Source organism: Streptacidiphilus carbonis, assembly GCF_000787775.1.
Taxonomy (GTDB): domain Bacteria; phylum Actinomycetota; class Actinomycetes; order Streptomycetales; family Streptomycetaceae; genus Streptacidiphilus; species Streptacidiphilus carbonis.
On sequence record NZ_BBPM01000003.1, the window covers coordinates 91,189 to 195,352 of the forward strand.

A 104,164-nucleotide genomic window follows, 5' to 3' on the forward strand; every position below is an offset into this window, starting at 1 on the left:
GGAGGTGCCGCCCAGCGCCGGGTAGGCGTTGGTGACCAGCTGCTGGAACTGCGCGGCGAACCAGTTGCCGGCCGGGATGTCGTAGCCCGGGATGGCGTCGGTCGGGTAGGTGCCGCCGTTGCCGTCGGTCTGGGTCCCGCTGGGGTCGCAGTGCGGGTCGCCGTGGGTGTGCGTACCGCTGGGGTAGTCACCGTCGGACTCGCCCGGGGGCTTGATCCACACGTAGGCGATGATCGGGTCGCTGGCCCCGTACGGCTGCGCGGTCGGCCGCGAGCCGATGCCGGCACCGTTGACGTTGCACCAGTCACCGCGGAACGGCCGCTGGTCGACCTTGTTGGCGGTCACGTAGGAGTTGACGTCGGTCGGGCTGGAGTTCAGCGAGGTGGGTCGGGAGGAGCCGCCCCAGCCGTTGCGGGAGGTGTCGATGAGCATGCCGACGCTGCTGGGGAAGCCCGCGGAGACCAGCGAGGCGTGCATCGCCTCGTCGTAGGTGTGCTCGTCGAAGTAGGGGTTGTACTGGTAGAAGTTGGCCGAGTCCAGCGGCTGCCCGCCCACCTGGAGCGTGGAGTTGGGCAGGAACGGCTCGTCGGTCGGGGTGGTGTTGGCGGTGTCGCTGATGAAGCCGTCCACGCTGGCCACACCCGCGGTGGTGGCCTTGGCGACCTTGGCGAACTCCTGGGCGGCCGGGCCCATGTTGCTGGACCAGCCGAGCCAGCCGGAGTGGCCGATGTCCAGGTAGGTGTAGACGTTGGGGATGGCGTGCAGCTTGTTCAGGGTGTACTCGACACCACTCTCGTAGTACGGGGTTGCCGTCGCGCAGGCCGTCTTGCTCTGGTTGGTGACGGCGTTGGGCAGCGAGTCCGGCTCGATGATCGTGGAGATCCGCAGGTTGCTGTAGGTGCTGCTGCCGAGCAGCGCGGCGATCGGGTCGACGTACTGCGACTCGTACTCGGTCAGGCCGGCCGCGGTGGCCGGGATCTCGCCGTTGGAGGCGAGCGCCGCGCAGTCACGGCCGGGGAGGTCGTAGACCACGACCTCGAACAGTACCGGGGTGGAGCTGCTCGCGGCCTGTGCCTCGGCCTTGTCGAGCTGCGCCTGGAGACCCAGGTGGGTGCTGTCGCCGGCGATGGCGCCGATGTGGTCCATCCAGATGGCGGTCTGGTAGCCGGCGACCTTCGCCTCGGTCGTACCGGTGGTCCCGCCGTCCGCGGCGGCCTGGGCGTTGACCTCGGAGACGTAGTCCGGGTTCAGGTAGGGCGTGGACCCCACGTAGGGGTTGGCGACGTGGGTGACCGCCGCACTCGCGGACTGGCTGGTGGCAGCGATGGGGACGAGCATGGCCGCGCCGAGGGCGGCCGCTGCCGCGGCCGTTCGGAAGCGGGCGAGCGGGCGGGAGGGATGTGGCACTTTCACGGTCCTTTCGGGTGGGGTGGATCGTGATCACTAGCCGGTGAGGGGGTGGGAGTACTGGGAGCGCTCCCATTCAGGGCAGGGCATGGCCGGGGACATACCTTCTGCCGACGGGCGGCAACCAGTGGGAGCGCTCCCGATGGTGGGGCCCGAGCTGACAGCGCGTCAAGACCCTTGACGATGAGCAGAAAAGTCTCGCTGTGGGGCTGTCATGAACGCAATCCATCCGCTACCTTGACGCCCGGCAACCAGTGCGAGCACCCCACCCACTCAACGGAATCGGGTGCTCCCCCATGCGATCCCGCACCACACTCCTCCTCGGCACGGCCGCCGCGGTCACCGGCTTCACAGCGGCGCTGCTGCCGTTGGCCGCGTCCAGCGCCGCGGCGACCGCCGTGTCATGCAGCGTCAGCTACTCGGTCGGCAACGACTGGGGCAGCGGGTTCACCGCCGCCGCGACCATCACCGACACCGGCGGCTCCGCCATCCCGTCCTGGACGCTGACCTACACCACCACCGGCAACCAGACCCTGCAGAGCGGCTGGAACGGCACCTGGTCCCAGACCGGCCACACGGTCACCGTCGCCGCGCCCAGCTGGAGCAGCACGATCGCCGCCGGCGGCTCGGTCACCACCAACGCCAACTTCGGCTACTCGAACACGAATTCGGCACCCACCGGCTTCGCCGTGAACGGCGTGGCCTGCGGCGGGCCGGGCACGCCCAGCGCCACCCCGACCACGGCGCCGCCCACGACCGCACCCCCGACCACCGCACCGCCGACGACGGCTCCTCCCACCACCGCGCCGCCGACGACCGCGCCGCCCACCAACGGAACCGCGCCCGCCCTGCACGTCTCCGGCAACAAGCTGGTGAACGCCAGCGGCAGCACCGTCACCCTGCACGGGGTGAACCGCTCCGGGGCGGAGTTCGCCTGCGTCCAGGGCACCGGGATCTTCGACGGACCGGTCGACCAGACCTCCGTCGCCGCGATGGCGAGCTGGCACATCAACGCCGTACGGGTGCCGCTGAACGAGGACTGCTGGAACGGCGAGTCCAACGTCCTGGCCGCCTACTCCGGCGCGAACTACATCAACGCGATCAAGGCCTACGTCACCCTGCTGCACCAGAACGGCCTGGTCGCCATCCTCGACCTGCACTGGACCGACGGCGTCTACAGCGGAAACTCGTCCGCCTGCTCCACCGCCACCGCGACCTGCCAGAAGCCGATGCCGGACGCGGCCCAGGCGATCCCGTTCTGGACCTCGGTCGCCAACACCTTCAAGGGCGACAACTCGACGGTCTTCGACCTCTTCAACGAGCCCTACCCGGACCGCGCGACCAGCACCACCGCCCAGGCCTGGACCTGCTGGCGGGACGGCGGGACCTGCTCCGGCATCAACTACCAGGTAGCCGGGATGCAGTCGATGGTGAACGCGGTACGCGGCACCGGCGCGAGCAACGTGCTGATGCTCGGCGGTCTCGCCTACTCCAACGACCTCACCCAGTGGCTGACCTACGAGCCGACCGACCCGGACCACGACCTGGCCGCCTCCTGGCACTCGTACAACTTCAACACCTGCAGCAACAGCTCCTGCTGGACCAGCCAGATCTCCCCGGTACTGGCCCAGGTCCCGCTGGTCACCGGCGAGTTGGGCGAGAACGACTGCGCCCACGGCTACCTGGACACCCTGCTCCCCTGGCTGGACAACGCCGGCGCCTCCTACCTGGCCTGGACCTGGAACACCTGGGACTGCTCCTCCGGCCCGTCCCTGATCAGCAACTACGACGGCACCGCGACCGCCTACGGCGCCGGCTACAAGGCCCACCTGGCGGCCCTGGGGTAGGCCCCGGGGCCCGGAGGCTGGAACGGGGGCCGGGACGGGACCGTCGCGGGGGGCGGGGTCCGTCACCGACCGAACCCTTTCCAGGCGCCGGGCCCAGCCTGCGCGCCCGCTCCCACTGGCCCGCCGTCACCTCCACGGGGCGGCGGGCCCGTGCACGGCCGAGAGCGACCGCGACGGAACAGCCGTCAGTCGCGGAGCAGGGCCACCGAGGCGAGCAGGGTGGCGGTGCCCGCTGCGGCGGGGAGGGTGAGGCGCTCGCCGAGCAGGGTGATGCCGAGGAGCAGGGCGGCCACGGGTTCCAGCATCATCACCACCGACACCGCCGTCGCCCGGACCACGGTCATGGCCGCGAAGAAGAGCGAGTAGGCCAGCGCGGTGGGCACCGCGCCCAGGTAGACGAGCAGGGCCACCGCCGTACCCAGGTGGTGTGCGGAGGGGAGCAGGGGTCCGGTCGCGGCCGAGAGCGCCAGCAGGGCGAGCGCGCCGACGGCGAAGCCGCTGAGGGCGCGGTCGTAGGCGTCGTAGGTCCCGCTGTCGCGGTGCCGGCCGTCCCCGCCCTGCGCCTGCGTCTGCGCCTGCGTTAGGGCCTGCGTTCGGGCCTGGGCCTGGGTGAGCAGGTTGATCCCCGCCGAGCCGGCCGCCGAGCCGAGGGCGCAGAGCAGGCCCCAGAGCGGGGCGGTCGCATGTGACGAGGTGTCACCGCCGAAGGCGAGCAGGGTCAGGCCGGTGACCGCCAGGGCGATCGTGGCGACGCCGCGCCGGCCGATCCGTTCCCCGAAGAACACCCGCGCCCCCAGGGCGGTGAGCACCGGGGCGGCGCCGAGGGTGGCGGTGGTGCCGAGGGCGAGTCCGGCAAGGTCGACGGCGGCGAGGTAGCAGGTCTGGAAGGACGCCATCAGGATGCCGGTGCCGATCAGGACGGCGGTCCTCGGGCGTGCGCTGCCACCGGTGCGCCGGTGCAGGAACGGCCTGGCGGCAGCGAGCAGCAGTGCGCCGACGGCGAAGCGCCAGAACGAGACGGCGATCGGCCCGAGGCCGCTGCTGCGGTGCAGGATCGCGGCGGCGGCGCCGGCGCTGCCCCAGGAGGCCGCGGCGAGGCCGATGGTGATCAGCGCGCGGCGGCGGGCCGCAGGCGTGGGTCCGGCCGACGGCGTGTCCGCGTCCTGGGCATGGACCCGGGTGCGGCCGCGACGGCGTGCGGGAAGGGACGGCAAAGAAGGCTGAGCAGGCATGACAGGGCTCCGGAGATGGTCGCTGTGGTCCGCGGCGGGTCAGGACGCGGGCAGCGCTCACCGGACCGATGGCCCCTCGGTCAGCAGTGCGACCAGGGGCGACGGCGATCAGCCAAGGGGCCGCCCGCTAGCGGACGGGCGGCGGAAGGACGGCGAGTGAGTACGGAGCCATGCCCCGGACCCTATCCCCAACGCGGCGCTCAGCGCAGCGGCCGGGCGGTCAGCGCAGCCGCCAGGGGGTTCGGGCGCCCGAGTTGAATGCGGCCTGGCCCTCGGCGAGGGAGGCGGGGTCGTCGCCGAGGGTCACCAGGGTCTTGGCGACCTCCAGCGCCTGCCGGTAGCCGAGCTCCTGGGCGTACCAGACGGCACGCAGCGTGGCCTGGACCGCGAGCGGCGGCTGCGAGGCGATCAGGGCGGCGACCCGGCGGGCCGCGTCCAGGAGTTCGGGACCCGGGACGACCTCCTGGACCAGGCCGATCTGGTGTGCCCGTTGCGCGGAGAGGCGTTCGTGCGCGCCGGTGAGCTGCATCCGCATGACCTCGCCGAGCGGCATCCGCTGCAGCATCGCCATCGACTCGAACACCGAGGCCATGCCGAAGCTGGTGTGCGGGTCGAAGAAGGTGGCGTGTTCCGCGGCGATGATGAACTCCACCTGTCCGAGCAGGTAGAACGCGCCGCCGCAGGCCATTCCGTTGACAGCGGCGATGACCGGCTTCCAGAGGTCTCCCGAGGTCTTGGGGCTGAGCCAGTCGCCCGGGTCGTCGAAGTGCAGCGGGGTGCCGCCGCGGACGCCGATGGGCCGGCCGCCGTCGCCCTCGTGGCCACCGGCCCCGGGCCCGGCGCCGTCCAGCGTGGAGCGGTCCAGGCCGGTGCAGAACGCGCGGTCACCGGCGCCGGTGAGGATGACGGCCCGGACCTCGTCGTTCTCCCGCAGCCCGCGCCACAGTTCGCGGATCTCACGCATCATCCGCAGGTCGAAGGCGTTGTGGACCTCGGGACGGTCCAGCGTCACCAGGGCGACGTGGTCCTCCTCCTCATAGCGGAGGGTGGTGAAGTGAGTCCGCATGCGCATTCCTCCGGTCGCAGCCCTGGCGCATCATTTGAGAACACGTTCTACTTGTCGGCCCGGGCCATCGTCCCGGTCGGCCGCGTCGGAGGGAAGAGGCAGGATGCGGGAGCAACGGCACGGCAGGCGCGTGATGATGACCGACGACGAGCGGGACGCGTACCTGCGCGGGCAGCGGACCTGCCGGGTGGCGACGGTCTCCGCCGACGGACGGCCGCATGTCACCCCGCTGTGGTTCGTCTGGGACGGATCGGCGCTGTGGCTGTACTCCATCACCCGCAGCCGGCGCTGGGGCGAGCTGGAGCGCGAGCCGAGGGTAGCCGTGGTGGTCGACAGCGGCGAGGACTACGGCGAGTTGCGGGGCGTGGAACTGACCGGCTCGGTGGAGCAGGTGGCGGAGGCCCCCAGGACCGGCCTGGACTACCGGGGTCCGCACGAGCTGGCCGGGGCAGAGAAGCTCTTCGCCGCCAAGTACGGCTTCGGCGAGGCCATGTACCACGACGGGCGGCACGGCTGGCTGCGGCTCGCCCCCGAGACGCTGACCAGCTGGGACTTCCGACGGCTGAACGGGGACTTCGCCCGGTAGCCGCATCGGCCCGCACCTGTCCGTCCGTCAAGGTGCCGCAGGTCACACGGGTTGGCCCGGGGCGATCTGACAGGATGCTCCGATGGCAGAAGCTCCGATGGCCACCGACTCCGGTTCCGGTCAGCCCCGTGTGATCTCCGACTTCGTCGATCTGCTGCGCCTCGACGACCTCGACCTCAACCTCTTCCGCGGCTGGTGCCACGCCGGCGCGCCGCTGCGCGCCTTCGGCGGGCAGGTCGCCGCGCAGGCGCTGGTGGCGGCCGGCCGCACGGTGGAGGCCGGGCGTCCGGTGCACTCGCTGCACGGCTACTTCATGCGCCCCGGCGACCCGCGCCGCCCGCTGGTGTACGAGGTGGAGCGGCTGCGCGACGGCCACTCCTACTCCACCCGGCGGGTGACCGCGATCCAGCGCGGCGAGGCGGTGTTCACCCTCTCCGCCTCCTTCAAGCGCCCCGAGGAGAGCCCCGAACGGCAGCGCGAGATGCCCCTGCTGCCCGGCCCCGAGGGGCTGCCCGACCCCTACGCGGCCTGGGCCGAGGGCGGTCCGGAGAGCTACTGGGCGACCACCGGGCGGCTGACCCTGGACATGCGGCTGATGCCGCCCGGCACCGAGGGACTGCCGGGCCGGACCACCGGGGTGGAGGAGCAGTTCGTCTGGCTGAAGTCCGCCTCGAAGATCGCCGCCGACGACGCGCTGCTGCACGTCTGCGCGCTGGCCTACCTCTCGGACCTGACGCTGGCCTCGACCGCCGCACTGCATCTGCAGCTGCCCCGCTCGCTGCGCAAGGAGCCGCCGACGATCAACCTGGCGTCGCTGGACCATGCGATGTGGTTCCACCGGCCGTTCCGGGCCGACGAGTGGCTGCTGTTCGCCCAGCGCAGCCCCTCCGCGTCGGACGGGCGCGGGCTGGCCCAGGGCGAGTTCTACACCAGGGACGGACGGCTGGTCGCCTCGGTGGTGCAGGAGGCACTGGTCCGCGAGAAGCGGCGCTGAACCTGTCAATCAGTCAAAAAGATGCCCGGACCGTGAACCTCCGGTACGGCGGGTGCGTATGGACTCCCGACAGAGGGCGTCAGCCCCACCAGCCTCAGCTCTGTACAGGAGTAACCATGGCCGAAGAGTCCACGAAGACCAGCACCGCCCGTCGGACCGTGCTCGCGGGCGTCGGGGTGGTGGGCGCCGCCGGTGTCCTCGCCGCGTGCGGTTCGAGCAGCAGCGGCGGCAGCGCCAGCGCGGCGGGCGGGGCCAGCACCCCGGCGGCGGACCCGACCACCGCGGCGGCGGGCGGCGCCACCAGCAGCGCGCCGGCGGCCGGAGGCGGCGGCAGCAGCTCGGCGGCGGGCGGTTCGGGCGGTGGCACCGCCCTCGCGGCGACCTCGGACATCCCGGTGGGCGGCGGAAAGGTCTTCGCCGACAAGAAGGTCGTGGTGACCCAGCCGACCGCGGGCGAATTCAAGGCGTTCACGGCGGTCTGCACCCATATGGGCTGCACCGTGGGCAGCGTCTCGGGCGGCACCATCAACTGCCCGTGCCACGGGAGCGCGTTCCACATCGCCGACGGGACGGTCGCCAAGGGGCCGGCGCCCTCCCCCCTGTCCGCGGAGACCATCGCCGTCGCCAACGGCAAGATCACGCTTTCCTGAATCCGGCGGATCCTCGAACGAGAACACCGTTTCACCCCACGGGCCGTGGGCCTGCCACCCCGGGGCCTGGCGCGGGGGTTCGGGGGATCGCTCCCCGGAGAGTTGGAGTACCGGCGTGGACCCGGATCCCGGGTCCACGCCGGTCAGGTGACCTGATGCGGCGTCATACACCTGCAACGCCGTTCCCGGTATCATGGCGGGGTGTCCAAGGTAGACCTGTCCCCCAGGCCGGTCGAGGCTATGTCTCCCCGCCAACTGGAACGCCGGAAACACCTGATCAGGGCCGCGATCGAGCTGGTAGCCGAGATCGGCGTCGAGCGCGTCCAGATGAAACAGGTGAGCGAACGCTCAGGGGTCGCCCTAGGGACGACCTACCGGTACTTCTCCTCGAAGGACCATCTGCTGGCCGCCGCGGTCTCGGACTGGCGCGGGATGCTGATGACAGATCTCGCGGCTGAGCTCCGCGGCTCCCCCGCCCCCCTGGCCGGGACGGACCGCGTCGTCCGCTTCGTGCACCGGGGCATGCGGGCCTTCCAGCGGCAGCCGCACCTGGCCCATCTGCTTGTGGCGGTGACGGTGTCCACCGACCCGTTCGCCAGCGAGGCGGTGGACGAGATGGCCAACGCCGGACGGGCCTCACTCCTGGCGGTGATGCCGCAGGTGCCGGCGGCGGCGCGGAGCGTGGTGCCGCACATCATCGACGCGGCCTGGCAGAGCGAGCTGGTCGCCTGGGTCACCGGGCGCAGCACCCTGGGCGACGCCTACCTCCGGCTGGAGGAGGTCATCCGGGTGGTGCTGGCTCCGTACGCGGCGGCCTGACCGGCCGACAGCCGGTCCGGCCGGCAGGCGGACCTGCCGCGGGCGGAACGGCCGTCAGCGCCAGGCGGTGCGTCCGTGCTCGGCGAACAGTGCGTCGATCTTCTCCAGGTCGTCGCCGGTCAGCGGGCGGTACTCCAGTGCGCCGCCGCCCGCCGCCGTCCCGTACGGCCGCCACAGCACCGGGTCCTCGGTGCGCCAGCGCTCGGCGCGCAGCCCGGTCTTGGCGGTCTTGTGGGTGGCGGTGGCCGGCATCCGGGCGACGATGCGGACGAAGCGCGGGGGCATCTTGGTGCCCAGGTCGGGCTGGGCGGCCAGGAACCCGGCCAGCCGCGCGGCGAGTGCTGCCGTGTCGGCGTGGTCGGCGTCGGGCCGCAGCTGCACCGCCGCCATCACCTGGTCGCCCGCGACCGGGTCGGGGACCGCGTAGACCGCCACGGCCTCGGCCTGCGACCAGCGGCCGAGGATGTTCTCGATGTCGGCGACGGCCAGGTTCTCGCTGTCCACCCGCAGCCAGTCCTCACTGCGCCCGGCGAAGTGGAACCATCCCCCGGCGTCGCGGTGGAACAGGTCCCCGGTCCAGTACCAGTCGTGGCGGACCCGCGCCGCGTCCGCCGCGGGGTTGCGCCAGTAGCCCTCGAAGCCGGCCCGCGCGGTGCGGTTGACCAGTTCGCCGATCGCCTCGGCGCCGTTGAGCAGCCGGCCCGAGGCGTCGAAGCGGGAGCGCGGGCGCTCCTCCCCCGTCGCCGGGTCGACCACGGCCAGGTCGTCGTCGGGCCCCGATCCGACCCGGCCGACGGCACCGGGCGGGGCCGCCGGGTCCTGGCGCAGATTGCAGCCGCCCTCGGAGGAGCCGTAGCCCTCCACCAGCCGGCAGCCGAACCGCGCCTCGAACCGCGCGGCGTCCACCGCCCCCGCCTCGGTGCCGAAGCCGAGCCGGAGCGGGTTGTCGGCGTCGTCCGGGCGCTCCTCGGTGGCCAGCACATAGGAGACGGCGCGGCCGACATAAGTGAAGTAGCCGGCCCGGTAGCGGCGCACGTCGTCCAGGAAGTGCGAGGCGGAGAAGGTGGGGCGCAGCGCGACCGTGCCGCCGGCCAGCAGCATCGGCGCCCACAGCGCCATGGTGGCGTTGCCGTGGAACAGCGGCATGCAGGCGTAGCCGGTGTCGTCGGCGGTCAGCCGGTACATCTCGCGGACCTTGTCCCCGGCCCGGGCCAGCCGCCCCTGGCTGCAGATCACTGCCTTGGGCGCGCCGGTGGACCCCGAGGTGAAAGTCAGCAGGACGCGGGTGCCGGGCGCGGGGCGCCGCGCGGGCGGTTCGGCGTCGAGGTGGTCGGCGAGCAGCGCCGCGTAGTGCGGCCCGTCGCTGTCCAGGACGGGTGTCCCCAGGTCCAGGCCGTTCAGCAGCGGGAGCCTGCGCTGTCCGGTGACGACCAGGGCGCAGTCGGTGTGCCGGATGTCGCGGAGCAGGTCGGGACCGCGTCGGGTGGGGTTGATGCCGACGGCGGTGGCCCCGGCGAGGGCGCAGGCCTGCAGCCAGAAGGCGTACTCGGGGGTGTTGTCCAGCAGCAGCCCGACATGCGGGTGGGCCGCCCGCTGCTCGGCGAGCAGCCGGGTGAGCAGTGCGGCCCGGGCGCAGGCGGCCCGGAACACCTGGTCGTGGCTGAATCCGAAACCGTCCCCGACCAGGCCGGGGCCGTGCCGCCCGCGCTGCGCGTGCACGGCGTCGAGGAGGGTGGGGCTCGGGTCGGTCGCGGGCATCGGGGATCCCCCAGGGGCGGGCTGCCGTACGAATCATTTCTGACGATCCGTCAGTTACCAGCTGTTGATACCCCGTCGCCCGCCAACGCACAAGACCGCCGTCGGCGGCGGGCGTCAGCCGACCGATGCGGTCAGGTCGGTGGTCTGGCCGGCCGGAGGGGCGGTGACCTCGACCGGCGTCCCGAAGTCGCCGAGGTGAATGGTCGTGACCGAGGAGACCTGCTGCGGGGCGGCCGAGGACGAGGCCTTCGCCGAGACCGAGAGGGTGACCTTCTTCTGCACGATGTGGTGCCGGGCGTCGGCCCATACGTCGACCGGCACGTCGGACGGCAGGGAGATCCCGCCCAGACTGCCCTGGTTCCGGCTGAGGTCCACCCGGACCAGGTAGTGCGTGGTGCTGACACCGCCCACGGTCTCCGTGCCGACCTCGGTCACGTTCTTGGCGCCCTTGAGGAAGCCGAGCTGCCGGGAGGCGTCCGGTGCGCTGACGGTGTTGCCGCCGCCGGCCTTGCTCGCGTCGATCTTGATCCACGGCTTGCCGCCGCCGGTCCCACTCCGCACCGAGGCCGGGAGCAGTTCGTAGACCACCTTGTCCAGCACCCGTAGCTGCACGCTCTGCCCGTTCGTGCTGAGGGTGAACTGGCCGTTTCCGCCGCCGCTGAGCTGAGTGACGCCGCTGCCGTGGATGGTGACGGCCTTGCCGCCGCTCTGCGCCGTCTCGTCGAGCGTCATCCTGGCCGAACCTGCCGAGGTGGTGGCCTGGGCGTCGGCCTGCAGGGCACTCGCGTCCGCGGCGCTTCCGGAGCCCGTCGGCGCCGGGGCGGAGCCGCTCGGCGCCGTTGCTGTCGCGGTGGCGGCGGCGGTCCCGGAGGCCGATGCGCCGGCGGACGGTGTCCCGGCCGCCGAGCCGGGACCGCCGGAGGAGGTGCAGGCCGAGAGCGCGAGCGCGGCTGCGGCTGCGGCACCCGTCAGGGCGGCTCGGCGTGCCGCCGATGTTGTGCCGCGCAATGGAGTTGAAGCCATGCCTACCTCCGGTCGGTCGGGGCGACCGGCCGGCCGCAGTCGACGGCTACCCCTGCGGGCGCCCAGCAATCGCGCACCCGTTGGAACAGGAGGGAATCCGGACTGCGGCTGTTTCACGCCGTGGATCGTGGACAGGCGATCGGACGGAATGCAGTCCAGACGCAATGACAGTGAGGAGTGATGCGACGTGACGACCGTCGAGCAGTCCACCGACGTGGCCGTTCCCGTCCGCACCGCCTACAACCAGTGGACGCAGTTCGAGGAGTTCCCCCGCTTCATGCAGGGCGTCCAGCGGATCGACCAGCTCACGCCGGTGCGTACGCACTGGGTGACGAAGATCGCCGGAGTCGAGCGCGAGTTCGACGCCGAGGTGAGCGAGCAGCGTCCGGACGAGCGGATCGCCTGGCACTCCCTGGACGGCCCCGAGCAGGCCGGAGTGGTGACGTTCCACCGGCTGGACGACACCCACACCCGGGTGATGCTGCAGCTCAGGTTCGAACCCGAGGGGTTCGCCGAGCAGGCGGGCGACAAGCTCGGCCTGATCCGCAGCCGGGTGCACGGTGACCTGGAGAACTTCCGCAGGTTCATCGAGAACGAGGGCGCCGAGACCGGCGGATGGCGCGGCGAGGTGGCGGCTCCGCCGCAGGCCGCGCCGCAGGCTCCGAAGCCGGCTCCGCCGCGGACGCCGCCGGGCGAGGAACCCGGCTACGGCTCCACCGCGGGTATCGACACCCCGTTCAGCCGGTACGATCCCGAGACCGCGCGTGAGCCCGGCGACGGGATCTGAGCCGACGGAATCTGAGCACCACCGCAACGGCACCACGGCGGCCCCGCCCTCCTGAGTGAGGGCGGGGCCGCCGTCGTCGCTCAGCGGACGCGCAGGAAGACCGGGTTGGTGAGCGCCGCCATGGCACCCCAGACCAGGGCCGGGCCCATGGTGTTGCCCTGGCCCGGGCTGCCGTCGGCCATCGGGTGGCGGACCTCGGCGCGGACGTAGGCGGCCAGCGAGGTGGTGGTGCGCCAGACCACCGTGCCGCTGCCGGAGGCGGGCAGCGACTCCTGGTGCATCTGGCCCTCGTCGGTGATGAAGCGGACCGTGCCGCCGGGCACGCCGGAGACGTCGATCCGCACGTCCACCGGCGCGTCGGCCGCCGCCGTGAGGGTGCCGCCGATCCCGGCCTGCCGGCCGCCGCCGGTGACGGTGAAATCGAGGCCGACCGCCGAGGACTCGGCGATCCAGCTGCGGCCCGCCTTGATCCCGGCCAGCACGTCCTGGGTGGTCAGATCGTCGGCCAGGACCACGTTGTGGGGCAGCCCGATGACCTGCGGGACGCTGTGGGCGTCGCTGTTGCCCATGGCCGGGGTCCAGCGGCGGCCGGCACGCACCGCCTCGCCCAGCCTGGCGTCCCAGGTGTCCACCGACGACTCGTCGTCGTAGGTCCAGGGACCGTTCCAGACCTCCATGGCGTCGGCGTCGTCGTAGCCCGACTTCCACTGGCAGGCGATGTAGGGGCAGTACGGGTGGGCCGGGACCACCAGTCCGCCGGAGCGGTGGACCTGGCCGGCGAAGCGGGCGAAGGCGTTGTCGCGGGAGCGGTAGCGCCAGTCGATCCACTCGCCCGCCGGGAGGCCGAGCGCCAGCCAGTGGCCGTTGCGGGTGGTGACCTCCTCGCCGGTGACGATCAGCAGGTCGGGGCCGGCGTACACACCCCAGACCGCGTGCGAGGAGCTGGTGTTGTGGTCGGTGGAGACCATGAAGTCCAGCCCCGCCGCCCGGGCCCCGGCCGCGACCTCGGAGGGCAGCCGCCTGCCGTCGGAGTAGACGGTGTGCAGATGGCCGTCGCCCCGGTACCAGGCCCGGCCCCGGCCCTTGGCGCGCTGCGGCGGGTAGTGCGGGACGAAGGCGGCCCCGGGCTCGCCGTAGGTCAGCGTCACCTGGACCTGGTAGTCCATCCCCTGCGGCGCGACCTGGTAGGGGCCGAGCACCACGTGCCAGGTGCCGGCGCTCACCGGTCCGGGCAGATAGCCGGGCGTGGCCTCGGTGTTGCTGATCGCGAAGGAGGTACGGAAGCCGCCGGACCAGCCGCGGAAGCCCTTGCCGCCGAGGGCCGTGCCGCGCTGGTCGAAGACGCCTATGTCGCAGGAGTTCGCCGGGGTGCCGGCCGGGACGGCGGGCTTGGAGTAGGAGTACTGCACCGCGATCTGCTGCACCCCCTCGGGGACCTCGACCGGCAGGTAGACGAAGTCGGCCGCGCCGGTCTCCAGATGGCCGCCGACGGTGCGGCTGACGGTGGTGCCGGGAGCCGGAGTCGCAGCGGCCGCCGACGAGCCGTCAGCCGCCTGCGCGGACCCGGCCGGCCCGAACGCGACCGGGGCGAGGGTGATCGCCGCGGCCCCGGCGGTGACGCCGAGCAGCATCCTGCGCCGGTCCAACGAGTGCTGCTCGCAGGGATCGTCGGGGTGGCCGCTGTCCTCGTGGGTGGTGTCCTCCGGATGCATGGTGTCCTCCAGTGGGTGGGTCGGGAGTGCACGATCGGTGCACCGGACCCTTCCGACCATCGTCCTCCCGTGTGAACACCGGACGACAACCCACCGTCCGTAGACTGATCCGATGTCGACGACCGCAGACACCACCGACGACCTCGGCCGCACCACCGCCTTCCGGATGGACTTCGCCCGACGACAGGCGGCCCTGCTGACCGAGTTCCCCGGCGGCATCGTGGTGCAGGACCCGGAGTTCCCCGGATCGCACGAGCACAACCAGCTGATCGTGGACGGTCCCCTGGACCCGGCCGGACTGCCGGCCCTCGCCGACCAGGCGCTGGGCCGGCTGCCGCACCGCCGCGTCAGCGTGCTCGACGACGGGCTGGGGACGGCCTGCCTGCCGGTGCTGACCGCGGCGGGCTACAGCCATGAACTGGAGCTGGTGATGGCCCGCCCCGGCGCGGCCGCCGAACCCGGCCTGCCGCGGGCGGAGACCGTGTCGCTCGCCGACCTGCGGCCGGCCGTGGCCCGGCAGACCAGGGCCTGGATGCCCGAGGCGGAGCAGTCGATGATCGACCAGCTGGTCGAGCGCCGCAGCGCCCGGCTGCGCGGCGCCGACGAGGTCCGCTTCCTGGCCGTCCGCGACGAGCGGCACCAGGTCGCCGCCTCGGCCGACGTCTACCTCGACCGGAAGCGGGGCATCGGCCAGATCGAGGAGGTGGTCACCCTGGACGACCGGACCCGCCGCGGCTACGCCGGCACGCTGCTGCGGACCGCCCTCGACCTGGCCGCCGACTGCCCGCTGTTCTTCCTGGTCGCCGACGCCGACGACTGGCCCCGCCGCTGGTACGCCCGACTGGGCTTCCGGGAGCTGGGCCACACCCACGCCTTCAGCCGCACCGTCGGCTGACCCGCTCCCGCGTGACCCGCTCTCGTCCGACGCACCGTCGCCCGACCGGCCGTCAGACCGAGGGCGACGGCCGGTGCCCGGGCGGCCCGGCGGCTGCCTCGGTCCGGCTCAGGCCGCGTAGGCCGGCTTGAGCACCTCCTCGCACCACTGGCGGAAACTGGTGGGACTGCTCCCCTGCGGGGTGCGCGGCTCGACCGTGTCCAGACCTGCCGCCTTGGCGACCATCATGTCGACCATCCCCTTCACCATCGCCTCGGACATCCCGTGCTCCAGCAGCGTGGCCCTGAAGACCTCGACCGGCGTCTGCCGGTAGCGCACCGGACGTCCCAGCACCTCGGACATGGTCTGCGCCATCCCGTTCATGGAGATGTCCTCGGGGCCGAGCACGGGGACGGACCCCGACCCGCTCCACGAGTGGTCCCGCAGCAGGCCGGCGGCGACGGCCGCGATGTCGCGGACGGCGCAGCTGGGGAGCTTGAGGTCGCCGGGGACGGTGAAGGAGAACACGCCCTGGCTCCTGATCGACTCCAGTTGGCGCAGCACATTGTCCATGAACCCGGGGAGCGTCAGCGACCGGTGGCCCACGCCGGTGGCGGCGATGGCGTCGTCCATCGCCAGCGACGCCGAGACCAGCCCGGCGTTCTCGGCGCAGCCGGGGAATCCGCGGCCGAGGGCCGAGACCACCACGACCCGCTCGACCCCGTGGTTCTTGAACGCGTCGCAGGCGGCACGGCTGAAGCCGGTGTAGTGGTCCAGCAGGGTCGGCGCCCGCGGGTTCGGCGGCACCAGCCAGAAGACGCTGTCGGCGCCCTCGAACGCCCGGTCGACGACGTCGGCCTCGCTGTGCGAGCCGACGACGACCTCGGCCTGCTCGCGCACCTGCGGGGCGAGCCTGGCCGGGTCGCGGACGACCACCCGGACCGGCTCGTCACCGCCGAGCAGGTTCCCGACGACGCCGCTGCCGACGGAACCGGTGGGCGCAGTAATGACGATCATGGAAAGCAGACCTCCAGACGGGCGGCGAACGTTCTGCCCGGTCGCCGCGTGCTTCCCACCCTGCGCCGGTCGGTCCGCGCCGGTCCAATACCTCTTCCGGAAGATTGATACCCTGGAGGCATGGATCTGGACCTGCGCAAGCTGCGGTACTTCACGGCCGTCGCCGAGCTGGGGCACTTCGGCCGGGCGGCCGAGCAGCTGCACATCGCCCAGCCGGTGCTCAGCCGTCAGATCCGGGCGCTGGAGCAGGAGCTCGGCTGCGCGCTCCTGGAGCGCACCACCCGCGCGGTACGGCTGACCCCGGCGGGCGAGCAGTTGCAGAAGGACGCACCCGGCGTGCTCGCCGCCGCCCACGCGGCCACCCAGCGCACCCACGGCGCCGCCCGCGGGGCCGACCGGCTGGCCATCGGCTTCGCCCCCGGGCTGACCCTCTCGACCGCGGTCCGCGCCTACACCCAGACCCACCCCGGGGTGGAGATCGAACTGCTGCACCTCAAGTGGTACGACCAGGCCGAGGCGCTGCGCGACGGCCGCGCCGACATCGGCTATCTGCGGCGGCCCTTCGACGGCGAGGGCCTGCGCACCGTCCCGATCGGCAGCGAGCCCCAGGTCGCCTGCCTACCGACCGGCCATCCGCTGGCGCGGCGGCGCCGACTGGTCCGGGCCGACCTCGACGGCGAGCCGGTGCTGGACCCCGCGACCCGACGCGCCACGACGATCGAGGAGAAGTTCGAACTCGTGGCCGCCGGCGTCGGCATCGCCCTGGTGCCGCGCAGCGTCGCCCGCTACTACGCCCGCCCGGACCTGGTCCACCGCCCGGTCACCGACACCGGGACCTTCGAGCTCTGCCTCGCGGTGGCCGAGGGCCGGCAGCACCGGCACGTCCAGGACTTCCTCGACGTCGCGACATCAGCACTCACCGAACGCCGCTGACGGCAGCCCGTCCGGACCTCAGCCCCGCGGCCCGGGATCCGTCGGAAGCAGCAGGTCCGCGAGCTCCGCCGGGGCGGCCTGGCGCCAGGAGTCGACCACGATGTCACGGAGCTCGTCCACATCGTCGAGCGCCGCCAGACGGGCCCGCACCCAGGAGGAGTTGGCCTCGTGCGGCGGCACCCAGAACTTGTCCGGCTCGGAGGCGATCAGCTCATAGCGGTCGATCCTCGGACAGCGCACCGCGAAGGACGTCCCGTCGTCGGGGACGGTGACGAACATCCGGCCCGCGACGTGGAAGGTCGGATGGTTCCACAGTTCCTTCTCCACCGTCTGCGGCAGCGACAGGGCGATGCGGCGGACGTCGTCGGCGTCGAGCGGGGGAACTGCCTTCATCCTCAGGATTCTACGGCCCGGGGGTGACAACAGGGCTGCCGCCCCGACGGCGAGGCGGGGCGGCAGCGGCTCGGGGGACGGCAGCGGCTCGGGGGACGCCAGCGGCTCGGGCCACGGGGGTCAGGGGCGCTCGCGGCGGTCGAGGCTGAACAGGGTGTAGAGCAGCATCGAGGAGGCCAGGCCGACCGCCCAGCCGTAGTCGGCCAGCGGTTTGAGGAAGGGGATCAGGCCGTGCACCGGGAACGGCCCCTGCTTCACGCCCTTGGCGTCCAGCGCCGAGTAGGAGCCGCCGACCGCGAGCACCGCGCCCACCACCAGCGCCACCACTGCCCGCCAGTTCCAGCCGCCGGCGTACCAGTAGCGTCCGCTGTGCCGGTAGAGCTCGTCCACGTGCAGGCTGGTGCGCCGGAGGATCCAGTAGTCGGCGATCAGGATGCCGGAGACCGTGCCCAGCAGGCCGCCGACGGTGCCCAGCCAGGTGAAGATGTAGACGTTCGGGTTGGAGTAGAGCTTCCACGGGAAGATCACGATGCCGATGACACCGGTGATCAGGGCCCCGGTACGGAAGTTGACGAAGCGTGGCATCAGGTGTGACAGGTCGTAGGCGGGGCTGACCACATTGGCCGCGATGTTGGTGGAGATGGTCGCGATCAGCACCACCAGCAGTGCGAACAGGGTGCCCGGGATGCTGTCCATCTTCCCGGCCAGCTGGATCGGGTCCCAGATCGGGGCGCCGAAGACGGCCTGCGAGCCCGAGGTGACCAGCACCGAGAGCAGCGCGAAGAAGGTCATCGTGGTGGGCAGGCCCAGCGCCTGGCCCCAGAGCTGGGCGCGCTGGCTGCCGCCGAAGCGGGTGAAGTCGGGGATGTTCAGCGACAGCGTGGACCAGAAGCCGATCATGCCCATCAGCGAGGGGAAGAAGACCTTCCAGAAGCCGCTCCCCCAGCCCAGCGCCGACGGCTGGTCCAGCAGCGGGCCGAGGCCGCCGGCCTTGACCATGATCCAGGCCAGCAGCGCGAGCGCGCCGACGATGACGAAGGGCGCCGCCCAGTTCTCGAAGCGGCGCAGGGTCTCCATCCCCCGGGCGATGATGGCGATCTCCAGCACCCAGAACAGCAGGAACGACAGCCACAGGGTCCAGGCGTAGCCGCCGATGGTGGAGGCGTCGGCCCAGCCGTGGCCGAAGGCCTTGCCGGCCAGCACGAAGATGCCCGAGCCGCCGATCCAGGTCTGGATGCCGAACCAGGCGCAGGCCACCGCGGCCCGCATCATCGCCGGCAGGTTGGCCCCGCGCACTCCGAACGAGGCGCGCGCGAAGACCGGGAAGGGGATCCCGTACTTGGTGCCGGCGTGGCCGTTGAGCAGCATCGGCACCAGCACGATCAGATTGCCCAGGCCGATGGTGAACACCGCCTGCTTCCAGTCCATGCCGAGCGCGACCAGGCCGGAGGCCAGCGTCCAGGACGGGATGCAGTGCGACATCCCGATCCACAGGGCCATGTAGTTGTAGGTGGTCCAGCGCCGCTTCTCCAGCGGGACCGGGAGCAGGTCGCCGTTGGCGAAGCGCGGGTCGTCCAGGACGACGCCGGGTGCGAGCTCCACCCGTCCGTCCGGGGCGGTTATCTGTCTGTGGGTCAGGTCGGCGGGCTGGGCGGTTGCAGACAACGTGGGCCCTCGATTCAGCTGAAGACAGGGATGATCTCGGATCCGTAGGCGTCGATGGTGCTCTCGACGGCGTCGTGCATGGCGTAGACGGCGAACTGGTCGACGCCCAGGGCGCGCAGCTGTTCCAGCTTCTCCCGGTGCGCCTCGACCGGGCCCAGCAGGCAGAAGCGGTCCACGATCTCGTCCGGGACGAAGGCGGTGTCGGGGTTGCCGGCCCGGCCGTGGTGGCTGTAGTCGTAGCCGGCCCGGTCCTTGATGTAGTCGGTCAGCGCCTCCGGCACCAGGTCCGAGTGCTCGCCGTAGCGGCTGACCAGGTCGGCGACATGGTTGCCGACCATGCCGCCGAACCAGCGGCACTGCTCCCGGGCGTGGGCCAGCTGCCCGGCGCTGCCGTCGGTGACGTAGGCCGGGGCGGCGACGCAGACGGAGACCGTGCCGGGATCGCGGCCGGCCTGCTCGGCGGCGCTGCGGACGGCCTTGACCATCCACTCGGTGAGGAAGGGGTCCGCGAGCTGCAGGATGAAGCCGTCGGCCTGACGTCCGGTCAGCTCCAGTGCCTTGGGGCCGTAGGCGCCCATCCAGACGGGCAGCGAGCCGTCCTTGACCCAGGGCAGCCGCATCGCGGTGCCGTCGACCACGGTCTCCCGGCCCTCGGCCAGCTCCTTGATGGCGTGCATCGCCTCGCTGAGCCGGGCCAGGGTGGCCGGCTTGCGGCCGGCCACCCGCATCGCGGAGTCGCCGCGACCGATCCCGCAGACGGTGCGGTTGCCGTAGGTGTCGTTGAGGGTGGCGAACAGGGAGGCGGTGACCTCCCAGGTGCGGGTGGACGGGTTGGTGACCATGGGGCCAACCGTCATCCGCTCGGTCTCGGCGAGGATCCGGGCGTAGGTGACGAAGGGCTCCTGCCACAGCACCACCGAGTCGAAGGTCCAGCCGTGGCCGAACCCGGCCGTCTCGGCCCGCTTCATCCGGTCGATGAGCAGCTGCGCGGGTGGGTCGGTCTGTAGTACGAGGCCGAAGTCCATGCTGTGGCTCCTGTCCTGAGATGGCATCAGCTGAGAGGGAGTCGGATCGATGGCTCGATCCGGATCTAGATCAGGTACTGCGAGGTGCCGCGCGGCAGGTAGGTGCCGTGGCCGGGACGGCCGACGTACTCGCCGTCGTGCACCACCGCGGCGCCGCGGGAGAGCACGGTGCGGGCCCGGCCGGTGATCTGCTTGCCCTCGTACGCCGAGTAGTCGACGTTCATGTGGTGGGTGGCGGCGGACATGGTGTACCGCTCGTTCGGGTCGAAGATGACGATGTCGGCGTCGGCGCCGGGGGCGATGGTGCCCTTGCGCGGGTACAGGCCGAACATCCGGGCCGGGGTGGCGCAGGCCAGCTCGATCCAGCGGCGCCGGGAGAGGTGGCCGTCCAGGACCGCCTGGTGCAGCAGGTCCATCCGGTTCTCTACGCCGGGCATCCCGTTGGGGATCTTGGAGAAGTCGCCCCGGCCCAGCTCCTTCTGCCCGTTGAAGCAGAACGGGCAGTGGTCGGTTGACACCACCGAGAGGTCGTCGGTGCGCAGCCCGCGCCAGAGCGCGGCCTGGTGCTCACGGGGCCGCAGCGGGGTGCTGCAGACGTACTTGGCGCCCTCGAAGCCGGGCTCGGCCAGGTTGTCGGTGGACAGGAACAGGTACTGCGGACAGGTCTCGCCGAAGACGTTGAGACCCAGCCTGCGGGCGGCGGAGATCTCGGCGACTGCCTGCTCGGCGGAGACGTGGACGATGTAGAGCGGCGCGCCGCCGGCCACCCGGGACAGCTGGATGGCGCGGTGGGTGGCCTCGGCCTCCAGCAGTTCGCGGCGGACCTCGCCGTGGTAGCGGGGGTCGGTGCGGCCGGCCGCCAGCGCCTGCTCGACCAGCACGTCGATGGCGATGCCGTTCTCGGCGTGCATCATCACCAGGCCGCCGTTGCCGCCGGCCCGCTGCATTGCGCGCAGGATGCGGCCGTCGTCGCTGTAGAAGACGCCGGGGTAGGCCATGAACAGCTTGAAGGAGGTGACCCCCTCCTCCACCAGGACGTCCATCTCCTTGAGGGAGTCCTCGGTGACGTCCGACATGATCATGTGCAGGCCGTAGTCGATGGAGCAGTTGCCCTCGGCCTTGGCGTGCCAGGCGTCCAGGCCGTCGCGCAGCGAGCCGCCCACCGACTGGATGGCGAAGTCGACGATGGTGGTGGTGCCGCCCCAGGCGGCGGCCCGGGTGCCGGTCTCGAAGGTGTCCGCGGCCTTGGTGCCGCCGAAGGGCATCTCCATGTGGGTGTGCGCGTCGACCCCGCCGGGGAGGACGTAGCGTCCGGTGGCGTCGTACTCGGTGTCGGCGGTCCAGGTCTGGGCCGCCGAGCTGCCGGTCGCGGCGAGCGCGACCACCCGCTCGCCCTCGATCAGGACGTCGGCGTGGACCTCCTCGGCGGCGGTGACGACCAGGCCGTTGCGGATGACGGTGCGGGGCAGGGTCATGCGGGTCGACTCCCTTCGGGGGCTGCGGGGGCTGCGGGGGCTGTGGGGGCTTCCGGGACTTCCGGGGCGAGGGTCTCGGCCTGGGCCCGGCGCAGCGCCTCGACCAGCAGGTCGGCGCCCTCGACGGCCTCAGCGCCGGTGAGCGAGAGCGGCGGGGCGACCCGCAGCACATTGCCGGACAGCCCGCCCTTGCCGATCAGCAGGCCCAGCTCACGGGCGTGCTCCAGGGTGGCGCCGGCCGCGGCGGGCGAGGGTTCGCCGGCCGCGTCGACCAGCTCGACGCCGATCATCAGCCCCTTGCCGCGCACCTCCCGGACCACCGGCAGTCCGGCCGCGAGCAGCCGGTCGACCAGGATCGCGCCGGTGCGCCGGGCGTTGCCCTGCAGGTCGTGCTCCAGCAGGTGGCGCAGGTTGGCCAGGGCGCCGGCGGTGGTGATCGGGCTGCCGCCGAAGGTGGAGATCGAGTTGGCGTCCAGACAGTCCATCACCTCGGCACGGGCGACCACGCCGCCCATCGACAGGCCGTTGCCGATGCCCTTGGCGAAGGTCAGCAGGTCCGGCGGACCGGCCTCGGCGTGCGCCTGCCAGCCCCAGAAGTGCTCGCCGGTGCGGCCCCAGCCGGTCTGCACCTCGTCCGAGATCCAGAGGATGCCGTGCCGGTCCAGCACCCGCTTGAAGGCGGCGAAGAGTCCGTCCGGCCCGGAGGTGAAGCCGCCGACGCCCTGGATCGGCTCGGCGATCAGCGCCGCGACGCTGCCGCCGACCTGGCCCAGCAGGTCCTCCAGGTCCTCGGTGCAGGCGGCGATGAAGTCGGCGTCCGACAGGTGCGCGAACGGGCCCCGGGTGCGGACCCCGCCGTGCACGTAGAGGGTCTGCAGTGGCGAGAGGCTGGTGGGCGACCAGGAGCTGTTGCCGGTGATCCCGACGGTGGTGAAGGAGCGGCCGTGGTAGCTGTTCCGCATCGCCAGCACCTGGTTGGAGTGCCGGTGGGCGGTCGCCAGCAGCAACGCGGCGTCATTGGCCTCGGTGCCGGAGGTGGTGAAGAAGACCTTGGCGTCCGGGATGCCGGAGAGCTCGGCGATCTGCTCCGCGAGCTCGACCATGCCGGTCGAGAGGTAGAGCGTGGAGGAGTGGATGATCCGGCCGGCCTGCTCGGCGACGGCCTTGGTGACCTCGGGCAGGGCGTGGGCGGTCATGGTGGTGAGGATGCCGCCGAAGAAGTCCAGGTAGCGGTTGCCGGCCGAGTCCCAGACATGCCGGCCCTCGCCGTGGGTGAGCTCGATCGGTTCGCGGTAGTAGGTGGCCAGCCAGGCGGGGGTGACGGCGCGGTGGCGCTGGTGCAGGGTACGGGTCTCGGCTGCGCGGCTCTGATCGGGCATGGTCGGTTCAGGCCTCCGCGAGCGGGCCGTAGGCGTCGGGGCGCCGGTCGCGGTAGAAGGCCCACTGGTGCCGGACCTCCTCGATCAGGCCGAAGTCCAGGTCGCGGACGACCAGTTCCTCCTCCTTGTCGGAGGCCGGCTCGCCGACGAACTGGCCGCGCGGGTCCACGAAGTAGCTGGTGCCGTAGAAGTCGTTGTCGCCGTACTCCTCGACGCCGACCCGGTTGATCGCGGCGACGAAGTACTCGTTGGCGACGGCGGCGGCCGGCTGCTCCAGCTGCCACAGGTAGGCGGACAGGCCCCGGCTGGTGGCGGAGGGGTTGTAGACCAGCTGTGCCCCGGCCAGGCCCAGCGCGCGCCAGCCCTCCGGGAAGTGCCGGTCGTAGCAGATGTAGACGCCGATCCGGCCGACGGCGGTGTCGAACACCGGCCAGCCCAGGTTTCCCGGCTTGAAGTAGTACTTCTCCCAGAAGCCCTTGACCTGCGGGATGTGGTGCTTGCGGTACTTGCCGAGGTAGCTGCCGTCGGCGTCGATCACGGCCGCGGTGTTGTAGTACACCCCGGGCTGCTCGACCTCGTAGACCGGGACGACGATGACCATGCTGAGCTCACGGGCCAGCGACTGCATCCGGGTGACCGTGGGTCCCTCGGGCACGGCCTCGGCCCAGCGGTAGTGCTCCTCCTCCTGCACCTGGCAGAAGTAGGGGGCGTTGAAGACCTCCTGGAAACCGATGATCTGGGCGCCCTGGGCGGCGGCCTCACGGGCGTAGCGCTCGTGCAGGTCGATCATGGAGGCGCTGTCGCCGGTCCACTTGGTCTGGACGAGTGCGGCGCGGACGGTCTGGGAGGAACTCTGAGCGGGGTCGGACATGACACACCCTCACCTTCTACCGACGGGCAGACATGTCCACCCGTCTGTCTACGTGCGTAGACCGTAGGACGATCAACGTAATCCTGGCAATACGTCGGGCGTAACACAGCGAAGACGTTCTTGTTTCCCGCGGCGCGCGCTGATCACTCCATCGGCGGCGGAAAACCCTGGCGGAACCCATCCTGACCTCCCACGACCGGCCGTGGCCAGAGCGAGGCGATCAGCGCGCGGGTGGACAGTTCGAACAGCCGCTCCGGGTCCGGCGCCCCGGCCAGCGCGGCGGCCAGGGCCGGGTCCTGCTCCGCCGTCTCCGCGCCCCACAGCTCCGGCTCACCCGGCCGCTGCCGCGGCGCGCGCTCGCGGTTGCGCTCCACCAGGACGAAGCCGACGACATGGAACTGCAGCACCCGGACCGCCTCGGCCGCCGCGGCGCCGCGCAGCCCGGCGGCATGGGCCTCGTGCACCAGGGCGCGCTGCGCCGGCAGCATCATCACCTCGGTCAGCCCCCGTTCGTGCACCAGCGCGATCAGGTGGGGGCGCGCCCGCAGCTTGCGCCGCAGCGCCAGCGCGACGGACTCCGCCCGCGCCGCCGGGTCCGACCCGCGCGCCTCGATCTGGCCCATCTCACGGACGGTGCGCTGCACCAGCTCGTCCAGCAGCGCCTCCCGGTTGCCGACGTGCCAGTAGATCGCGGTGACGGCGGCGCCCAGCTCCGCGGCCAGCTTGCGCATGGTCAGCGCCGACGGCCCCCGGTCCCGCACCAGCGCCTCGGCGGCCAGCAGCACGCCTTCCCGATCTATCGACTGACGGTCCGTCATCTTCCTTTGCCCTTCGGCCTTTACCCTTCACGCGTTTCGGAGTAACAGTGTTACAGACCTCAACGCAGCAAGGGAGACCACTCATGGCACGCGTACGTTACGGTCCGCGCACCGAAGCAGACATCGCCGCGGCGAGGAGCAGCCGAGCCGTCCTCCCCGACATCTGGTCCACCGGCGTCGTCGCCGTCTGGGAGAGCGACCCGGACGCGGTGGCCCAGGTGCTGCCGCCGCCGCTGAAGCCGGCCGAGCGGGCCCTGGTCCGGGTCAACATCAGCCAGGTCGACCTGTTCGGATCGCCGCTGGGGGCGGGGTCGTTCGCGGTCAGCGCGCAGCACGGCGCGCACAGCGGCTGGTACCCGCTGGTGATGCCGATGAGCACCGAGCGGGCGCTGATCGGCGGCCGGGAGGTGTTCGGCGAGCCCAAGAAGCTCGGCGAGGTGGCGGTGGACCGGGAAGGCCACCCGGACGGCGACCGGGTCCGGGCCACGCTGACCCGGCACGGCATCACCTTCGTCGAGGTGGTCGGCCGGGTCACCGGCGAACTGCCGGTCCCGGAACCGGTGCAGAAGCTCGATTTCTACCTGAAGTTCCTGCCCGCCGTCGACGGCGAGGGCTTCGACCTGGACCCGGTGCTGGTGCACTGCACCCGCAACGAGCGGGTCCGGCGGCTGGAGGCCGTCGAGGGCGAGGTGATCCTGCGGGAGTCGGCCTTCGACCCGGTGGCGGACCTGCCGGTGCGCCGGCTGCTGGAGATCACCATCGGCGAGAAGACCTCCGACCAGCGCGGCCGGGTGGTCGAGCGGGTCAGCGCACAGGCGCTGCTGCCCTACGTCCACCAGCGCTACGACGACCCGATGCAGGTGCTGGACGCGCCGCCGGTACCGGGCGGTGGTGAGTGATGGAGCTGCTTCCCGGACGGGTGGCCGTGGTCACCGGCGCCGCGAGCGGCATCGGCCTGGCTATGGCGGAGCGGTTCGCCGCCGAGGGGCTCAGAGTGGTCCTCGCCGACGTCGAGGAGCCGGCCCTGGACAAGGCCGTCGCCGGACTGCGCGAGCGCGGCGCGGAGGCGGTCGGGCAGGTGGTGGACGTCTCCGAGCGGGAGAGCGTGGTCGGCCTGGCCGACGCGGCGTACCGGGCCTTCGGTGCGGTGCATGTGCTCTGCAACAACGCCGGGGTGGGCTCGGGCGCCGAGGGCCGGATGTGGGAGCACGAGCCCAACGACTGGAAGTGGGCCTTCGCGGTCAACGTCTGGGGCGTCTTCCACGGGATCCAGGCGTTCGTCCCCCGGATGCTGGAGGCCGGGACGCCCGGACACATCGTCAACACCTCCTCGGGGGACGGCGGGATCGCCCCGCTGCCCACCGCCTCGGTGTACGCGGTGACCAAGGCGGCGGTGGTCACCATGACCGAGTCGCTCTACGCCCATCTGCGCGCCGAGCAGGCGCAGGTCAGCGCCTCGGTGCTGTTCCCCGGCCCACACATGCTGCGCACCGGCTTGTGGGAGTCGCACCGCAACCGGCCGGAGCGCTTCGCCAAGGAGCGTCCGCGCCGCACCCCGTACCGGAGCCTCGCGCAGTGGGAGGCGGCGATGGAGGCGGCGGGTCAGCAGGTGGAGTTCACGCCGGTCGAGGAGGTGGCCGGGACGGTGGTGGACGGCATCCGCGCCGACCGCTTCTGGATGCTGCCCGCGAGCGAGCACAGCGACCGGCAGATCCGGGCCCGCTCGCAGTCGATGCTGGAGCGCAGCAACCCCGCGTACCTGGAGAAGTTCATCATCGGAGATGACTGATGACGACTGGTCAGAACCCTTACACCGAGCCCTATCTGATCGTCTCCTCGGACTGCCACGCCGGGCTGCCGACCGAGCAGTACCGCCCCTACCTGGAGGCCGCGCACCACGAGGCCTTCGACGGGTTCCTCGCCGAGGCGGCGCAGCGCAGGGAGTCCGCGACCCGGCTCGGGGTGCGCAACGAGGCCTTCGCCCGGAAGTGGTTCGAGGAGCACGAGGAGGGCCTGCGCGGCGGCTGGGACGCGGCGCAGCGCGACAAGGAGCTGGACGGCGACGGGGTCGCCGGCGAGGTGGTGTTCCCCGACGCGGACGCCGTGGACAGCACCACCGCCGCACCCTTCGGCGTCGGCCTCGGGCTGAGCGGGGACCAGGACCCGGTGCTGGGCATGGCCGGGGCCAAGGCCCACAACCGCTGGCTGGCCGAGTTCATCGCCGACAGCGCGGTACCGGAGCGCCATGCCGGGGTGGCCCTGCTGCCGATCACCGGCGAGGTGGAGGCGGTCGTCGCGGAGGTGCGCCGGGCGCACGCCTCCGGGTTGCGCGCTGTGATGATCCCCTCGATGTGGGTCGACAAAGCCCCCTATCACGACCGGCGCTACGATCCGGTCTGGGCGGTCTGCGAGGAGCTGCGGATGCCCGTGGTCACCCACTCGGGCGCGGCCCCGCGCCATGAGTACGGCGACCACCTGGGGATCTATGTCACCGAGGTGACCTTCTGGCCCTCCCGTCCGCTGTGGTTCCTGCTCTGGTCCGGCGTGTTCGAGCGGTTCCCCGGGCTGCGCTTCGGGGTGGCCGAGTCGGGCTGCTGGTGGCTGCCCAATCTGCTGTGGTTCATGGACCGGCTCTACCTCGGCGCGCACGGCGGCAAGAAGCTGTCGCCGTTCTCCGAGCTGACCATGGCGCCGAGCGCCTACGTCGACCGCAACTGCTTCATCGCCGCGACCAACACCAAGCGGCGCGAGCTGGCGCACCGCTACGAGATCGGCGTGGACGCCATCTGCTGGGGCAGCGACTTCCCGCACCCCGAGGGCACCTGGCCGAACACCCGGCAGTGGATGCGCACCTCCTTCCACGACATCCCGATCGGGGAGACCCGGCGGATGCTGGGGCTGTCCTGCGCCGAGGTCTTCGGCTTCGACACCGCCAGGCTCGCCCCGATCGCGCGGCGGATCGGCCCCACCCCGGCCGACCTCGGCCAGCCCGAGGACCAGTCGGCGGTCGAGGCCGCCTGGGCGCCCGCCCGGGAGGTGGGCCGGCACTGGCTGACCGGCCACGACTTCCCGTTCATCGGCACGGCGGCACCGACCGAGGGGAGGACGCTGTGACAGAGCCTCAGGAGACCCCGGAGCGGTACACCGTCATCTCCGCCGACTGCCACGCCGGCGCCGACCTGCTGGACTACCGCCCCTACCTGGACTCCCGGTTCCACGAGGTGTTCGACGCCTGGGCCGCGACCTACGTCAACCCCTTCGCCGACCTCCAAGCCGCCGAGGCCGACCGCAACTGGGACTCCGACCGCCGGCTCGCCGAGCTGGAGCAGGACGGCATCGTCGCCGAGGTGGTGTTCCCCAACACCGTCCCGCCGTTCTACCCCAGCACCTCGCTGACGGCCGCCGTGCCGACGCCCGAGGAGTACCGGCTGCGCTGGGCCGGACTGCAGGCCCACAACCGCTGGATGGCCGACTTCTGCGCGCTGGCGCCCGGCCGCCGGGCCGGGACCTTCCAGGTACTGCTCAACGATGTGGACGCGGCCGCCGCCGAGGTGCGTCGCTGCCACGCCGCCGGGCTCACCGGCGGGGTGGTCCTGCCCGGCGTCCCGCCGGGGTCGCCGGTCCCGGAGCTGTATTCGACGGCGTACGACCCGCTGTGGGCGGTCTGCGCGGAGCTCGGCGTCCCGGTCAACCACCACGGCGGCTCGGCCGGACCGGTGCTCGGCGAGGAGCCGGCCGCCCGGGCGGTGTTCATGGTGGAGACCACCTGGTTCTCCCACCGGGCGCTGTGGCACCTGGTGTTCGGCGGCGCGTTCCGCCGGCACCCGGGGCTGCGGCTGGTCCTCACCGAGCAGGGCTCGGGGTGGATCCCGGGGGTGCTGGACATGCTGGACTACTACCACGGACGGCTGGTGGGGGCGGCGACCAGGGCCGCCACGGCCGAGTCCAAGTTCGGGACGGGGCTGGCCGAGGCGATGGGCGCGGGACCGCGCGCGGTCTGGGAGTCCAACTGCTTCGTCGGCGCGAGCTTCATGCGCGCGCACGAGGTTCCGCTGCGCGAGCGGATCGGCCTGGACAAGATCATGTGGGGCAGCGACTTCCCCCACGACGAGGGCACCTACCCCTACACCACCGAGGCCCTCCGCACTGCCTACGCGGGCCTCCCCTACCCCGAGGTCGCCGCCATGGTCGGCGCCAACGCCGCCCGCGTGTACGGTTTCGACCTCCCGACGCTGGACGCCCTGGCCGCCAAGACCGGCCCCCTGGTCGCCGAGGTCGCCCAACCCCTCCCCGCGCCCCCGCCGGGCGCCACCAGCCCGGCCTTCGCCAAGGGCGGATCCGTCAGAGTGTGGTGAGCGGAATCCCAGGGGCGCCCAGCCCGGGCGCCCCTGGGAGGACGAGCCGGGTTCAGGCCTGCGGGCTCGCCGGGAGCAGCACATCCAGGTCGAGGGTGAACACACGACCGTCGTCGAGAGTGATCGGCAGGCTGCCGGTCCCGTACTTCCGGGTCAGCGCCTGGCTGTATCCGGAGGCCTGGGGCCCGGTGTGCAGCACGACCTCGCGGGCGTACGGGTCCACGATCAGGTAGATCGGGATGCCGTAGCGACCGTACTTCTCCGTGCACTCGTCGTAGTCCTTGCGCACCGAAGGAGTCGAGACGACCTCGGCGATCAGCAGCACGTCCTCGAAGCTATAGCGCTGGGCCACCAGCCGGGCATCCTCCAGGAAGACAGCCAGGTCGGGGGCGGAGCTCTCCTCAGCTGGAAGGCTGATGTAGACCTGCGACGTCACCTTGGCCCGACGTCCCAGCGACAGTGCAGAGTAGTACTGGATGGACTTCAACGCGTCGGCGTGCTCCTGGCTTCGCGGGACCATGATCACTTTTCCGTCGGCCCCGAAGAACACCGCATAGCCCCGAGGGAACTCAACACGCTCAATCGGGTGCGCCGCCACCGACCCTCCTTCGGTCCGATCGCGACCAGCCTAGCCATCGGGCACCCTACGGACCGGTAACAACCTCTGTACAGGGGTTCTCTGCGGCTCTACGCTCCCGTTCATGCCGAACCTGCCCGATGCCGTGCTCTGGTCCGTGCCCGCCTTCGTCCTGCTCACCGTCGTGGAGATAGTGTCGTTCCTGGTCCATCCGGACGAGGACGAGCAGGGGTACACCGGGAAGGACACCGCCACCAGCCTGACCATGGGGCTGGGGAGCCTGGTGACCAACCTGGGGTGGAAGATCCCCGCATTCGCCCTGTACAACCTGGTGTACGCGCTGACGCCGCTGCGGGTGCCGGTGCTGTGGTGGACCACGGTGCCGCTGATGCTGCTCGGGCAGGACTTCTGCTACTACTGGTCGCACCGCAGCACGCACCGGGTGCGGCTGCTCTGGGCGCAGCACGTGGTGCACCACTCCAGCCGGCACTACAACCTGTCGACCGCGCTGCGGCAGCCCTGGACGGACCTGACCTTCGGGATCTTCTACCTGCCGCTGGTGCTGGTCGGGGTCTCCCCCGCCGCGGTGGCGTTCTGCTCCTCCGTCAACCTGGTGTACCAGTTCTGGATCCACACCGAGCGGATCGGCAAACTGCCCCGCCCGCTGGAGTCCGTGCTGAACACCCCCTCGCACCACCGGGTGCACCACGCCTCGCAGGGCGGCTACCTGGACCGCAACTTCGGCGGGATCCTGATCGTCTGGGACCGGCTGTTCGGCAGCTTCACCGCCGAGGGCGACCGGCCGGTCTACGGCCTGACCAAGAACATCAGCACCTTCAACCCGCTGCGGGTGGCCACCCACGAGTACGCCGCGATCGGCCGCGACCTGGCCGCCGCGCGCAACTGGCGCGAGCGCGCCGGGTACCTGTTCCGCGGCCCCGGCTGGCAGCCGGCCGACCTGACGGACCGGCAGTCCCCGGTCCCGGAACCCAAGGTCGCCGCGTGAGGCTGCGGGCGTACGCCGGGCTGTCCGTCGCCCACCTGGTGTTCATCCTGCTCGGCTGGGGCATCGCCCGGGACGTCAGCAAGCCGCTGCTGATGCTGCTGCTCGCCGCCGCCGTGGCCGCGGCGGCGCCCCGGCTGCTGCTGGGCGCGCTGCTGGCGTCCTGCGCCGGGGACACCTTCCTGATCTTCGGCGGGACCTGGTTCCTGCTGGGCATGGGCGGGTTCGCGGTGGCCCATGCCTGCTACGTCACCCGCTTCGTCCGCGGCGGCGCCCTGCGCGACCGCCGACGGCTGCTGCGTACGGCGGTGCCGTACGCGGTGGCCTGGGCCGTGCTGATCACCCTGCTCTGGCCGGACCTGGACGCCGGCCTTCGCATTCCGCTGGCCTGCTACAGCCTGCTGCTCACCGGCACCGCGGTGACCTCCGGCTGCGCCGGGCTGCGCACCGGCCTCGGCGGCGGGCTGTTCCTGCTGTCGGACTCGCTGATCGCCAGTGCGCTGGCGCACTGGCCGCAGCCGCCGGCGGCGGACTTCTGGGTGATGCTGACCTACCTCGTCGGTCAGTACCTGCTGGCGACCGGGATCGCCACCGCCTACAGCGCCAGGTCGACCACGACCGGGGCGTGGTCCGAGGTGCCCTTGCCCTTGCGGGCCTCGCGGTCGACGTAGGAGTCGCTGACCGCCTCCACGAAGGGCTTGTTGGCGTAAGTGAAGTCGATCCGCATGCCGTAGTTCTTGGGGAAGGCCAGCCCCCGGTAGTCCCAGAACGTGAAGGGGTGGTCGTACTTGAGCGCGCGCGGGAAGACGTCGGCCAGGCCGACGTCGCGCAGGTCGGCGAGGGCCTGCCGCTCCGGCGCGGTGACATGGGTGGCCCCCACGAACTTGGACATGTCCCAGACGTCCTGGTCGGTGGGCGCGACGTTGAAGTCGCCCAGCACCGCGAACGGACGCGGTCCCGCGGTGTCCTCGCGGACCGCGTCGCGCAGCGCCGCCAGCCACTGCAGCTTGTAGGCGTAGTGGGCGTGGTCCACCTCGCGGCCGTTGGGAACGTACACCGACCAGACCCGGACCGGGCCGCAGGTCGCGGCGATGGCCCGGGCCTCCTGCTCGGGCTCCGGCTCCAGCAGCGAGGGCTCGGCGTCGGCTGCGGGGTCGGCCAGGTAGCCCGGCTGGGCGGGCAGGCCGCGCACCACGTCCTCGATGCCCAGCTTGGACAGCACAGCCACGCCGTTCCAGCGGCCGGTGCCGTGCGCGGCGGCTTCGTAGCCGAGCTCGCGCACCGCCTCGTAGGGGAAGGCGTCGGCAGCGCACTTCAGCTCCTGCAGGCACAGCACGTCGGGCGCGGCCGAGCCCAGCCATTCGAGCAGCTTGGGCAGCCGGGCGTTGACCGAGTTGATGTTCCAGGTGGCGACGCGGACGGTCATCGGGAGCTCTGCTTCCTGGCGGTGGATCGGACGGGCGGTGGGCCATGGACAACCTACCGCCCGCCACTGACAGCGGCCCGCTACTGCGGTCCGACCGGCCACACCGCCGCCGCGGCACCGCCGCCGCGGCGCACCGGCTCGGCCGCGGCCTGCAGCCGTCCGTCCGGCAGCGCCTGGATCCCGGTCGCCGCGCCGATCTCCGCGGGCCTGGACGAGAACACCTCGCCGAGCCCGGTCAGCGCCGCCGCGTCCGGCGAGTCCAGGAACGCCTGCTCGACGTCGGAGACGGCGCCGTTGCGCTGGCTGGCCCGGGGCGCGGCGATGGCCTGCTCCAGCGACAGCCCCCGGTCGACATGGCCGAGCAGGGTCTGCAGCACCGTGGTGATGATGGTGGCGCCGCCGGGCGAGCCCAGCGCGAAGTCGAACCTGCCGTTCCTCAGCACGATCGTCGGCGACATGGACGAGCGCGGGCGCTTGCCCGCCGCGGGCAGGTTGGGGTCGGGCACGCCGGCCACCGGGGCGGCGAAGTCGAAGTCGGTCAGCTCGTTGTTGAGCAGGAAGCCGCGGCCCGGCACGGTCATCGCGCTGCCGCCGGTCTGCTCGATCGTCAGGGTGTAGGAGACCACGTTGCCCCAGCGGTCGGCGACCGTCAGATGGGTGGTGTTGGTGCCCTCGTAGGTGGTGGGCGCCGGGGTGCCGGCGGTGGAGCAGCCGCGCGCCGGGTGCCGGGGGTCGGCCGGGGCCAGCGGGCTGGTCAGGCTGGAGTCCGGCTTGATCAGGCAGGCGCGGGAGTCGGCGAACCGCTGCGACAGCAGGGCCCTGGTCGGTACGTCGACCTGGCTGGGGTCGCCCACCCAGCGGTTGCGGTCGGCGAAGGCGATCCGGCTGGCCTCCAGGTAGTCGTGCAGGTACTGGGTGGAGGAGGCGTCCTTGAGGTCGAAGTCCTGCAGGATGTTCAGCGCCTCGCCGACGGTGGTGCCGCCGCTCGACGAGGGCGCGATGGAGTAGACGTCCAGGCCCCGGTAGCCGACCTCGGTCGGCGCCTGCTGCTTGACCTGATAGGCCGCCAGGTCCGCCGTCGACAGCTTCCCTGGACGGGCGTTCCAGCCCGAGGCCGGGTCCACCTGCGGATGCTGCACCAGCGCGGTGATCTCCCGGCCGAGGTCGCCCCGGTAGAGCGCGGCGGTGCCCTGGCGCTCCAGCTCGCGGTAGGTGGCGGCGAGGTCGGGGTTGCGGAACACGCTGCCCACGGCCGGGGGCCTGCCGCCGGGCAGGAACAGCGCGCGGGTGGCCGGGAAGGCCGCGAAGCGGGTGGCGTTGTCGGCGGTCTGCTGGGCGAAGGTCGCGTCGACGACGAAGCCGTGGTCCGCGAGCTTCTCGGCCGGCTTGAGCGAGTCCGCGAAGGAGCGGGTGCCCCACAGCTGCAGCGCCCGGGCCCAGGTCTGCGCGCTGCCGGGGGTCCCCACCGACAGCCCGCTGCTGACGGCGTCGGCGAAGGCCAGCGGTTTGCCGTCGGAGCCGATGAAGAGGTTCTGGTCGGCGGTCCGCGGGGCGGTCTCCCGGCCGTCCAGGGTGCTGACCCGGTGGGTGCGGGCGTTGTAGTAGACGAAGTACCCGCCACCGCCGATCCCGGAGGAGTACGGCTCGGTGACGCCCAGCGCGGCGGCGGCCGCGACGGCCGCGTCCACGGCGTTGCCGCCGTTGCGGAGCACGGCGACGCCGATGTCGGTCGCCTCCGCGGACACGCTGGCGACCGCGCCGCCGTAACCGGCCGCCTCGGGCTGCTTCGCCGCGGGAGCGGCCGACGGCGCGGCGGCGGGCGACGGGACCGTGCCTGCCGTGGCGACCAGGGCCACGGCTAGGACCAGGGGTGATGCCAGTCGTAACGCCGAACTCATGCGAACCTCCGGTGAGGGTGAGAGCGCAGTGCGGTGACGGTGTACCGACCATTGCGTCACAGCGCACAGCGGTCGCACAAGAACTCCCACGAGTGACAGCGCCGGGTCGGTGCGGGCGCCCCGGAGGGCGTCGGTCATGATGGTGGGCGGCAGCCGGACGGTTGGCGGCGGCCGGATGGTGGGCGGCAGCCGGAGGGCGGTCGACAGCCGACAGCACTGAGGAGGGCGACGGCGATGGCGGTACTGGCGGGCGTCGGCTACTCCGGGCCCCCGGCCTGGACGCTGGGCCGGGTGTTCAGCGACTGGCAGGCCGAGCCGGTGGTGCTGGCCCTGGCGGTGCTCGGGACGGCCGGCTACCTCTACGGCGTCGCCCGGATCCGGCGCGGCGGCGGGTCCTGGTCCTTCGGCCGCGTCTTCGCCTATCTGCTGGGCATGGCGCTGTGGGTCTTCACCACCTGCTCCGGCGTGGGCGTCTACGAGAAGGTGCTGTTCACCGACCGCGCGGTGCAGTCCGTGCTGCTGCTGATGGTGGTGCCGCTGCTGCTGGCCATGGGCGCGCCGGTGACCGTGCTGGTCGAGGCCGCGCCGGAGCGCCGGCGCGAACGGCTGCGGGCCGCGATGCGCGGGCGGGCCGCCCAGGTGCTGATGTTCCCGCTGGTGTCGACGGTGCTGCTGATCGTGCCGCCGTGGCTGCTCTACTTCAGCCCCTGGTACCGGCTGTCACTGACCACCACCGGGTTCAACATCCTCTTCCATGTCGCCTTCGTGCTGTTCGGCCTCGCCTACTTCTGGCCACGGCTGCAGCTGGACCCGGTGGCCCGGCACTACCACCCGCTGCTCGGCATCACCATCACCGTCGCCGAGGTGATCTTCGACGCGGCGCTGGGCTTCGTCCTGGTGTTCGGCTCGAACCTGCTGCTGCCGCACTACTGGGAGACCCTGAACCGGCCCTGGGGCATGTCCGCGCGGACCGACCAGTCCTGGGGCGGCGCGGTGCTGTGGGGGCTCGGCGACATCGCCGGGGTGCCCTTCCTGGTGGCGCTGATCATCCGGGTGGTCCGCGAGGAGCGGGTCCGCACCGCCGAGGTGGACGCCCAGCTGGACCAGGAGGCCGAGATCCGGCAGCAGCGCCAGCGCACCGAAGGGGTGCTGGCCGAGCCGGAGGACATGATGCGGCCCTGGTGGCTGGACGACCCCAACCTGGCCCACCGCTACGGCAACCAGGGCCGGCAGGGCTGACTCCCCAGCACCGCCGCACCGCGGCACCATCGCACCGCGGCACCGACTACCGGCGGTTCTTCATGTACTTCTCGTAGTCGGCGACGACTTCCTCGGTGGAGCCGTCGGCCCGGATCACACCGCTCTCCAGCCAGATGGTGCGCTCGCAGGTGTCGCGGATCGAGTTGTTGTTGTGCGACACCAGGAACACCGTGCCGGCCGACTCCCGCAGCTCCTTGATCCGCTGCTCGCTGCGCCGCTGGAACGCGGCGTCCCCGGTCGACAGCGCCTCGTCGATCAGCAGCACGTCGTGGGTCTTGGCCGCGGCGATGGAGAACCGCAACCGGGAGGCCATGCCCGAGGAGTAGGTGCGCATCGGCAGCGAGACGAAGTCGCCGCGCTCGTTGATGCCGGAGAAGTCCACGATGCCCTGGTACTTGCCGCGGACGTCGGCGTGGGACATGCCCATCGCCAGGCAGCCCAGCACCACGTTGCGCTCACCGGTGAGGTCGTTCATCATCGCCGCGTTCACGCCCAGCAGCGACGGCTGGCCGTCGGTGTAGATGGCGCCCGACGCGGTCGGCAGCAGTCCGGCCACCGCCGACAGGGTGGTCGACTTGCCCGAGCCGTTGGAGCCGATCAGGCCGATGGCCTCGCCCTTGTAGGCGGTGAAGCTGATTCCCCGGACGGCGTGCACCTCGGAGATGGCCGGGGAGGACTTCCGGCGCACCATCCGGGACAGCGCCGAGGTGGCCGAACCGCGTCCGGCGCCGGTCCCGTAGATCTTGTAGACGATGTGCACCTGGTCCACGATCACCGTGGGGACTCGCCGGTCGGAGTCCTCAGCCACGGCCGTACTCCTCCTCGGCCTTCCAGAAGAAGACGTACCCCCCGATCCCGACCACCAGCGACCAGGCCAGCGACGACAGCCAGACGTGGTGCGGCAGGCTGGTCGAGGACACCGAGTCCATCAGCGCGTAGCGCATCAGGTTGTTGAAGATCAGCGCGGGATTGGCGTTGAGAATCGCGGCGATCCAGCCCGGGGCGTGCGCGGTGAAGGTGGTGACGCTCCAGAAGACTCCGGAGGTGTACATCCAGGTGCGCATCAGGAAGGGCATCAGCTGGGCCATGTCCGTGGTCTTGGCGCCGATCCGGGCCATGAACATCGCCAGTCCGGCGTTGAACACCGACTGCAGGAACAGGATCGGCAGGATCAGCAGCCAGCGCAGGGTGAACGGCTCGCCGGTGGCCAGCACGATCACACCGAGGACGCCCATCGAGAACAGCAGCTCCTGCAGCTGGATCACGGTGAAGGCGATCGGCAGACAGGCCCGCGGGAAGTGCAGCGCCCGGATCAGTCCCAGGTTGTCGGCGATCGAACGGGTGCCCGAAAGGACCGCTGACTGGGTGAACTGGAACACGAACACGCCGGTGCACAGGTACGCGATGAAGTTCGGGATGCCGCGGTTGGTCCCCAGCAGCAGGCCGAAGATCAGGTAGTACACGGCGGCGTTCAGCAGCGGCGTCGCCACCTGCCAGATCTGCCCCAGCCGCGCCGCCGTGTACGCCGCCGTCAGCCTGGCGGTGGCGAAGGCCACGATGAAGTGGCGCCGGGACCACAGCTGCCGGGTGTATTCGATGAGCGGGGGCCGCCGGCCGCTGACGGCCAGTCCGTAGCGCTCTGCCAGTGCGGCGCTGCTCAGCGCGGTGTCCTCGCGGACGTCGTACTCAGTCACACCCCGACATTCTCATGCGCCCGGGGGCTCGGCAGCACATAAGCAGCAACCGACACCAAATGGCGCAGTTCCCGCCATCGTACGTTCACCGGGGCTTCCCGAGCAGCCGTCCCACAGGCCTCAGAGGCCCCGTCGGACGCATCCGTCGCACCTGTCGGTCCGGCAGGTCCCCCGTCGGCCCGCCCCCACGTCACACCCGTCACCCTGGTCGCACCGTCAGATGACGGGGGGCCGCCCCAGCCTGGTCATCCGCCAGACCGTGCGCCAGCGGATCGGCCGGCGCGGACCGCAGGGGGTGCGCCAGCCCTCGGCGAAGCCGGCGAACCAGGCCCTGAGCGCCGGCCCCGAGGGGCGCCGGGCCAGCGTGAGCAGCAGCCAGACCCCGGTGTACACCGGCACCAGCAGCGCGGGCAGGTTGCGCCGCGCCAGCCAGACCCGGTTCCGAGCGATGTTGTGGTTGTAGACGGCGTGCCTGCTGGGCGGGGTCTTCGGGTGGTGCAGCAGGATGTCGGCCCGGTACTCGATGTCCCAGCCCGCGTCCAGCGCGCGCCAGGCCAGGTCGGTCTCCTCGTGCCCGTAGAAGAACTCGCCGGGCAGCTGGCCCGAGGTCGCGAACACCTCGCTGCGGACCGCGCTGGCGCCGCCGAGGAAGGTGGTGACCTTGGAGGACTGCATCGGGTCGGCGGCGCGCAGCCGGGGCACGTGCCGACGCTGGGTCTCCCCGCTCTCCGGGTCGGCGATCCGGAAGCTGACGATGCCCAGCCGGGGCTCTGCGGTGAAGGCGGCGCGGATCCGCTCGGCGTCCCCGTCCTGCGGCAGCAGCCCGTCGTCGTCGAGGAAGAGCACCACGTCGACGTCGGAGCCGTTGTGGCCGAAGGCCTCGATGCCGACATTGCGCCCGCCGGGGATCCCGAGGTTCTCCGCGGTCTCCACGCCGCGGACGCCTTCCGGCAGTTCGGGCAGGTCGGCGAGCGGGACCCCGTTGGCGACGACCACGGTCTGCACGGCGGGGCCGCGCTGGGCGGCGACCGAGTCCAGCAGCGCCTTGAGCTCGACCGGGCGGGTGCCCTGGGTGAGGACGACGGCGCCCAACCGCAGCGGGGCGCTCACTTCAGCCTGCTCGACAGCACGATGCTGACCAGGTGCAGAACGGTCTGGAGCATCGCGATCCCGGCCAGGACCGCGACCGCGAGGCGGGTGAAGAACAGGTCCCCCTGGGCGAAGTCGGCGATCCCGGCGGCCAGCAGCACCAGCGAGGCCTCGACGCCGCCGATCAGGCGGTGGAACTTCAGGGCGGCGACCAGCTTGCGGGCGGTGGCGACGCCGGCCGCGCGCGGCACGGCGGCGGAGTCCTTGACCGCGGTCAGGCCGCGGCGGATCCGGGCGACGTCCACCAGGTCGGTCTCGGCCTTGATCATGATCGCGCCGAGCGCGGCCAGGGTGCCGAGGAAGGCCCACATCCAGTTGACCGCGCCGACGTGCTTGAACAGGTCGGCGGCCCGCAGTCCGGCGCCGGTCAGCAGCGCGGCCTCGGACATGTAGTGGCCGACCCGGTCCAGGTAGACGCCGGTGGTCGAGGTCTGCCTGCGCCAGCGGGCCAGCTCGCCGTCGACGCAGTCCAGGCACAGGTAGGCCTGGATCAGCAGCGCGGCGAGGACCGCCCCGGTCAGGCCGGGGACCAGCAGCGCGGCGCCGCCGAGGATGCCGGTGAGCATCATCAGCCAGGTCAGCTGGTTGGGGCTGACCGGCGCATTGACCAGGTGCCGGGTGATCCTGGAGGAGATCTTGCGCATGTAGAGGCGGCCGGCCCAGTGCTCGTCGGAGCGGCGCTGGAGCATCCCCTCGGGGTGGGCGACGGCGCGGAACTCCGCCAGGGTCGGCTTGCCGCCCTTGCCGTCGTGCTCGCCGTGGTTACGCGGAGGTGCTGACGTGTTTGACATAGTCGGTGTACGCGTCCCGGATGGCAGTGGGGTCGAGGTCGAGGTGCTCCAGGATGGTGAAACGTCCTGGGCGCGTCTGCGGAGCGTAGTGCACCGCGGCGATGAACTCCTCGTCGGTGAAGCCGATCTGGTCGGCCGTCACCGGCAGGCTGTGGCGCGCCAGCACGGCCGCCATCTGCGCGCAGAGGTCCAGGTCGCCGCGCAGGTAGGTGGCGAAGGCGCCGCCGAGGCCGACCTGCTCGCCGTGCTGGGCGGAGCGGGTCGGGTACAGGATGTCCAGGGCGTGGCTGATCTCGTGGCAGCCGCCGCTGGCCGGACGGCTGCTGCCGGCCACGTTCATGGAGATGCCGGTGAGCACCAGCGCCTCGGCGAGCGCGCCGAGGAAGTCGTCGTCGCCGAGGCAGCCCGGGTGGCGCAGCATCATGTTGCCCGAGGTCCGGGACATCGCCGCGGCGAGGCCGTCCACGGCCTCGCCGGTCTCCCGGTAGGACAGCTCCCAGTCGGCGATGCAGGAGATGTTGGAGACCGCCTCGCCGATCCCGGCGGCCACGAAGCGCGGCGGGGCCTGCCGGATCACGTCCAGGTCCACGATGATGCCGATCGGGCTGGGCACCCCGTAGGAGCCCCGGCCCGCGTCGTTGTCCAGGGTGGAGACCGGGGAGCAGATTCCGTCGTGGGCCAGGTTGGTCGCCACGGCGACCATCGGCAGGCCGACCCGGGCGGCTGCGTACTTCGCCGCGTCGATGATCTTGCCGCCGCCGAGGCCGACCACGGCCTCGTAGTGGCCCGAGCGCATCTGGTCGGCCAGCCGCACGGCCGAGTCCAGGGTGCCGCCGGCCACCGGGAACCACTCGGCGCCGGGCAGCTGGTGTGCCAGCCGCTCGCGCAGCGCCGCGCCCGAGCCGCCGCTGACGGTGACCGCGAGCCGGCCGGAGGCCGAGATGCGCTGGTCGGCGAGGATCGAGCCGAGGTCGTTCAGGGCCCCGGCCCTGATGTCGACGACCAGCGGGGAGGGAACCAGTCGGGTCAGTACCGGCACGCGATCTCCCGTCCCTTGGCCAGGTCGTCGTGGTTGTCGATCTCGACCCAGGACACCTCGCCGATGGGCTGCACGTCGACCCGCTGCCCGCGGTCCACCATCTCCTGGTAGCCGTCCTCGTAGTACAGCTGCGGGTCCCGCTCGAAGGTGGCCTGCAGCGCCGAGGCCAGGTCGTCGGCGGCGTGCGGGTTGATCACGGTGAGGCCGATGTACTCGCCGGTGGCGTCGGCCGGCTCCATCAGCTTGGTGATCCGGCGCACCCCGGTGGCCGGGTCGACGACGACCTTCATCTCCTCGTCGGCCAGCTTCTTCACGGTGTCCAGCGCCAGCAGGACGCCGGGCGCGGTACCGGCGGCCGTCAGCCGCTCATTGGCGTCCAGCATGGTCCGCTGCACCGAGGCCGGGTGCACGGTGTCCCCGTTGGCCAGCAGCAGGCCCTCGCGGAACAGCTCGCGGGCGCACCACAGCGAGTAGGCGTTGTTCCACTCCTCGGCCTTGTCGTTGTCGACCAGGGTGAGGGTCAGGCCGTACTTCTGCTCCAGGGCGGCCTTGCGCTCGTACACGGCCTCGGCCTTGTAGCCGACCACGATGGCCACGTCCTTGATACCGACCTCGGCGAAGTTGCCCAGGGTCAGGTCGAGGATGGTCCGCTCGCCGTCCACCGGCACCAGGGCCTTGGGAAGGGTGTCGGTGTACGGGCGCAGACGGCGTCCGGCGCCTGCGGCCAGAACGAGGCCGATCATGGTGTCTCCGGTCCTAGATGATGTACGGGAGCCCGCCTGGAGGTGGACGTGCCGTTGCGATCGTAGGCGCTTCGGGGGATCCGGCCACAAACAGGGGGCGACGATCATCATCCCGGACGGCGGCACCGGGCTACAACCTTGGGGTATGTCGGGGACCTCGCCCGGCCGGTACGGCAGACTGTTCCGAAGCAATGGGCACGCCTGCCACGCCTGCCGCTCGACCCACGCCGAAAGGTCCTGCATTGTCGACCACTGAACCGACCACCCTGACCGCGACCGAGATCCTGCTGGAACTGGTCGACGAGCAGGGACGGACCATCGGGACAGCGGAGAAGCTCGCCGCCCACCAGGCCCCCGGGCAGCTGCACCGGGCCTTCTCCGTATTCCTGTTCGACACCGAGGGCCGGATGCTGCTCCAGCAGCGGGCCCTGGCGAAGTACCACTCGCCCGGTGTCTGGTCGAACACCTGCTGCGGGCACCCCTACCCCGGCGAGACCCCGTTCGCGGCCGCCGCGAGGCGCACCGCGGAGGAGCTCGGAGCGGCGCCGGTACGGCTGCAGCAGGCGGGCACGGTGACCTACAACCACCCGGACCGCACCACCGGGCTGGTCGAGAAGGAGTACAACCACCTCTTCGTCGGCATCTCCGCCCCCGAGCAGCGGCCGGACCCCGACGAGGTCGCGGCTGTGCGCCTGGTCACCCCGACGGAGCTGGCGGCCCTGCGGGCCGAGAAGCCCTTCTCGGTCTGGTTCGGCACCGTCCTGGACGCGGCCCTCCCGGCCGTCCGCGAGCTCCTGCCGGGGGCGGGCTGGTAGCGGGTCTACGCAGTTCTTCGACTGCGGACCGTAAACGGCTGGGCGCGCAGTTCCCCGCGCCCCTGAGGTGTTGCCACTGACCCACCGCGGGAAAGAGGCTCCTATCCAGGGGCGCGGGGCACTGCGCGCCCAGCCCGGCAGACGCCGCAGCCGAACTCAGTGGGTCAGCACCCGCAGGCTCCCGCCGACCCGGGCGAGATCGGCCGGCACCTGCCCCAGCACCTTCTCGCCGTCCACCGCGACCATCGGGACGACCGCCGAGCCGAGGAACGAGTTCAGCCCCGTGAGCAGGAAGTCGCCGAGCTCCCCCGACACGATCCGAAGGATCCCCGCGCCGCCCTTCGCGCCCTGGACGGTCACCTCCGCGCTGCGGCCCGCGCCCAGCGGCAGGTGGACCGTGACCGGGCCCTCGTTGTCGCTCTGGATGAGCACGGTGAGGTATCCGGTGTCCTCCGACCCGGCTACGGTCCGCCAGTAGGCGTCGGCGTTGCCGGTGACCACCTGCGGCCCGTCGAGCAGCGGACCGTCCGTCGGGCCCGCGCCGGTCCCGGCCAGTGCCTCCGCCAGCACCGTGCACGGCCGCAGCAGCTCGTCCAGTCGCGGAACCTCCCCGCCCAGCAGGTCCACCCGGTGCCCTGCCGCCATATGTCCGGTCAGCAGCTCCTGCACCCGGCGGTGCATGAACGCGCCGCCGTGCAGCACCAGGTGCGGGTGGTCCGCCAGCGCCTCGGCGGTGACGGACTCCAGGTCCACGATCCGGTAGTCCTGGCCCTCGGTGCGCATCCGCTCGTGGAAGGCCCGCAGCGCCCGCCCGCAGGCGGCCCCGCCGACCGGCTCGGCCGACCGGTCCGAGGGCGTCCAGGCGGACACCGCAGCGTACGGCGCGTACAGCGCCCAGGTCGGGCCGGCCACCTGACGCGCCGCCAGGAACTCCGCGCCGTGGACCTCGAAGAAGTCCGCGAGCATCCGGACCGTGCCGGCCTTGTCGGTCGGGCGGCCCTGGGCGTCGATCGGCGGGCAGTCCGGGTAGGGCGGAGTGTGCATGACGTCCATGTCCGCGCCCCAGCCCGAGGTGGCCACGCCGGTGTAGACGTTGATCCCGGTGGCGCCGGCCGCCAGCGCCAGCAGGCTCTGGTGGAAGCTGGTCGCACCGGCCGCGTACGCGCGGTCGTAGAGCTCCGAGAAGCCCCAGTTCTCCTCCAGGTTGGGCCCCGGGGCGCGCTTGGCGGCCAGTACGTAGCGGGCGTGCGAGTCGTGGTCGGTGGAGACCACGCCCATCCAGTTGGTGAAGCCGTAGTGGATGCCGTTCCAGCGCTCCGGGCGGACCCGGGAGAGCCAGCCGTCGAAGGAGTGGTCGTGCTCGGCCGGCGGGTTGAGGTTGACCAGCACCGGAACGCCCGGGGCCAGCGCCTCGGTCCAGCCGTGGTACGCCTCGGCCAGCAGGTCGGCGTGGTAGCGGCCCCAGTCGGCGCGGGCCAGCTGCTCCTGCACCGTGGACGCGTTGCGGCGCTCGCGCGGCGGCTCGACCTCGGCCCAGTCGCCGTAGCCGGTGCCGTGCGCCTGGTTGTACGCGTCCAGGCTGCCGTAGTACCCGCTCAGCCCGCTGCGGAAGAAGGCCAGGCCGGACGCGCTGTAGTCGTAGGACCAGAGCGGCAGGGCGCCGTCGGTGAACAGGCCCTCGTTGGCTATCTGCACCATCACCACCGGGCCGTCGGGGGCGATCGTGGCCTGCAGCACCTCCTTGCCGACGGCCCGCATCCAGTCGCCCACCCGGGCGGTGAAGTGCCCGCCCAGCGGGGCCGGCAGCGGCCAGCGCTCGACCCTGCCGTCCGGGCCCAGCCGCGACCCCGGCCACAGGTTGGGGTTGCCCTCGGCGTCGAGGATGGGCTCGACCTCGGGGTTGTGCGCCGGGCAGATCCAGTCCGGCAGGCCGCCGTAGTTGGTCTCGGCGTGGATGAACGGGCCCGGCTTGGCGATCACGCTCAGGCCCAGCTCGGAGCAGATCCGCAGATAGCCGAGCAGGTCCCGGTCCGGGCGGGTGGCGCCGGTGAAGTCCGGCAGCACGTCCGGCTCGGGCTGGTGGTGCCGCCAGGGGATGTAGCTGGTGACGACCCGGATGCCGGTCTCGTCACGAAGGCTCCGCAGCCGCTCCCGCCACACCGACGGGTTGTCCCGGTAGTACGGATAGTCGGCAGTGGCGAGCAGGCCGGGGGCGCCGTCGGTGTGGAGCACGCCGTCACGGAGCTCGATGCGCACAGGGGATCCTCTCAGGGGCGGGGATGCGGGGATGGATCGGTTGCGGCAGCACGAAGGCTGAGGCGGCGTCAGCCCTGGCGGTTGCGGCGGATGTTGTCGCGGAACCAGCGGCCGCTCTGCTTGACGGTGCGCTTCTGGGTCGGGTAGTCGACGTGGACGATGCCGAAGCGCTTGTCGTAGCCGTAGCCCCACTCGAAGTTGTCCATCAGCGACCAGGCGAAGTAGCCCCGGACGTCGGCGCCGGCGTCGCGGGCGGCGGCCACCGCCTCGATGTGCTCGGCGAAGTACGCGGTGCGGTCGGCGTCCTCGACCTCGCCGTCCTGGTCCGGACGGTCGTCGAAGGCCGCGCCGTTCTCGGTGACGTAGAGCGGGACGCCCGGGTAGTCGGCGCCGAGCCTGGTCAGCATGCCGGTCAGGCCGAAGGGGGTGATCTCCCAGTCCATCGCGGTGACCGGGTAGCCCTGCGGGACCACCCGGGTGAGCGCCACCCCGTCGGCGGCCTGCTCGCCCGAACCCTCGCCCGAGCTCTCGGCGGGACCCTCGGCGGACGCCTCGGCGTCCTCCTCCGGGCTGCCCGAGAAGTAGTGGGTGGTGTAGTAGTTGACGCCGAGGAAGTCCAACGGCTGGGCGATGACCGACAGATCCCCGTGCTGCACCGGCAGCCGCACCCCGCGCGCGGCCAGCTCGTCGACCACGTCGGTCGGGTAACTGCCCAGCACCAGCGGGTCGGTGTAGATCCTGGTGCCGAAGCCGTCGGCGCGCCGGGCGGCGGCGCGGTCGGCGTCGGCGTCGGTGGCCGGGAGCGCGTGGGTGGTGTTCAGGGTGATGCCCACCTGGATCGGCTCCGGCGCGGTCTCCCGCAGCCGCTGGGCGGCCAGTCCGTGGCCGAGCAGCAGGTGGTGCACGGCGGCCATGGAGTCGCCGAAGTCCTGCCGGCCCGGGGCGTGCCGGCCGGTGTCGTAGCCCAGCACCGCCGAGCACCAGGGCTCGTTGAGCGTGGTCCACCAGCGCACCCGGTCGCCGAGGCGGTTCATCGCGATCTCGGCGAAGTCGGCGAAGCGGTAGGCGGTGTCGCGGGCCGGCCAGCCGCCGGCGTCCTCCAGCTCCTGCGGCAGGTCCCAGTGGTAGAGCGTGACCCAGGGCAGCACGTCGCGTTCCAGCAGCCGGTCGACCAGGCGGTCGTAGAAGGCGATCCCGCGCTGGTTGACCGCCCCGCGGCCGCCCGGCTGGATCCGCGGCCAGGACAGCGAGAAGCGGTACGAGTCCACGCCGAGGCCGGCGATCAGGTCCACGTCCTCGGGCATCCGGTGGTAGTGGTCGCAGGCCACGTCTCCGTTGTCACCGTTGTGGACGGCGCCGGGCACGCGGCTGAAGGTGTCCCAGATCGAGGCGGTCCTGCCGTCCTCGGAGGCGGCGCCCTCGATCTGGTACGCGGAGGTGGCGACGCCCCACAGGAAGTCCACGGGGAAGCGGGAGCCCGCGTCGGAGCGCGGCTCGGGCGCGGACGCGGACGAGCGGTCGAGGCTGGTCGTCATGGTTCTCCAAGTCGGGGCGTGGTGGGTTACTGCAGCACAGCGAACGGGAGAGCGCTCTCTCGCACATGGGGAGTGTTGCGCCCGTCCTCCCCGACCGTCAAGAGCCCTATTGGAAGGCGTGCTTGTCTCCGAGAGGTGAAGCCAGGTCACATCCCTGCAACACCGCTGGCTTCGAGTCTTGACAGCAATCGCAGCCGGGGCCAAGCTCCGAGCAAGCGGAGAGCGCTCTCTCTGCTCGGTCGGCGAGTTAACTCTTTGTTGCCGGAACGTGATTGACGTGACGCAGATTACCCTGCTTGACTCCCCGACGAAACCGGTTACGGAACCGGTTCCCCACCGATCAATGACGAACGGAGGCGGACGTGCCGATCACCATCGCCGACGTGGCCAAGCACGCCGGGGTCAGCAAGACCACGGTCTCCCGGGTCCTCAACGGCAAGGGCGAGCTCAACGCGGCCACGGCCGCCCGGGTCCGCCAGGTGATCGCCGAGCTCGGCTACGTCCCCAGCGCAGGAGCGGTCGGCCTGGCCCGTGGACGGACCCAGGTCGTCGGCATGCTGGTGCCCTCGCTGACCTGGCCCTGGATCGGACAAGTGCTCCAGGGCGTGGTCGACGTCGTGGAGGCGGAGGGCTTCGGCCTGCTGCTGTTCACCTGCAACCGCGGCGAGGAGTCGCTGCGCCGCTTCGCCCAGCAGGTCTCGGCGAAATCCTTCGACGGACTCCTGGTGATAGAACCCGAGGGAACCCTCGACTACATCACCGAACTGCATGAGGCAGGCCTCCCGGTCGTCCTGATCGACGACCGCGGCCACCAGCCGCTGTTCCCCTCGGTCGCCACCACCGACCGCGCCGGGGGCGCCGCGGCCGCCCGCCACCTGCTGGAACTCGGCAGGCTGCGGCCGGTCGTGGTCACCGGTCCGGAGAGCTTCGGCTGCGTCCAGGACCGGCTGGCCGGATTCGCCGACGAGTACGCGGAGGCAGGCCACCCCCTGCCGCCCGAGCACGTCCTCCTCGGCGACTTCACCTTCGAGCAGGGCCGCAGCACGGTGAGCCGGCTGCTGTCCGACGGCGGCTCGTTCGACGCGGTGTTCGCCCAGAACGACCTCTCGGCCACCGGAGCGCTCCTCGCCCTGCGCGAGGCCGGACTGCGGGTCCCGCAGGACGTGTCCGTCGTCGGCTTCGACGACGTGGAGATGGCCTCCTACAGCGAACCGGCGCTGACCACCGTGCACCAACCGCTGCGCGAGATGGGCGACGCCGCCGCCCGGATGCTGCTCGCGCACTTCAAGGGCGCACCGCTGCCGACCGCGGCCGAGGTACTGCCCACCCACCTGATCGTCCGGGACTCCACCCGTCCCCGGATCTGACGCCGAACCGCACAACCACACAGCACCACCCTGAGCAGGCAGGACCGCCACCGGCGCCCTGTCGCAGTGAGCCACACCCTCAAACCGACATCTTCCGAAGTGGGGATCAATGCGCGTCAACCGCACCGCAACCGCACTCTTCGCCGGCGGCCTGGCGATAACCTGCCTCGCCGCGTGCAGCAGCAGCAACCCTGGGACCAAGAGCAACAACGGCTCCTCCGGCGGCGCCACCGTCCTGAAGATCGGCATGCCCGATGCGACGCTGACCGCCAACAACAACCCCTACCTCAACTCCTCGGCGGCAGCGGCCCTCGGCTACCGCTTCATGATCTACGAGCCCATGGCGATGCCCAACGACGCCAAGCCCGCCGACCCGGCCAAGCCGTGGCTCGCCACCAAGTGGGACTGGACCAACAACTACAAGACCGTCACCTTCACCCTGCGTGACGGCGTGAAGTTCTCCGACGGCTCCGCGATGACCGCCGACGACGTGGCCTACTCCTTCCAGATCCTGAAGGACAAGCCCGCCCTCAACTTCAACGCGCTGGACATCGCCAGCACCAGCGCCAGCGGCAGCACCGTCACCGTCAACTTCAACACCTCGCAGTTCGTCACCCAGGCCAAGGTGCTGAAGACCTTCGTGATCCAGAAGAAGCAGTGGTCCGCGATGGCGGACCCGACCACGGACGTGGTCTCCAACCCGATCGGCACCGGCCCGTACACGCTGAAGTCGATCAACACCCAGAACGCCATCCTGGACGCTCGGTCCAGCGGCTACTGGCAGGACGCGCCGGCGGTCAAGGAGCTGCAGTACACCTCGTACTCCGGCAACGACACCATGACCACCGCGCTGACCAGCGGCGCGGCCGAGTGGTCCTACGTGTTCATCCCCAACGCCAAGACCATCTACGCCGCCAAGGACCCGGCCCACAACCACCTGTTCTTCCCGCCGAACCTGAGCGCCGACGGCCTGTGGATCAACACCACCGTCAAGCCGTTCGACAACGCGGCGCTGCGCGGGGCGATGGCGATGGTCATCAACCGCGAGGACATCTTCAACCAGGGCGAGTCGGGCTACTTCAAGCCGCTGGTCAACAGCGTCACCGGGCTGCCCACCCCGGCCGGCAACTCGTTCATCGCCCCGCAGTACGCGGGCAAGACCGCCTCGGTGGACGTGGCCGGCGCCAAGGCCAAGCTCACCGCCGCCGGCTTCAAGTACAACGGCAGCACCCTGGTCGACCCCAGCGGCAAGCCGGTCACCATCACCCTGACCGACCCGGCCGGCTGGTCCGACTACCAGACCGACCTGAGCATCATCGCCGACAACTTCTCCCAGATCGGGATCAAGGCCACCATCGACAAGGCCGACGAGAACGCCTGGACCAAGGCCATCGGCGCCGGCAACTTCCAGGCGGCGATGCACTGGACGAACGGCGGCTCCACGCCGTACGACTTCTACGAGAACATCATGGACGGCGCCAACCTCAAGCCCATCGGCACCGACAGCCCCAACGGCAACTACGGCCGCTTCAACAGCCCGCAGGCCACGCAGGCCCTGAAGGACTACGCCAACGCCGCCGACGACGCCTCCCGCGCCAAGGCCCTCAGCACCATCGAGGACATCATGGTGCAGCAGACGCCGATGATCCCGACCTCGGCCGGCAACGTGGGCGCCGAGTACTCCACCAAGAACTGGACCGGCTGGCCGGACGACTCCAACGTGTACGCGGGCGGGCAGCCGACCATCCCCAACGCGCTGCAGGTCGTGCTCTCGCTGAAGCCGGCGAAGTAGCAGCCGCCCGACCACCCCGTCCCCCCGCAGATCGTCCCCCGCGCCCCGGTCCCGTCCCGTCTCCCCACGGGACGGGACCGGGGGCACCCGACCCACCACGAATGGATACCGGGATGACGCTGACTCATACGTCAGATCAGCCACCGGCGCCGCCGGACAACGACACCGTCCTCGAGGCCGACGGACTCACCAAGCACTTCCCCGTGCGCAGAGTGGGACGCCAGGCCATGACCCGTGCTCCACGGGTGGTCCACGCCGTCGACGACGTCACCCTGACGCTGCGCCGCGGCCGGGTCACCGCCCTGGTCGGCGAGTCGGGATCCGGGAAGTCCACCGTGGCCAGGCTGCTCGCGCAGCTGTACCCGCGCACCGGCGGCGACATCCGGCTGCACGGGACGTCGGTGACGGTACGCGGGGGCAGGCGCTTCCGGGCGTACAACCGCAAGGTCCAGATGATCTTCCAGGACCCGTTCGCCTCGCTGAACCCGGTCCACACCATCCGCTACCACCTGACCCGGGCGCTGCGGATCCACGACAACGCCGGCAGCGGCTCGGTCGAGCTCCAGCAGGCGCTGGAGAATTTGCTGGAGCGGGTCCAGCTCACCCCGGCCACCCGCTACCTGGACAAGTTCCCGCACGAGCTGTCCGGCGGCCAGCGCCAGCGCGTGGCGATCGCCCGAGCCCTCGCGGCCGATCCCGAAGCCCTGCTCGCCGACGAGCCGGTCTCCATGCTGGACGTGTCGATCCGGCTCGGTGTGCTCAACCTGCTGCGCGACCTCAAGGAGCGGCTGCACCTGGCCATCCTCTACATCACCCATGACATCGCCTCGGCCCGCTACTTCGCGGACGACACCCTGGTGATGTACGCGGGGCGGATGGTGGAGGGCGGCGACAGCGAGACGGTCACCCAGAACCCCGCGCACCCCTACACCCAGCTGCTGATCCACTCGGCTCCGGACCCGGACCGCATCGTCGGTGAGGGCACCCCGGACGACACCGAGGACTCCTCGGGCGGCGAGCCGCCGAGCCTGATCGACCCCCCAGCCGGCTGCCGGTTCAACCCGCGCTGCCCGCACGCCATGGACATCTGCCGCACCGAGCTGCCGCCGCGGCTGCCGGTCGACGGCGACCCGGGGCACTGGGCCGCCTGCTGGCTGTTCGACGCCGAGCACGGTCCCGCCAAGGCCGAGGCCCCCGCGAAGGCCGAGGCACCGGCGAAGGCCGAGGCACCGGCGAAGGCCGAGGCACCGGCGAAGGCCGAGACCCCCGCGGAGGTGACCGAGTGAAGTACTTCCTGCAGCGGCTGGCGTTCTACGTCTTCACCGCCTGGGCCGCGATCACCATCAATTTCTTCATCCCCCGGCTGATACCCGGCGACCCGGTGATGGCCCTGATCAACAAGAACCGGGGCCAGATCGACTCGCACGCGATCGCCTCGCTCTACATCCTGTTCGGGCTGAACAAGCACCAGAGCCTCTGGCACCAGTACACCGCCTACCTGGCCAAACTGGCCCACGGCGACCTGGGCATCTCCTTCTCCAACTTCCCCACCCCGGTCTCCACCATCCTGGGCAACGCACTGCCCTGGACCATCGGCCTGGCCGGCGCGGCGACCGTCATCAGCTTCCTCATCGGCACCCTCCTGGGTGTGCTGTCCGGCTGGCTGCGCGGCTCCCGCCTGGATTTCCTGCTGCCGGTCACCACCTTCATCTCCTCGATCCCGGCGTTCTGGCTGGGCCTGCTGACGGTGGCCACGGTGATCGCGGTGGGCAGCAGCTTCCCGGTCTCCGGCGGCTACGACCCCGGGCTGATCCCGCACGCCGACACCACCTTCATCGGCAGCGCCATCGAGCACAGCTGGCTGCCGCTCGGGATGCTGGTGATCACCACCATGAGCGGCTGGATCCTCAGCATGCGCAACATGATGGTCACCGTCGGCTCGGAGGACTACATCACCGTCGCCCACGCCAAGGGGCTGTCGGACCGCCGGGTGATGTTCAGCTACGCGGCCCGCAACGCGCTGCTCCCCAATGTCTCCGGGTTCTCGCTGGCGATCGGCCAGATCCTGGGCTCCACGGTGCTGGTGGAGATCGTCTTCAACTACCCGGGCATCGGCTACGAGATGCTGCAGGCCGTCGGCTCCACCGACTACCCGCTGATGGAGGGCGTCTTCCTGTGCATCACCCTGGCGGTGCTGCTGGCCAACCTGCTGGCCGACATCGCCTATCTGATCCTCGACCCGCGCACCCGCAAGGAGGGCTGAGCGATGGCCACCGCCGCGTCCAATGTGACTGCCGTCGCCCCCACGGACCCCGGCGCGACCGCGCCGGACTCCTCCCGGTCCAAGCGCCGCCACCTGCGCTTCCTGTCCAGCCCCAAGGCCGCCGTCGGGGCCGGGCTGCTGCTGTTCTTCACCGTCCTGGCGATCGTCGGCCCCTACATCACGCCCTACGACCCGAGTGCGCGCAGCAACGACCTGCTGCAGGCGCCGTCCTGGCACCACTGGTTCGGCACCACCCACCTCGGCCAGGACATCTTCAGCCAGGTCGTCGACGGTACCCGCAGCGTGATGTACGTGGGCTTCCTGGCCGGCCTGGTCGCCAGCGTGCTGGCCGTGCTGATCGGGGTGACCTCCGGCTACCTCGGCGGATTCGCCTCCGACCTGCTGTCCGCGCTGACCAACGTCTTCCTGGTGATCCCGGCGCTGCTGCTGATCATCATCATCACCTCCAGCCTGCCCACCGGCGGCGAGACCGTGGTCGGCCTGGTGATCGGCTTCACCTCGTGGGCCTGGGGCGCCCGGGTGCTGCGCGCGCAGACCCTGTCGCTGCGCCGCCGCGACTTCATCGAGGCGGCCCGCGCCACCGGCGAGTCGACCTGGCGCATCGTCATCTTCGAACTGCTGCCCAACCTGAGCGCGGTGATCATCTCCGGCTTCATCGGAACGATGATCTACGCGGTGATGAGCGAGATCATCCTGGCCTTCATCGGCGTCCCCGGACTGGCCGACTGGAACTGGGGCACCGTCCTCTACTGGGCGCAGAGCCAGCAGGCGCTGGCCCAGGGCGCCTGGTGGTGGTTCGTGCCGGCCGGGCTCGCCATCGCCATCCTGGGCACCTCGCTGTCGCTGGTGAACTTCGGCATCGACGAGTTCGTCAACCCGCGGCTGCGCAACAACGGCGAGCGCGGGGCCAAGGGCGCCGACGGCCGCCCGGTGCGGATGCGGGTCGGCTTCACCCCGGTCGTCATCCCGATCCCGGACGAGGAGCCGGAGACCGCAGCCGGGTCCGGTACCGGCAGCGGCTCCGCCACCGGCACCTCCGGCCTGGTCGGATCCACCAGCACGAGTGAGGACGTAGCACAGTGAGCACCCAGACCCCGGGCTACAAGTCCCCCGGCCCGCGCACGCCCGCGGGCAAGGAGCCGGTCCTCGAGATCCAGAACCTGTGCGTCGACTACGGCCTGGGCAAGGAATCGGTCCAGGCGGTCCGCGACGTCAGCCTGACCCTGCACCGCGGCGAGGTGCTCGGCCTGGCCGGCGAGAGCGGCAGCGGAAAGTCCACCCTGGCCTACGGCCTGACCCGGCTGCTGCCCCCGCCCGGCGTGATCACCGGCGGCAAGGTCGTCTACCACCAGCCGGGCGGCGACCCGGTGGACGTGCTCCGGCTGAACGACGCCGGGCTGCGGCAGTTCCGCTGGGCCGAGACCTCGATCGTCTTCCAGGGCGCGATGAACTCGCTGAACCCGGTGCACACCGTCGCCTCCCAGCTGATGGACGTCATCGCGGCGCACGAACCGAGGATGAGCAAGTCGGCCCGGCTGGAGCGGGCCAAGGAACTGCTGAAGCTGGTCGGCATCTCCCCGGACCGGCTGGGCAGCTACCCGCACCAGCTGTCCGGCGGCATGCGCCAACGGGTGATGATCGGCATGGCGCTGGCGCTGGAGCCGCAGGTCGTCATCATGGACGAGCCGACGACCGCGCTGGATGTGGTGATGCAGCGTCAGATCCTGCGACAGCTGGTCGATCTGAGGGAGCGTCTGGGCTTCTCGGTGCTGTTCATCACCCATGACCTGTCGCTGCTGGTCGAGTTCTCGGACCGGATCGCCATCATGTACGGCGGCCGGATCGTGGAGGAGGCCCCGGCGGCCAAGCTGTACCGGGACTCGCTGCACCCCTACAGCCACGGCCTGCTCAACGCCTTCCCGCCGCTGCGCGGGGAGCGGCGGGAGCTCAGCGGCATCCCGGGCTCGCCGCCGGACCTGCGGTCGATGCCCACCGGCTGCGCGTTCCACCCGCGCTGCCCGAAGGCCTTCGACCCCTGCCGCACCGAGCTGCCGCCGCTGGCCGTCCCCGCGGACCGCGCCGACGGCGACCGCACGGTCGCCTGCTGGCTGCACCCCGGGGGCGGCTGACCGGGATCTGACGGATCGTCGGGGTGCGGGCTGTGCAGGGCTTGTCGCGCAGTTCCCAGCGCCCCTATGGGGCTGCAGCCGGACCACTGTGGGTCGGTTGCAGCCACCAGGGGTGGCGCGCCCAGCCGGCTACGGCCCGATCACCAGCTCCCTGACCTCGACCTCCTCGACCGGCAGCGTTACGACGACGTCGGCAGCCCCCCGCTGCTCCCGCAGCGACCTGCGCCGCAGTACCAGCGCGGCCGCCGCGAGCAGCACCGCCGCGCCCGCACCCAGCAGCGGTCCGACCGAGGTCAGCCGGGTGTACGAGGCCCCCACCGCGTACCCCGTCATCGACTCGGCGGTCGCCCAGAGCGCCCCCGCGGCCAGGCTGTACGGCGCGATCCTGCGGAACCTGAGCCCGGCCGCGCCGGCGAGGTGCGGCGCCAGCGTCCGTACCACCGGCATGAAGCGGCAGAGGAAGACCGCCGCCCCGCCGCGCCGGGCCAGCAGCCGGTAGGTCCGGGTCAGCATCCCCCTGGGGATCCGGCGGCCGACCGCGCCGGTGCCCAGCCGCGGTCCCAGCGCCCGTCCGGTCCGCTGCGCGAGCAGGTCCCCCACCAGCACCGCGGCCACCGCGGTAGCGATCACCAGCGGCAGCTGCACGGTGCCGGTCCGCGCCAGGAATCCCGAGATCAGCAGCGTGGTCAGGCTCGGCGCGAACGCGCTGAGCAGCAGCACCGACTCGGCCAGCACCACCGCCGCCACCGCCCCGTACACCGCCGGGGGCGGCAGCTGAACCAGCAGCTGCTGGATCCAGCTCATCGCGGGGCACCTCCGCCTGGGGCGGGCAGGCGAGCCGCCGCCACGCGGGCCGGGGGCACCCGTGCGGGCGGCTGCCGGCCCGGGCGCACGACCGACTGCCAGGCCGTTCGCAGTGATGCCCATCCGGTCTGCGCCGCCTCGACGAGGAACAGCCACCCGTCCGCGTCCCGCTGCGCCAGTACCCGCCGGTCGATGCTCGCCTGTTCCGTCAGTTCCGTCGTTTGCGTCGGTCCCGTCATACGCTCCATGGATCCAACGCTAGAAGGAGGCGGCGCTCGGGTGATCCGCCCAGAGGACCCGGCCTACCCCTAGGAATCTCAGGGTCCGAACGCACTCTGCTCTCCCTCTCGGGTACGACCCGGCGTACTGCGAATCGTGTGGGAAGCAGCTCACCGTGACCGTTGTTGCACCGGTGTGATGGTTGACCAGGAAGCAGTACAGCATCGAACCGACGTCGTGGTGATCGGCGCCGGGCAGGCCGGGCTGTCGGCCGCCTTCCATCTGCGCCGCCGCGGGTTCGAGCCAGGCAGGGGCTTCACCGTCCTGGACGCCGACCCGGCCCCCGGCGGGGCCTGGGCGCACCGGCCGCCGACCCTCACCATGGCCGCCGTGCACGGCTTCCACGAGCTGCCAGGCATGCCGCTGCCGCCCTTCGCCGAGCAGCGCCCGGCGCGCGAGGCGCTGCCGGAGTACTTCGCCGCCTACGAGCGCGCCCACGACCTGCCGGTGCTGCGCCCGGTCCGGGTCCACGCGGTACGTGAGGCCGGCGAAGGACGGCTGCTGGTGCAGTCGGACGCCGGGCAGTGGACCGCGCGGGCGCTGGTCAACGCGACCGGGACCTGGACCAGGCCGTTCATCCCGGCGGTCCCGGGCGCCGCCGACTTCCGCGGCCGGCAGCTGCACAGCTCGCACTACCTCGGCCCACAGGAGTTCGCAGGCCGGCGGGTGCTGGTGGTGGGCGGCGGGGCCTCGGCGATCCAGGTCCTGGCCGAGACGGCAGCCGTCGCCGACACCCTCTGGGTGACCAGGCGGCCGCCGGTCTTCCGCGAGGACCGGTTCACCCCGGAGCTGGGCCGCGCCGCCGTCGCCATGGTGGAGCGCCGGGTCCGCGCCGGCCTGCCGCCGGCCAGCGTGGTCTCGGTCACCGGGCTGCCGCCGTCGCCGGCGCTGCTCCGGGCCAGGGAGCTGGGCGCACTGAACCGGTTGCCGATGTTCGAGCGGCTCACCCCGGAGGGCGCGGTCTGGCCGGACGGCCGCACCGAACGCCTCGACGCCGTCGTCTGGGCCACCGGCTTCCGCCCCGAGGTGGGCCACCTGGCGCCGCTCAACCTGCGCTCCCCCGGCGGCGGCATCCGCCTGGACGGGACCAGGGCGGTCGCCGACGCCCGGATCCATCTGGTCGGCTACGGCTCCTCCGCCAGCACCGTCGGCGCCAACCGGGCCGGGCGGGCAGCAGCGGTCGCGGTGGACCGGTTCTTGCAGGATCGTGCGCGGTCACTCGTCTGATGTGTTCAACTCATGAATCCTGGCATCGCTATTGACGCTGCGTCACCTTGATGGCTTGATGTGAGGCACGTCGCAGCGGTCTTCCTGGCCGACAGGCCCTGAAGGGCGTCCGACCCAGCCGAGCCACCCCTCGGCGCCCCCTCGTGACGGCTTCCCACGGCACCTGGGGGCTCCGGGCTCGGCCCCGCCCCGGTGATCGACTGCGAAAAGCGCTGTGCCGAAGCCTGCTCGTAGCGGATCATCTCCTGCATGACTCTTCTGCATCAGGCCGGTCCGAGCGACGGGACGGCCGGTTCCGTCGAGCCCGCCGACCTGCTGCCGCTACGCATCAGCCTGGACGACGGGAACGGCCCCGGCGACGTCGTGGACGCCCTCGCCCTCGCCTCCTTCGCCACCGGCTCCCAGCCCTGGGCCAGGTCCGCCTCGATCAGTCCGGCCAGGCCGGACGCGACGCTGCTGCCGCCCGGAGCGCGGGTGATCCGCCGCAGCGAGGCGGACAACCGCACCGTGCTGCTGGCCGACGGCCCCGGCTGGACCCTCAAGGCGTCCTGGTGGCGGAACGGCGGCACGGTCAACGCGGACGTCACCGTCACCGCCACCGACGACGAACTCGCCAAGGAGGTCCTGGCCCAGGCCGTCGAGGGCGCGGAGGAGGAGAAGCCCACCGAGGAGGACGTCGTCGCCATGGGCTTCTGGCACCTCGCCGCCGGTCGCGGCCCGGTCCGGGCCCGGCGCAGGATCGAGGCCCCGGGCTGGGACGCGGTACGCGGGAACTACACCCGCAGCGTCGTCGACTCCTTCGACGGCCTGATGAGCCTTCAGCCCGACCAGGTGATGGGCCGGCTGCTGCTGATGCACGGCCCGCCCGGCACCGGCAAGACCACCGCGCTGCGGACCCTGGCCCGCGCCTGGCGGGAGTGGTGCTCGGTGGAATGCGTGCTCGACCCGGAGCGGCTGTTCTCCGACCCCGGCTACCTGATCGAGGTCGCGCTCGGCCCGCAGCGCCCCCACCACGGCGGCAGCGACGACGGCGCCGAGGAGCAGTGGCGCCTGCTGCTCCTGGAGGACTGCGACGAACTGATCCGCGGCGGCGCCAAACGCGCCGCCGGCCAGGCCCTCTCCCGACTGCTGAACCTGACGGACGGTCTGCTCGGCCAGGGCCGCAAGGTCCTGGTGGCGGTCACCACCAACGAGGACCTGGAACGCCTCCACCCCGCCGTGGTCCGCCCGGGCCGCTGCCTGGCCCGCATCGAGGTCGGTCCGCTCACCGAGGCCGAGGCCGGCGACTGGCTGTCCGCCGCCGCCCCGACCCCGTCGGGTGGCGCGACCCTCGCCGAGCTGTACGCCCTCCGCCAGGGCCCCGGCATCCTGCTGCCGACCCCCGCACCGGCGGGCGACGGGCTGTATCTGTAGCCCGTCTGCCTGGTGCATACTGCTCCCACCACTAGCACGCGTCGCGTGCCATTGAGGGGAGGGTGCCGCCGTGCGCACCAACGATGCCCAGATGCTCACACTCTTCGTCCTCGCCGACGGCCCGCTGCACGGGTACGGGATCAACACCGCCATCGAGAAACTGACAGGGGCCCGGCTCGGGCGCGGGAGCCTGTCGGGGGCGCTCGCCCGGCTTGAGGCCAAGGGGCTGATCGAGCGGATGGAGCTGCAGGGGCGTCAACTCCCCTTCCGGCTGACCCTGCTGGGACAGGAGACGCTGGAGCTGGAGCTCGCCTCCACCGCACGGGTGGCCGAGCAGCTCTTCGAGACGGCGGTGCCGGACCGGGTCGGCTACCAGGACCGGCTCGCCGCCACGGAGTTCGTCCAGTCCTATAAGCAACTGGCGGTGGAGGCGCTGGCGGTGCGTCCCGGCCAGGCCGTGCTCGATCTGGGCTGCGGTCCGGGGACCGACCTCGCCGCGCTGGCCGAGGCCGTGACGCCGTCCGGGGCGGTGTTCGGGATCGACTCCGGTGCCGAGATGCTCGACCGGGCCCGGGCCAGGACCACAGGGCTGCCCCAGGTGTCGCTGCAGCGCGGCGACATCCACGCGCTGCCGTACGCCGAGGGTAGCTTCGACCGGGCGCACACCGACCGGGTACTGCAGCATGTGGCCGATCCCGCCGGGGTGCTGGCCGAGGTGCGGCGGGTACTGCGACCCGGTGGGAGGCTGGTGATGGCCGAGCCGGACTGGGAGACGCTGGCGGTCGACCACCCCGAACTGCAGCTCTCCCGCGCCTACACCCGCCACATCGCCGAGCGGATCGTCCGCAACGGCGCGCTCGGACGGCAGTCGGCCCGGCTGGCCGTCGACGCCGGCTTCACCGTCTCGGCCGTGCTGCCCGTCGTCTCGGTCTTCCGGGACGTCCGGGAGGCCGACCAGGTGCTCGGTCTGCGGCGCAACACCGAACGCGCGGTGGCCGCGGGCTACTTCCGTCCCGACGAGGCCGAGCGCTGGCTGGCGCATCTCACCGAGGGGCCGTTCCTGGCCTCGGCCACGCTCTACCTCACCGTGGTGGACGTCCCCGCGGAGGCCGGCCCGTACAACGGATAGGCTCTGGGCCCGATCGGACCGGGCAGCGACAGCGGCAGCGGCAGCCGACGGCGGCAGAGGTGACGGGGAGTCAGATGCAGGAACAGGGCGGGACGGTCAGGTCCGGTGCGGCCCGGATCACGGCCCGGCGGGTGGGGGTGGACGCCGCCCGGGGCGGGGCGGAGATCCTGCGCGGGATATCGCTGACGGTCCTGCCCGGGCAGTTGCTGGCGCTGGCGGGGAGCAGCGGTGCGGGGAAGACCACGCTGCTCGAGGTCCTCGCCGGGGTACGCGCCCCCGACCGCGGCTCGGTCACCGCGGCGCCGGGAGCGCTGGGGTTCGTTCCGCAGGACGACATCATCCACCGGGATCTCCCGCTGGCCCGGACACTGGAGTACGCGGCACGGCTGCGGCTGCCGTCCGGGACCGGGAGCACCGAGGTGCGGGCCGCGGTCGACCGGGTGCTCGGCGCGCTGGGGCTGACCGAGCGGGCCGGGTTGCGAGTGGGACGGTTGAGCGGGGGCGAGCGCAAGCGTGCCAGCATCGCGGTCGAGTTGCTGACCCGGCCCGAGGTGCTGTTCCTGGACGAGCCGACGTCCGGTCTCGACCCCGCGACCGGCGCCGAACTCATCACCCTGCTGCGGGAGCTGAGCAGGCAGGGCACGGCGGTGGTGCTCACCACCCACACTCCGGCGGACCTGTCCGGCTGCGACAGCGTGGGCTTTCTGAGCCCGGACGGGCGCCTGGTCCACCTGGGCCCACCGGAGGGGCTCAGTACCCGCTTCGGCGTCGACACCGTCGAGGAGGTCTACGGGGCGGTCACGGAGAACACCGAGGACGCTGGGGACGCTGGGGACGCTGGGGACGCTGGGGACGCTGGGGACGCCGAGGATTACGTCGTCCAGGACCTGGCAGGGACCGGACCCGACCCGGCACCGGGCCCCGGCGGCCCGCGTCCGCTCGGCTCGTTCGGCCAGTGGGCGCTGCTCACCCGGCGCAGTGCGGACATCATGCTCCGCAACCGGCTGTCGGTCGCGGTGCTGGCCGGCTCGCCGGTGATGATCGTGGCGATGTTCGTGATGCTGTTCCGGACCGGGGCGTTCGACGCGTCCGACCCAAGTCCCGCCACCTCGGGGATGATCCTTTTCTGGATCGCCTTCGGAGCCTTCTTCTTCGGCCTCACCTACGGCCTGCTGCAGATCTGCACCGAGGTGGCCGTCGTCCGCCGGGAGCGGCTGACGGTGCTTCGGCTGGGTCCCTATGTGCTCTCGAAGGCGACCGTGCTCCTGCCGGTCCTGGCGGCGGCCGACGCGCTGCTGCTGGTCGTGCTGCGGGCGCTGGACCGGCTGCCGGCGGCCGGTTGGCCGGTCTACGGGTCGCTGTTCGCGACCACCGTGCTGGCCTCGGCCGCCGCGCTGGCCATGGGTCTGCTGGCGTCGGCGGCGGTGTCGGAGCCCGGGCAGGCGACGCTGATGCTGCCGCTGCTCTGCTTCCCGCAGGTGCTGTTCTCCGGCGCCTTCGTCCCGGTGCCGCAGATGGCGTGGCCCGGTCGGGCGTTGAGCTGGGCGATGACCAACCGCTGGGCGTTCGAGTCGCTGGGCAGCGGGATCGGCCTGGACGCGCTCTGGGCGCACGGCCGCTCCCCCCTCGGGCCACCGCTGCTGTCCTCCTACGGGGACACCTTCGGCGGACCGACCGCACGGGGCTGGGTCTGGCTGGCCGGCTTCACCGTGCTGTTCCTGGCCGGGGCCTGGGCGGTGCTGGCCCGGCGCTGCCCGCAGGCCCGGGCGGCAGGGACCCGGGCCGGGGTCCGCGGGCCGGAGGTCAGCAGCGCAGCCGCGGGCTGAGCTGTTCGTCCCCCACTCGCCGGTCCCGGTAGGAATCGGCCAGGAAGCCGAGGAAGGCGTCCACGTCGGCCTGGTTGGAGGAGAGGCCCAGCGAGACCCGGACCGCGCCACCGGAGGGCAGTCCGAGCCGGGACAGGTAGTCGTCGATGGTGCCGGTGGTCCGCCGGACCGCACCGGCCAGCAGCCGGCGCGGGATGCCGAAGGCGCCCTCCCCCGCACCGGGGTTGCAGAAGCAGCCGGTCCGCAGCGAGATGCCGCGGGCGCTGCTCTCCCTGCTGACGATCCGTTCGTCCACCACGGCACCGTCCGGGGCCAGCACATTGAGGGTGACGCTGCCGCCCCGGCGCTCGGTGGTCTCCGGGCCGTAGAGGCGGACCATCGGCGCCCCGTTGCCGTGGCGCAGCGCGCGCAGGCCCTCGAGGAGTCCCGCCGTCAGCCCCATGACGTGCTCGTGGATCGCGTCGATGCCGATGCCCCGGACGTGGGCCAGCCCGGTCGCCACGTCCGGGATGCTGAGGAAGTTGAGGGTGCCGTCCTCGAACGCGGTCTCGTCGTCGGTCATCCGGTGCCACTCCCCCTGGGCGCTGACGACCTGGATGGTGCCGCCGGAGAACCAGGGCCGGCGCAGCCCGGCCAGCGCCCCGCGCCGGGCGACCAGGCAGCCGATGCCGGTCGGGTAGCCGAAGACCTTGTACCAGCTGACGGTCACGAAGTCGGGGCGCACCCGGCTCAGGTCCAACGCATTGCTGGGAAGGTAGGCGGCCGCGTCCAACAGGACGTCGTAGCCCCGCTGCTGGGCTGCCGCGATCCACTCCAGCGGGTGCTGGACACCGGTGAAGTTGCTCTGCGCGGGATAGGCCAGCAGACCGGGGCGGCGGCGTGAGCGCGGGCTGAGGCTCCGCAGCAGGGCCTCCTCCGAGATCCGCAACTCCGGCCCGTCGAAAGGCACATAAACGGTCCGCGCGCCCTTGGCGCGGGCGAACTCCCGTAGGCCGTTGACCGAGTTGTGGTTGTCCAGCGGCAGCACCAGCCGGCTCCCCCGGCCGAACCGGTAGGCCTCGCCGACGACCCGGCAGGCGCCGCTGGCGTTGGCGGTGAAGACCGCCGCGTACTCCTCCGGATCGGCGTTGAGGTGCCGCAGCACGGCCGCGCGGGTCTCGGCGACCAGCCGGTCGGAGGCGGCGGCGGTGGGGTTCTCCGAGTGCGGGTTGCCGAAGCAGTCGCCGGTTATCCGCGCGGCGTGGGCGGTGAGTTGCGACTCCGCCGGCAGCCCGGCCCCGGTGTGGTCCAGGTAGACATGGCCCTTGCGGTCGAGATAGCCGTACTCCTCGGCGCGCAGCCGCGCGAAGGAGGATCCGGATGCGGGGACGGATGCTGGCACGGATGCGACGGACATGGTTCCTCCTGCGGCGGGAACGACTACCGCATTATCCGCCCGCACTCTCGAACGCCCGTCCGGCATCCGTGGCCACCGGACCGCTGCGGAACAGCCCGGTACTGGCCGCCGTGTCCGAGGCGGGGAGAGCGAACCAGGCGTAGCGCTGCAGGTAGTCGAGACCGGCGAGCATCTTCGTGGAGGCGGTGACGAAGGCGGCCTGCTGCGGGCCGGTCGGGTAACTGCTGGTGCCGCCGGAGAAGTTGATGAGCGCGTACTCGGTGAGCCAGATCGGCAGGTGGTAGCGGTCGTGGACGGCCTGGAGGTAGCCGCGCAGCTGGGCGACGGCGTCCGTGGTGGTGAAGTCGCCGCCGTACCAGTGCAGGGCGATGAAGTCGACCCGGTAGCCCTTGGCCTTGGCCCCGCTCATGAACCGGTCCAGCCAGCCCCCGGCGGTGTCGCCGCCGTAGGCGACGGCGGGGCTGCCCAACACCTTCCCGGTGGCCTCCAGCTGCGGCCAGAACTGCAGTGCCTGATCGACCGTCATATGGGACTGGGCGGACATGTCGGGCTCGTTGAAGCCCAGCAGGTAGGGACCGGCGCTCTTCGCCTGTGCCAGCGCGGTCGCGGTGACCGATCCGGATCCCCAGATCATCGGCACGAAGCCGACACCGGTCGGGGTGGTGATGCCCGAGTGGGTGGTGGACCAGGTGTAGTACCAACTGGCCCCGGACTGGGTGAGCGCGCTGTTCACGCCGCTGAAGCTCCAGGCGCTGACCCCCTTCTTGGACGAACTCGCCGGGACGACCGGCGCCTGGACGGCGGGGGCCTTCGATGCACCGGGCGCGGCGCTGCGCGATGCGCTCGCGCTGTTGGAGGCGGTGCGGCTGTGCGTCGCCGCGGGAGACGGCGGGGCTGACGGCGTGGTCGGTGACGGTACGTCAGGCGCGGTCGCCGCCGCGGCGGACCGGTCGGCGGCAACCGGCCCGGTGTCCGCGGCCGGGCCAGTGCCCAGGCCCGCCACCAGCAGCGCGGCGACCGCGACGCCTGCGACCCCGGTGGCGGCGGCCGAGACCGCGAACACCCGTCCGTGCAGCAGCGCCCGGCCGCCCTTCGATGCCGCGCGGTGCCCGCGGCGTAGCGCCGCGGTGTGCGGCAGAGCGCTCTGCGCATTCTGCGCGCCCCGCGCGCCCCAGTCGGCCAGCGCCGGCGGCACCGGGAGCAGCGGCAGCCCGCCCAGCAACTGCCCGACCGGGAACAGCGACCGGCTCTGCCCGTCGCACACCGCGCAGTCACGGATGTGCCGGGCCAGGCGCTTGCGCCAGAGCGCTCCCGGCGTACCGTCCCAGGTCCGGGTCAGCTCGTACAGACCCGGGCAGCCCGGCTCGGCCCGGAGCGCGCGGACGATGGTCCGCGCCGTCTGCATCTGCTCCTTCATCCGCTGGACCCGGACCGAGGTGTGCCGCGCCGACAGCCCCAGCGCCTCGGCCAGTTCGGACCGGCCGATCTCGCCGGTCTCCTCCAGCCACCACAGCGCGAGCAGCGCCCGGTCGTCCTCGTCCAGCCAGCGGGTCGCCTCGGCGACCTCGCGGCGCTGGTCGGTCAGGCCGAGCCTGAGCACGGTGAGCGCGGTGAAGTCCGAGGCCGGGTCGGGTATCTCCTCGGCCGTGTCCAGACCCGCCTGGCGGCTCCGGGAACTGCTGCGCTCCCGCTCCCGGTCGCGGACCTGGCGCACCGCGATGGCGACCAGCCAGGACCGGTACGCCTCGGGTTCGCGCAACTCGCCCAGCCCGCGGACGACCCGCAGAAGGGTCTCCTGGACCACGTCGTCGGTGTCCGGATGCCCGTCCAGGGCTCGGCCGACGATGTTGTAGACCAGCGGCAGCGACTCGGCCACCAGCAGGTCCAGGGCCCGGGCGTCGCCCCCGCGGGCGGCCAGCACCGTGCCCGCGCTCGCCGCGCCGGTCCTCCTGCTCCGTCCGCCTGAGGTCGTCCCGCCTGAGGTCATCTCGTTCCGTGTCCCTTCGCCCGGTGTGCGGCGCCCCGCTGTACAGGAGACGGGGTGAGCCGCCGCGGACAACGGAAACCTACGGGATTTCTGTTGTCCTGTGGGACCTCGCCCGTCTCCGATACATGGGAACCAGAGGACGTAGTTCCGGAACGTGGATGCGGTGGAAGTGGTGGGCGGCGCTGGCCGCCACCGGAGTGGCGGTGCTCGCCGTGGTCATCAGCACCACATCCGCGCAGTCGGGGCCGGCTCCGACCACCGTGGCGGTGGCGCAGCCGTCCGTCCCGGGGGCGGACGCCGCTCCGTCCCCGTCCCTGTCCGCGGCCCCCCCCCGCATCCCTGTCCCCCCGCGCCGCCGCCTCGCCGACCCACCCCTCCGCCGGCGCCCCGGCCTCGACCGCCCGTCCCGCCGCCACCGCTGCTGCTGCCTCCCGGACGCGGACCGCCTCCGTACCCGCGTCGCCCGCAGCTGCCGGCCACCGCAGCGTCACCTTCGTCAACGCCGTCTCGCAGACGATCTGGGTGGCGGCCGGTCAGCAGACCGCGCAGCCCGCGCTGAGTACCACCGGCTGGGTGCTGAAGCCGGGTCAGTCGCTGACCGTCTCCGTCCCCGACCACTGGAACGGCCGTTTCTGGGGCCGCACCGGGTGCTCCTTCAACGCCGCCGGATCCGGCCACTGCCAGACCGGGGACTGCGACGGCAGGTTCCAGTGCCCCGGCTACGGCTCCATCCCGGCGACGCTGGCCGAGTTCAACCTCAACGCCTGGAGCGGGCTGGACTTCTACGACGTCAGCATGGTCGACGGATCCAATCTGCCGATGTGGATCAACCAGGTCGGCGGCAGCTCCAAGGACGCGATCAGCGCCGACGGCTGCTCGGCCGCCGGCTGCACCAAGCCCGTGGTCTGCCCCGCCCCGCTGCAGATCCACGCCGGCGGGGCGGTGGTCGGCTGCGAATCGCCGTGCGGGGTGTTCGGGACGGACCAGTACTGCTGCCGGGGCCAGTGGGCGGCACGCTCGGCCTGCGACCCCACCAAGTGGCCGGTGGACTACGCGGCCGACTTCAAGCGGGCCGAGCCGTTCGCCTACTCCTACTGCGACGACGACGCCACCAGCACCTTCACGGCGACCGGGGAGGCCGGTTACCGGATCACCTTCGGCCTGTCGCCGTAGGGCTGCCGCTTCTTGGAAGAGCCCAGGTGATATAAGACCTTCTTGGGTCGGCGCCGAAACAATCGTCATTGTCTTATCGATCCGCGGAGGTAATGCTGGTGGCATGACCTCTGAGCAGATCCCCTCCCTCGCACCGGACGAGTTCGCGCCGGAGACCGCCTACCTCAACACCGCCTCGATGGGCCTGCTGCCCGCCCGTACCCGCTCCGCGCTGGTCGCGGACCTCGCGGAGTGGGCGGCCGGTCGCGCCAACCCGGTGGCGTACGACGCCCCCGTCGGCGACTCCCGGGCCTCCTTCGCGCGGCTGGTCGGGGTGCGGCCCGAGCAGGTGGCGATCGGCGCACAGGTCTCGTCGCTGGTCGCGCTGGTCGCGGCGGCGCTGCCGGCCGGGGCCGAAGTGCTGCTGGGCCAGGGCGACTTCACCTCGCTGACCCAGCCGTTCCACGGCCGCGGCGACCTCGCCGTCCGAGCGGTCCCGCTGGAGAAGCTGGCCGCCTCGGTCGGCCCGGCGACGGCGCTGGTCGCCGTCAGCGCCGTGCAGTCGGCGGACGGCCGGGTCGCCGACCTCGGCGAGCTCCGGACCGCGACCGCCGCGCAGGGAGCCCGGCTGCTGGTGGACGCCACCCAGGCGGCGGGCTGGCTGCCGATCCGCGGCGACCAGGTCGACTACCTGGTCTGCGGCGCCTACAAATGGCTGCTGGCACCGCGCGGCAGCGCCTTCCTCGCGGTGTCCCCCGAGGCTGCTGCCACGCTGCGCCCGATCGCCCCCGGCTGGTACGCGGGCGAGGACCCCTGGGCGGACTGCTACGACACGGTCCACCTCGCCGCGAGCGCCCGGCGCTTCGACGTCGCCCCGGCCTGGCACTCCTTCGCGGGAACGGCCCCCTCCCTCGCCCTGATCGAGGAGCTCGGCCCGGCCCGGATCGGCGCCCACAACCTGGCTCTCGCCGCACGCTTCCGGGCCGGCCTCGCCGAGCTCGGCCACTGCCCGGTCCCCGGCGAGTCCGCCATCGTCTCCACCCCCGGCCTCGGCACCGCCGCCGCCGAACTGGCCCGCGCCGGAGTGGTCATGTCCAACCGCGCCGGCAACCTCCGCGCCGCCTTCCACCTCTACACCACCTCGGCGGACGTCGACCGCGCCCTCGACGCGCTCTCGTCGCTCGGCCCGCGGGACTGAGGGGCCGTCGCGGCGAGGCCGTCGCCGGCGGTCAGCGCCTGCGGTCAGCGCCGGGAGGTCAGTCCCCGCTGGGCCGGGAGCCGGACGACGCCCGGACCTCCTCGGAGGGTGTCGGCGAGGGCGGCGGCCGATGTGCCCAGGCCGGTCGGGCGGAGGGCGGCCGCCGCCGGGAGAACGACGGGAGCGCCCGCGTGGCGCAGCAGGGTGGCCTCGTCGTAGCGGTGGCAGCCGCGGTGCCAGTTGAGGATGCCGGCCATCCAGTCCTTCAGCTCGGCGGCGTAGCCGTCCAGGGTGCTCCTGGCCTCCCGGGAGAGGTCGAAGTCCTGGTAGAGGGTGGGCAGTTCCAGCTCCACGATGTGCTGGAACTGCTCCATCCTGGCCGTCATCAGGTCGTTGACGACCAGGACCGCCGCCTCCTGGTCGCACCCCAGGAAGTTCTCGACGACCAGCACCGCGTTGTGGATCTCGCCCTCGAACCGGATCTCCTTCTGGTACGAGAAGACATCGTTGAGCAGGCAGGCGAAGTCGGCGGCCGAGTTCTCCATGGCGCGCACCGGACGGCTGCGGTAGACCTCGGGCGGAACGGTTCTGCCGTGCGAGATCCTGGACAGGCTCATGGTCAGGTCCGAGCCGAAGGTCCTGCGGCGCATCTCGACGTAGTCGACCGGGTCGGGGATGCGGTTCAGCCGTCGGTTGTCCAGCTCCCACAGCCAACTGTCCGTCATGGACTCGACGGTGTGCCGGAACCGGCGCCGGGACGACGGTTCCATCGGCCCGGCGGTGCGGATCCACAGGTCGGCCAGTCCGCGCTCCAGCGGGTTGGCCGGCGGAGGCGTGGCTGCGCCCGGCTCCAGCGGCATGAACAGCGCCAGCCGCTCGGTGCAGGCCCTGGCGGCGGCTCCGCCGTCGGTGCTGCGGCCGAACAGGACCGGGTAGAGGTCGTCGCCGTAGGTGCCCCAGCTCAGCCAGTCGCTGGTGAGGTCGAGCTGCTCCCTGGTGGCGTCGGGGTGGATCCCGGCGGCGCAGAGCGCGAGGTCGTAGCCCCGCATCTGCTCCTCGGTCCAGACGCCGGTGCCGGTCAACCCCATCCTGGCCGCCCACTCCAGGGTGTGCGCCCGGGAGGCGTTCAGGTGCGGGCTCATCCGCAGCTCGTAGGGCATGGTGATGTCCGGCACCGGGAGGTGCCCGACCGGCCGGTGCGGGACGTTGCCGTGCTGCCGCAGTCGGCGCGGCAGCGACTGCGCGAGCGAGCCGAGCAGCCGGGCCGCCGAGGTGCCGATCCCCAGCGGGCCGGCCAGCAGCAGGGCGGCCGTGTCGTCGGTGGCCGCGGCTGCCGCGTCGGTCACGCTGCCCGGGTCCGCCGCCCGTTCGGCCGCGGCCTCGGCGTGGCCGTTCATGTAGCGGCTGGAGCGCAGGTGCCACTCGTGCCCGCCGGACTGCCAGTCCTGCAGGCCCTTCACATACCGCCCGACGCCCAGGCAGGCCTGCGGGTCGATGCCGGAGGCCAGCAGCAGCGGCGGCACCTCGGCGAGCGCGGTGTGCTCGAACTGCTGCAGCCGCGAGGTCAGCAGGTCGTTGGTGGCCTCCGCCGCCGCCTGGGTGCTGCAGCCCAGGAACTTCTCCAGCACCAGCACGCAGTTGGCGAGCTCGCCCTCCTGCTCCACCTCGCGCTGGTACGAGAAGAGGTCGTTGCGCAGGTGCACCCCGTCCGCGAAGGTGTCCTTCAGCACCTGCATCGGCCGCGCCGCCGCGATCCGCGCCGGCACTTCGGCGCAGACGGCGTGCTCCACCAGATCCGCCGACCAGGGCGCGCCGCCGACCTTGCGCCGCATCTCGATGTACTCGACCGGGTTGGACAGCCGGCCCTCGTTGATGTTGCCGAGCTCCCAGAGCGACTCCTCCAGCAGCGCCCGGGTGCTCTCGCGGAACCGCTCGCACCAGTCGGCCGACATCGAGGGCACCGTCCGCGCCCAGAGGTCGGCCAGCCCCGCCTCGACGGCGTTGGCCGGCCGCGGGCCCTCCCCCTCGGCGTCCCTGCTCCGCGCCTCCGTGAACTGCGGCAGCCGGTCCAGGTAGGCCTTGGCCCCGGCCATGTCCCCGGTTCGCTTGAAGATGTCCAGGAAGTGGTCGTCGAAGAAGAAGACCCAGACGTACCAGTCCGTCACCAGCGCCAGCTCCTCCGCCGAGCAGTCCGGATGGGTGTAGGCGCAGAGGAGGGCGTAGTCATGGGCGTCGAAGGTGGCCTCGTCCCAGATCCCCGATCCCTCGATCATCACCATCTCGCGCGCCCACGCCTTGGAGTGCTCGCGGGCGCTCGCCAGGTGCGGGTTGAGCCGTGCCGGGTACGGCATGTAGAAGTCGGGGAGGATGAAGGGCTGATCCATGCGGGCCGGGCCTTTCGTCGAGCGGTCCCAACGAGGTGGTCTCGCTCCTCACGCTAGATCGCGCACACCTCGCGCGGCCCCGGGTCCGGGACGGCTCGCCCGATCAGGTGAAATCCCCGCTCCGCCGTTTTGGGACCGGTTGCCCCGTGTCTCCCGGCCGTATGTGAAAAGGTGCTCCCAGGATCCAGGGAGCGCCTACACACACGCCCCCGCCTCGAACCTCCATTCGACCCGATCGGCACGCCAGACGATGACCAGCAGCACCACCGAACCGGACGCCGCCCCCGCCGGAGACGCCCCGGCACCCCAGCACGCCGCGACCCGGCAGCGCGGCCGGGCCCGGAGGATCGCTGTGCTGGTCCGGCCCGCGTTCGCGGTCTACGCCGTGACGACCGCCGTGCACCTGCTGGTGCTGTCGGCGATGATCCCGGCCGGCGGTCCGAGTCTGCAGAACCGGCTGACCACCTGGGACGGCGGCTTCTACCTGGACATCGCCACCCACGGCTACCCGCACGGCTACAGCTACGACCCGTCCGGCAAGCTCACCGGCAACACCCTGGCGTTCTTCCCGCTCTACCCGATGCTGGTCCGGGCCGTGCACGAGGTAACCCGCCTCAGCGTCCCCGTGTCGGGCATCGTCACCGCCAACCTGGCCCTGATCGCCGCGCTGATCGTGACACTGCTGCTCTTCTGCCGGCTGTACGGGCGGCGCACAGCGGTCATCGCCATCACCCTGCTGGCCGGGGCGCAGCCGATGTCCCTGGTGTTCCTGATGTCCTACAGCGAGTCGCTGTTCCTGGCGCTGGCCGCCGGGATGCTGCTGGCCGCGCACCGCAGGGCCTGGCTCACCGCCGGCCTGCTCGCCCTGCTGGTCGGCCTGACCCGGCCGGCCGCCGTGGCCGCGGTCGCGGCGCTCGGCGTGGCGGTGCTGCTGCACCTGGTGCGCGAGCGCAGGCTCAGCCGGCGCCCGCTCGTCGGCCTGCTGCTGGGCTGCGCCGGGACCCCGCTCTACCTGCTCTGGGTGGCCCTGCGGGTCGGCCACGCCGACGCCTGGTTCCGGATCCAGGGCGCCGGCTGGGGCACCCAGTGGGACAACGGCCGCGCCATCCGGGACTTCCTGGTGCACACCCTGTCCAGCGGTGACGGCTGGGTCGCGGTCAGCACCGCCGTCCTGCTGATCGCCCTGGTCTGCGCCACCCTGGTCACCTGGCAGCGCGGCAGCTGGCCCCCGCTGGTCGTCTACGGCACCAGCATCGTCGTCCTGACCCTCTGCCAGAGCAACTACTACCACTCGAAGCTCCGCCTGCTGCTCCCCGCCCTGGTATTCCTGGTCCCGCTGGCCCGCTCCCTCGCCCGGAGCCGCACCCGCACCGCCGTCCTCGCCCTCGCCGCGGCCACCCTCTTCGGCTGCTGGTACGGCGCGTACATGATCACCGTCTGGACCTACGCGATCTGACCGGCGCCGGGTCAGTTGGTCGCGACCCAGGTGACCCGGCGGGGGTGGCCCTGGGGCATGGCGATGCCGATGGCGCCCGCGTCGGCGAGGGCGCACAGGGCCTGCTCGGTGGCCTGCCGGCCGTAGGGCTTGAAGCGGCACAGATCGGTGGCGGTCGGCTGGAAGACCACGCCGGCGCTGAGGTAGCTGCGGATCGACTTCAGGACGTCCGCCTGGATCTCTGCGGTGCTGCTCATGGACACCACCGTAAGCCGGGGCCAGGCGTCGCGCCTGGTCAGCGGTGTGCACCAGCCACGCTCTAGCCGGTCTGACCGCCGGCCGAGGGCCAGGAGCCACCGGGGACGGACTCCTTCGAGGGCCAGTCGTCGGGGCCGCCGAGCCGCCATTCGACGATCGTGGGGTCCAGTTCGAACCACTCGGTGAGGCCGGCCATGTCCAGCAGCTTCTCGACGTCGGCCCGGCTCTCGGCGAGGGCCACCACATTGTGGCCGAGCTGGACCCTTCGGCCGGTGCCGTCGGGCCCGGTCTCCGGGGGGAGGACGATGACGATGGGGTCGGGATTCTCCATGGATCAAGGCTGCGCGACCGAGGCACCCTCCGCACCTGGGAAGATCCACCAGTGCGCCGGGCGGGTCGGCTCAAGCCACCAGCGTCCGCTTCTCACGGAGCACGCAGAACTCATTGCCCTCGGGGTCCGCCAGCACGGTCCAGGACTCCGTTCCGAGCTGGCCGACGTCCACCCGTCTGGCCCCCAGCGCCAGGATGCGGGCGATCTCCGCCTCCCGCTCCCCCGGCCCCGGGTTCAGGTCGAGGTGCAGCCGGTTCTTCACGGTCTTGCCCTCGGCCGCAGGCATGAAGCAGATCCCCGTCGGGGCGTCCACGGCCGGCCCGACCACCACCTCGCGCTCCCGCTCGGAGAGGATCTGCCAGTCCAGCACCTGCGCCCAGAAGCGGGCCAGCCCGGGCAGGTCGACGGCGTCGACGACGATGTGGTGCAGCGAGACGGTCATGGGGACAGTGTGCCGCCCCGACGCCGCCCGCGGTCCACCGTTCGGTTGACGGCCGGGTTCCATCGTTCGCTGCTCATGGGACGGGGGCCGGGGCGAGCAGGCTGGGGACATGGACATTCAGGGAACATCGAGAGAACGCCGCGCCTATCTGCTCGCGGGAGTCGGCTCGGCCGTGGTGCTGAGCGCTCTCTGGGTGGTGCTGCTGCTCACCCGGACCGTGCCGGATTCGGCGCTCGCCGGAATCGCCGTCTCGATCGGCATCAGCGCGCTCCTCGCCGCTGCCATCGCCAAATCACGTATCCACTGCGGACATTGACGCATGATCCGCTCAACGGCCGCGCCACTGCGGCCCGGAGCGAACCGGCCACCCCTGCAGGGCGGTGACGCTGCGTAGTTGTTCGAGATGCGGGTGTGAGCGGGTGCTGCCACGGTGGGAAACGCACCTGCCCCATGCAGGTGCTGTGCATCCGAGACCATGCAGGAGACATCCCATGTCGAAGGTCAAGAACCGCGAACGCAAGCAGCAGAAGACTCTCGCCACCGCCGCCCAGCCCGGGCAGTACGCCCAGGACCCGGCGATGGAGAACACCGAGCAGATGCTGATGCCGTCCGTGTCACAGCCGGTGTCGCGGAAGAAGGAGAAGCGCTACGGCCACAACTGACCGTTCGCGGTGACCTGTGAGGTGCGTGCCCGGTTCGCCGGGCACGCACCTTCGTCGTGGCTCACGCGTCGGGCGTCACAGGTCGCGTCGGTGCACCACGGTCAGCGCGATCGCCACGGCGACCAGCGGCCAGACCGCGTAGACGGTCCAGGAGCCGGCGACGGTGGCCAGGTGGTAGCCGGGTAGCCCGGGCGGAAGGGACTGCGGGCCGGTCTCCTTCAGCCGCTGCCAGGCGCGCAGCAGCAGCGAGTGGCTGAGGTCGGCCTCCCAGCGGTGGTTGTCGGTGAGCAGGTTGGGCAGCAGCAGCAGGAGCACGATCACCGTCACCATCGTGGTCGCGCTGTGCCGGATCAGTGCGCCGAGCCCCATCCCGACCAGCGCGCTCACCGGTGCCAGCAGTGCCGAGACCACGATCACGTGCACTGCGCCGGGTTGGCTGATCGAGACCCCGGCGTGCCGTCCGGACAGGATGGCCTGGGTGATCCAGAAGGACGCGAACGCGACGACGAAGCCGTAGGCCGTCATCACCGCCGAGACCACGGCGATCTTGGCGGCCAGCAGCGAGCGCCGCGCGGGCACCGCCGCGATGCTCACCCGGATCAGTCCGGTGGAGTACTCCCCGGTGACATTGATGGCGCCGATGCAGCCGGCGGCGAGCAGCAGGCAGATGCCGGCGTTGTTGGTGAAGGCGTCGCTGAGGGACCCGTAGGGCACGAACCCGTCCCGCACGTCCTGGGAGTAGTTGGCCCAGTAGGTGTAGTCGGCGAGCGCGCCGTTGGCGTTCATGGCGATCAGGGCCAGTCCGCTCAGTCCGATGGCCCACCAGTTCGACCGCAGGGTCCACAGTTTGAGCCACTCGGCGGCGAGCAGGTCGCGGAACCGGGCCCGCGGCTCGTCGGCGGCGGGGGCGGGGGCGGTGGCGCGGCGGGCGGCTGCGAGTGCGGTCATCGGGGGTCTCCGGCGAGGTATTCGACGCTGTCGGCGGTGAGTTCCATGAACGCCTCCTCCAGCGAGGCGGTACGGGTGGCCAGTTGGTGGAGCAGGACCCGGTGGTCGAAGGCGAGTTCGCCGATCCGGGCGGCGTCCACCCCGGTGACCGAGAGGCTGCCGTCGCTGTCGGGTCGCACCGCGGCGCCCTCGGCCGTGAGCAGGTCGGTGAGCCGGCCCGGGTCGGGGGTCCGGACGGTGACGTTCAGCCCGGTGCCGCGGGCGGCGAAGTCGGTCAGCGGCTCCTCGGCGATCAACTCGCCGCGGCCGATGACCACCAGCTGGTCGGCGGTGTTCTCCATCTCGCGCATCATGTGGCTGGAGACCAGTACGGTGCGGCCCTCGGCCGCCAGCCGACGGAACAGGCCGCGCACCCAGAGCACGCCCTCCGGGTCCAGGCCGTTGAGCGGTTCGTCGAAGAGCAGCACCGGCGGGTCGCCGAGCAGCGCGGCGGCGATGCCCAGGCGCTGCTTCATGCCGAGGGAGAACCCGCCGATCCGGCGCCGCGCCGCGTCGGACAGGCCGACCTCGCCCAGGACCTCCTCGACCCGGCCGGACGGGATGGCGTTGCTGCGGGCCAGCACCGCGAGGTGGGCCCGGGCGCTGCGGCCGCCGTGGACGTCGGCGGCGTCCAGCAGTCCGCCGATGTGCCGCAGTCCGCGCGGGCGGTCCCGGAACGGGTGCCCCTGGACGGTAACGCTGCCGCTGGTGGGCCGGTTCAGGCCGAGGATCATGCGCAGGGTGGTGGACTTTCCCGCGCCGTTGGGGCCCAGGAATCCGGTGACCTGGCCGGGGCGGACGGTGAAGGTGAGGTTGTTGACGGCGGTCGTGCGGCCGTAGCGCTTCGTCAGTTCATTGACTTCGATCACGGGGGCAACGCTGCCCGGTCGGACCGGTGCCGGGCATCGGACCGGCGTCGGCATTCCCGCGGGCGGCATCGGCCCGCGGCTGTACAACCCTGGTCCGATGACCGGGGCGGACGGCCGCGGATAGCATCGGCCCATGCCGCCGACTCCGCCCCTCCCCCTGCTCAAGCGCGTCCCACCGGGCGCATGGACGGCCCTCGCCTGGTGCGCGGCCACCGCTTACACGATCACCGTGCTGTTCCGGCTGCCCGGTGAGGGGCCGTTCTATCCCCGCGGCTACTCCCCGCTGTGGCGACCGGTCGGGAACCAGCTGGACCTCGCCGTCGCCGCCGTCCTGGCCGCGGCCGGCTGCGTCCTGCTGCGCCGTCGGCCGATGACGGCGTTCGCGCTGCTGCTCCTCGGATCGGTGGCCGGGGCGATGGTGCAGAACTCCTCGGGGATCAACTTCCTGCAGTTCCTGCCCGTTGACGTCGCGCTGTGCTTCATCGCGGCCGGCGGGACGCGACGCAGGTCGGCCACCGCCGCCGCGCTGGCGGTCGGCGTGCTGGTGGCCTATGCGGGCACCCGGCTGATGCTCGACTTCGTCGTCGGCACCTCGGTGATGCTGGCCGCCGCACTGACCGTGGTCGTGGCCTGGCTGATCGGCGATTCGTCGCGGCAGAACCACGAGCACACGGAGGCGCTGCGGGCTCAGGCGGCGGCCCAGGCGGTCACGGCCGAGCGGCTGCGGATCTCGCGGGAGCTGCACGACATGGTCGCCCACAGCATCGGCATCATCGCGCTGCAGGCGGGGGCGGCGGGACGGGTGATGGAGACCCAGCCGGCGGCAGCGCGGGAGGCGCTGGGCGCCATCGAGGGCGCCGGACGGGAGACGCTGTCCGGTCTGCGGCGGCTGCTCGGCGCCCTGCGGGAGAGCGAACCGGCCTCCGCCGAACAGGACTCGCGGCTGCGACCGACCCCGGGGCTGGCCGATCTGGACCGGCTGGCGGAGTCGACCACGGCCGCCGGGGTCCGCGTCGAGCTGGAGTGGCACGGCGAACGGCGGGCGCTGCCACTGGACATCGAACTGTCGGCCTACCGCATCGTCCAGGAGTCGATCACCAATGTGGTGCGCCACGCGGGGACGGGTTCCTGCCGGGTGACCATCGACCACGGCCCCGAGGAGCTGTCCATCGAGGTCCTTGACCACGGCCCCGGGGGCGGCGGGACCGGCGCCTCCGGCGCCGGGTACGGGTTGGTGGGTATGCGCGAGCGCACCGCGCTGCTGCACGGCGACTTCCGCGCCGGGCCCCGCCCCGGCGGAGGCTTCCGCGTGGCGGCCCGACTGCCGGTGCCGGCGGAGGTCCGATGACGGTCAAGGTGGTCCTCGCCGACGACCAGCCGCTGGTACGGGCCGCGCTGCGCATGGTCATCACCGACGCCCCGGACCTCGAGGTGGTCGGCGAGGCCGGGACCGGGGCGGAGGCGGTCGCCCTGGTCGAGGAGGTCGGCCCGGACGTGGTGGTGATGGACATCCGGATGCCGGGGATGGACGGGATCGAGGCCACCCGACTGGTCACCGGCGGCTCCGGCGCGACCCGGGTCGTGGTGCTGACCACCTTCGACGACGACGACTACGTGTACGGGGCGCTGCGGGCCGGGGCCTCCGGCTTCCTGGTCAAGGACATGGCGCTGGAGGACATCCTCGCCGCGGTCCGGGTGGTGGCGGCCGGCGACGGCCTGATCGCGCCGAGCGTCACCCGCCGGCTGATCGAGGAGTTCGCCGGCCGCCCGGACCCGTCCGCTCCGGCGCGGACCCGTCCGGCGCGCGGACCCGAGGGGATCACCGAGCGGGAGCGCGAGGTACTGACCCTGGTCGGACGCGGCCTGTCGAACACCGAGATCGCCGCCGAACTGGTCATCAGCATCGCCACCGTGAAGACCTACCTCACCCGGCTGCTGGCCAAGCTCGACGCCCGCGACCGGGTCCAACTGGTCATCATCGCCTACGAGGCCGGCCTGGTGGCGCCTCAGCCCTGACGTGCGTACTCCTCGCGTGAGATCGCCAGTACCCGGACCGGTCGACCGTGGGCCGGGACGGCGGTGAGGCGCTGCTGACGCAGGCCCAGCTTCTCCATGACGTGGCGTGAGGGCTCGTTGTCCACATGGCAGATGCTGACGACCCGCTCCAGACCGGCGTCCTCGAAGCCGAAGCGCAGCACCTCCCGCGCCGCCTCGGTGGCGATGCCGCGGCCCCAGTGGCGGCGGAGCAGCCGCCAGCCGATCTCCACGGCGGGCATGACCTCGGGCAGGAAGCGGGGGACGTTCAGGCCGACCCATCCGGTGAGCTCACCGGTCTCCGCGAGTTCCACCGGGAACAGGCCGAAGCCCTGCTCGGCCCACCTCTCCCGGAAACTGGCGAGCGCCGCCGCGCTCTGCTCGCGGTCGAGGACCTTTCCCTCTCCGATGTAGCGCATGACCTCCGGGTCGGAGTTCAACTCCACCAGCGTCTCCAGGTCCTCGTCCCGCCAGCCACGCAGGACCAGCCGCTCGGTCCGCAACACGACCTCGGCCATCGCACCCACCCCGTTCCTTGATCCGTCGACCTCCGGAGGCTAACCCGGAGGCGGGTCTGAGCAGGAAGAATCTGACGCCTCAACAGATCGCTTCGTGATTCTTTTGTGACTCGGCTGACACTCGGCCCGTGACCCGGCATACTGGACGGCATGTCAGCTAGCGCTGATCGCTCGGCCCCGCCGCATCCCCCGTCGGCGGGGCCGACGCATTTCTCCCAGGATGCCGGGCAGCGCACGCGTGTGGCGCCCCGCACCGGGCGTTGACGGGGCGCCACCTGCAGCATGTCATGTACGCGCACGAATAGGCCAGAGGCCTGGGCTGTCGGACCTTCTGTTACAGAATTTCGTTTCATAGATGAGTCTCATGCATGCCCTGCCAGGTTCCGGAACCGGGCATCTTGCGCAATGCATTGACAGCACTCTGTCAAGGAGGCTTTGCTCTGTTTCAATTGGGTTCCAGGAATAGTTTCATTTTGTTTCAGGAACGCTGAGGAACTGAGGAAGGAGCATCGTGTCCCGCATCAGGTTCATCCCGGCCTCGCTGGCCGCGGCGGCGCTGGTCTCGGGCTCGGTCGTGGGGCTGGGCGCGGCCCATGCCGCGACCGCGGCCGGGACCGCCGTGTCGGTCTGGGAGACCACCGCCGACCAGAGCAAGCTGCTGGCACCGCAGACCGGCGCGACGTTCGCCGCCGGCGGCGGCTCGGCCAGTCAGACGATCACGGTCAACCCGGCCACCACGTACCAGTCCATGACCGGGTTCGGGGCCTCGCTGACCGACTCCTCGGCCTGGCTGATCGCCAACTCCCCGCAGCGCAACACCATCATGTCCAAGCTGTTCGACCCGGCCCAGGGCATCGGCCTGGACTTCCTGCGCCAGCCGATCGGGGCCTCGGACTTCGCCCGCTCGCTCTACAGCTACGACGACGTGCCCGCAGGGCAGACCGACACCGGCCTGTCGCAGTTCTCCACCGCCCATGACAACGCCTACATCCTGCCGCTGCTGCAGCAGGCCCTGCAGCTCAACCCGTCGACCACGGTGATGGCCACCCCGTGGAGCCCGCCCGGCTGGATGAAGACCAGCGGGTCGATGATCGGCGGCACCCTCAACACCGCCGACTACCAGGCCTACGCCAACTACCTGGTGAAGTTCCTGCAGGCCTACCAGGCGGCCGGGGTCCCGGTCTCGCTGATCACCCCGCAGAACGAGCCCGAGTACTCGCCGTCCAACTACCCCGGCTCCACCTTCACGGCGAGCGCCGAGGCGACACTGATCGCCGACTACCTCGGACCGGCGATCAAGGCCGCCGGTCTCAGCACCGGAATCCTGGCCTACGACCACAACTGGGACGACACCACCTTCCCGTCGACGATCCTGGGCAACTCGGCGGCCGCCCAGTACACCGCCGGGGTGGCCTGGCACTGCTACGGCGGCAATCCGAGCGCGCAGACCACCGTGCACAACTCCTACCCCACCAAGGACACGTACTTCACCGAGTGCTCCGGCAGCCAGTCGGCCAACACCGCCAACACCTTCTCCGACTCGCTGGACTGGCAGACCGAGAACCTGATCATCGGCGCCACCCGAAACTGGGCCAAGTCCGTGGTCACCTGGAACATGGCGCTCGACCCGAGCGGCGGCCCGTCGATGAACTGCACCACCTGCACCGGGGTGGTCACCGTCAACAACAGCACGGGCGGTGCGGCCTACAACGCCGAGTACTACGTCCTGGGCCAGGCCAGCAAGTTCGTCAAGCCGGGCGCGGTGCGGTTGGACTCCAACACCTTCGGCAGCGGCAATGTGGAGGACGTAGCCTTCCGCAACCCCGACGGGTCGACCGCGCTGGTGGTGCTGAACTCCGACACCGCCAACGCCCACACCTTCAACGTCTCGGAGAACGGGCAGTCCTTCAGCTACACCCTGCCGGCCAAGGCCGTGGCCACCTTCACCTGGCCGCCGCTGACCAGCGGCGGCGGCGGAACCATCAACTCCAGTGCCTGGTACCAGGTGGTGAGCACCAACAGCGGCAAGTGCGTGGACGCCACCGGCGGCGGCACCGCGAACGGCACCGCCGTCCAGCAGTGGACCTGCGGCAGCGGCAACACCAACCAGGAGTGGCAGTTCCAGCCCACCGACAGCGGCTACTACAAGGTGGTCACCCGCAACGCCACCAGCGAGGCCTGGGACGTGACCGGGGGCTCCGGCGCGACCGGTGACGGCGTCCCGATCCAGCTCTGGTCCTACGGCGGCGGCACCAACCAGCAGTGGAAGCCGGTCCAGCAGGCGGACGGCAGCTACACCTTCAGCCCCCGCAGCGCCACCGGTGAATGCCTCGACGTCACCGGCGTCTCCACCGCCGACGGCACCCGCCTCCAGCAGTGGACCTGCACCGGCGGGGCCGCCCAGAGCTTCAGCCTCACCGCCATGGGCTGACCGACACCGGCCGCCTTCGCCCGCGCCCCCCACTCGCGGGCGGAGGCGGCCTTCGGTGTCACGCCTCCGGCGCTAAGGTCGGGGTATGCGAATCTCGGTCTCGTCGGACATGGACGAGGGTGTGGCCCGGCTGGTGGTGGCGGAGTTGGAGCGGCGGGGGCACTCCGTGGTCCGGCACGGTGCGCTGTGTGCCGACGAGCGGGACGACTGGGCGTACTGCAGCGAGGCGGCGGCGCGGGATGTGGCCGGGGGCCGGGCCGAGCAGGCGGTGGTGTGCTGCTGGACCGGGACGGGGGCCTCGATCGCCGCGAACAAGGTGTCCGGCGTGCGGGCGGCGCTGTGCACCGACTCCTACACCGCTCGCGGCGCCCGGCGTTGGAACGATGCCAACGTCCTGGCCCTGAGCCTGCGGCTGACCTCGGCGCCGCTGCTCACCGAGATCCTGGACGCCTGGTTCGAGAGCGAACCCAGCCAGGAGCCCGACGACCAGGACAACATCCGCCGTCTCGGCCGCCTTGAAGGGGAAGCTTCCGAACCGCCGATGTCCTAGTGGCGGCGTCTGCGTGGCTTGTCGCGCAGTTCCCCGCGCCCCTGATGGTGCAACGTGCCCGCAGCGGTCCAGTTGCAGAACGTAAGGGGCGCGGGGAACTGCGCGACAAGCCGGCTGCGGTCCGCAGCCGAAATTTCGCCGGAGACCCCTTACCCCTCCTTGGCCGTCAGCTGCGCGGCGAGGTCGGGGACGTACTGCTGCTCGTCGCGCGGGGGCCGCTGGTAGCCGCGGGACGGCGGGCGCTTGGGGAACCTGATGGGCTCGGTCGGGATCTCGTGGTACGGGACCGCGGCGAGCAGGTGCGCGATCATGTTGATCCGCGCGCTGCGCTTGTCGTCGCTCTCGACCACGTTCCAGCGGGCCTCGGGGATGTCGGTGTGGACGAACATCTCGTCCTTCGCGCGGGAGTAGTCCTCCCAGCGGGTGATCGACTCCAGGTCCATCGGGGAGAGCTTCCAGCGGCGCATCGGGTCGTCGCGCCGGGCCCGGAAGCGGCGCTCCTGTTCCTCCAGGCTGACCGAGAACCAGTACTTGAGCAGGTGCACACCGTCCTCGACCAGCCCGCGCTCGAAGATCGGGCACTGGTGCAGAAAGCGGTGGTACTCGTCCGCGGTGCAGAAGTTCATCACCCTTTCGACCCCGGCGCGGTTGTACCAGCTGCGGTCGAACAGGACGATCTCCCCGGCCGCCGGCAGGTGCTCGATGTAGCGCTGGAAGTACCACTGGGTGCGCTGCCGCTCGGTGGGCGCGGGCAGCGCGGCGATCCTGGCGACGCGCGGGCTGAGGTGCTCGGTGACTCGCTTGATCGCACCGCCCTTGCCCGCGGCGTCGCGGCCCTCGAAGACCACCACCACCCGGGCGCCGGTGCTGCGGACCCACTCCTGAAGGACCACCAGTTCGGTCTGCAGCCGGAAGAGTTCACGCTCGTAGAGCTTCTTCTTGAGCCTGGTCTCCGCCACGCCTGGGGCACTCCTGTCCGCTCGCCGGTGGATGGACTGATCCGTCACACCGTAAGTCCCGGCCGGCGCCCGTGGGCGCCACCCGCGCCGTCGGCGCGCCGTCCGCACCGCGCCACCCGTTCGCACGGCTTCGCGCCGTCGCTTCGGCGGTGCCGTGGTCGTAGCCTGGACATGTGCAGGCTCACCGGCGCCACGTCCGCTATTTCGTCATGATGAGCGTCTGCATCGGGCTGTTCGTCATGGCGTGGGGAGTGGTGCGCTTCTACTCGGTGGGCGCGGCGATCGGCATGTGCGTGGTGGCCATGGTGATCCCGCCGGTCGCCGCGGTCCTGGCCAATTCCAGGGACCGCGACGACGACTGGTGGAACGACCCCCGGTGGGACGACCCGGGCTGGGACCAGCAGGGCCATGATCGGGACGCGCCCGATCACGAGGAGCGACCGCGCCCGTGACCGGCGGCTACTTCGCCAGCCGCCCCAGCAGGGCCGAGGCGGCCGCGATGGCCAGCGCGGCGGCGACCACCAGGACCGCGATGTCCGTGCCCAGGTGAGCCGGGCTGCCGAGCAGCAGCCCGCGCAGGGCGTCCACCTGGTAGCTGAGCGGGTTGGCCTTGCTGACCGCCTGCAGCCAGCCGGGCATGATGGTGACCGGGTAGAGCGCGCTGGAGCTGAAGAACAGCGGCATGGTGATGGCCTGGCCGATGCCCATCAGCCGGTCCCGGCTCAGCACGATGCCGGCGATGGTCATGGACAGGCAGGAGAAGAAGGCCCCGCCGAGGATGACCACCAGGGCGACGGCGATCAGCTTGAGCGGGTTCCAGGTCATCCCGACGCCGAGGATTGCCGCGAAGACGACCACCACCAGGGCCTGGATCACCGCCTTCACCCCGGCCGCGAAGGCCTTCCCGGTGACCAGGGCGGCCCGGGGGGTGGGGGTGACCAGCAGTTTGGTGAGGATTCCGGCGTCGCGCTCCCAGATGATCTGGATGCCGTAGAAGATGGCGATGAACATCGCGGACTGGGCGATGATCCCGGGCGCCAGGAAGTCCAGGTAGGGGACCCCGCCGGTGGGGATGGCGTGGATCCGGGTGAAGGTCTCGCCGAAGATCAGCAGCCACAGGGCCGGCTGCACCGCCCTGGTGTAGAGCTCGGTGCGGTCGTGGCGCAGCTTCTGCAGCTCCACGATGCACATGGCGAGGACCCGGGCCGGCACCAGCTGCCAGCCGGTGCGCGCGCGGGGCGCCACCAGCAGCAGCGACAGCGAGGCGGACGAGCCAGGGGCGGCGCCCGCGGCGGGGGTCTCAGCCGACACGGCCGGCGGTACGGCGGGTGCTGCGGACATCGCGGAAGTCCTCTCCGTCGCTGGTGTCGGCGGACGATCCGCCGTGCAGGCCCTGGCCCGCGTGGTGCCGGAAGACGTCCTCCAGGGTGGGTGCCTCCAGCACCCCGGACAGATCGGCCTTGAGCTGGTCGGGGGTGCCGAGCGCGCGGATCCGGCCGCGGTGCATCAGCGCCACCCGGTCGCAGTACTGCTCGGCCTCGTCCATGTAGTGGGTGGTGACCAGGACGGTCATCCCGGTGGCGTGCCGGATCTCGTCGATCCGCTCCCAGACGCTGGTTCGGGCGATCGGGTCCAGGCCGATGGTGGGCTCGTCCAGGATCAGCAGGCGCGGGGCGCTGACCAGCGCCTGCGCCAGTTCCAGGCGGCGGACCATGCCGCCGGAGTAGGTCCCGGCCAGGCGGTCGGCGGCGTCGGTGAGGGCGACCGCAGCCAGTGCCTCGGCGACCCTGGGGGCGCGCTCGCGGCGCGGTACGTCGTAGACCCTGGCGAACAGCGAGATGTTCTCACGCCCCGTCAGGCCGCCGTCGGCGGACAGCTGCTGGGGGACGTAGCCGAGCAGGCGGCGGACCGCCATCCGATCGGTGGCGACGTCGTGGCCGAAGACGGTGATCATCCCGGTCGGGACCGGGAGCAGGGTGGTGATGGCCCGGATCGCCGTGGTCTTGCCGGCCCCGTTGGGCCCGAGCAGTCCGAAGACCTCGCCGGTGCGCACCGTCAGGTCGAGGCCGTCGACCGCCTTGGTGCTGCCGAAGGCGTAGTCCAGCCCGGTGCAGCAGACCGCTGCGGCGGCTTCGGCAGCGTCGCCGGGTGAGTTCTCAGGCAGCAGTGTGCTCATGTCCCCTCCACTTCGCTGTGCAGTCCTTCGGTGAGCCTGCGCAGCGCCGGCAGCGCTGCGGCCAGGGCGTCCCGGTCCTCCGGCGGGAGCCCGGCGACGTGGCGGCGGATCAGTTCACCGCGTCGGGCCTCCCACTCCGCCATCCGCTGCCGGGCCGCCGCGGTGACGGTCAGCAGCGCGGCCCTGCGGTCCCTCGGGTCGGCCTCGCGTTCCAGGAACCCGGCCGCGACCAGCTGGTTGACCAGGGTGGAGACGGAATTCCCGGCGAGGTGCAGCTCCTTGGCCGCGGCCGCGACCCCGATCCCGGGACGGCGCTTGACCAGGCGCAACAGCTCCACCTGCGCACCGCGGAGCCGGGCCCCGGAAAGCTCCTGGCGGAGCACGCGGCGCATCATCCGCTGAAGGCCCCCGAGGACCTCGGCGAGTTCGTTCGCTTCCTTGGCTTGATCGCGCTCGACCATGTGTGAATTTTATCTCATTAGCAGAGGTAATTGTCCAGACCCGCGACGACCATCAGACAGTTCTCAGATTCCTCACACGGCTGTCTCAGCAGCGCCTACCAGCATCGAGTGGTGCTGTCCGGTGCGATGCCCCGCGTGGTGATGCCTCCGCACAGGTATCGGATCCGGCGCCGAAGGTAAGGAGTAGCCCATGAAGAACGCCGAACCAGGAAGTCGTCCCGCCCGGAACCGTTCCGGACGCAGGTCCCGACGCCGCCTCCTGCTGGGGATCACCGCAGGGATAGCCGTGGCCGGCGGGATCGTCATGGCGACCACCGGGACGGCGGGCGCGAGCGTCAACCTGCTGCGGTCCATGAACGCCAAGGTCTCGATGACCGCGACGTCCGGTGCGGGGAGTAGCGCGAGCGCGTCAGCGAGTGCCGCCGCGAGCACGTCGTCGGACAGCAGTACGAGCTCCGCCGCGACCAAGGCGGCGACCAAGGCGGCCGCCAAGACCCCGGCTGCGTCCGCCAGTGCGAAGGCCTCCGCGTCGGCGTCGGCTTCGGCCAGTGCGAGCAAGACCGTCGCCACCGCGCCGCTCACCACCACCGGCGAGTCCGTTGTGCTGACCAGCGACGAGCAGCCCAGCCAGGTCGGCGCGATCTTCTCCGGCAGCATCTCGGACGGCCACAGCTGCACGGCCAGCGTGGTGGACAGCCCGCTCGGCAATCTGATCGTCACCGCGGCGCACTGCCTCAGCAGCGGCAGCAGCGGCTCGATCTTCGTTCCCGGCTACCACGACGGAGCCGCGCCGTACGGGGAGTGGAAGATCACCGACGTCATCGAGAGCTCGGCCTGGACCGACAACCAGTCCGAGGACGACGACGTGGCCTTCGCGGTGGTCGAGCCGCTGAACGGGAAGAGCCTGCAGTCGGTCGTCGGCGCCTACAGCCTGGACACCAGCGGGGTGACCGACACCACCGTGCAGATCACCGGCTACCCCTCGGACACCGACGAGCCGATCAGCGGGACCTGCAGCAGCAGCGCCTACAGCTCCAGCCAGCTGGTGGTGAACTGCACCGGGTACCCGGGTGGGACCAGCGGCAGCGGGTGGGTCGAGAACTACAACGCGACCACCGGGACCGGCAGCATCATCGGCGTCATCGGCGGCTACGAGGAGGGCGGCGACACCGACGACACCTCCTACGCGGCGCTGTTCGACGACTCGGTGCAGAGTCTGTTCGAGCAGGCGAAGGCCGCGGCCGCGTAGGGTTTTCGGGTGCGGAACCTGCATGGCTGGGCGCGCAGTTCCCCGCGCCCCTATGGGGCTGCAACTGAACCGCTGTGGGTCAGTCGCGCCTACGGTCCGTACTCAAGGTCCCGCCGAAGCCCCCGCCGCACCCCGCGTACGACGGCGTACCCCTTGGTGAGAGCCCGCTCCCGCCGCAGCAGTCGGGAGACCCCTCGCCCCTGGGCGAGCCCGCGGAAGGCCTCCGGGGTGGTGCGTTCGCTGACGGTGAGCCTGGACAGGGCGAACGGGCTCTGGCGGTCCGGCGAGGCCACCGCGTTGGAGACCGCGCAGGCCGCGCGGTACCCGGCCGCGCGGACGGCATCGCGGACCCGGCGGTCGGAGTAGCCGAAGGGATAGCCGAAGCTGGACACCGGGCGCTGCAACCGGTCCTCCAACAGCCCCAGATTGCGGACCAGTTCCTCCCGCAACGCGATCGGGTCCAGCTGGTCCAGCTCGGGGTGGCTGTGGCTGTGGCCGCCGACCTCGACGCCCTCGGCGGCGATCTCGTCCAGCTGCTTCCAGCACAGCATCCGCCCCAGCGGGCGTCCGGCCCGCTCCTCGCCGGCGTCCGCGAGCCAGCCGGTGGTGACGAACAGGGTCGCCGTCGCACCGTGCTCGCGCAGTGCCGGGAGCACCGCGGAGTGGAAGTCCTCGTAGCCGTCGTCGAAGGTCAGCACCACCGGACGGGCCGGCAGCGGCGGGCCGGGCAGCCCGGCGGCGCGGCGGCGCCAGTGGGCTGCCAGTTCGGCGACGGTCACCGTGGTCAGGCCGAGCTCGTCCAGCACCGTGAGCTGCCGTTCGAACGCGGCCCGGCGCACGGCCAGCGCCTTGGTGCCGGGTCCGGGGACGTCGCTGACGGAGTGGTACATCAGCACCGGAACGGGGGTGCAGCGGGCGGCCGGCCTCATCGCGGCCGCCGGCGCCGGAGCGTGCCCAGGGCGTAGCCGCCGGCCGTGACCAGCCCGCCCACGGTGATCGCCGCCGCGCAGCCGAGACCGCCGAGGTCGCCGCGGGCCGCCCGGCCCAGACCGCGGCCGATGCCCGACGGCAGGGTCCGGGTCACATAGCGGCGTTCGGTGGCCAGCCCGTCAACGGCCCCCACGCTTCCGGCGACCAGCGCCTTGGACAGGCCCTCGGCCCAGCAGCGGCTGCGGAAGTAGCCGAACGTCTCTCGGCTGCAGGGGACCTGATGGTGGATCACCGAGCGGTCGTCGAACAGGAACACCGCTCCTGGATCGGCCTGCTGGATCCGGATGCACAGCTCCGTCTCCTCGCCGCCCAGCGGCCTTCGCGCTCCCCCGGCGCCCGAGTCCGCCCCACGCCCGATCGCGGCGTCGAACCCGCCCGTCGAGAGCATGGCACTGCGCCGGAACGAGGCGTTGCCGCCCAGGACGTTGCGCACCCTGGCCCGGCCGGTCGGCATGCCCCGGTAGGTGGCACCATGCACCCAGTCGAACTCCTCCGGGTACCAGCCGGGTCTTCGGCCGGACGCCCACACCGGCAGGGTGAGCCCGCCGACGCCCATCACCTCGGCGTCGGCATACCCGTCGGCGAACCAGCGCAGCCAGTCGGGTTCGGCGACCGCGTCGTCGTCCAGGAAGGCGACGACCTCGCCGCGGGCGGCCCGGACGCCGGTGTTGCGGCCGCCGGACAGCCCCGGGCCCTCCGCGTTGGCCAGGACCGACACCGCGTCGGAGCCGGAGTGACGTTCCGTCAACCTGCGGAGCAGGGCCGGATTGTGGTCGACCACCAACAGGACTTCCAGCGGCCGGTGGGACTGGAGCAGCACCGACTCCACCGCGGCTGCCGCGCTCTCCCAGCGGTCCTCGGTGTAGGCGCAGATGACGACGGAAACACTCACGTTCGGATGGTGCATGTGCGATCCCCCCGCGCGACGGAACGGCGCCCCCGACACGTTCCGTGATCGACCGTACACAAGCGCACAGGAAACTGACAAGATATCTGACAGCCGCAAGCGGGTCGTTCTCCACGGCCCCGCTCCGTATGCTGGTGTGCGGGGAGACTGCGGCTCAGGGAACGACGTGGGCCTGTGGGGGGACGACGCGATCGATGCAGGACTTCAGCGCGGACACCGCGGAACGACCGGAGAGCACAGCAGGCACGACAACCGCCACCACCGACACGGCCGACGGCGCGCCCGCCGTCCGTGTCGACACGGACGCACTGACGCTGACCGTCGTGGTCTGCGCCTACACGATGGACCGCTGGGAGGTCATGTCGGCCTCGCTGCAGTCACTGCGCGACCAGGACCGGCCACCGCAGCAGGTGGTCCTGGTGACCGACCACAACAGCGAGCTGTACCAGCGGGCCGTGGAGGCGTTCCCGGACGTCGAGGTGGTCCCCAGCGAGGGGCGGCCCGGTCTGTCCGGGGCCCGCAACACCGGGATCGAGCGGGCCCGCGGCGACGTCGTGGCCTTCCTGGACGACGACGCGGTCGCCGAGACCGGCTGGACCGCCGAACTGATGGCGGGCTACGCCGATCCGGCCGTGCTCGGCGTCGGCGGGGGGATCGAACCCTACTGGGAGGCGGGGCGGCCGGCCTGGTTCCCCCGTGAGTTCGACTGGGTGGTCGGCTGCTCGTACACCGGGCTGCCGGAGCACTCCGCGCCGATCAGGAATATGATCGGCGCCAATATGTCGCTGCGCCGCGAGGCCTTCGACGCGGTGGGCGGCTTCAGCACCGACCTCGGCCGGACCGGCACGCTGCCGCTGGGCTGCGAGGAGACCGAACTCTGCATCCGGGTCGGCCGGCACTACGGGGACGGCGTGATCCTCTACCGTCCGGACGCGGTGGTGCACCACCATGTCGGCGCGGTGCGCGGGACCTGGCGCTACTTCACCTCGCGCTGCTGGCGGGAGGGCCAGTCCAAGGCGGCGGTGAGCCGGATGGCGGGCGCCCGAGCGGCGCTCTCCACCGAGCGGGCCTATCTGCGCACGGCGATCCCCAGAGCGCTGGGCCGGGCGCTGCGCCCCGGCGGCGGCAGCCCGCCGCTGAGCACCCTGCTCGCGCTCACCCTCGGCGTGCTGCTCACCGGACTCGGCTACCTCACCGGCACCGCCCGGCTGGTGACCCGGCGTCAAGTGGCCCGTCAGCTGGTGGTCGCGCTGCCGCTGGTCGCCGCGCTCGTGCTGTGGGGGTCCTCCATCCCCGCCACCAGCGCCAGAGTGGGGGATCTGGGGGGCTTCGGCCTGGCCGCCGCGGTCCCCTGGAGCTTCTGGACGTCCCTGGGACTGCTCGTCCTCGGCTTCACCCTCGCCCTGCACCGGCCGTCGCGGAGTCCGCTGTGGCCCGCGGTCTACACCGTGGCGCTGCTGGCGCTGCAACGCGCCACCCAGGCCCTGGTCTACGCGTCCCCGCTGTACGCCTGGGCCTGGAAGCACATCGACATCATCGACCGGCTCAGCGCCAACGGCGGCCATCTGGACCTCAGCAACCGGCTGGCCGCGATGGCCCCCTACGACCAGTGGGCCGGGTTCTTCGCGGGCAACACCGCACTGGTGAAGCTGCTGGGCCTGCGCACCGCCCTGTCCTACGCCGCCTGGGCGCCCTTCGTCTCCAGCCTGCTGCTGCTGGTGCCGCTGGTGCTGATACTGGGGGTGTTCAGCCGGGACCGCCGGCTGGTGTGGACCGCCGTGTGGATCTTCTACCTGGGCAACTGGGTGGGTCAGGACTACTTCTCCCCGCAGGCCTTCGCCTTCTTCCTCTTCCTCGGCGTGCTGGCGCTGGTGCTGCGCAACCTGGCCAGGACCGCGCCGCTGGGCCGGCACGGCGACGCCGACGCCGCGTACCCGCTGGGCGCCGCCCCCCGGGCCCAACTGCCCCGGAGGGAGCGGCTGGTATGGCTGCTGCTGCTGGCGCCGCCGGTCGCGGCGATCGCCATGGCGCACCAGCTCACCCCGGTGGTGCTGGCGGTGGGGCTGATGATGCTGCTGCTCACCCGCCGCTACCGGAACTGGTGGCTGGTCGCGCTGGCCCTGGTGGTGCCCGCCGCCTGGGACGCCACCTCGGCGCTGGCCTTCTTCAAGCTGCAACTCCCGGCGATGGAGCGGACCTTCGGCGATCTACTGGCCAACTCCCAGGCCGGGTACGGCACGGCGCCCACCGGAACCGGGCCGGTCATCGTCTCCTGGATGGACCGGGGCCTGTCCGGCATCGTCGCCCTGCTGGCCGTGGTCGGCGTGGTGCGGCACCCGTCGCTGCGGCGGACCGCACTGCCGCTGATGCTGGTCGCGGTCGCGCCGATGCCGCTGGTGGTGGCCAACTCCTACGGCGGAGAGATGATCTTCCGGGTCTTCATGTTCGCGCTCCCCGGCCTCGCCTTCTTCGCCGCGGCGGCGCTGCGGCGGCGCCCCGAGGCGCTGCTGGCGGAAGCCGACGCCGGGACCGCCGATCCGGTGCGGGCTGCTTCGCCGCGCCGACCGGTCGCCGCCCGGCTGCGGCGCGCCGTCCCGGAGGGCCGGATCACCGGGTGGCGCTCCCACCGGCCCCGCCCGGTGCCGGCCGCCGCGGTCACCCTCACCGTGCTGGGACTGCTCGCCGCCGTGTTCGTCCCCAGCTACACCGGCAAGGACCGGATCGACTACTTCCCCAAGCCCGAGACCGAGCTGGTCGACGCCATGTACGCGCAGGCCCCGCCCGGGTCCTACATCGTCGCTCCGGACAGCAACTTCCCGGACGCCTACTCGGGCTACGACCACTACGCCTACTGGTGGCTGGCCGACGACACCACCACGCCGCTGTCCGCGCTGCTGGCCGACCCGGCCGGCTACATCGCCAAGGGCATGGCCTGGGTCGGGACCACCGGCCACGCCTATCTGCTGCTCAGCCGGGGTCAGCAGTCCGACGTCACCATGCAGGGACTGCTGCCGCCGGGCTCCTACGACAGGATCGCGGCCTCGGTCGCGGCGTCGCCCTCGTTCCGGCTGATCCTGCAGAACAGCGACGGCAAGGTGTACGCCTATGTGCCCGACGCCGGGACGGTGAACCGATGAAGGCCGCGCTCTCCGACCTGCTGAGCCCGTACCGGCTGCTGCTGGCCGGCTCCGGCTGGCTGGCGCTGCTGTGCGTGGACCGGGTGGCCGACGACGCGCCGCTGCGGGTCGCCGCGGTGCTGCTGTTCGTGCTGCTCTGCCCTGGTTCGGCGGCGGTCCGGGCGCTGCGGCCCAGCCGGGGCGGCGCGGCCGAGGGCTTCCTGCTGGTGCTGATGATCAGCCTGTCCGCCCTGGTGGTCGCCGCGACGTCGCTGATGCTGGCCGGCCGGTTCAGCGGACCGCACACCCTGATCGTGCTGGCGGCGCTGACCACGGTGACCGCGCTGGCCCCGGTCGGACGGGCCCCGGCGGATCCCGGGTGACCAGACCTCCGGCGCGTGCCCTGGTGCCGGGCGTGGTCGCGCTGCTGCTCCTGCTGTCGCTGCTGCTGGCGCAGCAGCTGCGCGGCGGCGACGGTTCGCCCTGCGCCGCGTCACGGCTGCTGGTGCCGCCGTGCGGGGCCTGGTGGGGCGCCTACGTCCCGCCGGGTCCCCAGGGCGAGGCCGCAGCGGTGCAGTCCTTCGAGCAGAGGATCGGGCGCCGGCTCGACCTGGTGTACACGTACCACGACATGGGCACCGGCAGCGACGGCCAACTGCTCACTCCTGACGAGCAGTCACTCGGGGCCACCCGGATGCTGATGCTGTCCTGGGAGTCCGACGTCTGGGACGACACCGGCAGGACCCCCAGCCGGCACCTGGGCTGGTCGAAGATCGCCGCCGGGGACTACGACGCCACCGTCATCGACCCGCAGGCCGAGCGGATCAAGGACTACGGCCGACCGGTGCTGCTCGCCTTCGACCAGGAGATGGACACCCGCACCCCGGCCGACGGCACCCCCGCCGAGTTCGTCGCCGCCTACCGCCATCTGCACGACCGCTTCCAGCAGTTGGGGATCACCAATGTGATCTGGGTCTGGACGGTGACCGGCTACCTGCCGCACCGGGCGCTGATGAAGGCCATGTATCCGGGCGACGCCTATGTCGACTGGATCGGCTACGACCAGTACAACTACTACCGCTGCAAGTCGGTCCCCGCCTGGGAGAGTTTCGCGCAGACCCAGCTGCCGACCTACACCTGGCTGCGGACCGCCGTCTCCGCGACCGAACCGCTGATGCTGGCCGAGTACGGAACCGCCGCCGATCCGGCGCACCCCGCGGCGCAGCAGCAGTGGTACCAGCAGGTGCCGCAGGTGGTGCAGCAGCAACTGCCGGGCGTACGGGCGGTGGTGCAGTGGGACTCCAGTGTGCCCGGGCCGGACTGCGACCTGTCCCTGGACCAGGCCCCGGCCCTGGCCGGCTTCACGACGGCGGGCCGGGACCCGTACTTCCACCAGCCGGTGCGGCTCAAGTGAGCGCGCTGGTCAGGTGAGCGCGCTCAGGTGATCAGCGCGCTCACGTAATCGGCCGGCTCAGCCGGCGAACCGCGTCCCGCGGACCAGCCGGCGCCCGCGCCGGTACCAGCGCCAGCCGACCGTCCGCAGCTGGTCCGGGTACGGCGCGACCGGCGCAGCGGTGCCCCGCAGCCAGGCGGCGACGTCCGCCGCGGTGTCGTCGGCGCGCAGCATGATCCTGGCGATCCGGTACGGCTCGTCGCCCTTGGAGCTCAGCGCGTCCCGTACCGCCGTCGCCGAGGTGTAGCCGGCTGCCCGCACCTGGCGGCGCACCGAGCGGCTGTTGTAGCCGTGCGGATAGGCGAAGGCGGGGACCGGCAGGCCCAGCAGGTCCTCCAGGGCGGCCTTGGGCACCGAGAGTTCGCGCCGCACCGCGGCCCCGGGCAGGGTGTCCAGCTGCGGATGGGTGATGGTGTGGGCGCCGATCTCAAGGCCGTGGTCGGCGGTCTCCTTCACCTGAGCCGCCGTCATCATCGGTGCGGGCGGCAGCAGGCAGCCGCTGTCCGGACCGTGCAGGCCGATGGCGCCGGTGGTCAGGTAGGCGGTGGCGGTGAGCCCGCGCCCGGCCAGCGCCGGGGCGGTGCTGCGCGGCAGGTCGGCGAAGCCGTCGTCGATGGTGATCACCACCGGGCGCTCGGGCAGGGGCCGGCGGCCGGCCAGCGCGTCGACCAGTCCGGTCGCGGTGAGCGGGGTGCACCCGCTGTCCACGACCGCGTCGAGCTGGGCCGCGAAGACCGACGGACGGACCGTCAGCGGTGCGATCCAGCCCGACGGGTCCTCGGTCACCGCGTGGTAGAGCAGTACCGGGATCCGCTCCGCCAGCGGGATCCCCGCCCCGGCCGTGCCCGTCCGCGCACTCATCGCTTCGCGCCCTCCGCCGTCTCCACGTCCTCCATCGGCGCGTCCTCCATCGGCCCTGCGTCCACGGGCCCCTCGTCCGTCGGGTCCGGCATCCAGCTGCCGCGGAACACCAGCAGCGTCCCGGCCACCACCAGCTGCGCCACCAGGAAGGCCATGCCCATGCCGGGCAGCCCCATCCGGTGCACCAGCGCCACGCACAGGCCGAAGATCCCGGCGCACAGCACCGCGTACACCAGCACGAACAGGCCCAGTCGGCGGTGCACCCGGAACGACGCCAGCGCCGTGGCGGTGACCAGGTTGGGCAGCGCCGACAGTGCCAGCAGCCGCAGCAGCGTGGTGGCGTGCCGGGGGTAGTCCGGGCCGAACAGCCGCAGCACCAGCGGAGCGGCCAGGATCAGCAGCACGACCGCGCCGAGCAGCAGCACCCCGGTGCTGCGCAGCACCTTGCGCACCGCCTGGCCGAGCCGCGCCGGATCGCCGGCCGACTCGACCACCAGCGAGGAGCCCATATTGGTGCTCACCACGTAGAGCATGGTGGTGATCACCCAGCTGATGGAGAAGTAGGCGCTGTCCCTGGCGCCCATGGTGTTGAGGATCAGCACCTGGGGGAGGTTGGAGACCGCGAGCCAGAGCAGGCCTCCCACATAGGTGAGCCCGGTGTAGCGGACCACTCCCCCGGTGCTCTCCTGCGCGGCCACCGGCTCGGGGCCGGGGCCGGACGCTCGCAGCGCCTTCGCCGCCCGGTCCCGGGACGGGAGCGCGAAGCCGAACAGGTAGACATTGGTGAAGACCAGCGACACCAGCAGCGCTACGGTCCAGGAGACCAGGATCCCGTAGACCGCGGCGGCCAGGCTGAGCAGGAACACCGCCACCAGCTTGGCCATCGAGAACAGCGCGTTCTCGGCCAGCACCCAGCCGGCCCGGCGGATCCCGGTCAGCGCCCCGTCCTGGAGCGAGAAGACCGTGTAGCTGACCGTGGCCACCACGAACACCGGGCCCAGCAGCGGTCCGTGCAGGAAGGACAGCCCCGGCGAGAGCCTGGGCACGAGCAGGACGAAACCGGTCGAGGCGACCAGCGCGGTGCTGACGGCGGCCAGGTAGGCCAGCAGGATCAGCCTGCGGGTGGCCCGGCCGGCGGCCGGGGTGAACCTCACCAGGACGTCGGCCAGGTTCAGTTGGGAGACCCCGGCGAGGAACATCATCATCGAGATCGCCGAGTAGTTGCGGCCCACCGTGGCCACGTCGTAACGCAGCCCCGCCAGCGACCAGTAGGCGGCGCCCAGCGCCGAGGTCGACAGCGAGGCGAGGGTGAGCAGTGCGCCGTTGCGCAGCAGCGGGTCGCCGCCCAGGATTCGCCTTCCCGGGCGGGCGTGTGCGGACCGCCGCTCTGACCGGCGCAGCGTGCTCATCAACTCACCTTCAGTCGGTCTCTCGCTCCCGGGCCCAACGCGATGCGGGCAGTGCCACCACGGTGTGGCCGTGCAGCATGATCGGTGGCCGGTCCCCCTCGTCCAGGGCCGGGTAGACCGGCAGGATGCGCCCGGCAGCGAAGCCGATCCCGGACAGCGTGGCGATCACGGTGGCCAGGCTGCTGCCGGTACGCGGCGGTCCGCCGACCGGCAGTACCAGGCCGCCGACCCGCCGTACCGCCTCCGGCAGCCCGGTCTCCTCGGGCAGCAGCGGACCGCCGGGCCGGGTGGTCCTGGTCACCACATGCCGGTAGTCCAGCCGTCCCAGCGCTGCGGCCAGCAACGGCGCCAGGTAGGCCCCGCACGAACGCAGGCCCAGCACCAGCAGCGGCCGGTCCCGGTCGGGCCGCAGCCCGGCGAAGCCCGCGGCCAGCGCCACGGCGTCCTCGGGGCTCAGCCCGTGCTCCTCGAAGCCGGTGGGCAGTCGGAGCCGGGCGCCGGAGTGCAGCCTGGCGGCGCGGCCGCTCATCCCGCGGCGCAGCCCCTCGATCGAACTGCGCACGCTGAGCAGGATCCCGGCCGCCTCCTGCTCGGTGTCGCTGACCGCGGCTTCGGCCAGGACCACGGCGAGGTCCCTGAGCAGCACGTGCCAGGCGGCCAGGCCGGTCCTGCCGCGGGCCGCGGTCGTGGCGGTGGCCAGGAGCCGGGGCCGGACCACCGTGCCCTGCAGCCGGTCGGCGACGATCTGCGAGGCGCCGGCCGCGTGCAGGAAGGCCGGCAGCGCCTGCCCGGCGTCCACCGCTGCGACCAGTCGGCGCAGGACGACGTGCAGGGGTTCGGACGATCGGCCCGAGGTCCCCTGCAGGTAGTCGGTGCTGAACTCAACGGACATCTCGTTGCGCCTTTCTGACGATGCGTCGGCTCCGCAGGTAGCCGATCGGACCGTAGAGCATCCCTCGGCGCTGGAGCCGGATCAGTCGCGCGGGCCAGTCCGCCGGGGTGGCGTCGGCCCCGGTGTGCGCGATCGCGTGGCGCACCCCGCCGGGCACCCGGCGCAGCAGCGCCGGGAGCATCCGGGGTTCATTGGCGACCGCGGCGGCGAGGTAGGCGCCGAGCCCGGCGCCGTAGCCGAAGGCCTGGGCGTCCAGGTCCTCGGCGCGGTCCCGGTGGTGGTGCCAGACCAGCGCCTCCGGCTGGTAGAGCAGGGCGTGGCCGTGCACCACCGCGCGGAAGAAGGACAGCAGGTCGTCACCGCCCTTGGCCGGGGTTCCGGTGCCGACCGCGGCGTCGAAGCCGCCGAGCTCCCGCAGCACCCCGGTGCGGAACGCCATATTGGCGCCGGAGCCGAGGCGTCCCGCGGTGAACGGGAACAGCGGCTGGTCGGCCGGCGGCCGGTCGGCCTGGAAGCGCCGGGCCCGGAAGCCCTTGCCGAACCCGCCGTGCGCCTCCAGCAACACCTGGGTCGCGGTGTGCAGCGCGGCCGGCAGGATCAGCCCGGTGACGCAGCCGACCGCCGGGTCCGCGAACCCGGCGACCAGGGCCTCGATCCAGCCCGCGTCGATGACCACGTCGTCGTCGGTGAAGGCGGTGATCTCGCCGAGCGCCGCGGCGACCCCGGCGTTGTGCGCCGAGGCCAGGCCGCGCAGCGGCTCCCGGACGTAGCGGACGGTGTCGCCGAAGCGCTCCTTGACCAGGTCCCTGGTGGCGTCGGTCGCGGGCGCGTTGTCGACCACGACGGTCTCGAAGCGCGGATAGCGCTGCGCCGCCAGCGACTCCAGGCAGCGGGCCAGCAGCTGCGGCCGCTCCCTGGTCGCGATCACCACGGTGACCAGCGGTTGCTCCGTCGGCCGCGGCGCGGGGGCGGCAGGATCGGCCAGCTCGGCGGCGAGTTGACGGTGCGCCAACTCGGCCAGCGCGGCCGCGGGATCGCCCGCTCCGGACGGCCCCAGGTCGGCCTGGACCATTCCGATCGGACGTCCGGCGCTGCGGACCAGCGCCAGCACCGAACCAGTCGGCGACGCCGGTTCGTCGCCGCCGGCCCGGCGCAGCCGCGGCGCGGCGCCGGCCGCGGGCAGATCGAGGTCGACCACCTCGATCGGCGCCAGCGCCGGATCCAGTAAGGGCCTGCCGCTCACCGCAGCGCCTGCACCGGCTCGAAGCGGGGGTCGGCCAATCCGCGACCGCTGCGCTCGCGCAGCAGGGTCTTCAGCACGCGCTGGCCGTCGTAGAAGGTGCGCAGGTTGGACTGCCCGGTGCGGCGCGGCAGTTCCAGCGCCGGGACCTCGGCCACCCGCAGGCCGGCCAGCAGCGCCCGCACGGTCATCTCGGTCTCGATCTCGAAGCCGGAGGAGCGCAGGTCGAGCCGGTCCAGCACATTGCGGTTGAAGGCCGCGAAGCCGTAGCAGAGGTCGGTGAGGGTGCTCTGGTACATCACGTTGACCAGGGCCAGCAGCGCCCGGTTGCCCATCCGGCGCAGCGCGGTGATGTCCAGCGAGCCGCCCCCGCCCATGAACCGGGAGCCCTTGACGTAGTCGTAGCCGTTCTCCAGGAAGTGGATGTAGCGCGGGATCTCCCGCGGCGACATGGAGCCGTCGGCGTCGATCATCACGATGTACTCGCCCTTGGCCGCGAGGAACCCGGTGCGCAGGGCGTTGCCCTTGCCCGCGCCCTGCTGCGGGACGACCCGCAGCGAGGGCAGGGTGGCGCGAGCGGTCTCCAGGGTGGAGTCGGTGGACTCGCCGTCGACCAGGATCACCTCGTCGACGCAGTCGGGGACGCGGCTGAGCACCCAGGCGATGTTGGCCGCCTCGTTGCGGGCCGGGACGACCAGGCTGACCGTGCTGCGGCGCTCGGCTGCCGCCGGGGCCGTCCGTGTCATCGAATCCATGGCCGAACCGGCCGAACCGGCCGAACCGGTGGTCGAATCCGTCCGCGAGACCGGTGTCAGGGCCGTCGTCGGACCAGCAGTGGACACACTCATTGGTTCCCCCCTGTGCTCCCCCCGCGGCACAAGGCCACGGCACGTAATTCTCCTCGGTCATGTGCTTCCGGAGTGTCCTTCGGCTGCAAACCCCCGCCTGCCGCCAGAACTCCCCCAGACCCCGCCCTACCGTGCACGACGGTACCGGGAGGTCGTCCGCCGCGATAGTGATTACTCATAAGTCAGGGCATATTTTGGCCCCGGGCCGAAAACATGCCCACCATTGACCCTTTACGACTTCTTACGATCACGTTCACATCCGGAATGCACGGGTCCGCCGGGGAGGCCCGACCTCAGGACAGTCCGGCGGCGAGCCTGGGAGCAGCGAAATCCGTCCCGGCGACGAAGCGCATCAGCGGCCCGAAGGTCGGTGCCGCGGCCAGCCCGGTGAAGCGCAGTCCGGCCACGCTGGAGCGGAACCAGGGGTCGAGGTCGGGCGAGGCACTGCCCGGCACCCGGCGCACCTGGTGCCGCAGCTCCGGCGCCAGCCAGTCCAGCCGGTCCACGTCGGGCCGGTAGCCGGTGGCCGCGAGCACATGGTCGACCACCAGGGTCCGGTCGTGGGGACCCGCCGCGGCCGAGCGGGTGGCAGCCGCCACCGGGGTCTCCAGGCTGAGCACCACCTCGCCGCCGCTGAGCTGCGCCGACTTGATGCGGCGTCCGGTCGCGATCGGCACCTGGCCGTCCACCCGGTCCTTCAGCCACCAGGAGCCGAACGGGCCCAGCACCTGCTTCACCACCCACAGCCGGGTGGCCGCGGGCAGCCGGCGGAACTGCAGCGGCAGCCGGCTGACCGCGACATGCGACCAGCCCTCGCCGAGCGGCGAGTCCGGCTGGGCCATCCGCCTGGCCACCGAGCGGCCCGGCGCCGGCGGCCCGCCCCACACCACCCGCTGGCCCCTGACCAGCAGCGTCACCTCAGCGCCCTGCTCACGCAGCAGCGCGGCGCTCTCCAGTGCCGACTGTCCCGCGCCCACCACGGCCACCCGGCGTCCGGCGAACGCGGCGAAGTCGGCATGCTGCGAGGCGTGCGAGACCGGGCCGGTGACCTCGGGCTCCTTCTCCGCCAACTCCAGCAGCAGCCTCGGCACATGGGCCGCGCCGACCAGCCCGCTGGCCACCACCACGGCGGAGGCGGCCACCTCCTCGCCGCTGTCCAGGACCACCAGGAAGCGCGGGAACATACCGCCGGACCCCTTGGGCAGCGGATCGACCCGCACCACCTTGGCGTTCTCCACCTCGGGCACCAGGCGGCGCTGGAACCACTCGCCGTAGCGGACGAAGTCCTCCACCGGGATGGGGTGGAAGTCGTCGAACGGCTCCACCCCCTCGATCCGGCAGAAGTCCTCCAGCCCGTTGCCCGGCTCGGGCGCGGACAGGCTGGACGCCTGCGGAGTCGACTTGAGGTACATCCCGGCCGGCATCCTGGAGTGCCAGCTGTCCATCACCCCGCCGAACACCCTGACCGGCCGTCCCAGTCGGCCCAGGTGGGCGGCGGTGGCCAGGCCGTAAGGACCCGCGCCAATCACAACAATGGTCGGCTTTCCGCCCATGACTGAAAATCCCCCCTGCACAGCGCCACTGCCTCCCCAGCCGTCCCGCCGTTCGGTCCGCCCCTGCCGTGGTCGCCGATCTATCCTGCAACGAATACGGGTTGCTGCCAACACCCCAGCCCACCTGATTGCGCAATCGCCAATCCATTGCTGCAATGGACCGGGGTGCGAGAGGGCTATCCGTGCCTCGGGGGGCACGTGATACTGAGGGGGAACCAGGGGGCATGGCGACAGATCTGTTCGCTGACGGAATTTTTGACATTCGAACGCCGATTCTGGTCGTGAAGATCGGACGTTATCCCCTGCACCACGGCGGGGTCGGCGCCATCCGCAGCCTGGGCCGGGTCGGCGTGCCCGTGTACGCCGTCACCGAGGACCGCCGCACACCGGCCGCCCTCTCGCACCACCTGCGTGGACGGTTCGTCTGGCCCACCACCGGTTCGGAGCCGCCGGAGCGGCTGCTGGACGGGCTGACCCGGATCGCCGGCCGGCTGGCCGACCGCGGGGGGCGCGCCGCCGTCGCCCTCCCCACCGACGACGAGGCCGCCATCCTGCTCGCCGAGCACGCGCCGCGACTGGAGGGCCTGCTGACGGTTCCCGCCGTCCCGGCCGGACTGCCCCGGGCGCTGGCGGGCAAGCAGACCCTGCACGAGCTCTGCACCCGCCACGGCGTCCCCACCCCCGGCTCCCGCCTGCCCCGGACCCGCGACGAACTGGAGCTTGCGGCAAAGGAACTGACGTTCCCTCTGGTGGCCAAGAACGCGGACGCCTTCCACCGGCTCAGCCTGCCGGCGGTGGGCTCCAGCACCGTGCTGCAGGATCCGGCGGCGCTGGAGCGGCTGGCCGCGCACTGGACCGGCGAGCTGCCCCGGGTGCTGCTGCAGGAGTACATCCCGGCCGCCGACTCCGAGGACTGGATCTGCCACCTGTACTGCGGCAGCGAGCCCGACGGCAGCGCGGACCTGGTCTGCACCGGGGTCAAGGTGCGCGCCTGGCCGGCCCGCGGCGGGGTCACCGCGTACGCCTACAGCACTGCCAACCCCGGTCTGGCCGAGCTCAGTTCACGCCTCTGCCGGGCCGTCGGCTACCGCGGCGCGTGCGATCTGGACTGGCGGCTGGACCGCCGCGACGGCCGCTACAAGCTGCTGGACTTCAATCCCAGGGTCGGCGCCCAGTTCCGGCTGTTCCAGACCGACCGGGGCATCGACCTGGCCCGCGCCCTGCACCTGGACCTCACCGGCCGCCGCGGGCGGCTCGGCGCGGCCGGCTACGGAACCCCGGTGAGCGGCAGGGCCTTCACGGTGGAGACCCTCGACCTCCCGGCCAGGGCGGCCGCCAGGGCCGGCCGGCGTTCGGCCGAACTCCCCGCCGAGCCGCAGTGGGCGCCGCCGAGCCGCCCCAGCGCCCGGGAGCTCGCCTGGACCGCCCTGGACGACCCGCTTCCCGCGCTGGCCGCGGCGATCCGCTCCGTCCCCCCGGCCGTCCATGTGCTGCGCCGGGCGCTGCGGTCGGCCCGGCGCCGCGGCCGGGCCGCGTAGTCAGCTCCGTTCCGGCCGTTCCCCGCCCAGGTCGGCGATCGCCTCGACCAGCCACTCCACCCAGAAGGTCTCCAGGGCGATCCCGCCCTTCAGCACCAGATGGTGCAGCCGGTCGCCGCCGCCTGAGCGGCCCCCGGAGCCGCCGCCGGCCGGGAAGTCCCGCTGCTCGATCTCCAGGTACTCGTCCAACTGCCGCCGGTGCTCCACCAGATGGCGCTGCAGCTCGACGTCGAGGCCTTCCGTCCCGACCACCGCTGCGGCGCGCAGCCGCAGCAGCAGCGGATCGCGGATCGGCTTGGGGTCCTGCGCCTGGCCCACCCACCGGGTCAGCTCGGACCGCCCGGCCGGCAGCACCAGGTACTCCTTGCGCTGCCCCCGGGACGGCGGCTGCGGCACCGCCTCGATCAGCCCGCCCTGCTCCAGTTTCCCCAGCTCGCGGTAGATCTGCTGATGGGTGGCGGACCAGAAGTAGCCGATGGACCGGTCGAACCGCCGGGTCAGCTCAAGACCCGAGGACGGCCGCTCCAGCAGGGCGGTGAGGATGGCGTGCGGCAGCGACATCGGTGAGGGCTACGGCTTTCTTTCTGCGGGGCGGGCTGCGGCGCAGGGTGCACAGGGCTACAGCGCGGCGGCGAGGGTGGTCCCCTGCAGTATGGCCCGCTTGGCGTCCAACTCGGCGGCGACGTCGGCACCGCCGATCAGATGCGCCTCGACCCCGGCCGCCTGCAGGGCCGCGTGCAGGTCACGACACGGCTCCTGCCCGGTGCACAGCACCACCGTGTCCACCGCCAGCACCTGGCGCTCGCCGTCCGCGGTGGTCAGGTGCAGCCCCTGGTCGTCGATCCGGTCGTAGGTCACCCCGGCGACCATGACCACGCCCCGGTGCTTCAGCTCGGTCCGGTGGATCCACCCGGTGGTCTTCCCCAGCCCCGCGCCGACCTTGCTGGTCCTGCGCTGGAGCAGGTGCACGGTCCGCGGCGCGGGGCCGCGCCGGGGGCTGCCCAGCCCGCCCCGCTCCCGGTACCCGGTGTCGATGCCCCAGGCCCGGTAGAAGTCGGCGTCCTGATCGTGGGTCAGGAACTCGGCGACGTCGAAGCCGATCCCGCCGGCGCCCAGCACCGCGACCCGCTCCCCCACCGGCGCGCCGTCGCGCAGCACGTCCAGGTAGCCGACGACGCTGGGGTGGTCCGTTCCCGGGATCTCCGGCACCCGCGGCACCACCCCGGTGGCCAGCACGATCTCGTCGAAGCCGCCCTCCAGCAGCGTCTCCGCGCCGACTTCGGCCCCGAGCCGCAGCTCCACCTGGCGCAGCGCCAGCTGACTGCGGAAGTAGCGGACCGTCTCGTCGAACTCCTCCTTGCCAGGCACCCGGCGGGCGGTGTTCAGCTGACCGCCGATGTCCGCGGCCGCGTCGAACAGCGTCACCGCGTGGCCGCGCTCGGCGGCCGTCACCGCGCAGGCCAGCCCGGCCGGGCCGGCCCCGACCACGGCGACCCGCTTGCGGGTCCGGGTCGGCGTGAGCACCAGTTCCGTCTCGTGGCAGGCGCGCGGATTGACCAGACAGGAGGTGATCCGGCCGCTGAAGGTGTGGTCCAGGCAAGCCTGGTTGCAGCCGATGCAGGTGTTCACCGTCTCGGCCTGCCCCCGGGCCGCCTTGGCGACGAACTCGGGATCGGCCAGCAGCGGACGCGCCAACGACACCATGTCGGCGGCCCCGTCCGCCAGCAGTTCCTCGGCCAGCTCCGGCGTGTTGATCCGGTTGCTGGTGATCAGCGGGATCCCGACCGACCCCATCAGCTTCTTGGTCACCCACGCGAACGCGCCGCGCGGCACCGAGGTGGCGATGGTCGGGATCCGGGCCTCGTGCCAGCCGATCCCGGTGTTGATCAGCGTCGCTCCGGCCGCCTCGACCTCCTTGGCCAGCTCGGCCACCTCGTCGAACGTCGACCCGCCGGGCACCAGGTCAAGCATCGACAGCCGGTAGATCAGGATGAAGTCCGCCCCCACCCGCTCGCGCACCCGGCGCACGATCTCCACCGGGAAGCGGATCCGGTCGCGGTAGCTCCCGCCCCAGCCGTCGGTGCGCCGATTGGTCCCGGCGGCGATGAACTCATTGATCAGGTACCCCTCCGAGCCCATCACCTCCACCCCGTCGTACCCCGCGTACCTGGCCAGCTCGGCGGCGCGGACGAAGTCCTCGACGGTCCGCTCGACCTCGTCCCCGGTGAGCGCACGCGGGGTGAACGCGCTGATCGGCGCCTGCAGGGCGCTGGGGGCGACCAGGTCGGGGTGGTGGGCGTAGCGGCCGAAGTGCAGGATCTGCATGGCGATCCGACTGCCCTCGCGGTGCACGGCGTCGGTGACCACCCGGTGCTGCTCGGCCTCCGCCTCGGTGGTCAGCTTCGCCCCGCCGGACCAGGGACGGCCCTCCTCGTTCGGCGCGATGCCGCCGGTGACCATCAGCCCCACCCCGCCCCGGGCCCGGGTCGCGTAGAACTCGGCCATCCGCTCGAACCCGCGCTCGGCCTCCTCCAGCCCGACGTGCATCGACCCCATCAGCACCCGGTTGGGGAGCGTGACGAAGCCCAGGTCCAACGGGCGCAGCAGATGGGGGTAAGCGCTCATGTCCGAGCCTCCTCGCACGGGGGATGTCGGCCCACGGTAGACCGGGCCGGGCCGTTTATGCAACAAGGTGCAGAAGGCACGCCTGGCAGCGCTTCCGGCCCCGGATGCACGGCCCGACCGACGACGGGACGCGGCGGGAACGGAGTAGCGTGCCCTCCGACGGTGTACGGCGGGCGATCGGAGCAGGCATGACCACCCATCAGAAGCAGTCCCGGTCCCTCCCCGGCACCGTGGCCCTGGTCGCCGGGGGCACCCGCGGCGGCGGGCGCGGGATCGCCGTGGAGCTGGGCGCCGCCGGGGCGACCGTCTACGTCAGCGGCAGGAGCAGCACCTCCGGCCGGTCGGACCTCGATCGCCCGGAGACCGTCGAGGAGACCGCCGAACTGGTCACGGCCGCCGGAGGCACCGGCATCGCGGTCCGTACCGACCACAGCCGTCCGGAGCAGGTCCAGGCGCTGGTCGAGCGGATCTCCGACGAGCAGGACGGCCGCCTCGACGTGCTGGTGAACTGCGTCTGGGGCGGCGACCCGCTCACCGACTGGTCGCACCCGCTCTGGGAGCAGGACCTGGACCAGGGCTTCCGGCTGCTGCGTCGAGCGGTCGACACCCACATCATCACCAGCCGCTTCGCGCTGCCGCTGCTGATCGCACGCCGCCGCGGCCTGGTGGTCGAGGTGACCGACGGGAACTCGGCCCGCTACCGCGGCTCGTTCTTCTACGACCTGGCGAAGTCCTCGGTGATCCGCCTGGCTGTCGCGCAGGCGGCGGAGCTGCGCCTGTTCGACGTCGCGGCGGTCGCGCTCACCCCGGGCTTCCTGCGCTCCGAGGCACTGCTGGACCACTTCGGGGTGACCGAGGCGAACTGGCGCGACGGCGCGGCCAAGGACCCGCACTTCGCCTACTCCGAGTCGCCCGCCTACCTCGGCCGCGCGGTGGTCGCCCTCGCCGCCGACCCAGACATCCTGGCCAGGACCGGCCGCGCGCTCGCCACCTGGGGCCTCTCCAAGGAGTACGGCTTCACCGACGCGGACGGCAGCCGACCGGACTTCGCCGCGCACTGGGCCGAGACGCTGGAGGCGGAGATCGGCCCGATGGGCGAACCGCTCTGAAACCCCGAACCTCTGGATTCGATCAAATCAGGTGAGCCCGTACGGACGGCTGGGCACCATCTGTTCACGCGACCCCGGCGACCGGTCGGAGCGCGGTTCAGGGGGATGATCGATCATGGGTTTCATCATTGTCGTGGGTGTCTTCGCCGGGCTGGGAATCCTGCTGTTCATCAGCAGCATCATCAAGGGCAGCCGGAACGGCGCGCGTCCGAAGGGCCGTCCGCACGCGGGCAGCCGGGGCGCCGACGCCGCCCTGCCGTTCACCGTGGACGGAGGCGGCCACCACCACCACGGCGGCCACCACCACGGCGGCGGGGGCGGCCACCACGGCGGGGGCTTCGGCCACAGCGGCGGCGGTCACCACGGCGGCGGCTTCGACATGGGCGGCGGCGGCCACCACGGCTGAACCGCAGCCGGGCGCCCCCCGCCGGTCCGCTCAGCGCGGCTTGTTGGGGATGTAGCCCAGATCGACGGGGCGGGCCGGCGGGCCCTCGCGGCGCAGGTCGGCCATCAGGTCGACCAGCTGCGGGGGCCACAGCAGGTCGGGACAGTCGGCGAGCTGGTCCGGGGTCCACCAGCGGCAGGTCATGATGCCGTCGTGGGCGAAGGACTCGGCGAGGTCGCCGATCGGGTCCCGGCGCGGGGCCGAGCCCAGGAAGATGACCTCGCGCTGGCGGGTCGGCACACCCGCCCGGGTGTAGTCGTGCTCCCAGATCCACAGCGCCGGACCGGGGACGACGTCCGTCCAGCCGGTCTCCTCGACGGTCTCCCGCAGCGCGCCCGCGAGTTCGTCCTCGCCCTCGTCCAGGCCGCCGCCGGGCAGCACCCAGTGCAGCCCCACCTCGATGTCGTCGTGGAGTTGCAGGAACACCGCGCCGTCAGGGTCCAGGACCAGGATCCGGGCCGCTCGGCGCGGGACCCGCCCGTTCTCGATGCTCACCGCAGCACCTTATCGATCAGTCGGCGCAGCCGCAGGCCGTCCGGGGCGGCGGCGGTGACCAGCAGCGCCGGCGCGCCGGCCAGCGGAAGCAGCGCGGCCTCCGCCGTATCTTCGGCGAGATACCTGGCATTGACTGGCTTGTCCGCCAACTCCTGGTCACAGAACAAGAGTTGTCCGACGGCGCGATGACCGGCCAGCACCGCTGGACCGTCCCAACCGGGGGCGCCGGGGCCGAGGTCGGTCTGCTGGTCCAGGGCGGTGCGGCCGTTGTGACGCAGCGTCAGCCGGGCGGTGAGACGGCCCGGCTCCTCCCCGCTGCGGCCGAGGACCTGCTCCTCGCGCAGCAGCAGCCGGGCGCCGGGGGCGAGGGTCACCCTGGTAGTCATCCGCAGCTCGCTGCCGTGCGCGGCGATCACCGGTTCCGGCAGCCACTCCAGCTCCCCGCCCTCGGCCACCGACAGGTCCAGGTCGTAGTGGGCCGGGGCCGGGATCCGCCCGGGCAGGCTGACGGTGGCGGCGGCGCCGGTGACCCGCAGCCGGGCCCCGGCCGCGACGGTGACCTCGATCCGGATCCGGTCCCCGCCGAGCGGGGCGGCCATCGCCCCGACCACGGTCACCTGGGCCGCGCCGCCGCCCTCCGGGTGCGAGGTCCGGCGCAGTGCCAGCGGACCGTCGCCGGCGAGCAGCGGCAGCGCGGTGCCGCCGCGGCCGTCCGGTTCGGCCGCGATCCGCGCGGTGGCCCGTACGGACGAACCGAACGCCGCCGGCACAGCCGGACCCCTGGTCACCCCGTCCACTCGACCAGCCGGCCCCGGACCCAGTCGGCGATCGGCGCGACCCCGTCCTCCGCCGCCAGCGAGCAGAAGACCACCGGCAGCTCCCCGCGCTGCGCCTTCGCGTCGCGGTCCATCACCCCGAGGTCCGCCCCGACCAGCGGGGCCAGATCGGTCTTGTTGACGACCAGCAGGTCGGAGGTGCAGACGCCGGGACCGCCCTTGCGCGGGATCTTGTCACCGCCGGAGACGTCGATGACGAAGATCTGGTGGTCGACCAGCCCCCGGCTGAAGGTCGCGGTGAGGTTGTCGCCGCCGCTCTCGACCAGCACCAGGTCCAGCGGTCCCACCTCGTCCTCCAGGTCCTCGACGGCCTCCAGGTTGGCGGAGATGTCGTCGCGGATGGCGGTGTGCGGGCAGCAGCCGGTCTCCACGGCGGTGATCCGTTCCGGCGGGAGGACGGCGTTGCGCAGCAGGAACTCGGCGTCCTCGGTGGTGTAGATGTCATTGGTGACGACGGCCAGCGAGAACTCGTCGCGCAGCACCCGGCACAGCGCGGCGACGGTGGCGGTCTTGCCGGAGCCGACCGGCCCGCCGAGGCCGATCCGCAGGGCACGGCGGCGACCGTCCGCACGCAGCGGCTCGGCCCCGGGGAGGGCGGCGGGGAGATCGTGGTCACGGTGCACGGGGTGTCTCCTTGCTGAGGGAGGGTCAGGAGAGGGTCAGGAGGCGAAGAGGCGCACGGCCCAGGCGGCGTGCTGCTCGGCGCAGAGGTCCAGCAGCGGCGCCGAGGCGGCCGGGAGCAGGTCTACGTCCCCGGCGCCGCCCGCCTCGGCCGCCGCCCGGACCGCGCGGGCGGAGACCTCGGTGAGCTCGGTGCCGAGCCGGGCCAGCACGGCGGTGGCCTGGAACGGGTCGAGTCCGAGCAGCCGCACACAGGCCGTGACCGGCCCGGAGACGCTCTCGTAGGCGGCGGCTGAGGCGGCGTCGGCCGCGGTGAGCCCGGCGGCCGCCGCGGTGAGGCCGAGGACGACGGGCTGGTGCGCACCGCGCGGGCGGTCCGCGGCCAGCTGCTCCAGCGCCGGATCCGGCCAGACCGTACGGGCGGCGCGGATCAGCTGCCGGCCCAGCCGGCGCGAGGTCGCCCGCAGCGCCGGCGAGGGCGTGCGGGCGTCCGCGGCGGCGTCCAGGTCGAGCGGGTCGATCCGGCCGCCGGCCGCCGCCGCGGCGAGCGCGGCGGCGGTGAGCCCGGCGGTGTGCAGCCGTCCGCTGCAGAACGCCCGCAGCGTGGCGGTGTCATGGATGCGTC

The 104,164-nt window shown here is 72.0% G+C and carries 96 protein-coding genes; 43 read left to right on the forward strand and 53 right to left on the reverse strand.

Annotation, left to right across the window (positions count from 1 at the left end; genetic code table 11):
- A partial coding sequence (locus TR46_RS03190) for a glycoside hydrolase family 6 protein (protein ID WP_236655184.1) occupies positions 1–1,407 on the reverse strand: 1,407 nt, incomplete at its 3' end.
- 296 nt (positions 1,408–1,703) lie between these two features.
- Between TR46_RS03190 and TR46_RS03195 the strand changes: the two genes are divergently transcribed.
- Positions 1,704–3,254, forward strand: a complete 1,551-nt coding sequence (locus TR46_RS03195; protein WP_084717828.1) for a cellulase family glycosylhydrolase — start codon at positions 1,704–1,706, stop codon at positions 3,252–3,254.
- 185 nt (positions 3,255–3,439) lie between these two features.
- On the opposite strand, the gene TR46_RS03200 is transcribed toward TR46_RS03195, so the two are convergent.
- Positions 3,440–4,486, reverse strand: coding sequence for a DMT family transporter (locus TR46_RS03200; RefSeq protein ID WP_084717830.1), 1,047 nt, complete (start codon positions 4,484–4,486; stop codon positions 3,440–3,442).
- A 220-nt stretch (positions 4,487–4,706) separates the two neighbouring features.
- Positions 4,707–5,552: an enoyl-CoA hydratase/isomerase family protein gene (locus tag TR46_RS03205; protein WP_042393060.1), complete on the reverse strand. Its 846-nt coding sequence runs from the start codon at positions 5,550–5,552 to the stop codon at positions 4,707–4,709.
- A gap of 103 nt (positions 5,553–5,655) precedes the next feature.
- Between TR46_RS03205 and TR46_RS03210 the strand changes: the two genes are divergently transcribed.
- The 4 genes from TR46_RS03210 to TR46_RS03225 all read left to right on the forward strand — a co-directional run bounded on the left by TR46_RS03210 (position 5,656) and on the right by TR46_RS03225 (position 8,601).
- Positions 5,656–6,138, forward strand: coding sequence for a pyridoxamine 5'-phosphate oxidase family protein (locus tag TR46_RS03210; RefSeq protein ID WP_042393062.1), 483 nt, complete (start codon positions 5,656–5,658; stop codon positions 6,136–6,138).
- An 82-nt stretch (positions 6,139–6,220) separates the two neighbouring features.
- A complete protein-coding gene (locus tag TR46_RS03215) occupies positions 6,221–7,132 on the forward strand; it encodes an acyl-CoA thioesterase (RefSeq protein ID WP_042393064.1) in 912 nt (303 codons plus the stop codon).
- Between the two features lie 116 nt (positions 7,133–7,248).
- Positions 7,249–7,782 (forward strand): Rieske (2Fe-2S) protein, encoded by a 534-nt coding sequence (locus TR46_RS03220; RefSeq protein ID WP_042393069.1) that lies wholly within the window; start codon positions 7,249–7,251, stop codon positions 7,780–7,782.
- A 201-nt stretch (positions 7,783–7,983) separates the two neighbouring features.
- Positions 7,984–8,601: a TetR/AcrR family transcriptional regulator gene (locus TR46_RS03225; protein ID WP_042393071.1), complete on the forward strand. Its 618-nt coding sequence runs from the start codon at positions 7,984–7,986 to the stop codon at positions 8,599–8,601.
- A gap of 54 nt (positions 8,602–8,655) precedes the next feature.
- Here TR46_RS03225 and TR46_RS03230 read toward each other — a convergent pair whose 3' ends face one another.
- Positions 8,656–10,359 (reverse strand): AMP-binding protein, encoded by a 1,704-nt coding sequence (locus tag TR46_RS03230; RefSeq protein WP_042393073.1) that lies wholly within the window; start codon positions 10,357–10,359, stop codon positions 8,656–8,658.
- A 114-nt stretch (positions 10,360–10,473) separates the two neighbouring features.
- Positions 10,474–11,382 carry an SCO4651 family lipoprotein gene (locus TR46_RS03235; RefSeq protein ID WP_152626279.1) on the reverse strand — a complete coding sequence of 303 codons (909 nt, stop codon included), beginning with the start codon at positions 11,380–11,382 and terminating at the stop codon, positions 10,474–10,476.
- Between the two features lie 187 nt (positions 11,383–11,569).
- Here TR46_RS03235 and TR46_RS03240 point away from each other — a divergent pair, with 187 nt between their 5' ends.
- A complete protein-coding gene (locus tag TR46_RS03240; protein WP_063770515.1) occupies positions 11,570–12,169 on the forward strand; it encodes an SRPBCC family protein in 600 nt (199 codons plus the stop codon).
- 80 nt (positions 12,170–12,249) lie between these two features.
- Here the strand turns inward: TR46_RS03240 and TR46_RS03245 are convergent, their stop codons facing one another.
- A complete protein-coding gene (locus TR46_RS03245) occupies positions 12,250–13,800 on the reverse strand; it encodes a CehA/McbA family metallohydrolase (RefSeq protein ID WP_161790086.1) in 1,551 nt (516 codons plus the stop codon).
- Between the two features lie 193 nt (positions 13,801–13,993).
- Between TR46_RS03245 and TR46_RS03250 the strand changes: the two genes are divergently transcribed.
- The gene (locus TR46_RS03250) at positions 13,994–14,776 is read left to right on the forward strand and encodes a GNAT family N-acetyltransferase (protein ID WP_042393077.1); all 783 of its coding nucleotides are present in this window, start codon (positions 13,994–13,996) and stop codon (positions 14,774–14,776) included.
- A gap of 108 nt (positions 14,777–14,884) precedes the next feature.
- On the opposite strand, the gene TR46_RS03255 is transcribed toward TR46_RS03250, so the two are convergent.
- Entirely contained in the window at positions 14,885–15,772 is an 888-nt protein-coding gene (locus TR46_RS03255; RefSeq protein WP_042393079.1) for an NmrA family NAD(P)-binding protein, read from the reverse strand.
- A gap of 120 nt (positions 15,773–15,892) precedes the next feature.
- On the opposite strand from TR46_RS03255, the gene TR46_RS03260 reads away from it, so the two are divergent.
- Positions 15,893–16,705, forward strand: coding sequence for a LysR family transcriptional regulator (locus TR46_RS03260; protein ID WP_042393081.1), 813 nt, complete (start codon positions 15,893–15,895; stop codon positions 16,703–16,705).
- Between the two features lie 18 nt (positions 16,706–16,723).
- On the opposite strand, the gene TR46_RS03265 is transcribed toward TR46_RS03260, so the two are convergent.
- The 7 genes from TR46_RS03265 to TR46_RS03295 all read right to left on the reverse strand — a co-directional run bounded on the left by TR46_RS03265 (position 16,724) and on the right by TR46_RS03295 (position 24,331).
- Positions 16,724–17,098: an MmcQ/YjbR family DNA-binding protein gene (locus TR46_RS03265; protein WP_042393083.1), complete on the reverse strand. Its 375-nt coding sequence runs from the start codon at positions 17,096–17,098 to the stop codon at positions 16,724–16,726.
- Positions 17,099–17,218: 120 nt separating this feature from the next.
- Positions 17,219–18,763, reverse strand: a complete 1,545-nt coding sequence (locus TR46_RS03270) for an NCS1 family nucleobase:cation symporter-1 (RefSeq protein WP_042393085.1) — start codon at positions 18,761–18,763, stop codon at positions 17,219–17,221.
- Between the two features lie 14 nt (positions 18,764–18,777).
- The gene (locus TR46_RS03275; RefSeq protein ID WP_042393088.1) at positions 18,778–19,788 is read right to left on the reverse strand and encodes a TIGR03842 family LLM class F420-dependent oxidoreductase; all 1,011 of its coding nucleotides are present in this window, start codon (positions 19,786–19,788) and stop codon (positions 18,778–18,780) included.
- 65 nt (positions 19,789–19,853) lie between these two features.
- Positions 19,854–21,263, reverse strand: a complete 1,410-nt coding sequence (hydA, locus tag TR46_RS03280; protein WP_042393090.1) for a dihydropyrimidinase — start codon at positions 21,261–21,263, stop codon at positions 19,854–19,856.
- Entirely contained in the window at positions 21,260–22,642 is a 1,383-nt protein-coding gene (locus TR46_RS03285) for an aspartate aminotransferase family protein (protein WP_042393091.1), read from the reverse strand. The genes hydA and TR46_RS03285 overlap by 4 nt, the downstream gene beginning before the upstream one ends.
- Before the next feature lie 7 nt (positions 22,643–22,649).
- A complete protein-coding gene (locus TR46_RS03290) occupies positions 22,650–23,513 on the reverse strand; it encodes a nitrilase-related carbon-nitrogen hydrolase (RefSeq protein WP_042393093.1) in 864 nt (287 codons plus the stop codon).
- Between the two features lie 143 nt (positions 23,514–23,656).
- Positions 23,657–24,331 (reverse strand): TetR/AcrR family transcriptional regulator, encoded by a 675-nt coding sequence (locus tag TR46_RS03295; protein WP_042393095.1) that lies wholly within the window; start codon positions 24,329–24,331, stop codon positions 23,657–23,659.
- A gap of 83 nt (positions 24,332–24,414) precedes the next feature.
- Here TR46_RS03295 and TR46_RS03300 point away from each other — a divergent pair, with 83 nt between their 5' ends.
- From TR46_RS03300 to TR46_RS03315, 4 genes are read left to right on the forward strand one after another with little or no spacing between them, the layout of a single operon-like run.
- Complete coding sequence (locus TR46_RS03300; protein ID WP_042393097.1) at positions 24,415–25,230, forward strand: acetoacetate decarboxylase family protein; 816 nt, start codon at positions 24,415–24,417, stop codon at positions 25,228–25,230.
- Complete coding sequence (locus TR46_RS03305) at positions 25,230–26,120, forward strand: SDR family NAD(P)-dependent oxidoreductase (protein WP_042393099.1); 891 nt, start codon at positions 25,230–25,232, stop codon at positions 26,118–26,120. Before TR46_RS03300 ends, TR46_RS03305 begins: the two co-directional genes overlap by 1 nt.
- The gene (locus TR46_RS03310) at positions 26,120–27,445 is read left to right on the forward strand and encodes an amidohydrolase family protein (RefSeq protein WP_042393102.1); all 1,326 of its coding nucleotides are present in this window, start codon (positions 26,120–26,122) and stop codon (positions 27,443–27,445) included. The genes TR46_RS03305 and TR46_RS03310 overlap by 1 nt, the downstream gene beginning before the upstream one ends.
- Positions 27,442–28,686, forward strand: a complete 1,245-nt coding sequence (locus TR46_RS03315; protein ID WP_042393105.1) for an amidohydrolase family protein — start codon at positions 27,442–27,444, stop codon at positions 28,684–28,686. Before TR46_RS03310 ends, TR46_RS03315 begins: the two co-directional genes overlap by 4 nt.
- 52 nt (positions 28,687–28,738) lie before the next feature.
- Here TR46_RS03315 and TR46_RS03320 read toward each other — a convergent pair whose 3' ends face one another.
- Positions 28,739–29,284 (reverse strand): Uma2 family endonuclease, encoded by a 546-nt coding sequence (locus TR46_RS03320; RefSeq protein ID WP_042393107.1) that lies wholly within the window; start codon positions 29,282–29,284, stop codon positions 28,739–28,741.
- A 103-nt stretch (positions 29,285–29,387) separates the two neighbouring features.
- Here TR46_RS03320 and TR46_RS03325 point away from each other — a divergent pair, with 103 nt between their 5' ends.
- Both TR46_RS03325 and TR46_RS03330 read left to right on the forward strand, forming a co-directional pair.
- A complete protein-coding gene (locus TR46_RS03325) occupies positions 29,388–30,269 on the forward strand; it encodes a sterol desaturase family protein (protein ID WP_042393109.1) in 882 nt (293 codons plus the stop codon).
- The gene (locus TR46_RS03330) at positions 30,266–30,937 is read left to right on the forward strand and encodes a lysoplasmalogenase family protein (RefSeq protein WP_042393111.1); all 672 of its coding nucleotides are present in this window, start codon (positions 30,266–30,268) and stop codon (positions 30,935–30,937) included. The genes TR46_RS03325 and TR46_RS03330 overlap by 4 nt, the downstream gene beginning before the upstream one ends.
- On the opposite strand, the gene TR46_RS03335 is transcribed toward TR46_RS03330, so the two are convergent.
- Both TR46_RS03335 and ggt read right to left on the reverse strand, forming a co-directional pair.
- On the reverse strand, positions 30,862–31,692 hold the full coding sequence (locus TR46_RS03335) for an exodeoxyribonuclease III (protein ID WP_042393112.1): 831 nt from the start codon (positions 31,690–31,692) through the stop codon (positions 30,862–30,864). The genes TR46_RS03330 and TR46_RS03335 overlap by 76 nt on opposite strands.
- Before the next feature lie 80 nt (positions 31,693–31,772).
- Positions 31,773–33,590, reverse strand: coding sequence for a gamma-glutamyltransferase (gene ggt / locus TR46_RS03340; RefSeq protein ID WP_042393114.1), 1,818 nt, complete (start codon positions 33,588–33,590; stop codon positions 31,773–31,775).
- A gap of 234 nt (positions 33,591–33,824) precedes the next feature.
- Here ggt and TR46_RS03345 point away from each other — a divergent pair, with 234 nt between their 5' ends.
- Positions 33,825–34,829 carry a cytochrome c oxidase assembly protein gene (locus TR46_RS03345; RefSeq protein ID WP_052432515.1) on the forward strand — a complete coding sequence of 335 codons (1,005 nt, stop codon included), beginning with the start codon at positions 33,825–33,827 and terminating at the stop codon, positions 34,827–34,829.
- A gap of 46 nt (positions 34,830–34,875) precedes the next feature.
- Here TR46_RS03345 and TR46_RS03350 read toward each other — a convergent pair whose 3' ends face one another.
- From TR46_RS03350 to TR46_RS03375, 6 genes are all read right to left on the reverse strand, one after another.
- Positions 34,876–35,658 (reverse strand): ABC transporter ATP-binding protein, encoded by a 783-nt coding sequence (locus TR46_RS03350; RefSeq protein WP_042393116.1) that lies wholly within the window; start codon positions 35,656–35,658, stop codon positions 34,876–34,878.
- On the reverse strand, positions 35,651–36,544 hold the full coding sequence (locus tag TR46_RS03355) for an ABC transporter permease (protein ID WP_042393118.1): 894 nt from the start codon (positions 36,542–36,544) through the stop codon (positions 35,651–35,653). Before TR46_RS03355 ends, TR46_RS03350 begins: the two co-directional genes overlap by 8 nt.
- 216 nt (positions 36,545–36,760) lie before the next feature.
- Positions 36,761–37,642: a glycosyltransferase family 2 protein gene (locus tag TR46_RS03360; protein ID WP_042393388.1), complete on the reverse strand. Its 882-nt coding sequence runs from the start codon at positions 37,640–37,642 to the stop codon at positions 36,761–36,763.
- Positions 37,643–37,650: 8 nt separating this feature from the next.
- Positions 37,651–38,382: a CDP-alcohol phosphatidyltransferase family protein gene (locus TR46_RS03365; RefSeq protein WP_042393120.1), complete on the reverse strand. Its 732-nt coding sequence runs from the start codon at positions 38,380–38,382 to the stop codon at positions 37,651–37,653.
- Between the two features lie 73 nt (positions 38,383–38,455).
- Complete coding sequence (locus TR46_RS03370; RefSeq protein ID WP_042393122.1) at positions 38,456–39,523, reverse strand: iron-containing alcohol dehydrogenase family protein; 1,068 nt, start codon at positions 39,521–39,523, stop codon at positions 38,456–38,458.
- Positions 39,511–40,266: a phosphocholine cytidylyltransferase family protein gene (locus TR46_RS03375; RefSeq protein ID WP_042393125.1), complete on the reverse strand. Its 756-nt coding sequence runs from the start codon at positions 40,264–40,266 to the stop codon at positions 39,511–39,513. Before TR46_RS03375 ends, TR46_RS03370 begins: the two co-directional genes overlap by 13 nt.
- Before the next feature lie 191 nt (positions 40,267–40,457).
- On the opposite strand from TR46_RS03375, the gene idi reads away from it, so the two are divergent.
- On the forward strand, positions 40,458–41,081 hold the full coding sequence (gene idi, locus TR46_RS03380) for an isopentenyl-diphosphate Delta-isomerase (RefSeq protein ID WP_042393126.1): 624 nt from the start codon (positions 40,458–40,460) through the stop codon (positions 41,079–41,081).
- Positions 41,082–41,237: 156 nt separating this feature from the next.
- Here idi and TR46_RS03385 read toward each other — a convergent pair whose 3' ends face one another.
- Together TR46_RS03385 and TR46_RS03390 are read right to left on the reverse strand one after the other, a co-directional pair.
- Positions 41,238–43,337, reverse strand: coding sequence for a beta-galactosidase (locus TR46_RS03385; protein ID WP_042393127.1), 2,100 nt, complete (start codon positions 43,335–43,337; stop codon positions 41,238–41,240).
- Positions 43,338–43,405: 68 nt separating this feature from the next.
- The gene (locus TR46_RS03390) at positions 43,406–44,872 is read right to left on the reverse strand and encodes a glycoside hydrolase family 1 protein (RefSeq protein ID WP_042393129.1); all 1,467 of its coding nucleotides are present in this window, start codon (positions 44,870–44,872) and stop codon (positions 43,406–43,408) included.
- A gap of 362 nt (positions 44,873–45,234) precedes the next feature.
- On the opposite strand from TR46_RS03390, the gene TR46_RS03395 reads away from it, so the two are divergent.
- The 6 genes from TR46_RS03395 (at position 45,235) to TR46_RS03420 (ending at position 52,444) form a co-directional block, all read left to right on the forward strand.
- Positions 45,235–46,239 carry a LacI family DNA-binding transcriptional regulator gene (locus tag TR46_RS03395; RefSeq protein WP_042393131.1) on the forward strand — a complete coding sequence of 335 codons (1,005 nt, stop codon included), beginning with the start codon at positions 45,235–45,237 and terminating at the stop codon, positions 46,237–46,239.
- Positions 46,240–46,348: 109 nt separating this feature from the next.
- Entirely contained in the window at positions 46,349–48,031 is a 1,683-nt protein-coding gene (locus tag TR46_RS03400; protein ID WP_042393132.1) for an ABC transporter substrate-binding protein, read from the forward strand.
- A gap of 113 nt (positions 48,032–48,144) precedes the next feature.
- Complete coding sequence (locus TR46_RS45280; RefSeq protein WP_042393134.1) at positions 48,145–49,317, forward strand: ABC transporter ATP-binding protein; 1,173 nt, start codon at positions 48,145–48,147, stop codon at positions 49,315–49,317.
- Positions 49,314–50,294, forward strand: coding sequence for an ABC transporter permease (locus TR46_RS03410; RefSeq protein ID WP_042393136.1), 981 nt, complete (start codon positions 49,314–49,316; stop codon positions 50,292–50,294). The genes TR46_RS45280 and TR46_RS03410 overlap by 4 nt, the downstream gene beginning before the upstream one ends.
- 3 nt (positions 50,295–50,297) lie before the next feature.
- The gene (locus tag TR46_RS03415; protein ID WP_063770516.1) at positions 50,298–51,398 is read left to right on the forward strand and encodes an ABC transporter permease; all 1,101 of its coding nucleotides are present in this window, start codon (positions 50,298–50,300) and stop codon (positions 51,396–51,398) included.
- The gene (locus tag TR46_RS03420; protein WP_042393143.1) at positions 51,395–52,444 is read left to right on the forward strand and encodes an ABC transporter ATP-binding protein; all 1,050 of its coding nucleotides are present in this window, start codon (positions 51,395–51,397) and stop codon (positions 52,442–52,444) included. Before TR46_RS03415 ends, TR46_RS03420 begins: the two co-directional genes overlap by 4 nt.
- A 129-nt stretch (positions 52,445–52,573) precedes the next feature.
- Here TR46_RS03420 and TR46_RS03425 read toward each other — a convergent pair whose 3' ends face one another.
- Positions 52,574–53,248 (reverse strand): DedA family protein, encoded by a 675-nt coding sequence (locus tag TR46_RS03425; RefSeq protein WP_063770517.1) that lies wholly within the window; start codon positions 53,246–53,248, stop codon positions 52,574–52,576.
- 417 nt (positions 53,249–53,665) lie between these two features.
- On the opposite strand from TR46_RS03425, the gene TR46_RS03430 reads away from it, so the two are divergent.
- The 4 genes from TR46_RS03430 (at position 53,666) to TR46_RS03445 (ending at position 59,122) form a co-directional block, all read left to right on the forward strand.
- Complete coding sequence (locus TR46_RS03430; protein WP_042393145.1) at positions 53,666–54,754, forward strand: FAD-dependent oxidoreductase; 1,089 nt, start codon at positions 53,666–53,668, stop codon at positions 54,752–54,754.
- A 249-nt stretch (positions 54,755–55,003) separates the two neighbouring features.
- Positions 55,004–56,167: a DUF5925 domain-containing protein gene (locus TR46_RS03435; protein WP_042393149.1), complete on the forward strand. Its 1,164-nt coding sequence runs from the start codon at positions 55,004–55,006 to the stop codon at positions 56,165–56,167.
- A gap of 70 nt (positions 56,168–56,237) precedes the next feature.
- Positions 56,238–57,296, forward strand: a complete 1,059-nt coding sequence (locus tag TR46_RS03440; protein WP_042393153.1) for a methyltransferase domain-containing protein — start codon at positions 56,238–56,240, stop codon at positions 57,294–57,296.
- Positions 57,297–57,370: 74 nt separating this feature from the next.
- Positions 57,371–59,122 (forward strand): ATP-binding cassette domain-containing protein, encoded by a 1,752-nt coding sequence (locus tag TR46_RS03445; RefSeq protein WP_042393154.1) that lies wholly within the window; start codon positions 57,371–57,373, stop codon positions 59,120–59,122.
- Here the strand turns inward: TR46_RS03445 and TR46_RS03450 are convergent.
- Both TR46_RS03450 and TR46_RS03455 read right to left on the reverse strand, forming a co-directional pair.
- Positions 59,100–60,518 (reverse strand): aminotransferase class V-fold PLP-dependent enzyme, encoded by a 1,419-nt coding sequence (locus TR46_RS03450; RefSeq protein ID WP_042393155.1) that lies wholly within the window; start codon positions 60,516–60,518, stop codon positions 59,100–59,102. The two genes, TR46_RS03445 and TR46_RS03450, sit on opposite strands and share 23 nt — an antisense overlap.
- A 31-nt stretch (positions 60,519–60,549) precedes the next feature.
- The gene (locus tag TR46_RS03455) at positions 60,550–62,505 is read right to left on the reverse strand and encodes a sigma-70 family RNA polymerase sigma factor (RefSeq protein WP_084717834.1); all 1,956 of its coding nucleotides are present in this window, start codon (positions 62,503–62,505) and stop codon (positions 60,550–60,552) included.
- A 54-nt stretch (positions 62,506–62,559) separates the two neighbouring features.
- Between TR46_RS03455 and TR46_RS44985 the strand changes: the two genes are divergently transcribed.
- A complete protein-coding gene (locus TR46_RS44985) occupies positions 62,560–63,678 on the forward strand; it encodes a thaumatin family protein (protein WP_084717836.1) in 1,119 nt (372 codons plus the stop codon).
- A gap of 103 nt (positions 63,679–63,781) precedes the next feature.
- Positions 63,782–64,855 carry an aminotransferase class V-fold PLP-dependent enzyme gene (locus TR46_RS03465; protein WP_042393159.1) on the forward strand — a complete coding sequence of 358 codons (1,074 nt, stop codon included), beginning with the start codon at positions 63,782–63,784 and terminating at the stop codon, positions 64,853–64,855.
- 44 nt (positions 64,856–64,899) lie between these two features.
- Here the strand turns inward: TR46_RS03465 and TR46_RS03470 are convergent, their stop codons facing one another.
- Positions 64,900–67,239 carry a terpene synthase family protein gene (locus TR46_RS03470; RefSeq protein WP_042393163.1) on the reverse strand — a complete coding sequence of 780 codons (2,340 nt, stop codon included), beginning with the start codon at positions 67,237–67,239 and terminating at the stop codon, positions 64,900–64,902.
- A 250-nt stretch (positions 67,240–67,489) separates the two neighbouring features.
- Between TR46_RS03470 and TR46_RS03475 the strand changes: the two genes are divergently transcribed.
- The gene (locus TR46_RS03475) at positions 67,490–68,695 is read left to right on the forward strand and encodes a putative hexosyltransferase (RefSeq protein WP_236655187.1); all 1,206 of its coding nucleotides are present in this window, start codon (positions 67,490–67,492) and stop codon (positions 68,693–68,695) included.
- Between the two features lie 11 nt (positions 68,696–68,706).
- On the opposite strand, the gene TR46_RS03480 is transcribed toward TR46_RS03475, so the two are convergent.
- The 3 genes from TR46_RS03480 to TR46_RS03490 all read right to left on the reverse strand — a co-directional run bounded on the left by TR46_RS03480 (position 68,707) and on the right by TR46_RS03490 (position 69,705).
- Positions 68,707–68,931, reverse strand: coding sequence for a hypothetical protein (locus TR46_RS03480; RefSeq protein WP_042393165.1), 225 nt, complete (start codon positions 68,929–68,931; stop codon positions 68,707–68,709).
- A 62-nt stretch (positions 68,932–68,993) separates the two neighbouring features.
- Positions 68,994–69,263, reverse strand: coding sequence for a hypothetical protein (locus tag TR46_RS03485; RefSeq protein WP_042393168.1), 270 nt, complete (start codon positions 69,261–69,263; stop codon positions 68,994–68,996).
- A 70-nt stretch (positions 69,264–69,333) separates the two neighbouring features.
- Positions 69,334–69,705, reverse strand: a complete 372-nt coding sequence (locus tag TR46_RS03490) for a VOC family protein (RefSeq protein ID WP_042393169.1) — start codon at positions 69,703–69,705, stop codon at positions 69,334–69,336.
- 109 nt (positions 69,706–69,814) lie between these two features.
- Here TR46_RS03490 and TR46_RS40640 point away from each other — a divergent pair, with 109 nt between their 5' ends.
- Positions 69,815–70,021 (forward strand): hypothetical protein, encoded by a 207-nt coding sequence (locus tag TR46_RS40640; protein WP_152626280.1) that lies wholly within the window; start codon positions 69,815–69,817, stop codon positions 70,019–70,021.
- A 175-nt stretch (positions 70,022–70,196) separates the two neighbouring features.
- Positions 70,197–70,367 (forward strand): hypothetical protein, encoded by a 171-nt coding sequence (locus tag TR46_RS42060; protein ID WP_161790084.1) that lies wholly within the window; start codon positions 70,197–70,199, stop codon positions 70,365–70,367.
- A gap of 75 nt (positions 70,368–70,442) precedes the next feature.
- On the opposite strand, the gene TR46_RS03495 is transcribed toward TR46_RS42060, so the two are convergent.
- The gene (locus TR46_RS03495; RefSeq protein WP_042393171.1) at positions 70,443–71,315 is read right to left on the reverse strand and encodes an ABC transporter permease; all 873 of its coding nucleotides are present in this window, start codon (positions 71,313–71,315) and stop codon (positions 70,443–70,445) included.
- On the reverse strand, positions 71,312–72,223 hold the full coding sequence (locus TR46_RS03500) for an ABC transporter ATP-binding protein (protein ID WP_174505085.1): 912 nt from the start codon (positions 72,221–72,223) through the stop codon (positions 71,312–71,314). Before TR46_RS03500 ends, TR46_RS03495 begins: the two co-directional genes overlap by 4 nt.
- A 133-nt stretch (positions 72,224–72,356) precedes the next feature.
- Between TR46_RS03500 and TR46_RS03505 the strand changes: the two genes are divergently transcribed.
- Entirely contained in the window at positions 72,357–73,571 is a 1,215-nt protein-coding gene (locus tag TR46_RS03505) for a sensor histidine kinase (RefSeq protein ID WP_042393175.1), read from the forward strand.
- On the forward strand, positions 73,568–74,239 hold the full coding sequence (locus TR46_RS03510) for a response regulator (RefSeq protein WP_042393177.1): 672 nt from the start codon (positions 73,568–73,570) through the stop codon (positions 74,237–74,239). Before TR46_RS03505 ends, TR46_RS03510 begins: the two co-directional genes overlap by 4 nt.
- Here the strand turns inward: TR46_RS03510 and TR46_RS03515 are convergent.
- Positions 74,230–74,775 (reverse strand): GNAT family N-acetyltransferase, encoded by a 546-nt coding sequence (locus TR46_RS03515; RefSeq protein WP_042393179.1) that lies wholly within the window; start codon positions 74,773–74,775, stop codon positions 74,230–74,232. The genes TR46_RS03510 and TR46_RS03515 overlap by 10 nt on opposite strands.
- 511 nt (positions 74,776–75,286) lie before the next feature.
- On the opposite strand from TR46_RS03515, the gene TR46_RS03520 reads away from it, so the two are divergent.
- Together TR46_RS03520 and TR46_RS03525 are read left to right on the forward strand one after the other, a co-directional pair.
- Positions 75,287–77,206, forward strand: a complete 1,920-nt coding sequence (locus tag TR46_RS03520; protein WP_152626281.1) for an RICIN domain-containing protein — start codon at positions 75,287–75,289, stop codon at positions 77,204–77,206.
- An 85-nt stretch (positions 77,207–77,291) separates the two neighbouring features.
- Positions 77,292–77,756, forward strand: coding sequence for an RpiB/LacA/LacB family sugar-phosphate isomerase (locus tag TR46_RS03525; RefSeq protein WP_042393183.1), 465 nt, complete (start codon positions 77,292–77,294; stop codon positions 77,754–77,756).
- A 149-nt stretch (positions 77,757–77,905) separates the two neighbouring features.
- Here the strand turns inward: TR46_RS03525 and ppk2 are convergent, their stop codons facing one another.
- Positions 77,906–78,715, reverse strand: coding sequence for a polyphosphate kinase 2 (gene ppk2, locus TR46_RS03530; RefSeq protein ID WP_042393185.1), 810 nt, complete (start codon positions 78,713–78,715; stop codon positions 77,906–77,908).
- Positions 78,716–78,888: 173 nt separating this feature from the next.
- Between ppk2 and TR46_RS03535 the strand changes: the two genes are divergently transcribed.
- Positions 78,889–79,167 (forward strand): DUF3099 domain-containing protein, encoded by a 279-nt coding sequence (locus TR46_RS03535; RefSeq protein ID WP_042393186.1) that lies wholly within the window; start codon positions 78,889–78,891, stop codon positions 79,165–79,167.
- Between the two features lie 7 nt (positions 79,168–79,174).
- On the opposite strand, the gene TR46_RS03540 is transcribed toward TR46_RS03535, so the two are convergent.
- Genes TR46_RS03540 through TR46_RS03550 form a run of 3 tightly spaced genes read right to left on the reverse strand, consistent with a single transcriptional unit; the run spans position 79,175 to position 81,352 of the window.
- A complete protein-coding gene (locus TR46_RS03540) occupies positions 79,175–80,056 on the reverse strand; it encodes an ABC transporter permease (protein ID WP_042393188.1) in 882 nt (293 codons plus the stop codon).
- On the reverse strand, positions 80,016–80,891 hold the full coding sequence (locus TR46_RS03545; RefSeq protein ID WP_042393190.1) for an ABC transporter ATP-binding protein: 876 nt from the start codon (positions 80,889–80,891) through the stop codon (positions 80,016–80,018). The genes TR46_RS03540 and TR46_RS03545 overlap by 41 nt, the downstream gene beginning before the upstream one ends.
- Positions 80,888–81,352, reverse strand: a complete 465-nt coding sequence (locus tag TR46_RS03550; protein WP_042393192.1) for a MarR family winged helix-turn-helix transcriptional regulator — start codon at positions 81,350–81,352, stop codon at positions 80,888–80,890. The genes TR46_RS03545 and TR46_RS03550 overlap by 4 nt, the downstream gene beginning before the upstream one ends.
- 190 nt (positions 81,353–81,542) lie before the next feature.
- Here TR46_RS03550 and TR46_RS40645 point away from each other — a divergent pair, with 190 nt between their 5' ends.
- Positions 81,543–82,601, forward strand: a complete 1,059-nt coding sequence (locus TR46_RS40645) for a trypsin-like serine peptidase (protein ID WP_152626282.1) — start codon at positions 81,543–81,545, stop codon at positions 82,599–82,601.
- Between the two features lie 89 nt (positions 82,602–82,690).
- Here the strand turns inward: TR46_RS40645 and TR46_RS03560 are convergent, their stop codons facing one another.
- Both TR46_RS03560 and TR46_RS03565 read right to left on the reverse strand, forming a co-directional pair.
- The gene (locus TR46_RS03560; RefSeq protein ID WP_042393196.1) at positions 82,691–83,530 is read right to left on the reverse strand and encodes a polysaccharide deacetylase family protein; all 840 of its coding nucleotides are present in this window, start codon (positions 83,528–83,530) and stop codon (positions 82,691–82,693) included.
- Positions 83,527–84,498 carry a glycosyltransferase family 2 protein gene (locus TR46_RS03565; RefSeq protein WP_042393198.1) on the reverse strand — a complete coding sequence of 324 codons (972 nt, stop codon included), beginning with the start codon at positions 84,496–84,498 and terminating at the stop codon, positions 83,527–83,529. Before TR46_RS03565 ends, TR46_RS03560 begins: the two co-directional genes overlap by 4 nt.
- Positions 84,499–84,692: 194 nt before the next feature.
- On the opposite strand from TR46_RS03565, the gene TR46_RS40650 reads away from it, so the two are divergent.
- Genes TR46_RS40650 through TR46_RS03580 form a run of 3 tightly spaced genes read left to right on the forward strand, consistent with a single transcriptional unit; the run spans position 84,693 to position 89,028 of the window.
- Positions 84,693–87,635 carry a glycosyltransferase gene (locus tag TR46_RS40650; protein WP_052432519.1) on the forward strand — a complete coding sequence of 981 codons (2,943 nt, stop codon included), beginning with the start codon at positions 84,693–84,695 and terminating at the stop codon, positions 87,633–87,635.
- Complete coding sequence (locus TR46_RS43945; RefSeq protein ID WP_042393200.1) at positions 87,632–87,997, forward strand: hypothetical protein; 366 nt, start codon at positions 87,632–87,634, stop codon at positions 87,995–87,997. The genes TR46_RS40650 and TR46_RS43945 overlap by 4 nt, the downstream gene beginning before the upstream one ends.
- Positions 87,994–89,028 (forward strand): glycoside hydrolase family 26 protein, encoded by a 1,035-nt coding sequence (locus TR46_RS03580; RefSeq protein ID WP_236655188.1) that lies wholly within the window; start codon positions 87,994–87,996, stop codon positions 89,026–89,028. The genes TR46_RS43945 and TR46_RS03580 overlap by 4 nt, the downstream gene beginning before the upstream one ends.
- 57 nt (positions 89,029–89,085) lie before the next feature.
- Here the strand turns inward: TR46_RS03580 and TR46_RS03585 are convergent, their stop codons facing one another.
- From TR46_RS03585 to TR46_RS03610, 6 genes are all read right to left on the reverse strand, one after another.
- On the reverse strand, positions 89,086–89,928 hold the full coding sequence (locus TR46_RS03585; RefSeq protein ID WP_042393202.1) for a polysaccharide deacetylase family protein: 843 nt from the start codon (positions 89,926–89,928) through the stop codon (positions 89,086–89,088).
- Entirely contained in the window at positions 89,925–91,337 is a 1,413-nt protein-coding gene (locus TR46_RS03590) for a lipopolysaccharide biosynthesis protein (RefSeq protein ID WP_042393204.1), read from the reverse strand. The genes TR46_RS03585 and TR46_RS03590 overlap by 4 nt, the downstream gene beginning before the upstream one ends.
- Positions 91,338–91,347: 10 nt before the next feature.
- Entirely contained in the window at positions 91,348–92,229 is an 882-nt protein-coding gene (locus TR46_RS03595; protein WP_042393206.1) for a hypothetical protein, read from the reverse strand.
- On the reverse strand, positions 92,219–93,472 hold the full coding sequence (locus TR46_RS03600) for a glycosyltransferase family 2 protein (RefSeq protein WP_042393207.1): 1,254 nt from the start codon (positions 93,470–93,472) through the stop codon (positions 92,219–92,221). Before TR46_RS03600 ends, TR46_RS03595 begins: the two co-directional genes overlap by 11 nt.
- The gene (locus TR46_RS03605) at positions 93,469–94,224 is read right to left on the reverse strand and encodes a glycosyltransferase family 2 protein (RefSeq protein ID WP_042393405.1); all 756 of its coding nucleotides are present in this window, start codon (positions 94,222–94,224) and stop codon (positions 93,469–93,471) included. Before TR46_RS03605 ends, TR46_RS03600 begins: the two co-directional genes overlap by 4 nt.
- Before the next feature lie 386 nt (positions 94,225–94,610).
- Positions 94,611–95,870 carry an FAD-dependent oxidoreductase gene (locus tag TR46_RS03610; protein ID WP_042393208.1) on the reverse strand — a complete coding sequence of 420 codons (1,260 nt, stop codon included), beginning with the start codon at positions 95,868–95,870 and terminating at the stop codon, positions 94,611–94,613.
- A 281-nt stretch (positions 95,871–96,151) separates the two neighbouring features.
- On the opposite strand from TR46_RS03610, the gene TR46_RS03615 reads away from it, so the two are divergent.
- Positions 96,152–97,408 (forward strand): carboxylate--amine ligase, encoded by a 1,257-nt coding sequence (locus TR46_RS03615; RefSeq protein ID WP_084717838.1) that lies wholly within the window; start codon positions 96,152–96,154, stop codon positions 97,406–97,408.
- Here TR46_RS03615 and TR46_RS03620 read toward each other — a convergent pair whose 3' ends face one another.
- The gene (locus TR46_RS03620) at positions 97,409–97,969 is read right to left on the reverse strand and encodes a PadR family transcriptional regulator (RefSeq protein ID WP_042393213.1); all 561 of its coding nucleotides are present in this window, start codon (positions 97,967–97,969) and stop codon (positions 97,409–97,411) included.
- A gap of 57 nt (positions 97,970–98,026) precedes the next feature.
- Positions 98,027–100,033 carry an NADPH-dependent 2,4-dienoyl-CoA reductase gene (locus TR46_RS03625; RefSeq protein WP_042393215.1) on the reverse strand — a complete coding sequence of 669 codons (2,007 nt, stop codon included), beginning with the start codon at positions 100,031–100,033 and terminating at the stop codon, positions 98,027–98,029.
- A 188-nt stretch (positions 100,034–100,221) separates the two neighbouring features.
- Here TR46_RS03625 and TR46_RS03630 point away from each other — a divergent pair, with 188 nt between their 5' ends.
- Positions 100,222–101,142 (forward strand): SDR family oxidoreductase, encoded by a 921-nt coding sequence (locus TR46_RS03630; protein WP_042393217.1) that lies wholly within the window; start codon positions 100,222–100,224, stop codon positions 101,140–101,142.
- Between the two features lie 115 nt (positions 101,143–101,257).
- Positions 101,258–101,548, forward strand: coding sequence for a hypothetical protein (locus tag TR46_RS43535; protein WP_042393219.1), 291 nt, complete (start codon positions 101,258–101,260; stop codon positions 101,546–101,548).
- Between the two features lie 30 nt (positions 101,549–101,578).
- On the opposite strand, the gene TR46_RS03640 is transcribed toward TR46_RS43535, so the two are convergent.
- From TR46_RS03640 to TR46_RS03655, 4 genes are all read right to left on the reverse strand, one after another.
- Complete coding sequence (locus TR46_RS03640; protein WP_152626284.1) at positions 101,579–102,082, reverse strand: NUDIX domain-containing protein; 504 nt, start codon at positions 102,080–102,082, stop codon at positions 101,579–101,581.
- Positions 102,079–102,870, reverse strand: coding sequence for an urease accessory protein UreD (locus tag TR46_RS03645; protein ID WP_236655189.1), 792 nt, complete (start codon positions 102,868–102,870; stop codon positions 102,079–102,081). Before TR46_RS03645 ends, TR46_RS03640 begins: the two co-directional genes overlap by 4 nt.
- The gene (gene ureG, locus TR46_RS03650; RefSeq protein WP_042393220.1) at positions 102,867–103,541 is read right to left on the reverse strand and encodes an urease accessory protein UreG; all 675 of its coding nucleotides are present in this window, start codon (positions 103,539–103,541) and stop codon (positions 102,867–102,869) included. Before ureG ends, TR46_RS03645 begins: the two co-directional genes overlap by 4 nt.
- A 36-nt stretch (positions 103,542–103,577) precedes the next feature.
- A partial coding sequence (locus tag TR46_RS03655; protein WP_042393221.1) for an urease accessory protein UreF occupies positions 103,578–104,164 on the reverse strand: 587 nt, incomplete at its 5' end.

Bases quoted from the DNA above. Each gene is read 5' to 3' on its own strand.
- TR46_RS03195 (WP_084717828.1), top strand. From the start codon at position 1,704: ATGCGATCCCGCACCACACTCCTCCTCGGCACGGCCGCCGCGGTCACC.
- TR46_RS03200 (WP_084717830.1), bottom strand. From the start codon at position 4,486: ATGCCTGCTCAGCCTTCTTTGCCGTCCCTTCCCGCACGCCGTCGCGGC.
- TR46_RS03205 (WP_042393060.1), bottom strand. From the start codon at position 5,552: ATGCGGACTCACTTCACCACCCTCCGCTATGAGGAGGAGGACCACGTC.
- TR46_RS03210 (WP_042393062.1), top strand. From the start codon at position 5,656: ATGCGGGAGCAACGGCACGGCAGGCGCGTGATGATGACCGACGACGAG.
- TR46_RS03215 (WP_042393064.1), top strand. From the start codon at position 6,221: ATGGCAGAAGCTCCGATGGCCACCGACTCCGGTTCCGGTCAGCCCCGT.
- TR46_RS03220 (WP_042393069.1), top strand. From the start codon at position 7,249: ATGGCCGAAGAGTCCACGAAGACCAGCACCGCCCGTCGGACCGTGCTC.
- TR46_RS03230 (WP_042393073.1), bottom strand. From the start codon at position 10,359: ATGCCCGCGACCGACCCGAGCCCCACCCTCCTCGACGCCGTGCACGCG.
- TR46_RS03235 (WP_152626279.1), bottom strand. From the start codon at position 11,382: ATGGCTTCAACTCCATTGCGCGGCACAACATCGGCGGCACGCCGAGCC.
- TR46_RS03245 (WP_161790086.1), bottom strand. From the start codon at position 13,800: ATGCTGCTCGGCGTCACCGCCGGGGCCGCGGCGATCACCCTCGCCCCG.
- TR46_RS03250 (WP_042393077.1), top strand. From the start codon at position 13,994: ATGTCGACGACCGCAGACACCACCGACGACCTCGGCCGCACCACCGCC.
- TR46_RS03255 (WP_042393079.1), bottom strand. From the start codon at position 15,772: ATGATCGTCATTACTGCGCCCACCGGTTCCGTCGGCAGCGGCGTCGTC.
- TR46_RS03260 (WP_042393081.1), top strand. From the start codon at position 15,893: ATGGATCTGGACCTGCGCAAGCTGCGGTACTTCACGGCCGTCGCCGAG.
- TR46_RS03265 (WP_042393083.1), bottom strand. From the start codon at position 17,098: ATGAAGGCAGTTCCCCCGCTCGACGCCGACGACGTCCGCCGCATCGCC.
- TR46_RS03275 (WP_042393088.1), bottom strand. From the start codon at position 19,788: ATGGACTTCGGCCTCGTACTACAGACCGACCCACCCGCGCAGCTGCTC.
- hydA (WP_042393090.1), bottom strand. From the start codon at position 21,263: ATGACCCTGCCCCGCACCGTCATCCGCAACGGCCTGGTCGTCACCGCC.
- TR46_RS03285 (WP_042393091.1), bottom strand. From the start codon at position 22,642: ATGCCCGATCAGAGCCGCGCAGCCGAGACCCGTACCCTGCACCAGCGC.
- TR46_RS03290 (WP_042393093.1), bottom strand. From the start codon at position 23,513: ATGTCCGACCCCGCTCAGAGTTCCTCCCAGACCGTCCGCGCCGCACTC.
- TR46_RS03295 (WP_042393095.1), bottom strand. From the start codon at position 24,331: ATGACGGACCGTCAGTCGATAGATCGGGAAGGCGTGCTGCTGGCCGCC.
- TR46_RS03300 (WP_042393097.1), top strand. From the start codon at position 24,415: ATGGCACGCGTACGTTACGGTCCGCGCACCGAAGCAGACATCGCCGCG.
- TR46_RS03305 (WP_042393099.1), top strand. From the start codon at position 25,230: ATGGAGCTGCTTCCCGGACGGGTGGCCGTGGTCACCGGCGCCGCGAGC.
- TR46_RS03310 (WP_042393102.1), top strand. From the start codon at position 26,120: ATGACGACTGGTCAGAACCCTTACACCGAGCCCTATCTGATCGTCTCC.
- TR46_RS03325 (WP_042393109.1), top strand. From the start codon at position 29,388: ATGCCGAACCTGCCCGATGCCGTGCTCTGGTCCGTGCCCGCCTTCGTC.
- TR46_RS03335 (WP_042393112.1), bottom strand. From the start codon at position 31,692: ATGACCGTCCGCGTCGCCACCTGGAACATCAACTCGGTCAACGCCCGG.
- ggt (WP_042393114.1), bottom strand. From the start codon at position 33,590: ATGAGTTCGGCGTTACGACTGGCATCACCCCTGGTCCTAGCCGTGGCC.
- TR46_RS03345 (WP_052432515.1), top strand. From the start codon at position 33,825: ATGGCGGTACTGGCGGGCGTCGGCTACTCCGGGCCCCCGGCCTGGACG.
- TR46_RS03365 (WP_042393120.1), bottom strand. From the start codon at position 38,382: ATGCTCCAGCGCCGCTCCGACGAGCACTGGGCCGGCCGCCTCTACATG.
- TR46_RS03375 (WP_042393125.1), bottom strand. From the start codon at position 40,266: ATGATCGGCCTCGTTCTGGCCGCAGGCGCCGGACGCCGTCTGCGCCCG.
- idi (WP_042393126.1), top strand. From the start codon at position 40,458: ATGGGCACGCCTGCCACGCCTGCCGCTCGACCCACGCCGAAAGGTCCT.
- TR46_RS03390 (WP_042393129.1), bottom strand. From the start codon at position 44,872: ATGACGACCAGCCTCGACCGCTCGTCCGCGTCCGCGCCCGAGCCGCGC.
- TR46_RS03400 (WP_042393132.1), top strand. From the start codon at position 46,349: ATGCGCGTCAACCGCACCGCAACCGCACTCTTCGCCGGCGGCCTGGCG.
- TR46_RS45280 (WP_042393134.1), top strand. From the start codon at position 48,145: ATGACGCTGACTCATACGTCAGATCAGCCACCGGCGCCGCCGGACAAC.
- TR46_RS03415 (WP_063770516.1), top strand. From the start codon at position 50,298: ATGGCCACCGCCGCGTCCAATGTGACTGCCGTCGCCCCCACGGACCCC.
- TR46_RS03425 (WP_063770517.1), bottom strand. From the start codon at position 53,248: ATGAGCTGGATCCAGCAGCTGCTGGTTCAGCTGCCGCCCCCGGCGGTG.
- TR46_RS03430 (WP_042393145.1), top strand. From the start codon at position 53,666: ATGGTTGACCAGGAAGCAGTACAGCATCGAACCGACGTCGTGGTGATC.
- TR46_RS03435 (WP_042393149.1), top strand. From the start codon at position 55,004: ATGACTCTTCTGCATCAGGCCGGTCCGAGCGACGGGACGGCCGGTTCC.
- TR46_RS03445 (WP_042393154.1), top strand. From the start codon at position 57,371: ATGCAGGAACAGGGCGGGACGGTCAGGTCCGGTGCGGCCCGGATCACG.
- TR46_RS03450 (WP_042393155.1), bottom strand. From the start codon at position 60,518: ATGTCCGTCGCATCCGTGCCAGCATCCGTCCCCGCATCCGGATCCTCC.
- TR46_RS03455 (WP_084717834.1), bottom strand. From the start codon at position 62,505: ATGACCTCAGGCGGGACGACCTCAGGCGGACGGAGCAGGAGGACCGGC.
- TR46_RS03465 (WP_042393159.1), top strand. From the start codon at position 63,782: ATGACCTCTGAGCAGATCCCCTCCCTCGCACCGGACGAGTTCGCGCCG.
- TR46_RS03470 (WP_042393163.1), bottom strand. From the start codon at position 67,239: ATGGATCAGCCCTTCATCCTCCCCGACTTCTACATGCCGTACCCGGCA.
- TR46_RS03475 (WP_236655187.1), top strand. From the start codon at position 67,490: ATGACCAGCAGCACCACCGAACCGGACGCCGCCCCCGCCGGAGACGCC.
- TR46_RS03480 (WP_042393165.1), bottom strand. From the start codon at position 68,931: ATGAGCAGCACCGCAGAGATCCAGGCGGACGTCCTGAAGTCGATCCGC.
- TR46_RS03485 (WP_042393168.1), bottom strand. From the start codon at position 69,263: ATGGAGAATCCCGACCCCATCGTCATCGTCCTCCCCCCGGAGACCGGG.
- TR46_RS03490 (WP_042393169.1), bottom strand. From the start codon at position 69,705: ATGACCGTCTCGCTGCACCACATCGTCGTCGACGCCGTCGACCTGCCC.
- TR46_RS40640 (WP_152626280.1), top strand. From the start codon at position 69,815: ATGGACATTCAGGGAACATCGAGAGAACGCCGCGCCTATCTGCTCGCG.
- TR46_RS42060 (WP_161790084.1), top strand. From the start codon at position 70,197: ATGTCGAAGGTCAAGAACCGCGAACGCAAGCAGCAGAAGACTCTCGCC.
- TR46_RS03495 (WP_042393171.1), bottom strand. From the start codon at position 71,315: ATGACCGCACTCGCAGCCGCCCGCCGCGCCACCGCCCCCGCCCCCGCC.
- TR46_RS03505 (WP_042393175.1), top strand. From the start codon at position 72,357: ATGCCGCCGACTCCGCCCCTCCCCCTGCTCAAGCGCGTCCCACCGGGC.
- TR46_RS03510 (WP_042393177.1), top strand. From the start codon at position 73,568: ATGACGGTCAAGGTGGTCCTCGCCGACGACCAGCCGCTGGTACGGGCC.
- TR46_RS03515 (WP_042393179.1), bottom strand. From the start codon at position 74,775: ATGGCCGAGGTCGTGTTGCGGACCGAGCGGCTGGTCCTGCGTGGCTGG.
- TR46_RS03525 (WP_042393183.1), top strand. From the start codon at position 77,292: ATGCGAATCTCGGTCTCGTCGGACATGGACGAGGGTGTGGCCCGGCTG.
- TR46_RS03540 (WP_042393188.1), bottom strand. From the start codon at position 80,056: ATGTCCGCAGCACCCGCCGTACCGCCGGCCGTGTCGGCTGAGACCCCC.
- TR46_RS03545 (WP_042393190.1), bottom strand. From the start codon at position 80,891: ATGAGCACACTGCTGCCTGAGAACTCACCCGGCGACGCTGCCGAAGCC.
- TR46_RS03550 (WP_042393192.1), bottom strand. From the start codon at position 81,352: ATGGTCGAGCGCGATCAAGCCAAGGAAGCGAACGAACTCGCCGAGGTC.
- TR46_RS40645 (WP_152626282.1), top strand. From the start codon at position 81,543: ATGAAGAACGCCGAACCAGGAAGTCGTCCCGCCCGGAACCGTTCCGGA.
- TR46_RS03560 (WP_042393196.1), bottom strand. From the start codon at position 83,530: ATGAGGCCGGCCGCCCGCTGCACCCCCGTTCCGGTGCTGATGTACCAC.
- TR46_RS03565 (WP_042393198.1), bottom strand. From the start codon at position 84,498: ATGCACCATCCGAACGTGAGTGTTTCCGTCGTCATCTGCGCCTACACC.
- TR46_RS40650 (WP_052432519.1), top strand. From the start codon at position 84,693: ATGCAGGACTTCAGCGCGGACACCGCGGAACGACCGGAGAGCACAGCA.
- TR46_RS43945 (WP_042393200.1), top strand. From the start codon at position 87,632: ATGAAGGCCGCGCTCTCCGACCTGCTGAGCCCGTACCGGCTGCTGCTG.
- TR46_RS03585 (WP_042393202.1), bottom strand. From the start codon at position 89,928: ATGAGTGCGCGGACGGGCACGGCCGGGGCGGGGATCCCGCTGGCGGAG.
- TR46_RS03590 (WP_042393204.1), bottom strand. From the start codon at position 91,337: ATGAGCACGCTGCGCCGGTCAGAGCGGCGGTCCGCACACGCCCGCCCG.
- TR46_RS03595 (WP_042393206.1), bottom strand. From the start codon at position 92,229: ATGTCCGTTGAGTTCAGCACCGACTACCTGCAGGGGACCTCGGGCCGA.
- TR46_RS03605 (WP_042393405.1), bottom strand. From the start codon at position 94,224: ATGGATTCGATGACACGGACGGCCCCGGCGGCAGCCGAGCGCCGCAGC.
- TR46_RS03610 (WP_042393208.1), bottom strand. From the start codon at position 95,870: ATGGGCGGAAAGCCGACCATTGTTGTGATTGGCGCGGGTCCTTACGGC.
- TR46_RS03620 (WP_042393213.1), bottom strand. From the start codon at position 97,969: ATGTCGCTGCCGCACGCCATCCTCACCGCCCTGCTGGAGCGGCCGTCC.
- TR46_RS03625 (WP_042393215.1), bottom strand. From the start codon at position 100,033: ATGAGCGCTTACCCCCATCTGCTGCGCCCGTTGGACCTGGGCTTCGTC.
- TR46_RS03630 (WP_042393217.1), top strand. From the start codon at position 100,222: ATGACCACCCATCAGAAGCAGTCCCGGTCCCTCCCCGGCACCGTGGCC.
- TR46_RS43535 (WP_042393219.1), top strand. From the start codon at position 101,258: ATGGGTTTCATCATTGTCGTGGGTGTCTTCGCCGGGCTGGGAATCCTG.